The organism is Pseudomonas muyukensis, from assembly GCF_019139535.1.
GTDB classification, from domain to species: Bacteria; Pseudomonadota; Gammaproteobacteria; order Pseudomonadales; family Pseudomonadaceae; genus Aquipseudomonas; species Aquipseudomonas muyukensis.
In genome coordinates, this window is record NZ_CP077073.1 from 2,012,501 (window position 1) to 2,126,163 (window position 113,663).

A 113,663-nucleotide genomic window follows, 5' to 3' on the forward strand; every position below is an offset into this window, starting at 1 on the left:
TGAGTATCTTGTACTGAATACATAGGTGCAAGAGGCGAACCAGGGGAACTGAAACATCTAAGTACCCTGAGGAAAAGAAATCAACCGAGATTCCCTTAGTAGTGGCGAGCGAACGGGGACCAGCCCTTAAGCTGGTTTGAGATTAGTGGAACGCTCTGGAAAGTGCGGCCATAGTGGGTGATAGCCCCGTACACGAAAATCTCTTGCCAGTGAAATCGAGTAGGACGGAGCACGAGAAACTTTGTCTGAACATGGGGGGACCATCCTCCAAGGCTAAATACTACTGACTGACCGATAGTGAACCAGTACCGTGAGGGAAAGGCGAAAAGAACCCCGGAGAGGGGAGTGAAATAGAACCTGAAACCGTATGCGTACAAGCAGTGGGAGCCTACTTTGTTAGGTGACTGCGTACCTTTTGTATAATGGGTCAGCGACTTATATTCAGTGGCGAGCTTAACCGAATAGGGGAGGCGTAGCGAAAGCGAGTCTTAATAGGGCGCTTTAGTCGCTGGGTATAGACCCGAAACCGGGCGATCTATCCATGGGCAGGTTGAAGGTTAGGTAACACTGACTGGAGGACCGAACCGACTACCGTTGAAAAGTTAGCGGATGACCTGTGGATCGGAGTGAAAGGCTAATCAAGCTCGGAGATAGCTGGTTCTCCTCGAAAGCTATTTAGGTAGCGCCTCATGTATCACTGTAGGGGGTAGAGCACTGTTTCGGCTAGGGGGTCATCCCGACTTACCAAACCGATGCAAACTCCGAATACCTACAAGTGCCGAGCATGGGAGACACACGGCGGGTGCTAACGTCCGTCGTGAAAAGGGAAACAACCCAGACCGTCAGCTAAGGTCCCAAAGTCATGGTTAAGTGGGAAACGATGTGGGAAGGCTTAGACAGCTAGGAGGTTGGCTTAGAAGCAGCCATCCTTTAAAGAAAGCGTAATAGCTCACTAGTCGAGTCGGCCTGCGCGGAAGATGTAACGGGGCTCAAACCATGCACCGAAGCTACGGGTGTCATCTTTGATGACGCGGTAGAGGAGCGTTCTGTAAGCCTGTGAAGGTGAGTTGAGAAGCTTGCTGGAGGTATCAGAAGTGCGAATGCTGACATGAGTAACGACAATGCGAGTGAAAAACTCGCACGCCGAAAGACCAAGGTTTCCTGCGCAACGTTAATCGACGCAGGGTTAGTCGGTCCCTAAGGCGAGGCTGAAAAGCGTAGTCGATGGAAAACAGGTTAATATTCCTGTACTTCCAGTTATTGCGATGGAGGGACGGAGAAGGCTAGGCCAGCTTGGCGTTGGTTGTCCAAGTTTAAGGTGGTAGGCTGAGATCTTAGGCAAATCCGGGATCTTAAGGCCGAGAGCTGATGACGAGTGCTCATTAGAGCGCGAAGTGGTTGATGCCATGCTTCCAAGAAAAGCTCCTAAGCTTCAGATAACTGGGAACCGTACCCCAAACCGACACAGGTGGTTAGGTAGAGAATACCAAGGCGCTTGAGAGAACTCGGGTGAAGGAACTAGGCAAAATGGCACCGTAACTTCGGGAGAAGGTGCGCCGGTGAGGGTGAAGCACTTGCTGCGTAAGCCCACGCCGGTCGAAGATACCAGGCCGCTGCGACTGTTTATTAAAAACACAGCACTCTGCAAACACGAAAGTGGACGTATAGGGTGTGACGCCTGCCCGGTGCCGGAAGGTTAATTGATGGGGTTAGCGCAAGCGAAGCTCTTGATCGAAGCCCCGGTAAACGGCGGCCGTAACTATAACGGTCCTAAGGTAGCGAAATTCCTTGTCGGGTAAGTTCCGACCTGCACGAATGGCGTAACGATGGCGGCGCTGTCTCCACCCGAGACTCAGTGAAATTGAAATCGCTGTGAAGATGCAGTGTATCCGCGGCTAGACGGAAAGACCCCGTGAACCTTTACTATAGCTTTGCACTGGACTTTGAGCTTGCTTGTGTAGGATAGGTGGGAGGCTTTGAAGTGGGGACGCCAGTTCTCATGGAGCCATCCTTGAAATACCACCCTGGCAACCTTGAGGTTCTAACTCAGGTCCGTTATCCGGATCGAGGACAGTGTATGGTGGGTAGTTTGACTGGGGCGGTCTCCTCCCAAAGAGTAACGGAGGAGTACGAAGGTGCGCTCAGACCGGTCGGAAATCGGTCGTAGAGTATAAAGGCAAAAGCGCGCTTGACTGCGAGACAAACACGTCGAGCAGGTACGAAAGTAGGTCTTAGTGATCCGGTGGTTCTGTATGGAAGGGCCATCGCTCAACGGATAAAAGGTACTCCGGGGATAACAGGCTGATACCGCCCAAGAGTTCATATCGACGGCGGTGTTTGGCACCTCGATGTCGGCTCATCACATCCTGGGGCTGAAGCCGGTCCCAAGGGTATGGCTGTTCGCCATTTAAAGTGGTACGCGAGCTGGGTTTAGAACGTCGTGAGACAGTTCGGTCCCTATCTGCCGTGGACGTTTGAGATTTGAGAGGGGCTGCTCCTAGTACGAGAGGACCGGAGTGGACGAACCTCTGGTGTTCCGGTTGTCACGCCAGTGGCATTGCCGGGTAGCTATGTTCGGAAGAGATAACCGCTGAAAGCATCTAAGCGGGAAACTTGCCTCAAGATGAGATCTCACTGGGATCTTGAATCCCCTAAAGGGCCGTCGAAGACTACGACGTTGATAGGTTGGGTGTGTAAGCGCTGTGAGGCGTTGAGCTAACCAATACTAATTGCCCGTGAGGCTTGACCATATAACACCCAAGCAATTTGCTTACGCAGATTGTGGTGGTGAAGACGAAAGACCCGAAGATTCGTAGGGCCACAAATTCACATATCCGAATTGGCTGAGAGTGCTGCAAGGCATTCACGGCAACCGAATTTCTTGACGACCATAGAGCATTGGAACCACCTGATCCCATCCCGAACTCAGTAGTGAAACGATGCATCGCCGATGGTAGTGTGGGGCTTCCCCATGTGAGAGTAGGTCATCGTCAAGATTCATTTCGCAAAACCCCTATCTGCGCGAGCAGGTAGGGGTTTTGTCTTTGTGGTGCAGAAAACCCCGGCAGGTGCGGCCCTTGTAGGAGCGGCCTTGTGTCGCGATCGGGCGCGCAGCGGCCGCAAAACCTGCAGCCTCGGTCCTCCAGGACAATCGCGTCGCCTGAATTACGGCCGCTGCGCGCCCGATCGCGACACAAGGCCGCTCCTACAGGGGCCATTGCAGGGGCGGGGCCAGGCAGACCGCGTCGCTTGGTTCGCCAGCAAGGCTGGCTCCTACAGGCCGCAGGCGGGCGGCGATCGCTGTAGGAGCCGGCCTTGCCGGCGAACACCGGCGCAGCCGGTGCCATCCTGCAGCCTCGGTCCTCCAGGACAATCGCGTCGCCTGAATTACGGCCGCTGCGCGCCCGATCGCGACACAAGGCCGTGCCTACAGGGGGCCATTGCAGGGCCTGGACCAGGCAGACCGCGTCGCTTGGTTCGCCAGCAAGGCTGGCTCCTACACTTCCCACACCGCAGTTTTGCTCGTCGGCTATCTCACCGCCCACCCGCCAAGGGTGCGACAATTATTACCGTTCGTTGACGTGACTTCCCCGTACCCACCCTGCGTCAAGACTTAGGTTCGGGGCAACCCTGGCCCCCGGACAGCGCGATGCCAGCGTACCGTGCTGCGCATTTCTGGACTTTCAACCGTCCTATTACTTGAGGTAAGAAGCAAGATGGCCAAGGCCGCCGATGTCGTTGTGCAATGCCTGGAAAACGAAGGTGTCGAATATGTGTTCGGCATCCCCGGCGAGGAAAACCTCGACCTGCTCGAGTCCCTGCGCAAATCGAAGATCAAGCTGGTACTGACCCGCCACGAGCAGTCCGCAGGCTTCATGGCTGCCACCTATGGCCGCCTGACCGGCAAGACCGGCGTCAGCCTGTCGACCCTCGGCCCAGGTGCCACCAACCTGGTGACCGCCAGTGCCTACGCCTATCTGGGCGGCATGCCGATGATGATGATTACCGGCCAGAAGCCGATCAAGAAGTCCAAGCAAGGTCGCTTCCAGATCATCGATGTGTGCGGCATGATGGACCCCATCACCAAGTACACCCACCAGTTCGCGTCGGCCGACAACATCCCGGCGCGCATGCGTGAAGCTTTCCGCCTGGCCGAAGAAGAGAAGCCGGGTGCCGTGCACCTGGAACTGCCGGAAGACATCGCTGCCGAGCAGACCGACGCGCTGCCGATCCCGCGCAGCCTGCACCGTCGCCCGCTGGCCGAGCACGTGGCCATCGAAGCGGCCGTCGAGAAGCTGAAGAACGCCCGTAACCCGATCCTGGTGATCGGTGCCGGTGCCAACCGCAAGATGACCGCCAAGGTCCTCAAGCAACTGATCGACAAGACCGGCATCCCGTTCATCACCACCCAGATGGGTAAAGGCGTGGTCGACGAGCGTCACCCGCGCTTCCTGGGCAACGCCGCGCTGTCCTCGGGTGACTTCGTCCACCGCGCCGTCGAAGCCGCCGACCTGATCGTCAACATCGGTCACGACGTCATCGAGAAGCCGCCATTCTTCATGGTGCGTGGCGGCACCGAAGTGATCCACGTGAGCTTCCGCTCGGCTGAGGTGGATGCGGTGTACTTCCCGCAGGTGGAAGTGATCGGCGATATCGCCAACGCCGTCTGGCAGATCAGCGAAGCGTTGACCGACACCAGCCACTGGGACTTCACCCGCCTGATGGCCATCCGTGAAGCCAACGAAGCGCAGATCGCCGAAGGCGCCGACGACGACCGCTTCCCGGTCTACCCGCAGCGCATGGTCGCCGACATCCGTCGCGCCCTGCCGTCCGAAGGCATCGTTGCCCTGGACAACGGTATCTACAAGATCTGGTTCGCCCGCAACTACAAGGCGCACAAGCCCAACACCGTACTGCTGGACAACGCCCTGGCGACCATGGGCGCCGGCCTGCCATCGGCCATGGCTTCGCACCTGGTCTACCCGGATCGCCCGGTCATCTCGGTATGCGGCGACGGCGGCTTCATGATGAACAGCCAGGAACTGGAAACCGCGGTACGTTTGGGCATGCACATCACCGTGGTGATCCTGCGTGACGATGGCTACGGCATGATCCGCTGGAAGCAGGCCAACATGGGCTTCACCGATTTCGGCCTGGACTACGGCAACCCGGACTTCGTCAAGTACGCCGAAGCCTATGGGGCCAACGGTCACCGCGTGGAAAGCGCCGAAGCCTTCCTGCCGCTGCTCGAGCACTGCATCAAGACCCCAGGCGTGCACGTGATCGACTGCCCGGTGGACTACAGCGAGAACGACCGCATCCTCAACAGCGAGCTGCGTGAGCGCGCGCTGGCGGTCTAAACGCTGATGCTTCTATCGCGGGTCAAGCCCGCTCCCACAGGGCCAATACAGGTCTTGTGGGAGCGGGCTTGACCCGCGATTGCTTCAGCTTTGGCAACAGGCGCCTCAGCGATATCTATCTACCGATCTCCACTGGCTTGTGCGCAGCATGCTCCAAGGTCTCATCATCACTGAAGAGCCCGAGACCATGACCATCGGATCCACGCACAACCATCCTGCCGATCTGGCGATCGAGCCAATCGCTCCAGTGCTGCCCTGGGCTGCGCGTTTCCCTAATCCCCCCGACCTGTGTTTCGACTACCGCCGTCTGGTCGAGCAGCACGACGGTATTGCCCAGGCCAACCGGCCTGATCATCGCATCTGTATCGTCGGCGCTGGCATCACCGGCCTCACGGTCGCCCGGGAGCTGCTGCGCTGCGGCTTTACCCAAATCACTCTCATCGAGCAGGCACAGCGTGTTGGGGGCCGTCACCTGACGGTGGTCAATCACGATGAGCAAGGTCAACCGTCGGCTCCGTTCGAGATGGGCGCCATGCGCATGCCGTTTTTCAATCGCACCGCAGAGCCTCCCAAGGACGGGCGCTCGCTGATGGCGTTCTACGCTGATCTGTTCGACCTGCGCATCTCGGACTTTCCCAACCCAGGGACGCCTTGGGTCAATGCAACGGGTATCTATTTGCGCGAGGGACAGCTGGATGGAGAGGGCGAGCCCGAGCTGCTGATCTGGAAAAACCCTGAAGGGCATACGCCGCCACCTACCGAAAAGCTGCAAAAAGTGCATGGCAAATGGCAGCGCTTTGCTCAACGCTTTGCGCAGCAGGTCGCGGCGATCTACGGTACCGAGCAATGGCGCTCGCAATGGGCTGCCATTGTCGAGCGTTATCACAGGCTGTCGTTCCGTGACCTGGTACTGCTGCCGGCCGTGGAGGTTTGGAGCCCGACAGCACCGGGCGATTTTGGCGGCCTGGGTATGGACGCCGAGGAGTCGTCAATCTTCTATGCAATCGGTATTGGCGATGGCAGTTGGGGCGCGTTCTACGATGTATGTTGCCTTTACCCCTTGCGCACGGCGATTTTTGGTTTCAGTAGCCATTTGCAGCTGGTTCATGGACGGGTGGATGAACAGGGTGTTCCGCTCCCTGCGCCCTATGCGGCGCTGCAAACGGTACCCGACAGCCGAGGGCTGCAGTTCCAGGCTCCGTCCTATATAGGCCTGGCCGCGATGGACGAGGCACTGCTGTTCATGGACATCCAGACGCTGGGCACGTCCTTGTACCGCCAGTGCCTCGAGCGGGAGGATGGGTTGTTGACCGACAGTTCGGTGTGTGGGCTGCACAAGCTAGCCGATGGACGCATAAGGGTCGAATACCGCTGGCAGCATAGCGCTCCGGCCAGGGCAAAAAACCTGAGTGCCGAGTTCGATAGCGTGGTGCTGACCACGCCGTCCTGGCTGATCGAAACAGGAATGCGCCTCGAGGGCTTCAACCGCGAAATGCTGCCGCAATCGATCATCGACGCCTGGAAGCACGCGCATTGGGAAACCAGTTGCAAGGTCTATGCGCCCCTGCACAAGCGCTTTCTGGCGCAACACCCAAACCTGCCGCAGATCTTGGTCACCGACAGTTTCGTGCACGATGTCTACGCCTATCGCTATGACGCCAGCCACGCCCAGGACTGCATCCTGCTCAGCTACACCTGGGAAGACGATGCCACCAAGCTTGCGCTGTTCAGCGACCAGGCGCTCGCAGCCAAGTGCGTGCAGGAGCTCGACCGGATCCTGCTGCGCTGCACCAACGTCGCTGAACCGATCTCGCCTTACATTGATACCCGAAACATTCGCATACAACGGTGGATGTCAGATCGTAATGCACTGGGCTGTGCGAAATTGTACCGGGCGGGGACGTACTACGACGCGGTGAGCCTGATGAAATACAACCGCGACCTGAGCGAGCGCTCGGGGCTCTACCTGGCCGGCGAGTCCTTTTCGGTCGATGCGGGCTGGACGGAGCCCTGCCTGCGTACCGCCATCGATACGGTGATCAACCTGTGCGCTCATACCGGTGCATCGTTCAACGCAGGCTTCACCCTCGACCATTACCCCGAATACGCACTGGCGCCACAACGGGTTTGAAACAACCTTGTAGGAAAGCCCTTGCCAGAGGTTTCGTAATCTCTGCCAAGGGCAAGCGAGTCGCCTGACTGCCGCACCCGGGGTAACCCAGCTCTACTGACGGCCTTCCACAACAACCACAAGAGGAAGCCGTCATGCAGGAATCCAGCATTCCCGTTAGCCCTGTGCGCATCGCTGTCATCCAGTGCGATCCCCAGGTGGGGATCGAGCATTGCGAAGGTAACCTGAACCGGGGCCTGGCCCTGACCCGGCGCGCAATACGTGAAGGTGCCAACCTGATCGTGCTGCCCGAGTTGGCCAACACTGGCTATAGCTTCCACTCGCGGGCCGAAGCGTATGCCCATGCCGAGCCATTGCAGGGCGGTGACAGCCTGCGGGCCTGGGCCGACCTTGCCCGTGAGCACAAGGTCTATCTGGCTGCGGGGTTCGCCGAACGGGATGGCCACAAGCTTTATGACAGCGCGGTGTTGTTCGGCCCCGAGGGGCTGCTCGGCCATTACCGCAAGGCGCATCTGTGGAACCAGGAAAAACTTTGGTTTACCCCCGGTGACCTGGGCTTTCCGGTGTTCGAAACCCCAATCGGCCGCATCGGCCTGCTGATCTGCTGGGACATCTGGTTCCCGGAGGTGCCTCGGTTGCTGGCGGCACAGGGCGCCGACATCATCTGCAGCCTGAACAACTGGGTATGGACGCCGCCACCGCTGTTCGATGAAGCGGGGCGCTGCATGGCATCGTACCTGACCATGACCGCCGCCCATGTCAACAACGTCTACATTGCCGCCGCCAACCGCATAGGTCGTGAGCGCGGCGGGCGCTTCCTCGGTTGCTCGCTGATCGCCGGCACCCATGGCTGGCCCCTGGGCGAGGTGGCCAACGCCGAGGAGGAATGCATCCTGTACGCCGATGTGGATCTGAGCGCCGCGCGCTCGGCACCGATCTGGAACAGCCTCAACGACCTGCCTCGTGACCGGCGCACCGACCTGTACGACGCCACGCTGGGTTATCGCCTGCATCCGCCGATGCCACGTTGAGGAGGTGTGCGCATGGAACAGGTTCTCATACTGCGTCGCTCGCCGCTGCCCTTGCTGATCCTTGCCATCCTGGCGGTGCTGCTCGCCGCCAGCCTGGTGTTCGGGCAATGGCCTGACTATGCCGCCCTGGCGGCAAGCCTGGATCAGCCGTTGAGCAGGTTGCGCTGGATCATCGGCGACATCAGCGAAGTCGCCTTCTACAAGCACGAATTGCCGGCCCTCGGGCTGTTGCTGGGGGCCGCCCTGGCGCATTGGGCGCATGTGCGCGGCTATCGCTGGCAAGGCTTTGCGATCTGCTATGGCACTGGCCTGTGGCCCTGGTTGTTCACCAGCTCGCTACTCGGTCTGTTGCTCAGCCATGCGTTATGGGGCTGGACCTTGGCCAGTGGTACCTGGCAGCCGACCTTCGTCGCCTTCGTGTCGTTGCCGGCGGCGATGGTGCTGCTGTTCGGCGGCGGGTGGCGGGTTACGCTCACGGGCGCCTTGCTCGGGGCCCTGCTGGTGACCCCGGCCAGCCTGCTGCTGGTCAACTACCTGTGCTATCCGTTGCAATTGCCGGTGGTGATCGGCAACGTCGGCGGCATGGCGCTGGCCAGCGTGTTGGCCTTCAGCTTGTGTAAATACTTGCCATCGCTGGTGCGCGATGCGTTACCCGCTGTTACCCCGCAGGCCATTGCGCGCAAGCCCGACTACGGTGTGGCGTGGACTTTGCGCCGGGTCCTGGCGGACTTCAGCGAGGCGCCGTTCTTCGGTAACGAACTGGCCAGCCTCGGGCTGCTGTTGGGCGTGCTGCTGGCCTATGTGCTGGCACCGGGCGCACCGGCCTACGGATCGCAACTGGTGATACAGATCGTGGCTGGGCAGGCGCTGGCCTCGTTGGTTGGGGTGCTGTTCTGGCGACGCCAGTGGATGGCGCGGGGTTGGTATCCCACCTATATTCCCATCGTTTCGATCGTACCGGCCGCGGTGCTGACCTTGGGTGGCCAGTGGCAGGTGGTGGTGAGCAGCGCTATTCTGGGCGCGTTGATCGCGCCGCCTCTGGCTGTCGCTATAAGTCAGCGCTTGCCGGGCCATATTCACGGTTATGTCGGCAATGTCCTGTCCATGGCGATCAGTACTTTGGGTATCGTGCCCTTGGTCGCTCTGCTGGCAGGAGGTCACTCATGAGCCAGGCGCCATTGCCCAGGCTGGTGATCGCCAGCCTGGGTGGCACGGTCAGCATGCAGGCTGTCGCGCCCGGTCAGGGCGTAACACCGCAACTCGATTGCGCAGCGTTGCTGGCCTCGCTGCCGCAGTTGGCTGCGCTTGCGCAGATCGATACCGCCACGCTGTGCCTGTTGCCGAGTGCCTCGCTCGGTTTCCAGGGCTTGTTGGAGGTGCTGGCCTGGGCGCGCGCGCAAGTGCAGGGCGGAGCGCAGGCCGTGGTATTGAGCCAAGGGACCGACACAATGGAGGAAACGGCCTACTTCCTCGACCTGCTATGGCCATTCGAGGCGCCGTTGGTCATGACCGGTGCCATGCGCGCGGCCAGCCAGCCGGGGGCCGATGGGCCGGCCAACCTGTTGGCGGCAGTGCAGGTGGCTACGACGCAGGCCAGCAGGGGGCGGGGCGTGCTGGTCGTGATCAATGATCAGATCCACCTGGCCGCCCAGGTGCGCAAGACGGCAAGCCTGGCGTTGGCCGCGTTCGAGTCCCCGGGTGAAGGGCCGTTGGGCGTGCTGGTCGAGGGCATCGTCCGCTATCGTCAGCCACCTTCTCCACGTCGAGTCGTGCCTGAACCGGGAAGGGATGCTCCGCGTATCGCCTTGCTGGAAGCCTGCCTCGATGCCGACACGATGCTGCTCCATGCCTTGCCTGACCTTGGCTATACAGGGCTGGTGGTCGCGGGCTTTGGTGCCGGGCATGTGTCCAGGGCGTGGGCCGATGCACTGGCCGATCTTGCCCGTCACATGCCGGTCATCGTTGCCACACGCACCGGGAGCGGGCCGACAGCCAGGGCCACGTACGGTTTCGTCGGCGGTGAAATCGACCTGCTGGCCAGGGGGATCCATATGGCGGGTACGTTGTGTCCGCGCAAATGCCGCATCCTACTCTGGCTGCTGAGCGCTGCGGGCGAAGCGGATTCGCTGGAGGGCTGGCTGCTGAACTAGGCTCTGTATGAAAAGTCTTGAGGCGAAGGTCAGGCAAGGCGAAAACAGCCGAGCAAGCGCAGTGTACTGGCGTACATGAGCATTGCGAGGCGGTTTTCAACGCAGCATGAACGAGTATCAAGGCTTTTCGTACAGGGCCTAGGCTGGCGGGGACTTGTGCTAGGGTGCTCGGACATTTATCCAGGACACCCGCCATGCTCCCCGCACTCAGCGAAAAAGAACTCGACCGCCTAGAAGACCTGCTGATCACCTACGGCAACGACTATTCGGTGCTCAACCTTGCCGAACTCAACGGTTTCTTCACCGCCCTGGCCAGTTCCCCCAACAAGGTCAACCCCGAGCAATGGCTGCCCTCTGTCGCCGGTGGCAAGGTGCCGAAGTTCAAGAAGCCGGCCCATGAAGAAGCGTATACCGCGCTGATGCTGCGTTACGCCAGCCAGGTGGCGCAAGAGCTGGCCGATGACCTCGAGCACTTCGAACCGCTGTTCGAGGAGAGCGAAGGCGAGGAGGGGCCGGCGATCATTCTCGAAGAATGGTGCTTCGGCTACATGCGCGGTACCCAAGTGGCCGAGTGGAGCGAGCTGCCGCCGGAGCAGGATCGCCTGCTCAAGGCCATTTCCCTGCACGGCCTGGAGGACAATTTCGAGCTGCTCGATTCGATGAGCGTCGATGAACTTCAGGCCTGTGTGCCGCAGGTGGTCGAGGCGGCGCGGGGGTTGTATCAGCATCAGCAACAGCACCGTCATTGAGATCCTAAGCGCGGGCGCGTGGGAGCGGCGATGCGGCGACCCGACGTGCCCCCCCACCGCGAGTGTGATTATTCCACTTGACGAAATACTGGATTGCTCCCGGCACTGATTCTGCTGCCAGACGATCCAGTGCAGCATGTCCTCCAGCAGCGCCACTCCCGGCGCTGATCCGGAGCCCCGCACATGCCAAGCCCGATCAAGCTGTACAACTTCCCCAAGTCCGGCCACGCCCACCGCATCGAGCTGATGCTGTCGCTGCTCGAACTGCCTACCGAGCTGGTCTTCGTCGACCTGGCCAAGGGTGAGCACAAGCAGCCTGAATTCCTGGCCATCAACCCGTTCGGCCAGGTGCCGGTGATCGATGACAACGGCATCGTCATCGCCGATTCCAACGCCATCCTGGTCTACCTGGCCAAGGCCTACGGCGGTGAGCGCTGGTTGCCTGCGGATCCGGTCGGTGCCGCGCACGTGCAGCGCTGGCTGTCGGTGGCGGCAGGTCCCCTGGCCTTCGGCCCGGCAGCGGCACGCCTGGTGACAGTGTTCGGCGCCTCGTTCAACACCGACGAAGTGATTGGCCGCACCCATACCCTGCTTAAAGTGATCGACGCCGAACTGGCCAAGGGGCCGTTCCTGGTCGGCGACCAGGCGACCATCGCCGATATCGCCAACTACTCGTACATCGCCCATGCCCCCGAGGGCAACGTGTCGCTGGAGCCTTACGCCAATGTGCGCGCCTGGCTGGCCCGGATCGAGGCGCTGCCGGGCTTCGTGCCGATGCCACGTACCGTCATCGGTTTGCAGACCACGCTCTGAACCCAGAGGAATGCCGCCATGCGATCGCCCTGGCATGCAGGTGAAAAACGGCTGCAGGAGCACGTCGGTGTTGCGCAGCGCATGGAGGCATTCGGCCAGAAGGTCATCCGCGACTTCATGCCCGACCAGCATCGCGCGTTCTACCAGCAGTTGCCGTTCCTGGTGGCCGGCGTCGTGGATGCTGCTGGCACCCCCTGGGCGACGCTGCTCGAAGGCGCGGAAGGCTTCGTCAGCTCGCCCGATCCCCGGCAACTGCTGATCGGCGCCGCGCCTGCCGCTGATGACCCGGCCACGCCGGGCCTGGTGGACGGAGGGGCCATCGGCTTGCTGGGGATCGAACTGCATACCCGGCGACGCAACCGGCTCAATGGCCTGATCCGCAGGGCCAGCGCCGGTCAGCTGGAGGTGGTGGTCGAGCAGTCGTTCGGCAACTGCCCCCAGTACATCCAGCTGCGCGAATACACCCGCGTCGACGAACCGCCGCAGGCGCGTCGGGACCCATCGGCACTCGATGCCGCAACCCGCGCCATGATCGAAAACGCCGACACCTTCTTTGTCGCCAGTTACGTCGAGCAGGAAAACGGCCAACGTGCCGTGGACGTGTCCCACCGCGGCGGCCGGCCCGGTTTCGTCAGGGTCGAAGGCAATCGCCTGACCATCCCCGACTATGCCGGCAACCTGCATTTCAACACCCTCGGCAACCTGCTGGTCAACCCGGTTGCCGGCCTGTTGTTCGTCGACTTCAGCACGGGCGATGTACTGCAGGTTTCAGGGCGAACCGAGGTGATTCTCGACAGCCCGCTGATCAGCGCGTTCGAGGGGGCCGAGCGAATCTGGACCCTGGACATCGAGCAGGTGGTGGTCCGCCCGGCCGCGGTGTCGTTGCGCTGGGCCTTCCAGGCGTACGCCCCCACCAGCCTGATGACCGGCACCTGGAGTGAAGCCGAAGAGCGCCTGCAGCAGCGTGAGCGCCAGCGCCAATGGCTGACCTGGCGCGTGCTGCGCATCGAGCAGGAAAGCCGCGATATCCGTTCGTTCTACCTGCAACCCAAGGCGGGTACGACGGTGGCCTTCGCGCCCGGCCAGCATATCCCCGTGCGCTTGCAGGTGGATGGGGAGGCACCGCTGATCCGCACTTACAGCCTGTCCAGCGCGCCGTCCGATGGCCACCTGCGTATCAGCGTCAAGGCGCAAGGGCCTGGTTCAAACTATCTGCACCAGCAGTTGCAGGTGGGCGACCTTTTGCAGGTACGCCTGCCCATGGGCAATTTCACCCTGGATCACACCAGCGACCGGCCCCTCGTGCTGGTTGGGGCGGGCGTTGGTATCACCCCGCTGATCGCCATGCTGCGCGAACAACTGGCCTTGGGGCTGGGGCGGCGCATCTACCTGTTCCACGGTGGCCGTTCGCTGGCCGACCTGCCGTTCCAGCAGGAACTGACCGAACTCCAGCAGCATGCCGGTGGCCTGCTGAGCATTCACCGCGCCCTGAGCCTGCCCGAACCCCAAGCCGTGCAGGGCCGCGACTACGCCTTCGCCAGCCGCCTGGGCATCGAACAGATCAAGGCCACCTTGCCGCTGGACGACTACGACTTCTACCTGTGCGGCCCGGCCAGCTTCACCCAGGATCTCTACGAGGGGCTGCGCACGGTGCATGTGCCCGACGCCCGCATCCATGCCGAAGCCTTCGGCCCTTCGACTCTGCGCCGCCATACCGACGACAACCAACCCACCCTGCAGCAACCGCCGCCCGCCAGCGAGTCGGTGGCGGTGTACTTCGCCAGCTCAGCCAAGGAAGCGCGCTGGGTGCCTGGTGGCGGTACTTTGCTGGAACTGGCGGAGAGCCGTGGCCTGTCGCCGGAATTCAGCTGCCGAGGGGGCTCCTGCGGCACCTGCAGGACCAAGCTGGTCAGCGGCCAGGTCCACTATCCGAACCCGCCCGCCGAACTGCCCGAAGCCGGTAGTGTGCTGATCTGCTGCGCGATTCCGGCCCAGGCCGAGGGCGGCGCTCAAGCCGTGGTGCTGGAGCTCTAGCGTGCGCACAGGGATAATCGCCCCACGACAACGCGTGGGGCGCGGCATGGACCAGATCCACCTGATGAAAGTGTTCGTGGCCGTGGGCGAGCTGGAAAGCTTCGCCGCCGCTGCCCGTCGCCTGGCCATCTCGCCGGCGGCGGTGACCCGCGCGGTCAGCGCCCTGGAAGAACAGCTCGGGGTCAAGCTGCTGCTGCGCACCACCCGCAGCGTGCGCCTGACCGAGGCCGGCGGGCGCTATCTGGAAGATACTCGGCATATCCTCGCCAGCATTATCGAAGCCAACGAAGCCGCCGCCGGCATCAATGCCGCGCCCAAGGGCGACCTGGCGGTGACTGCGCCGATCCTGTTCGGCAAGAAGTTCGTCATGCCCTGCATCGTGCGCTACCTGCAGCAGTACCCCGAGGTGGACGTCTCGGCGTTCTTCCTCGACCGTGTGGTGAACCTGGTGGAGGAGGGCATGGACGTGGCCGTGCGCATCGGCCAGTTGCCCGACTCGGGCCTCAAGGCGCTGCGGGTGGGCAAGATGCGCCGGTTGCTATGCGCCTCGCCCGAATACCTGGAGCGTCATGGCACGCCGCGCCATCCTTCGGAGTTGCAGAAGCACGAAGTCATCGCCGCCGGGACCCTGTCACCGCGCACGGACTGGCGCTTCGGCGCCATCGACGACCCGACGCTGATCCGCATGAAGCCGCGCCTGACCGTGACCAGCAACGACGCCGCCATCGCCGCGGCCAGTGCCGGGCTCGGGATCGCACGGCTACTGTCGTACCAGGTGGCGGATGAAGTGGCGGCGGGGCGCTTGCAGGTGATCCTGGCCGAGTACGAGGAAGCGCCGTGGCCGATCCATATCCTGCATCGCGAGAGCAAATATGGCTCGACCAAGGTGCGGACCTTTATCGATATGCTGGCCGAGCATTTGCGTAGCCAGGTGCATCTGGCTTGATTCCGGAACCTGGGGCTGCTGCGCAGCCCTTTCGCGACACAAGGCCGCTCCTACAGGCGACCGCGCGCCCCTGTAGGAGCGGCCTTGTGTCGCGAAAGGGGCGCAAAGCGCCCCCAAGTACCTTAAATGCAATCAAGACCTCGAAAGCGCCGCACACTCCGCCAGTACCCTCATCCCGCCCATCACCTCCGGCGTAATCACCCGCCCCAGGCACACCCGCAACCCAGTGCCACACTCCCCATCGGCAAAGAACATCCCGCTGGCGCCGACATTGCAGCCGCGCGCCGCCGCAAGCCGTTGCAGCGCCAGCATGTCCGTCCCTTCCGGCAATTCGATCCAATGGATAAACCCGCCCGGCGGCGCCACATACCGCGTCCCCGGCGGAAACGCCGAGCGCACCAGTGTCTCCATCCCCCCGGCCTGCGCCGCCAGCCGCCCGCGCAGCTTCGCGCAGTGCGCCTCCATGTACCCCCGCCCGATGAACTCATCCAGCACCCGCTGGGCCAGGCTCGACACCGCCAGGTTGCGCGAAAACAATTGGGCCAGGATCGCATCCCGATACCGCCCCGCCACGCACCAGCCCACCCGATACCCCGGCGCCACGGTCTTGGAGAACGACGAGCAATAGATCGTCTGCCCCGTCTCGTCGTAGTGCTTGATCGCCTTGGGCCGCTGCGCTTCGTCCACCAGGTCGAAGAAGATGTCGTCCTCGATGATCGGCACATCCGCTGCCTGCGCCAACTGTGAGAGCCGTGCCCGCGCCGCGTTGGGCATGATGAAGCCCCGTGGGTTCTGCAGCGTCGGGTTGAGGAACACTACATCGACCTTGCCGCGCTTGAGGGCCCATTCCAGGTGGTCGAGGTCCATGCCGCTGTCGGCGTGGGTGCGGATGGGCAGGGCGCGCATACCCAGGCGTTCGATGGTTTGCAGGATGCCGTAATAGGTCGGCGTCTCGATGGCCACCGTGGCGCCTGGCCGGGCGACGGCTTCGAGGGCCAGTTCGAGGGCGATGGTGTCGCCGGAGGTCACCAGGACTTCGTCCGGGCCGCAGGCAACGCCACGTTGCAGCATCAGGCCGGCAAGGCGTCGGCGCAACGAGGCGAGGCCTGGTGGGGCAACCAGGCCGGCCAGCGGTTGGTCGACCTTGACGGCCAGGCTCGCCAGGCACTTGTTCAGCAGAACCTGGGGTGTGAGCTCGTCGTGCAACACGGCAGAGCTCAATGAGAGGTGGGTGTTGCTGGCCGCCTGGGCGAGCATCGCCACCACCGCGTGATTGACGTTGACAGTGACACTGGCCAGATCGAACCCTTGTACTTCGGCTGCGCCCTTGGCGACGAAATAACCCACTCGGGGCGTGGCCTGCACATAGGCCTTGGCCTCCAGCTCCGCCAAGGCCCGCTGCACGGTGGCGATGCTACTGTCGAACAGCCGCGCCAGCTCGCGCACCGAGGGCAGTTGCGTGCCACTGGGCCATGCGCCGCTGTCGATCTGGCGCAGCAGCCAGGCGTTGACGGTGTGCCAGCGTTTGTCGGGCTTGGGAGTGCGATCCATGGCGGCCTTGTGTGGTGTCAGGCAGGGGCTGGGCAAAGGTAGAGCAAAACCACGCCGGTTGCAGCCACGATGGCGATGTTCAGCAGCGCCAGGGCAAAGCCGAAGCGGATCAGCCCGTGCTCTTCCTCGCGGTTGGCCCCGGCCAGCCCGATGATCAGCGACAGGATCGACAGCGAACCCAGTGCGCCATGCCCGGCGGCGCTGTTGGCCACGGCTGCCAGCCAGGGGCCGTGGGCGCTGGACAAGGCCGCGATGGAGGGCATCACCAGGGTGTTACCGCCGACACTGGAGCCGGTGACATAGCCGGCCAGGCCTGCCAGCAGCGACACCGTCGAGGCCAGCGATACCCCCGATAGCGCCTGCAGCGCACGTTGGGCCTCGACCAAAAAGCCCGCCTTGACCATCACCTGGGAAAGCAACAGGAACAGCAAGATCGTCGCCACCGGGAACCGCGCCCGCGTGACCAGTGCCTGCCATGGGAAGCCCGTGCCCTGGCGGGCGACCATCAGCAGCACCACCAGCAGCAAGGCCAGGCCTGGCGAAGCCAGCGGCTTCCACGACACATTGCTGCCGTGCACCAGCCACATGCCGTCCCAGCCCGACAGCAGGAACAGCCCACGCGACACGATGATCACTCCCAGCAGTGCCAGGTACGGCCACGCCGCCTGCGGCCAGCGCACCAGCGCCCCGCGCCGCGCCCAGGAGGTCCCCAGCCCGACGCCGACCACCGCCAGCCCGGCCAGCACGCCCGCAGCTTCCGGCCCGGCCCACCGATTGACCGCATACAGCACTGTGCTGAACAGCAGCGCGACCAGCGCCAGCCCCAGCCATGCCCGCACGCTGCGCACCCCGGCCAGCACCAGCGCCACCGCCGCCAGGCACAGGAACACCGGCGCACTGACCAGCGCCGAATGGCTGCCCAGCTCCTGCGCCGGCACATGGGCCAGCAACGCGCCGATCACCGTGGCCAGTCCGAGCGTGCCCCAGGGCATCACCACCATGCCGGCCAGTGCCATCTTCATGGCGACCTCACGGGAAAACAGCCCCATCAGCAGCGGTACCGTGGCGATCAGCGACACCCCGAACCCAGTCATGGCCTCCAGCAGCGGCGCCAGGCCCAGCACGATGAAGATCACCTGCATCGGCGGCGTCCAGCCCAGTTCGCGCACCCAGGCGCCGATGGCCTGGGGCGCGCCGGCGCGCTCGACCAGGATGACGAAGGCCAGCCCCGGGACGATGACGCAGGCGGTGCTGAGGAACAGGATCAGCGTGTCTTGCAGGATGGCGCCGGACACCGCCGCCGACAGCGGCTGCGCGGCGCCCAGGCCCCACAGCAACAGGACGCCCGCCACGCCGGCCAGCGCAGCCTGCACGGGGGGGCGGCGCAGCAGCAAGATCAGCGCGATCACCAGGCCAATGGGGGACATTTGCAGCAGCAGGGCAGCCATGATGCGGGTTCCTTCAGCCATCCAGGGAAGTGTGGAACGGATGGTGGAGGGAAGGGCGGGCCTGCAATAGATACAGGGGGTGGGGGTTTTTCAATACAGCCCCGGGCTTGTGGCGTTGGAGCCACCGGCTTACACCTCTTCACACGCCAATGCCTGGATTTCTGGGCACTGCCTGCGATATTGGCCGTTAATGCCTGCAATCCGAGGCGTTACCTGGTCAAACCTGCCAGCACCTTCCCCAGTTTCACCACCGCCTCCCTCAGCTCGGCGGGCGTCAGTGCCGCAAACCCCATCAGCACGCCGGCATCGTTGCTCGGCATCGCGTACAAGCTGCCCAGCCCCAACAGATCGATCCCCACTCCGCGTGCCGCCCTGATCACGGCGTCTTCGGCCAAGTCCTGAACGAAGTGGCAGGGCATCTGCAGCCCACCCACCGGCACTTGCGGGCGTAGAAACGCCCCCAGGTGCCGGTGCACCAGGTCCGCCAGCACGTCGCGCCGCTCGGCATAGAGGCTGCGCATGGCCCGCACATGGGCGTTGAAGTGCCCGTCTTCCATGAACCGCGCCAGGGTCAGTTGGGCGATGGAGGCGTTGTGGCCGTCTTGCAGCGTTCGCGCGGCGGTCATTGGCGCGACGAGCTGGGGCGGCAGCAGCAAGTAGCCGATGCGCAGCCCGGCGCCCAGCGACTTGGTGAAGGTGCCGATGTACAGCGTGCGCGCGTGCGCATCCAGGCCCTGCACGCAGGCGGTGGGGCGGCCGGCGTAGTGGAACTCGCTGTCGTAGTCGTCCTCGATGATCCACGCCCGTTGCTGGCGCGCCCATTCGATGGCCAGCAGGCGCCGGTCCAGCGACAGGGTGGCGCCGGTCGGGTATTGGTGCGAAGGGGTGAGGAACAGCGCCCGGGCATCCGGCGCTAGCTGGGCCATGCCGTCCACCTGCAGGCCGTGCGCGTCCACCGGCACCGGCACGCCTTGCAGCCCGGCGGCGCTGATGGCCTTGCGCGTGCCTTGGTACAGCGGGTCCTCGACCAGCACCCGGTCGCCTGCGTCCATGAGTACCTGGGCGCACAGGCCCAGCGCCTGCTGCGAGCTGGTAAGGATCAGGATACGGTCGGCGGATGCCTGGGCGCCGCGTTCGAGGTTGAGGTAGTCGGCGATTGCCCTGCGCAAGGCGAGCATGCCCTGTGGCTCGCTGTGTTCCAGCGCGCGAGTGCCGTACTCCTTGTACACCTGCCGCTCCAGCTTCTCCCAGATGGCCAGGGGGAAATGCCGGGTTTCCGCCACGCCCGGGGCGAAGGGGCGGGGCGACTGGAAGTTGTGGACGCCGCCGCTGTGCAACAGCGCTTCACCCCGGCGGCTCAACTGCACCGGGGCTTCGCTGTGTGCCGGCCGCTGGCGCTTGCGCGACGGCAGGCAGCGGGCCCGTTGCGATACGAAGCTGCCACTGCCCACGCGCCGCTCGATGAAGCCCTCGGCGTGCAACTGGCTGTAGGCCGACTCCACGGTATCCCGCGAGACGCCCAGGGACTGGGCCAGCGGGCGCGAGGCGGGCAGCGCCTTGCCCACCGGCAGTGCGCCATCGAGGATCAGCTGGCGGATCGCCCGCTGGATGCGCACATGCAAGGCCAGCGCGCCATGGGTGGGGTCGTTGATCCAGGCTTTCACCGATTCCAGCTGCGCGTGTTTGAACATTGGCCTGGTTCCTTGGCTGTTGGACCTGATTTATGGCTGCCAATGCCGGGGCCGCTTCGCGGCCTTTTCCGACCGGTCCGGCGCCCCGGCAAGGCCGCTCCTACAGGCGACCGCGCCCCCCTGTAGGAGCGGCCTTGTGTCGCGAAAGGGCTGCAAAGCAGCCCCGGCAATCTCAAGCCTTACGCCCATCTAGACTCACACAATGGTCTGGCCACTACCGGTCAATTGGCAGGTAAAAACCAACCATTTATCCGCTATAAAACCCAAGCCCGCAAGCAACCACCAAGGAAGGCAAGCGCTACGGGCAGGCCGGCCCCTCACTCATTCACGCAGTCTTGTCCCAAAGGGGTTCCAACCATGACCACCACCCGACAGCCCGTGTTCATTCGCGAAGTGAAGCAAACCGACCTGCACCCATGGCGCGACCATTGGGCGCAATACCAGGCCTTCTACCAAGTGGACCTGGGCCCAGCCATTACCGAGCGCACCTGGGCGCGCTTCTTCGACCCGGCCGAGCCCATGCACTGCGCCGTGGCCACCGATGGCGAGCGGGCGTTCGGCTTCGTCCACTATGTGTTCCACCGCTCGACCTGGGGCCGCAACGACTTCTGCTACCTGGAAGACCTGTTCGTCTGCCCGAGCGCCCGGGGGCGGATGATCGGCAAGCAACTGATTGAGTACGTCCAGGACCAGGCCCGGCAGCAGCAGTGCGACCGGTTGTACTGGCATACCCAGGAAACCAACCGGACTGCGCAGCGGTTGTATGACTGGATTGCCGAGAAGCCGGGGGTGATCGAGTACCGGATGCCGTTGGATGTTGCTCACTAAGGCCATTGTGCTAAGTCCATTGTGAGCAGATAAGGGCGTGGGAGCGTGCTTGCCCCGCGAAGGGGAGCACCGGCTTTGCGGTGCAATCTCCTGCGGCGCAGCGCCGCTCCCACGCTCCAGCCATCAGAAATCCTCCTTCGAAATCTGCCTGAGTCTTACGGTGCTGTCAGACCATTCAGAAAGACGAATCCCTCCCTGGCAGAGGAATACTTAATCCAATATTTTGTGCCTTAACTGCCATTTACTCAGATAACACACATGAATTTGGATTTAAGTCTTACCAAACCCAGTGAACTCATGAGGGCGCTGTGCGAGCGCTTGCGCACCGAGCGGCTCGCTCAACAGATGTCGCAAGCGGAAGTGGCTGCTCGTGCCGGCATCGGCACCAATACCGTGTCCAACCTTGAAACGGGACGAAATGTCGGTTTTGAAAATCTGATCCGAGTGGCGATGGTTCTAGGCCGAAGAAAAGAGCTTGAGGCGCTGTTTTTGCCGAAGGTGGAGTGCATAGCCGACATAGCTCGCTATGAGCTCGGTGCCAAGCGCCAGCGCATCCGGAAGAAATCAGGGCTGGATTGAACAGGGCTGCATGGCAGCCCTTTCAGTGGATCGCAGGGTTCAATCGCCAACCCCGTGCAACCGCAACGCCCGCTGAGCACATTCCTTCCAGCTCAGCTTGCGCCGCTCGGGCACCACCACGGGCCTCTCCGCCGCCATCACCACCGGCATATCCCGCATCCGTACCCAAGGCTCACTTTGCCAATACAACAGACTCGCCGTATGCCCACCCGGCCAGCACATCCTGCCCAGGCGCGGCAGGTCTTCCAGCGCCGAGTCCTGCCCATCGCGCAGCACCGCCACCACCTCATGGGTCAGCCAGTGGCGCAGGTGGCGGTTTTCCGGAATGTGGTGATGAGCCAGCAGGGTATAGGCCCCGGACTCGCTGACCATGACGGTGTCGCTGTAGCGGCCGTAGCGCAGCAACTGCACGCTGCGATGCTGGTCCGGGTCGAGCTTGCGGATGCTGGGTTCGCCGAAGAAGTGCCCGGCCATCCGACCGAGTTCGTGGGCGCAAAACCAAGCTTGGGATTCGAGCCAGAGGGTGTGGAGGGGGCGGTTGTGGCGGGTGAAGAGGGTGGAGGAGTAGTGAGTCATGATGGGCTATCCAAGTCAGGGAGAGCCGTTTCTAACGGGAACGGAATTCCGCCATGTGAGCGTTCTTAGCGCTCAGACAAACTACCGTGGTTTCCTTTGGTTAAGTAGTGATACGTATGTAGGAGGTTTCTTGATTTTGAGGCTCGGTAAATAAAAAAGGCTGCCCAAGGGCAGCCTTTTTGGATAGCTGGACGATCAATCCCAGCTCAGAGCACCACCAGTCTGGTACTCGATAACGCGAGTCTCAAAGAAGTTCTTCTCCTTCTTCAAGTCCATGATCTCGCTCATCCAAGGGAACGGGTTAGTAGTCCCCGGATACTCTTCCTTCAACCCAATCTGGGTAAGTCGACGGTTGGCAATGAACTTGAGGTAGTCCTCCATCATCGCCGCATTCATGCCTAGCACGCCGCGTGGCATGGTGTCACGGGCGTATTCGATCTCCAGCTGGGTACCCTGCAGGATCATCTGGGTAGCCTCTTCCTTCATCGCGGCATCCCACAGGTGCGGGTTCTCGATCTTGATCTGGTTGATCACGTCGATGCCGAAGTTCAGGTGCATGGACTCGTCACGCAGGATGTACTGGAACTGCTCGGCGACGCCGGTCATCTTGTTGCGGCGGCCCATGGACAGGATCTGGGTGAAGCCGCAGTAGAAGAAGATGCCTTCCAGTACGCAGTAGTAGGCGATCAGGTTGCGCAGCAGCTCTTTGTCGGTTTCGACGGTGCCGGTGTTGAACTCCGGGTCCGAGATGGCGCGGGTGTACTTCAGGCCCCAGGCGGCTTTTTTCGCGACCGACGGGATCTCGTGGTACATGTTGAAGATCTCGCCTTCATCCATGCCCAGCGACTCGATGCAGTACTGGTAGGCGTGGGTGTGGATCGCCTCTTCGAAGGCCTGGCGCAGGATGTACTGGCGGCACTCCGGGTTGGTGATCAGGCGGTACACGGCCAGGGCCAGGTTGTTGGCAACCAGCGAGTCGGCGGTGGAGAAGAAGCCGAGGTTGCGCATCACGATGCGGCGCTCGTCTTCGGTCAGGCCGTCCATGCTCTTCCACAGGGCGATGTCGGCGGTCATGTTGACCTCTTGCGGCATCCAGTGGTTGGCGCAGCCGTCGAGGTACTTCTGCCAGGCCCAGTCGTACTTGAACGGGACCAGCTGGTTGAGGTCGGCGCGGCAGTTGATCATGCGCTTTTCGTCAACGGCGACGCGGGCCGAGGAGCCTTCCAGCTCGGCCAGGCCTTCGGCGATGTCCAGGGCGTCCAGGGCAGCCTTGGCGCGCTTCACGGCGTCGGAGTCGGCGGCGGTGGCGGCGCGGGCTTCCAGGGCGGCGGCACCGCCGGCGCTGTCGAGCTTGTCCAGCGTGGTGGTGGCAGTGGCCTGTGCGGCGGTGTTGCCTTTGGCGGCGACTTCACCGTCTTCTTTGTCGAATTCGTCCCAGCTCAGCATGGTTTGGCTCCTGCTTGAGGGTCGCCCTGGGGCAACCGGTTGGATTTTAAGAATGTGATGCCTGACGCAAGGCCGTTACGGCGTATGGACAGCTCGAGAGGCTGACTCTCGTTACATCTGGACTCGTGCCTGGCCAGGCCTCGGGGAGGGGCCAGGGACATGAATGGGTGCCCTTTTCAGAGGGGGCGCAGTATACCGGAATTCGCTTTCGATCGGGGCGCGTGTCTGGCGGGCGAGGGTAAATTTTCGACCGGTTCTGTGCACGTCCGTTCAGGGAATCTCGTGTCGTACTTTACGGTGAGGGAGTTTAGCGGCAAATAGTGCGAAGCACTACATGTAGTGGATTTTTATTTTTTACAGCACAAGATGATGGGTTCGAAAAACCCTTGTAGAAGCGGCCTCGTGTCGCGAAAGGGCCGCAAAGCGGCCCCGGCAATCTCGCGGTGGGGTCGAGATCCTGGGGCTGCTGCGCAGCCCTTTCGCGACACAAGGCCGCTCCTACAAAGGCAGCGTTTCAGCGGGCCATTTGCGGATGCAAAAATGCCGCAAGGGGCACCCATTGGGCACCCCTTGCGGCATCAGGCCTTATTGGCAGGCTTCGCAATCCGGCTCGTCGATGGCGCAGGCCTTCGGTACCGGGGCAGGGCCCGCGGCCTGGACCGGGGCGCTGTCGCCGCCGCTCGACACGGCGTTGAGCTTGCCGGTGTTGATGGTCGACTTCTCGGTGCTGGTCGCGGCCAGGGCACGGAGGTAGTAGGTGGTCTTCAGACCACGGTACCAGGCCATGCGGTAGGTCACGTCGAGCTTCTTGCCCGAAGCGCCGGCGATGTACAGGTTCAGCGACTGGGCCTGGTCGATCCACTTCTGGCGACGCGAGGCGGCGTCGACGATCCACTTGGTCTCGACTTCGAACGCGGTGGCGTACAGGTCCTTGAGCTCTTGCGGGATACGCTCGATCTGCTGCACGGAACCGTCGTAGTACTTCAGGTCGTTGATCATCACCGAGTCCCACAGGCCGCGGGCCTTCAGGTCGCGGACCAGGTACGGGTTGATCACGGTGAACTCGCCCGACAGGTTCGATTTCACGTACAGGTTCTGGTAGGTCGGCTCGATCGACTGCGACACGCCGGTGATGTTGGCGATGGTCGCGGTTGGCGCGATGGCCATGATGTTCGAGTTACGAATACCTTTTTGTACACGCTCGCGCACCGGTGCCCAGTCCAGGCTCTCGGTCAGGTCGACGTCGATGTACTTCTGGCCACGGGCCTCGATCAGGATCTGCTGGCTGTCCAGCGGCAGGATGCCCTTGGACCACAGCGAACCCTGGAAGGTCTCGTAGGCGCCGCGCTCGTCGGCCAGGTCGCAGGAAGCCTGGATGGCGTAGTAGCTGACCGCTTCCATCGACTTGTCGGCGAACTCGACCGCAGCGTCGGAGCCGTACGGGATGTGCTGCAGGTACAGCGCGTCCTGGAAGCCCATGATCCCCAGGCCGACAGGGCGGTGCTTGAAGTTCGAGTTGCGCGCTTGCGGCACCGAGTAGTAGTTGATGTCGATCACGTTGTCGAGCATGCGCACGGCGGTGTTCACGGTGCGTTGCAGCTTGGCGGTGTCCAGCTTGCCATCGACGATGTGGTTCGGCAGGTTGATCGAGCCCAGGTTGCAGACCGCGATCTCGTCCTTGTTGGTGTTCAGGGTGATCTCGGTGCACAGGTTCGAGCTGTGGACCACGCCCACGTGCTGCTGCGGGCTGCGCAGGTTGCACGGGTCCTTGAAGGTCAGCCATGGGTGGCCGGTCTCGAACAGCATCGACAGCATCTTGCGCCACAGGTCTTTGGCCTGGATGGTCTTGAACACCTTGATCTTGTTGTACTCGGTCAGGGCTTCGTAGTACTCGTAGCGCTCTTCGAAGGCCTTGCCGGTCAGGTCGTGCAGATCAGGCACTTCGCTTGGGGAGAACAGGGTCCACTTGCCGTCATCGAAGACGCGCTTCATGAACAGGTCAGGGATCCAGTTGGCGGTGTTCATGTCGTGGGTACGACGGCGGTCATCACCGGTGTTCTTGCGCAGCTCGATGAATTCTTCGATGTCGAGGTGCCAGGTTTCCAGGTAGGCACACACCGCGCCCTTGCGCTTGCCACCCTGGTTCACGGCCACGGCGGTGTCGTTGACCACTTTCAGGAACGGCACGACGCCTTGCGACTTGCCGTTGGTGCCCTTGATGTACGAGCCCAGTGCACGCACCGGAGTCCAGTCGTTGCCCAGGCCACCGGCGAATTTCGACAGCATGGCGTTGTCGTGGATCGCGTGGTAGATGCCCGACAGGTCGTCCGGCACGGTGGTCAGGTAGCAGCTGGACAGCTGCGGACGCAGGGTACCGGCGTTGAACAGGGTCGGGGTCGAGGCCATGTAGTCGAACGACGACAACAGGTTGTAGAACTCGATCGCACGGGCTTCCTTGTCTTTCTCTTCCAGCGCCAGGCCCATGGCCACGCGCATGAAGAACACCTGCGGCAGCTCGAAGCGCACGCCATCCTTGTGGATGAAGTAGCGGTCGTACAGGGTCTGCAGGCCCAGGTAGGTGAACTGCTGGTCGCGCTCGTGGTTGATCGCCCTGCCCATGCGCTCCAGGTCGTAGCTTTTCAGGGCTGGGTCGAGCAGTTCGAACTCGACGCCTTTCTCGACGTAGGCCGGCAGGGCCTTGGCGTACAGCTCAGCCATCTCGTGGTGGGTGGCGCTGTCGGCGACGTTCAGGAAGCCCAGGCCTTCGGCGCGCAGGGTGTCCATCAGCAGGCGGGCGGTGACGAACGAGTAGTTCGGCTCACGCTCGACCAGGGTACGGGCGGTCATCACCAGGGCGGTGTTGACGTCCTTCAGGGCGACGCCGTCGTACAGGTTCTTCAGGGTTTCGCGCTGGATCAGCTCGCCATCGACTTCGGCCAGGCCTTCGCAGGCTTCGCTGATGATGGTGTTCAGGCGCGCCATGTCCAGCGGCGCCAGGCTGCCGTCGGCCAGGGTGATGCGGATACTTGGGTGCGGCTCGACCACGCTGTCGGCGTTGGAGCGGGTGGCACGCTCCTTGGCACGCTGGTCGCGGTAGATCACGTAGTCGCGGGCGACTTTCTGCTCGCCGGCGCGCATCAGGGCCAGTTCGACCTGGTCCTGGATTTCTTCGATGTGGATGGTGCCACCCGATGGCATGCGACGCTTGAACGTGGCGGTGACCTGCTCGGTCAGGCGCGCGACGGTGTCGTGGATGCGCGACGAGGCGGCGGCGGTGCCGCCTTCAACTGCGAGAAACGCCTTGGTGATGGCCACGGTGATCTTGTCGTCGGTGTAGGGGACGACAGTGCCGTTGCGCTTGATCACGCGCAGTTGGCCAGGCGCGGTGGCAGCCAGATCCTGGTTCGAATCGGCGGCCTGCGGCGCTTTGCCCTGCGGGTTCTCGCGAGTTGTGTCGGTTTGCATGGGTGGGTGTCTCCACAGTTTCTATAGTGTTCAGGCGCCTGTTGGGCGCCCACCGTTCCGTCCACTTGCTCGATGGCCGTCGCGGGGATGCGGCATGCGCACGCATCCGCCCGCTCGGGCTTACCGACTTCGGGACAGATCAGGAATAAGGGGCAATAACCTGCCGCTCCCTGGCCGAAGTCAAAGGTTCTGGGCGTACCCAAAATCTGTTGCTGATGAGTGCTGGGCCTTGCCTGCAACACTCATACCCGAACAAGGGCATCTAGGGCCTTGCCTCGGTCGCCGCCGCTGGAGCGGTTTGGCTGCTGAAATCACGTTAAGTTCAGCCAGAAAATTCGCTTGAATTTGCCTGTTGACTTGTGTTTGTGATTTTGCGCGAAACCCAATATCTAGTGGTTCGCTGCGATGGGGATACAAGATAATGCGGTCTTGGGGGCTTTGCAACTCGATCGCCTGTGGATAAGTTGTGTGTACTTTGTGGGTCATTCGTGGGTATCGGCTGTAGGCCTTGTCCCAAGTGGTTTGCACTATTTTTCCCGCTGCCGCGCCCCCGCGCAGATTTCTGCGGGCGCGCACCCTATCACAAAAAACGGTTCAGTCCAGCGCCATGCGATGTGGTTGGCAGGGGTGGGGGCGGGACGTAGTATCGGCAGGCGATGTTGCGCTTTGGTGAAGGTGGATTTTCGCTGGAATCAAAGGGTTGTATCGGCCTTGATACAGCCAACAGCAAGGCCCGACAAAAACCAGAAGAAGGGTAAGGCCATGGACCAGCCAATCAACCGCATCCTCATCGTCGAGGACGACCAGCGCCTCGCCGAGCTTACCGCCGAGTACCTCCAGGCCAATGGCTTCGAGGTGACGGTGGAGGGCGATGGCGGCCGCGCCGCGCGGCGCATCATCGACAGCCAACCGGACCTGGTGATCCTCGACCTGATGCTGCCCGGCGAAGATGGCCTGAGCATCTGCCGCCGGGTACGCGGCCAGTACCCCGGCCCCATCCTCATGCTCACCGCCCGCAGCGACGAGCTCGACCAGGTCCAGGGCCTGGACCTGGGCGCCGACGACTACGTGTGCAAGCCCGTGCGCCCGCGCCTGCTGCTGGCGCGCATCAATGCCCTGCTGCGTCGCAGCGAGGCCCCCGAGCGTCGCCCGGACCTGAGCTTCGGCCCGCTGCATATAGATAGCCGCCAGCGCGAGGCGCGTCTGCACGGCCAGTTGATCGAGCTGACCGGCGCCGAGTTCGACCTGCTCTGGCTGCTGGCCAGCAACGCCGGGCGGGTGCTGTCGCGCGAGGAGATCTTCACCTCGCTGCGCGGCGTCGGCTATGACGGCCAGGACCGCTCCATCGATGTGCGCATTTCCAAGATCCGCCCCAAGATCGGCGACGACCCGATCACCCCGCGGCTGATCAAGACCCTGCGCAGCAAGGGCTACCTGTTCGTCGGCGAGGCGCCATGAACTCGATCTTCCTGCGCATCTACGGCGGCATGCTCGCGGTGCTGGTGCTGGTGGCCGTGCTCGGCGTGCTCAGCCTGCACCTGCTCAACGAGATCCGCGCCGGCCAGCACCGCGAGCGCCTGGCCCAGGGCACCTTCAGCCTGATGGCCGACAACCTGGCACAGCAGAACGCGGTGGAGCGCACCCGTTCGCTGGTGATCTGGGAGCGCTTGCTCGGCGTGCCGCTGGGCCTGCAACCGCAGTCGGCGTTCACCCTCGATGGCAGCCAGCGAGCGCGCCTGTACCGCGACCTGGTGGTGGTGGAGAAAACCGGCCCCCATGCCGCTCGGGTGCTGCGCCGGGTCGGCCACGAAGACCTGCTGCTGGTGGCCGAGGTCAAGCAGATCAGCGAGCAACTGGCCCGCGCCACCCTGTACCTGCTGGCCGACGAGCTGGTGCGTTATCCGGTGACCGAGCAGCAGGCCCGCCTTGCGCAACTGCGCCGGGACAAGGGCTTCGGCTTCGACGTGGCCTTGCAGCGCATCGAGCGCGCCGCCCTGGACGACGACCAGCGGCGCCGGGTTGAGGAGGGCGACACGGTGATGGCGCTGGGCCGCGATGGCGACTCGATCCGCGTGTTCTCGGGGCTGTCCGGCTCACCCTGGGTGCTGGAGATCGGCCCGTTGTACCAGCTCAACCCTTATCCGCCGCAGTTGCTGATCCTGATTGCCTTGCTCGGCCTGTGCCTGATCGGCCTGGTGGTCTACCTGCTGGTGCGCCAGTTGGAGCGCCGGGTCTCGGGCCTGGAGGTGGCGGCCACGCGCATTGCCCAGGGCAGCCTGGACACCCGCGTGCCGGCCGGCGATGCCGACTCGGTGGGGCGCCTGGCCGAGGCCTTCAACGGCATGGCCGAGCACCTGCAGCGCTCGCTGACCATGCAGCGCGAGCTGGTGCGGGCGGTGTCCCATGAGCTGCGCACGCCGGTGGCGCGGCTGCGTTTCGGCCTGGAGATGATCGAGAGCGCCAGCACCGAGCAGGCCCGGGCCAAGCACCTGGCCGGCATGGACGGCGACATCCAGGACCTGGACAAGCTGGTCGACGAGATGCTGACCTACGCGCGCCTGGAGCAGGGCGCGCCGGCGCTGAGTTTCCAGGCGGTGGACCTGGACGCCTTGCTGGCGCGGGTGATCGACGAACTGGCGCCGCTGCGCGCCGAGGTGCGCGTGCTGCGTGGCCAATGCCACGGCCTGGACGGCGGCGGCGCCTGGGTCGAGGCCGAGCCGCGCTACCTGCACCGGGCCCTGCAGAACCTGGTGCGCAACGCCATGCGCCATGCCGAGGGCGAGGTGCGCCTGAGCTACCAGTTGGGGCAGGAGCGTTGCCGGATCGATGTCGAGGACGACGGCCCGGGTATTCCAGAAGGGGTGTGGGACCGCATCTTCACCCCCTTCACCCGCCTGGACGACAGCCGCACCCGCGCCTCGGGCGGGCACGGGCTGGGCCTGTCGATCGTGCGGCGGATCATCTACTGGCACGGTGGCCGGGCGCTGGTCGGGCGCAGCGAGCAGTTGGGCGGGGCGTGCTTCAGCCTGAGCTGGCCGCGGGAGCAGCCACGCGATTAAACGCTGACCAGGCTGAGCAGGTGGCCGTCCTGCAGGCCGAACTGGCCGTCCAGCTCGACGCCGTGGTGCCACTCGGCCGACAGGTCGGTGAGCAGGCGCAGGCGGGCGTGGCCGTCGGCGGACCATTCCAGCAGTTCGGCATGCTCGAAATAGAAGCGCTTTTTGGTCAGCGGGTACAGCGCCTTGAACAGGCTTTCCTTGAGCGAGAAGGTCAGGGTCACGGTCAGCGCCTGTTGGCTGCGGTCCAGGCGTTCGAGTTCGGCGGGGGTGAGGATTTCCCCGGCCAGGCGTGCGGCGCGCTCTTCGCTGAGCAGGGTTTCCTGGTCCAGCCCAAGCCCTGTGCCTTGGGCCGTCACAACGGCTGCCGCCCAGCCCTGGCCATGGGTGATCGACCCATGGATGCCCGTCGGCCAGATGGGCGAGCGGTCCTCGTGGGTGGCTGGCACATAGTCACGGCCATCCAGCCGCAGCAGGGCTTCGCGGGCGCATACCCGGCCGGCCAGGTATTCGGCCTGGCGCTTGGCCACCGAGCGTTGCAGATTGGCGGTTTGTACGATGCCGGCGCGCTGGAAATCGTCGGCTGCCAGCTGGGCCGGGTCGAAGGCGCAACTGACCAGCACCGCGCCGGGGACCGGGTGGGGCAGGGGCCAGTGATGCTGGAGCGGGGCGCAGCAGGTGGGGAGTCTGTTCATGGCGGGTATTGTGCCAGCCTGTTGGCGGGTGGTGGAGTACAGATTTTGGGGCCGCTTTGCGGCCCTTTCGCGACACAAGGCCGCTCCTACAGGAGAGCGCATATCCCTGTAGGAGCGGCCTTGTGTCGCGAAAGGGCTGCGCAGCAGCCGCAAAATCTTCAGTCAAACGCGGTCTTCAAGAACGCCTGCATATCCTTCCACGAACGCTCATCAGCCGCCTTGTCATAGCCGATATCCGGCCCGCCATGCCCACCATGGCTCAACCGATCGGCATCCGGGTTGGTGAACCCATGCTTGGCCCCAGGTATGCCGACGAACTTCATGTCGGCCCCGGCATCGTGCATTTCCTTCTTGAACGCCGCCACCTGCTCCGGGGTGACCATGCTGTCGGCCTCGCCATGTTCCACCAGGATCTTGGCGCGAATCACCCCAGGCTTGGCTGGGGTCTGGGTTACCAGCGCGCCATGGAAACTCACCACGGCATCGAGCTTTTCACCCCGGCGCGCGGCATCGAGCACCACCTTGCCGCCGAAGCAGTAGCCGATGGCCGCCAGCTGGTGCTTGTTGGTGTTGGGCTGGATCTTCAGCAGCTCCAGCCCGGCATCGAAGCGCCGCGCCGCCGCTTTCGGGTCCTTCATCGCCGCCGCCATGAACGCCTGGGCGTCGGCGGGGTGCTCGGTGTGCTTGCCATCGCCGTACATGTCGATGGCCAGGGCGTTGTAGCCCAGCGCCGCGAAGTCGCGGGCGCGGCGCTTGGCGTAGTCGTTCAGGCCCCACCACTCATGCACCACCACCACCCCCGGGCGTTTGCCCTCGAGGGCGTCGTCGTAGGCGTAGTAGCCGACCAGGCGATTGCCGTCGGCGTCCTGGTAGGGGATCTCGCGGGTCTGCACCGCCGCCTGGGCGAGGGAGGCGCTGCACAGCAGCGCCAGGGCAAGCAGGGTACGCATGGTCAGGCTCCTTGTTCGGTTCGTTCAGCCAGGGTTCAGGCCGGGTTCAGCCAGGGTTCAGGGCGCCCTCCCTACTCTAGCCCCCAGACAGAAACAACGCATCCAACCGGAGTACCCAACCATGAAAACGCTCAACACCCTGATCGCCGCCCTGGCGGTTTGCGCCGCCGGCCTCACTACCGCCGCCCAGGCCGACGACAACTTCGCCAGCCTGACCTACGGCCAGACCAGCGACAAAGTGCGCAAGTCCGGCTTGCTGCAACGCAATACCGACGGCCTGAACGCCGACGGCATCATCGGCAAGGACAGCACCTGGGGCGCGCGCCTGGGCAAGATCAACGACCAGGGCCGCTACTACCTGACCTACGACAACGTCTCGGGTGACCACGGCGGCGTCAAGCTGCGCCAGGAAAACCTGCTCGGCAGCTACGACCTGTTCCTGCCGGTGGGCGATACCACCAAGCTGTTCGGTGGCGGCAGCCTGGGCATGACCAAGCTGACCCAGGACTCGCCAGGCGCTCGTCGCGACACCGACTACGGCTACGCCGTGGGCCTGCAGGCCGGGGTGATCCAGGAAGTCACCGACAATACCTCGGTGGAGCTGGGCTACCGTTACCTGCGCAGCAACGCCGCCACCGAGATCGGGACCCGTGGCGGGCCGAAGGAAGGCACCCTGCGCCTTAATAGCAGCGCACAGACCTACCTGGCGGCTACCTACAAGTTCTGAGGCCGCTGTTATCCTGTACCGGCCTCATCGCGGGGCAAGCCCGCTCCCACGTATCTGCGTGGGAGCGGGCTTGCCCCGCGATGACAATCGAACAGGCGTATCCACGTTAAGGAGATCTGCATGAAATTGCTGGTGGTCGAGGATGAGGCGCTGCTGCGGCATCACCTGTTCACCCGCCTCGGCGAAGGCGGCCATGTGGTGCAGGCGGTGGCCAATGCCGAAGAAGCCTTGTACCAGGCCGAACAGTACAACCACGACCTGGCGGTGATCGACCTGGGCTTGCCCGGCATGAGCGGCCTGGACCTGATTCGCCAGTTGCGCACCCTCGGCCAGACCTTCCCCATCCTGATTCTCACCGCCCGCGGCAACTGGCAGGACAAGGTCGAAGGCCTGGCCGCCGGCGCCGACGACTACGTGGTCAAGCCGTTTCAGTTCGAAGAGCTGGAGGCGCGCCTGAACGCCTTGCTGCGCCGTTCCAGCGGTTTCACCCAGTCGACCATCGCCGCCGGCCCGCTGGTGCTCGACCTCAACCGCAAGCAGGCGACGCTCGACGAGCAGCCACTGGCGCTGACCGCCTATGAATACCGCATCCTCGAATACCTCATGCGGCATCACCAGCAAGTGGTGGCCAAGGACCGCCTGATGGAGCAACTGTACCCGGACGACGAGGAGCGCGACCCCAACGTCATCGAGGTGCTGGTCGGCCGCCTGCGGCGCAAGCTCGAGGGCGCCAACGGCTTCAAGCCGATCGACACCGTGCGTGGCCTGGGCTACCTGTTCACCGAGCGCTGCCGATGATCCGCTCGCTGCGGGTGCGCCTGATGCTGGCGGCGGCGCTGTTGGCGCTGTTGTTCATGCTGGCGCTGCTGCCGGCGTTGCAGAAGGCCTTCAGCCTGGCGTTGCAGGAGTCGATCGAGCAGCGCCTGGCCTCGGACGTGACCACCTTGATCTCGGCCGCGCGCATCGAGCATGGCCAGTTGCAGATGCCGGCGCTGCTGCCGGACGAGCGCTACAACCTGCCCTACACCGGCCTGCTCGGCTACATCTTCGACCGCCAGGGCACCTTGGTGTGGCAGTCGCGGGCCACGCGCAACCGCAACATCAACTACCACCCGCGCTACGACGGGCGCGGCAACGAGTTCGCGCGCATCCACCAGGACGATGGCGAGGAGTTCTTCGTCTATGACGTCGAGGTCAAGCTGTTGGGCGGCAAGAGCGCGGCGTTCAGCATCGTTGCCCTGCAGCCGCTGCGCGAGTACCAGGACACCCTCAATGGCCTGCGCGAAAAGCTCTACTTCGGCTTTGGCGCGGCGTTGCTGGCGCTGATGGTGCTGCTGTGGGCCGGCCTGACCTGGGGCTTGCGCTCGCTGCGCCGGCTCAGTTCCGAGCTGGACGAGGTGGAAAGCGGCGCCCGCGACGGCCTGAGCCGCGAACACCCGCGTGAGCTGCTGCGCCTGACCGGCTCGCTCAACCGCCTGCTGCACAGCGAGCGCGAGCAGCGCCAGCGTTACCGCGATTCGCTCGACGACCTGGCCCACAGCCTGAAGACTCCGTTGGCCGTGTTGCAGGGGGTGGGCGAGAGCCTGGAGCACGGTGACCGCGAGCAGGCGCGGGTGTTGCAGAGCCAGATCGAGCGCATGAGCCAGCAGATCGACTACCAGTTGCAGCGCGCCAGCCTGCGCAAGAGCGGCCTGGTGCGCCACCAGGTCGAGCTCAAGCCACTGCTCGACAGCCTGTGCAGCACCTTGGCCAAGGTGTACCGCGACAAGCAGGTGCTGGTCAGCCTCGAGGTCGCGGATCAGGCACGGGTGCCGATGGAGCAGGGCGCCTTGCTCGAGTTGCTCGGCAACGTGCTGGAGAACGCCTACCGGCTGTGCCTGGGGCAGGTGCGGGTGCGCCTGCTTGAGGCGCCGGGGCAACTGGCGCTGTGGATCGAGGACGATGGCCCGGGCGTGCCGCCCGACCAGCGCGAGCGCATTCTCGAACGCGGCGAGCGGCTGGACCGCCAGCACCCGGGGCAGGGGATCGGCCTGGCGGTGGTCAAGGACATCATCGACAGCTACGACGCTGAGTTGAGCCTGGGCGATTCCGAGCTGGGCGGGGCTGCGTTTCGTATCCTGTTCCGCCTGGATTGACACCTTGTAGGCGCCAGCTTGCGGCGAACCGGGCTGACGCTGTTCGCCAGCAAGCAGGCGCCTACAGCGCCTGTTCGGGCGGAAATCCGCCAATGCCCCCTGTACGATTTCCGCCATCAGGCGGGAATCCGCCATTTCTGGCGTAGGCATCCGCTCCGTCCCGGGGCATTCACACCCTGTAATCATTGGCTATGCACCGCGAACGGGCACTTTGGCATCGCCCTTGCTATTCACCTGGCAGACGCCTGCCCAGGCGCTCAAACACAACGACAAATCCCTCCGGGTGCAGGAGGGTTCGCGATTCAGGTGCCCCGACATCCTGGGAAGGATGCGCCGGCCCACTTGAGGAAAATCTAGCCATGACGACTCGTCAGCCGCTGTACAAATCGCTGTATGTCCAGGTGATCGTCGCCATCACCATCGGTATCCTGCTCGGCCACTACTACCCGGAAACCGGGGTTGCCCTCAAACCGTTGGGTGACGGCTTCGTCAAACTGATCAAGATGGTCATTGCCCCGATCATCTTCTGCACCGTGGTCAGCGGCATCGCTGGCATGCAGAGCATGAAGTCGGTCGGCAAGACCGGCGGTTACGCGCTGCTGTACTTCGAAATCGTCTCCACCATCGCCCTGATCATTGGCCTGGTCGTGGTCAACGTGGTCCAGCCTGGCGCCGGCATGCACGTCGATGTCAGCACCCTGAACGCCAGCAGCGTGGCTGCCTACGCCGCCGCCGGCGCGCAGCAGACCACCGTCGGCTTCCTGCTCAACATCATCCCCAACACCGTGGTCGGCGCCTTCGCCAACGGCGACATCCTGCAAGTGCTGATGTTCTCGGTGCTGTTCGGCTTCGCCTTGCACCGCCTGGGCAGTTACGGCAAGCCGGTGCTGGACATGATCGACCGCTTCGCCCATGTCATGTTCAACATCATCAACATGATCATGAAGCTGGCCCCGGTCGGCGCCTTCGGTGCCATGGCCTTCACCATCGGCCAGTACGGCGTGGGCTCGCTGGTGCAGCTGGGCTACCTGATGGCCTGCTTCTACATCACCTGCCTGCTGTTCATCCTGGTGGTGCTGGGCGGTATCTGCCGCGCCCATGGCTTCAGCGTGCTCAAGCTGATCCGCTACATCCGTGAAGAACTGCTGATCGTGCTGGGCACCTCGTCCTCGGAGTCGGCCCTGCCACGCATGCTGGCCAAGATGGAGCGCCTGGGCGCGAAGAAATCCGTGGTCGGCCTGGTGATCCCTACCGGTTACTCGTTCAACCTCGACGGTACCTCGATCTACCTGACCATGGCCGCGGTGTTCATCGCCCAGGCCACCGACACCACCATGGACATCACCCACCAGATCACCCTGCTGCTGGTGCTGCTGGTCGCGTCCAAGGGTGCCGCGGGCGTCACCGGCTCGGGCTTCATCGTCCTCGCCGCGACCCTGTCGGCGGTTGGCCACCTGCCGGTTGCCGGCCTGGCGCTGATCCTGGGTATCGATCGCTTCATGTCCGAAGCCCGCGCCCTGACCAACCTGATCGGCAACGCCGTGGCCACCGTGGTCGTGGCCAAGTGGGTCAAGGAACTGGACACCGACACCCTGCAGGCCGAGCTGGCCTCCGGTGGCGCGCCGTTGATCGACACCCGTCCGACCGACGACCTGGGCGTCGCGGAAGGCCCGGCGCGTTGAGCGACGTGTGAAAGGCCAAAAGGCGACCTTCGGGTCGCCTTTTTGTGTCTAGGGGATACGCCTACCCCCTGTAGGAGCGGCCTTGTGTCGCGAAAGGGCCGCAACGCGGCCCCAGGATCTCGGCGTTGATGCAAGGAGCGCCGGGGCCGCTGCGCGGCTCTTTCGCGACACAAGGCCGCTCCTACAGGGGGGGCGCAACCGGCCTCTACTGCGAAAGGGCCGCAACGCGGCCCCAGGATCTCAGCGTTGATGCAAGGAGCGCCGGGGCCGCTGCGCGGCCCTTTCGCGACACAAGGCCGCTCCTACACAGGGGGGCAACCGGCCTCTACTCGACCCGGGTCTCGCCGCTGTACACCAGAATCTCCCGACACCGCCGGCACAGATACCGCCGCCCCTGGCGCACCAGCTTGTGCCGCTGGGCGGTGAACGGAAAATCGCTTTGCGGGCACGGGCACCGGTAGATGTAGCGCGTGGCCACGCGCCGCTGCACTTCGTAGTTGTGGCAACGGTTCGGCGGCAGTTCATACACCCCGCGCATGATCAATTGCCATTCCTCGCCATGGGCCTGGATACGCTCGCCAAACAGCTGGTGGGCAACCAGGTGGGCCACTTCGTGGGCCACGGTCTGACGCAGGAAGTCGTCCTGGTTCTCGCGGTACAGCTGCAGGTTGAAGCGCAGCAGGTTCTCGTGCAGGTGGGCGACGCCGGCTTTCTGCCCGCGCAGCTTGAAGCTCACCTGCGGGCGGGGGAAGGGGCGTTTGAAGAAGGCTTCGGCTTGCTGGTAACAGGTTTCGACGCGTTGTTTGAGCAGCTCGGGCATGGCGGGGCAATTCTCCTGACCGGGCATTATGCCGCAAGCGCGGCCCAGGCGCCGAACCGCTGGTCAACACGAAACGAGGCCGCCTTGCGGCGGCCTCGGCTGATGCCCCAGTGTTGGTTCGATCTAGTTGGTGTACACGGGCCCCACGCCCAGGCCCCAGATGATCACGGTGGCGGCCATGATCGCCACCAGTACCACCAGGCCTACCGCCAGCACGGAGCTGGAGAACAGGAAGCCTTCGTCGGACGGAATGTTCATGAAGGTCGGCAAGCCGACATACAGCAGGTACACGGTGTAGCAGATCGCCGCGGTGCCGATCAGCATGCCCAGCCACAGGTGCGGGTACAGCGCCGCGAGGCCGCCGATGAACAGCGGGGTGGCGGTGTAGGTGGCGAAGGCGATGCATTGCGCCATGCTCGGGTTGGCGTCGTAGGTGCGTGCCATCCAGTGGATGAAGGCGCCCATCACCGCCACCCCGGCGAGCATCGCCAGGTACGACATGATGCTCATCCACAGCGCGCTTTCCATGGTCAGCATCACCGCCGGCCGGTCACCGATCACCCAGCCGACCTGGGTGGTGCCGATGAATGCCGAGACGGCGGGAATCGCCGCGAGGATCAGGGTGTGCGTCAAGTACATGTGGCTGATGCTTTCTTCTTCGCCACGGATTTCCCGCCACTCCTGGTCGGGATGGGTAAACAGCCCCACAACGTGATGAATCATGCCGGTCACTCCTATTGGTTGCCAAACGCCCCCCAGATGGAGCGCCTGCGGCCCGAGGCCGAACACCGATGCAAGCGGTAATGTGGCCTTATGTCGCAGTATAGGAAGCCGTTCCCCGCATAAAACCGGCTTTTTAGAGCAAATTGCGCTGTCAGGCCCGGTGCTGATTCCCTTGAAGTCTTTATCGGATTGGCCTACTGCCCCGCCCGGTTTGTGCGTAAAATAGCCGCCTTTTGTCACACCTCGCGGATTCAAGCGCTATGGGCACCCTCTCGGTCAACCAGAACAAACTGCAAAAACGCCTGCGTCGTCTCGCTGGCGAAGCCATCACCGACTACAACATGATCGAGGATGGCGACAAGGTCATGGTCTGCCTGTCCGGCGGCAAGGACAGCTACACCATGCTCGACGTTCTGTTGCACCTGCAGAAGGTGGCGCCGATCAAGTTCGACATCGTCGCGGTGAACATGGACCAGAAGCAGCCGGGCTTCCCCGAGCACGTGCTGCCGGCCTACCTGAAGGCACTGGGCGTCGAGTACCACATCGTCGAGAAGGACACCTACTCGGTGGTCAAGGAGCTGGTCCCGGAAGGCAAGACCACCTGCTCGCTGTGCTCGCGCCTGCGCCGCGGCACCCTGTACACCTTCGCCGACGAGATCGGCGCGACCAAGATGGCCCTGGGGCACCACCGCGACGACATCGTCGAGACCTTCTTCCTCAACATGTTCTTCAACGGCGCGCTCAAGGGCATGCCGCCGAAGCTGCGCGCCGACGATGGCCGCAACGTGGTGATCCGCCCGCTGGCCTACTGCAGCGAGAAGGACATCCAGGCCTATTCGGACATGAAGGAGTTCCCGATCATCCCGTGCAACCTGTGCGGTTCGCAGGAAAACCTGCAGCGCCAGGTGGTCAAGGACATGCTGGTGGAGTGGGAGCGCAAGCACCCGGGCCGTACCGAGAGCATCTTCCGCGCGATGCAGAACGTGGCGCCGTCGCAGTTGGCCGACCGCAACCTGTTCGACTTCACCAGCCTGAAGATCGACGAGAGCGCCACCCCGCGCTTCCTTGACGTGGTGAACCTCTGAGCCCATGCGCGACTACCAGTGGCTGCATGCGTACTGCCTGAACCGCTTCGGCTCGGCCCAGGCACTGGAGGCCTTCCTGCCGCAGCCGCGCACCCCGGCGCAGTTGCGCGGCATCGCCGATGACCGCTACCTGTCGACCCTGGCCCTGCGCGTGTTCCGCGCCGGGCTCAAGCACAGCCTGGTGGATGCCAAGTGGCCGGCGTTCGAGCAGGTGTTCTTTGGCTTCGACCCGCAGAAGGTGGTGCTGATGGGCGCCGAGCACCTGGAGCGGTTGATGCAGGACGAGCGCATCATTCGCCATCTGGGCAAGCTCAAGAGTGTGCCGCGCAATGCGCAGATGATCCTCGACGTGGCCAAGGAGAGTGGCAGCTTCGGCGCGTTCATCGCCGACTGGCCCGAGACCGACATCGTCGGGCTGTGGAAGTACCTGGCCAAGCACGGCAACCAGCTCGGCGGGCTGTCGGCGCCGCGCTTCCTGCGCATGGTCGGCAAGGATACCTTCATCCCCACCGACGACATGGCAGCGGCGTTGATCGCGCAGAAGGTGATCGACAAGGCGCCGACCAGCCAGCGCGACCTGGCGCTGGTGCAGCAGGCGTTCAATCAGTGGCAAGCAGAGAGTGGGCGGCCGCTGTGCCAGTTGTCGGTGATGCTGGCGCATACCGTCAACCATTGAGATTGCCGGGGCCGCTCTGCGGCCCTTTCGCGACACAAGGCCGCTCCTACAGGAGTATGCGTTCCCCTGTAGGAGCGGCCTTGTGTCGCGATGGGCTGCAAAGCAGCCCCGGAATCAGCGCCCTTCGCCCGCCATGCGCCGCTCGAACTGAAACTTCCAGCGCACATACAAAAGCCCGGCAATGAACAGCCCCAGGCTCACCAGCACCTCGACCCAGCCGAACAACGCCCGTGCCGGATCGAACGCCGCCAGCACGCCCTTGATGAAGTAGATGTTGACCACGAAGCAGGTCCAGGCATGTGCCCGGGCGCTGCCCATGAGCATGCCCGGCAGCAGCAGCAACAGGGGGATCAGCTCGATGGCCAGGATTACCTCGACCCGCGCCCCGTGCAGGTTGGCGAACCACAGGTTGTTCACCACCAGCAGGGCGATCAGGCCGAAGAAGCAGGCCAGGCTCAGGGCGCGGCTGACCCGCACCCGCGGGGCCAGCCAGTCCAGTGGCGGCAAGACCTTGGGTTTTCTAGCCACGCTGGCCACCCAGGGCCTTGGCGGTATTCGCCAGGCGTTGGCCAAGGGCGCGGCACAGGGTGATCTCGTGGGGGTCCAGCTCACGCTTGCCGTCGGCGCCGGCATGGTGGCTGGCGCCATACGGGGTGCCGCCGCCGCTGGTCTCGAGCAGCGCCGATTCGCTGTAGGGCAGGCCGGTGACCAGCATGCCGTGGTGCAGCAATGGCAGCAGCATCGACAGCAGGGTGGTCTCCTGGCCGCCGTGCAGGCTGGCGGTGGAGGTGAACACTGCCGCCGGCTTGCCCACCAGCTCGCCGCCCAGCCACAGGCTGCTGGTGCCGTCGAGGAAGTACTTGAGCGGTGCGGCCATGTTGCCGAAGCGGGTCGGGCTGCCCAGGGCCAGGCCCGCGCAGTGGCGCAAGTCGTCGAGGGTGGCGTACAGCGCGCCGCTGGCCGGGATGTCAGGGGCTACGGCTTCGCACTCGGTGGAAATCGCCGGCACGGTGCGCAGGCGCGCTTCCAGGCCGGCCATCTCGACGCCACGGGCGATGTGCCGGGCCATCTCGCTGGTCGAGCCGTGGCGGCTGTAATACAGCACCAGGATGTAGGGCTCGCTCACGGCAGGATCTCCAGCACGTTCTCCGGTGGCCGGCCGATCACCGCCTTGTCGCCGGCGACCAGGATTGGCCGTTCGATCAGCTTGGGGTGCTGGACCATGGCGTCGATCAACTGGGCGTCGCTCAGGGCCGGGTTGGCCAGGTCGAGGGCCTTGTATTCATCCTCGCCGCTGCGCAGCAACTGGCGCGGGGCGATGCCCAGCTGGCCGAGCAGGCGCTTGAGGGTGGCGGCATCCGGCGGGGTCTCGAGGTAGCGCACGATGGTTGGCGCCAGGCCGCGTGCCTCGAGCAGCTCCAGGGCGCCGCGGGATTTCGAGCAGCGCGGGTTATGATAGAGGGTCAGTTCGGTCATGACGGGTCGCATCCAGCTGGGTGTGGCGGCTATTCTAACCGCAGCGACCGACTTCAATGCTTGAAAACTTCGAGAAGGATTGACCCATGGCAAGGCGTTTGGCAACTGCACTGGCCATCACCGCGAGCCTGCTGCTCGGCGGCTGCGGTGCCGACTACGGCGTGGACCAGCACGGCAACACGGTAAAGGCCGAACAGATCGACGGGCACTGGCTGGTGCTCAACTACTGGGCCGAATGGTGCGGCCCGTGTCGTACCGAAATCCCCGAGCTCAATGCTGCGGCCAAGCAGTGGGATGCCCAGGGCATTCGCGTGGTGGGGGTGAACTTCGATGGCCTGCAGGGGCCGGACCTGAAAGCCGCCGCCGATACGCTGGGCATTGGTTTCACCGTTCTGGCCCAGGACCCGGCCGAGCGCTACGAGCTGCCGCGCAGCGAGGCGCTGCCGGTGACCTACATCATCGACGACAAGGGCAAGGTACGCGAGCAGTTGATGGGGGAGCAGACGCTAGAAGGGCTGCAGGCGAAGATCAAGGCGTTGAAAGGCGGCGCCTGATCGATCTTGGGGCTGCTTTGCAGCCCTGTCGCGACACAAGGCCGCTCCTACAGGGTTTCGCATTCACCTGTAGGCGCGGCCCCGGCGGTTGTCAGCCTTCCTCGGGCCAGAACCGCAGTGGCTTGCCTTCGGCAGGCCAGAAGCGAATCTGCTCGATCGGCGACACATCCCAGCGCTGCACCGTCTCCAGCGCCTGCAGGAAGCGTTTTTCCTGGTCCATCAGCGCCGGGGCGCACAGCTTGCGGGTCTTGCCGACCTTGCCGAAGCTGATGCGTTCGCCGTCCAGCGTGTAGGGCGCGAACCAGTGGTTGCAGCCGGCATTGCCATAGGCCCGGCCATCGCTGGCCAGGGTCAGGGTCAGGTGGCTGTAGTCGATCAACGGGCGTTCGCCGATCCACTCCAGCAGGTAGCTCTGCTCCTGCTGCAGTTTCGACGGCTGCGCGGCGCAGCCCAGCAGGCCGCTGGCGATCAGCGCGGCGGTCAGTAGCGGTTTCACTCAGGTGCGCTCCTGGCACTGTGGGCACAGGTGCTTGTCGCCCAGGCTGGTCCAGCCCAGTTCCTGGATCCGGGCGGTGGCCGCCGGCGCGTGGCCTTTCTTGCCGAGCTTGGCCTCGGCGGCGAACTCGAAGTCCAGCACGGCGTCGCAGCGATCGCACTTGACCTGCCACTGGTGGATTTCCAACTCATTGAACACCGGCCCTTGGGCCACGGCCACCCACTGCCCGGTGGGGTTGATCAGGTGGCGCACGCTGTCCACGGTCAGGCGCATGGAGAGGCTTTTGCTGCCTTTGAGCGAAACCAGCAGGGCGTCGCCCTTCTGGATCGAGCCGCCGTTGCCGGTAACCTGGTAGCGGCCCGGTACCAGGGCGCGGCACTCGATCAGGGTGTGTTGCGGGTTGAAAAGGGTGTAGCGGAAATCGTGTTCGACCATGGGTCCTCCAGAAATGCCGCGTATCCTAGCATCATCCCGTGACCAGATTCTGCGGATTGCCTGCCGCCCAGCGGGCGATGTTGTCCAGGGTGGTGGCGGCGATGGCATCCAGCGCCTCGCGGGTGAGGAACGCCTGGTGCGCGGTGACGATCACGTTGGGGAAGGTCAGCAGCCGCGCCAGCACGTCGTCCTGCAGCGGCTGGTCGGAGCGGTCCTCGAAAAACAGCTGCGCCTCTTCTTCGTACACATCCAGCCCCAGGTAGCCGAGCTGGCCGCGCTTGAGCGCGTCGATCAGCGCCGGGGTGTCGACCAGCGCGCCGCGGCCGGTGTTGATGAGCATGGCGCCGGGTTGCAGTTGGGCCAGGCTGTGGGCGTTGATCAGGTGGCGGGTGTGCTCGGTCAGCGGGCAGTGCAGGCTGATGATCCGCGCTTCGCGCAGCAACTCGGGCAGCGTCAGGTAGCGGGCACCGAGGGCCAGCAGTTCGGGGTTGGGGTAGGGGTCGTAGGCCAGCAGCTGGCAGCCGAAACCGGCCATGATGCGGGCGAAGGCGGCGCCGATCTGGCCGGTGCCGACCACGCCGACGGTCTTGCCATGCAGGTCGAAGCCGGTCAGCCCGTGCAGGGTGAAGTCGCCTTCGCGGGTGCGGTTGTAGGCCCGGTGCAGGCGCCGGTTGAGGGCCAGGATCAGGGCCACGGCGTGCTCGGCGACCGCGTGCGGCGAGTAGGCCGGCACCCGTGCCACGGCCAGTTTCAGGCGCTGCGCCGCGGCCAGGTCGACATGGTTGTAGCCGGCCGAGCGCAACGCCACCAGGCGCGTGCCGCCGGCGGCCAGGCGCTCGAGCACCGGGGCGTCGAGTTCGTCGTTGATGAACGCGCAGACCACCTCGAAGCCCTGGGCCAAGGCGGCGGTGTCGAGGGTCAGGCGGGCTGCCTGGTAGTGCAGCTCCAGGGCGCTGCCCTGGGCGGCGCGGGTGAAGCTTTCCTGGTCGTAGTGCTGGCTGCTGAACAACAGGGCGCGCATGGTTGGGTTCCTTTCATGAGACCGTTGCCAGTCTAGGCCAGTGGACCGGCTCGGTATTGATCTGCGCGGCTCTACAGTGCTGGCGTTGCAGTGCAGGGGCCAGCTTTGCGGGCGAAGGCTGCCTGATCGGCTATTCGCATCGCCTGCTTGGCCGGCAAGGCCGGCGCCTACGGACCCAGGCGCCGGCGATCAGGCATGCTGGCGCGCTTGTTCGGCCAGCCGCTCGATGGCCAGGTCGAGGTCGTCGAGCGCCGCCTGGGCCTGTGGGCTGTCCTGCTTGAGCAAGGTTTCGCTGCGCTGGCAGGCCGCGCGCAACTGCGGCACGCCGCAATAGCGCGAGGCACCGTTGAGACGGTGCACGCGCTCGATGATCGCCGTGCGGTCGGCGGCATTGCGTGCGGCCTGGATGGCTTCGCGGTCGGCCGCCAGCGAAGCCAGCAACATGGCCAGCATGTCCGCCGCCAGGTCCGGCTTGCCGGCGGCCAGGCGCAGGCCTTCCTCCGGGTCGAGCACCTTCAGTTCGCCGCTGTCCGGCAGCCGTTCGGGGCTGCGCTCCGGGGGTGGCGCGCCGAGGCTCAGGCCGGTCCATTTCATCACCACCTGGGCCAGTTGGCGTTCGCTGATCGGCTTGGTCAGGTAGTCGTCCATGCCGCTGTGCAGCAGGGCGCGTTTCTCGTTGGCCATGGCGTGGGCGGTCAGGGCGACGATCGGCAGCGGCTGGCCGCTCTGGCTGCTTTCCCAACGGCGGATCTGTTCGGTGCAGGCGCGTCCGTCCATGCCGGGCATCTGCACGTCCATCAGCACCAGGTCGAAGGGTTCGTCCTGCACCACCTGTACCGCGGTGTAGCCGCTGTCCACCGCCAGCACCTCGGCGCCCATGCCTTCGAGCAAGGTCTGCACCAGCAGCAGGTTGGCCGGGTTGTCGTCGACGCAGAGGATCTTCGGCACGCGTTGCCCGCTGTTCACCCGTTGTTCGCTCAAGGGCCGGCGCGGTTGCACCAGCTCCAGTAGCAGTCGGCGGATCTTGCGGGTACAGGTGGGCTTGGCCAGCAGTTGGCCATGGGCGTTGGGCAAGTACGGCAGGTAGAGCGGCTGCTCGGTGGTCGGGCACAGCGCCACGCACTGGCAGCCCAGGCCTTCGAGTTGCTGCAGGTACTGGCCGAGCTGTTCCGGGCCGAGGCTGCCGAGGTTGACCCCGAGCACGGCGAAGTCGAACGGCTTGCCGGCCTGGTTGGCCGCCTGGACCGCCTGCAACAGTTGCTCGCAGGAGGAGAACAGGGTCACCGACAGCCCGCAGTCCTCGAGCTGGTGTTCCAGCGCCTGGCGGGCCAGGTCGTGGCTGTCGACGATGGCCACGCGGCGACCGAGCAGGGCCGGCAGCGGTTGCTCCTCGCCGTCGTCGTGGGCCTTGGGCAGGTTGAGGCTGATCCAGAACTGCGAGCCTTCGCCCGGGGTGCTGTCGACGCCGATCTCGCCGCCCATCTGTTCGATCAGGCGCTTGGAGATCACCAGCCCCAGGCCGGTGCCGCCGGGTTGGCGCGACAGCGAGTTGTCGGCCTGGCTGAAGGCCTGGAACAGGGTGCGCACATCCTGCGGCGACAGGCCGATGCCGGTGTCCTGCACACTGATGCGCAGCTGCACGCTGTCTTCCTGTTCGTCGTCGAGCATGGCGCGCACGACGATGGTGCCTTCGCGGGTGAACTTGATGGCGTTGCTCACCAGGTTGGTGAGGATCTGCTTGAGCCGCAGCGGGTCGCCGACCAGCGACAGCGGGGTGTCGCGGTACACCAGGCTGAGCAGTTCGAGCTGCTTGGCGTGGGCGGCCGGGGCGAGGATGGTCAGGGTGTCCTGGATCAGGTCGCGCAGGTTGAACGGAATGCTGTCGAGCACCAGCTTGCCGGCCTCGATCTTGGAGAAGTCGAGGATCTCGTTGATGATCCCCAGCAGGTTGTCGGCGGACTTTTCGATGGTGCCCAGGTAGTCGAGCTGGCGCGGGCTCAGCTCGCTTTTCTGCAACAGGTGGGTGAAGCCGAGGATGCCGTTGAGCGGGGTGCGGATTTCATGGCTCATGTTGGCCAGGAACTCCGACTTGATGCGGCTGGCTTCCAGGGCTTCCTTGCGCGCCATGTCCAGCTCGATGTTCTGGATCTCGATGGTTTCCAGGTTCTGGCGCACGTCCTCGGTGGCCTGGTCGATGCTGTGCTGCAGCTCTTCGTGGGCGCTGTGCAGGGTTTCGGCCATGCGGTTGATGCCGCCGGCCAGCTCGTCGAGCTCATGGCTGCCCATGGCCGGCAGGCGTTCGTCGAGATGGCCGTCCTTGAGCTGGTTGACCGCGTGCTTGATGCGGTTGATCGGGCCGTTGATGGTGCGGCTCATGCGCAGGGCGAGCAGGGCGGTCAGGCTCAGGCAGGCGAGGATCAGCAGCAGGCTGGTGAACAGGTTGCGATAGCCGCGCAGCAAGGTGCCGTCGTGGGACAGCTCGATTTCGACCCAGCCCAGCAGCCGTTCGGCCTCGGCGGGCACGGCGTCGGTGGCCAGGTCGCGGTGATGGCCGAACACTGGCATCAGGTAGCGGGTGGCATCGTTGCCGGTGCGCTGCAGCAGCTGCGTGCCGGTGCCACCGCTGGGCGGCTGGTTGAGCATGCTCGGGCCGGCATGGGCCAGGCGGGTGCGGTCGGCGGCGAGGAAGGCCACCGCGCGCACATCGGATTGCTCCAGGGCCTGGGCGGCGATGCGCTCCAGCTGCGCCGGGGCCTGGCGGGCCAGGGCCGGGGCCGCCAGTGGGGCCAGTTGCTCGGCGATCATCTTGCCGCGTTGCAGCAACTGCGTGCGCAGGTCGCTCTGCTGCAGCCAGGTGAAGTAGCAGCCCAGCACCAGGGCCATCAGGCTGGCGGGCAGCAAGGCCAGCAGCAACACGCGGCTGCGGATTCCCAATCGGTCGAGCACACCTCTCTCCTGTCATGTGCTTAAGGGCGCGGTTTGCGCTTCAGGCCGAACGTTACTCCGGGTAGGGGGGCAATGCACCCATTTGTGTTTGATTTTGTTTCAAGAAACCCCGGTGCCGGCCTGTTTCTCACGCGTGCGGCGGATGCGTCCTACATGGCGCTGGTCGTACTGAGGTTGCCTGCCGTTGGTGCTTGTCGAATAATCACGTAATTGAGAATTGATGGCAGTTGCCAATGCATCCTGTATCTATCCACGCCACCCATATCCTCGCCATCGAGGACGACCCCGTGCTGGGCGCCTACCTGCACGAGGAACTACAGCGTGGCGGCTTCCACGTGACCTGGTGCCGCAATGGCCTCGAGGGCCTGGAGGTCGCCGCCCGGCAAGCTTTCGACCTGGTCCTGATGGATATCCTGCTGCCGGGGCTCAATGGCCTCGACGCCCTGGCCAGCCTGCGCCGGCACAGTGCCACGCCGGTGATCCTGATGTCGGCGCTGGGCGCCGAGGCCGACCGCATCAGTGGGTTCGAGCGCGGCGCCGACGATTACCTGCCCAAGCCGTTCAGCTTCGCCGAACTGCGCGTGCGCATCGAGGCGATCCTGCGCCGGGTGGCGTTCGAGCGGCGGGCCCAGGCGCCGCGCGAGGCCGATGCCGGGCAGTTGCAGTTCGATGAACAGGCGTGTGATGTCAGCCTGGCCGGCACCCGTGCCGGCCTCACCCCCAGCGAGTACCGTCTGCTCGATACCTTGCACCGCAGTAGCGACGAGGTGCTGAGCAAACCCTTCCTTTACCAGCAGGTCTTGCAGCGTGGCTACTCGCGGCATGACCGCAGCCTGGACATGCACGTCAGCCAGATCCGCCGCAAGCTCAAGGCCATCGGCTACCACGAGCGCCAGGTGCGCACGGTGTGGGGCAGGGGCTATGTGTTCGGCGCGGGCGAGGCGGACTGAGGCATGCTCGATCGTCATTCGCTGTTCTGGAAACTGGCTGTGCTGCTGGTGGGGTTCTGCCTGCTGATGATTGGCCTGAGCTACAGCTGGGGCCGGCACATGGAAACCCAGGATGCCTTCCTCTCCGAGCCGGCTCGCCAGGTGCTGCGCGGCTACGCCGCAGAGGCCGAACAGGCCTGGCGCGGCGGCGGGCAGGCCGGCGTCGATGCCTGGTTGAGCGGCATGCATGAGCGCGAGCAGGGCTGGCTGGGGGTGCTCGATGGCGACTTGCAGCCCCTGGGCAGCGCCAACCTGAGCAGCAGCCAGACCCAGCGCCTGACCCGCCTGCGCGGCGTCGACTGGCCCATGAGCCGGCGCAGCATCGGCCAACCCTGGTTGCGCCTGCCGTTCCCCCAGGCGCCGGAGCAGGGCATGCTGGTGATCGAGTTGCCCGAGCGCTTCAACCCCGGCCAGTACCGCTTGTTCTGGCGCGTGGTCACCAATGGCGTGATTCCCGGGCTGTTCACCTTGCTGCTGTGCGTGGGCCTGTACCGCATGCTGATCGTGCCACTGAACCAGCTGCGCGAGCAGGCCAATGCCTGGCGCGCCGACCAGTTGGCCGCGCGCCTGGACGCGCGCACCACCCAGCGGCGTGATGAGCTGGGCGAGCTGGCCCGCGCCTTCGACCAGATGGCCGAACGCCTGCAGGGCACCGTGACCCTGCAGCAGCAGTTGCTGCGCGACCTGTCCCATGAAATGCGCACCCCGCTCAGCCGCCTGCGGGTGGCCTGCGATGGCGAGACCGACCTGCATCGCTTGCGCGAACGCCTGCACCGTGAGGTGGATGCCATGCAGCAATTGGTCGAGGACACCCTGCAACTGGCCTGGCAGGACGCCGAGCGGGCGCCGATGAACCTCGAGCCGATCCAGCTGCAGGCGCTGTGGGACATGCTCAGCGAGAACGCCTGCTATGAAAGTGGCTGGGCCCCGGAGCGGTTGCGTTGCGAGCTGCCGGCCGATTGCTGGGTGCAAGGCAATCTCAACCACTTGGCCCAGGCCCTGGAGAACGTGCTGCGCAATGCCATTCGCCATTCGCCGGCCCAGGGCGTGGTCAGGCTCAGCGGGCGACGCCACGGCCATTACTGGCATATCGAGCTGGAAGACGACGGCGGTGGTGTGGCCGAGGCCGACCTGGAGCGGATCTTCGCGCCGTTTTCGCGGCTCGATGGCTCGCGGCCGGGGGATGGCGGCTTCGGCCTGGGGCTGAGCATTGCCCGCAGTGCCATCGAGCGTCAGGGCGGACGGGTGTGGGCGGTCAATGGGGCGCAGGGCCTGCGGGTGTGCCTGCGCCTGGTGGCGGCGCCAGGGGGCGTGTCGCCTGGTTCGCCAGCAAGGCTGGCGCCTACGGGTTGATCATCCATAATCTTATAGCCAGCGGTTATAGTGTCCGACGATTGCGTGATATGGCCGCGCAGGGTTTGCCGGTATGATAGTCGCCCCTGCCGTCCGGATTGCGAAAACGCCCATGACCCTGCAGTACCCAACGATTGCCGATTGCGTCGGCCACACGCCTCTGGTTCGCCTGCAGCGCATTGCCGGGGCCACCAGCAACACCTTGCTGCTCAAGCTCGAAGGCAACAACCCGGCAGGTTCGGTCAAGGACCGTCCGGCGTTGTCGATGATCACCCGCGCCGAACTGCGTGGGCAGATCAAGCCAGGCGACACGCTGATCGAAGCCACCTCGGGCAACACCGGCATCGCCCTGGCCATGGCGGCGGCGATCAAGGGCTACAAGATGATCCTGATCATGCCCGACAACTCCACCGCCGAACGCAAGGCGGCGATGACCGCCTATGGCGCCGAGCTGATCCTGGTGACCAAGGAAGAGGGCATGGAAGGCGCGCGCGACCTCGCCGAGAAACTGCAGGCCGAAGGCCGCGGCCTGGTGCTCGACCAGTTCGCCAATGGCGACAACCCGATCGCCCACTACAACAGCACCGGCCCGGAAATCTGGCAGCAGACCCAGGGCAGCATCACCCATTTCGTCAGCTCCATGGGCACCACCGGTACCATCATGGGCTGCTCGCAGTACCTCAAGGAGCAGAATCCTGCGGTGCAGATCATTGGCTTGCAGCCAATGGAAGGCTCGGCCATTCCTGGCATCCGCCGCTGGCCCCACGAGTACCTGCCGAAGATCTTCGACGCCAGCCGTGTCGACCGGGTGGTCGACATGTCCCAGCAGGAGGCCGAGGACACCACGCGCCGCCTTGCCCGCGAAGAGGGCATTTTCTGCGGTGTGTCCTCCGGCGGTGCAGTGGCGGCGATGCTGCGCCTGTCCCAGGAAGTCGAGAACGCGGTGATGGTCGCCATCATCTGCGATCGTGGCGACCGTTACCTGTCCACTGGCCTGTTCGACGCGACCTGATGTCCAGAAAGAAAAGCAACGGCGGCCTGCGCTTCCAGCCGGCCGGCGGCAACCGTACCCCACAGGTTCCCGTGGGCAAGAAACAGCGCCTGCTGATCGAGCGCGTGTCCGGCGATGGCCGGGGCATCGCCTTCGTCGAAGGGCGCACCTGGTTCGTCAGCGGCGCGCTGGACGGCGAGGACGTCGAGGCGCGCGTGCTGGCGGCGCGCGGCAAGGTGGTCGAGGCGCGCCTGGAACGTGTGTTCCAGGCCAGCGCGCAACGGCGCGAGGCGCCCTGCCGGCATTACGCCCGCTGTGGCGGCTGCAACCTGCAACATGTCCCCCATGCCGACCAGCTGGCCCTCAAGCAGCGCCTGCTGGCCGAGCAGTTGCAACGGGTTGCCGGCCTGCAGCCAGAAGCCTGGGCCGTGCCCCTGAGCGGGCCGGAGTTCGGCTACCGGCGCCGGGCGCGGGTGGCGGTGCGCTGGGATGCCAAGGCCCGCCATCTGGACGTGGGCTTTCGCGCCGAGGCCAGCCAGGACATCGTCGCCATCGACGACTGCCCGGTGCTGGTACAACCCTTGCAGTCCATTTTCCGCCACTTGCCCACCGTGCTGCGCAGCTTGAGCAAGCCGCAGGCGCTGGGGCATGTGGAGCTGTTCAGCGGCACGGCGCAAGCGCTGCTGGTGCGTCACGTGGCAGCGTTGCCCGCTGAAGACCTGGCGCGCCTTGCGGCATTCTGTGCCGAAGCCGGCGCCCAGCTGTGGTTGCAGGGCGAAGGCCAGCCGGCCCCGGTGGACGCCGCGGCGCAGCTAGGCTTTGCCCTCGAGCCTTGGGGCCTGGAGCTGGCCTGGCGGCCTGGGGATTTCGTCCAGGTCAACGCTCAGGTGAACAGCCTGATGATCCAGCAGGCCCTGGCCTGGCTGGCGCCGCAGGCCGACGAGCGGGTGCTGGACCTGTTTTGCGGCCTGGGCAACTTCGCCTTGCCCCTGGCGCGCCAGGCGCGCGAGGTGGTGGCGGTGGAAGGCGTGCAGGCCATGGTCGAGCGCGCCGAGGCCAATGCCCGCAACAACAATGTGCATAACGCACGGTTTTTTCAGGCCGATTTATCGCAGCCTTTGGCGGACGCCGGATGGGTCGCCGAAGGCTTTTCTGCGGTACTCTTGGACCCACCGCGCGACGGCGCTTTCGAGGTGGTGCAAGGCATCGCCCGGTTGGGTGCGCAGCGGCTGGTCTATGTATCGTGCAACCCGGCCACGCTGGCGCGAGACGCCCAGGTTCTGGCGGGGCAGGGGTACCGGTTAAAAAGGGCCGGGATTCTCGACATGTTTCCTCAGACGGCACATGTCGAGGCCATGGCGTTATTCGAAGCGGGCTAGCGCGGCTGGCCCCCTTGGTGTCGCGTTCAGGGAACGAAGGCGGCACAGGTGATAGTCAGCGTGTCCGCGTGGCGCGCTGTATGGAAAGGTAAAGCAAAGATGGTACAGGTGAGAGTGCACCAGCCGGTCAACAACGACGGCAGTATCAATCTCGAAGCATGGCTCGATCATGTGGTGAGCGTCGATTCGCAGCTCGATCGCCCGGCGCTCAAAGAGGCCTGCGAGTTCGCCCAGGAAGTCGAGAAGAAGGGCAACCCGGCCAAGCATTCCTGGGCGGACGGGACATCCAGTTTCCAGGCGGGGCTGGAGATTGCGGAAATTCTCGCCGACCTCAAGCTCGACCAGGATTCGCTGGTCGCCGCGGTGATCTACCGCTCGGTGCGCGAAGGCAAGGTGACCCTGGCCGAAGTCGGCCAGCGCTTTGGCCCGGTGGTGTCCAAGCTGATCGACGGCGTGCTGCGCATGGCCGCCATCAGTGCCAGCCTCAGCCCGCGCCAGTCGCTGGTGCTCGGCTCCCAGGCGCAGGTGGAAAACCTGCGCAAGATGCTGGTGGCCATGGTCGACGACGTGCGCGTGGCGCTGATCAAGCTGGCAGAACGCACCTGCGCCATTCGCGCGGTCAAGGCTGCCGATGACGAGAAACGCCTGCGGGTGGCCCGCGAGGTGTTCGACATCTATGCGCCGCTGGCCCACCGCCTGGGCATCGGCCATATCAAGTGGGAGCTGGAAGACCTCTCGTTCCGCTACCTCGAACCCGACCAGTACAAGCAGATCGCCAAGCTGCTGCACGAGCGCCGGCTGGACCGCGAGCGTTTCATCAGCGACGTGATGAACCAGCTGCAGAACGAATTGCTGGCCACCGGGGTCAACGCCGATATCAGTGGCCGGGCGAAACACATCTATTCGATCTGGCGCAAGATGCAGCGCAAGGGCCTGGAGTTCAGCCAGATCTATGACGTGCGCGCAGTGCGCGTGCTGGTGCCGGAGGTGCGCGACTGCTACACCGCGCTGGGCATCGTCCATACCCTGTGGCGGCACATCCCCAAGGAGTTCGACGACTACATCGCCAACCCCAAGGAGAACGGCTACCGCTCGCTGCACACCGCGGTGATCGGCCCCGAGGGCAAGGTGCTGGAGGTGCAGATCCGCACCCATGCCATGCACGAGGAGGCCGAGCTGGGCGTGTGCGCGCACTGGCGCTACAAGGGCACCGACGTCAAGCCAAGCTCCAACCACTACGAAGAGAAGATCTCCTGGCTGCGCCAGGTCCTCGAGTGGCACGAAGAGCTGGGCGATATCGGCGGCCTGGCCGAACAGCTGCGCGTCGATATCGAGCCGGACCGGGTCTATGTGTTCACCCCCGACGGCCACGCCATCGACCTGCCCAAGGGCGCCACGCCACTGGACTTCGCCTACCGCGTGCACACCGAGATCGGCCACAACTGCCGTGGCGCCAAGATCAACGGGCGCATCGTGCCGCTGAACTACAGCCTGCAAACCGGCGAGCAGGTGGAGATCATCACCAGCAAGCACGGCAGCCCGAGCCGCGACTGGTTGAACTCCAACCTGGGCTACGTCACCACCTCGCGGGCCCGGGCCAAGATCGTCCACTGGTTCAAGCTGCAGGCCCGCGACCAGAACGTGGCCGCCGGCAAGACCCTGCTCGAGCGCGAGCTGAGCCGCCTGGGCCTGCCCCAGGTGGACTTCGAGCGCCTGGCCGAGAAGGCCAACGTCAAGACCGCCGAGGACATGTTCGCCGCCCTCGGCGCCGGCGACCTGCGCCTGGCGCACATGGTCAACGCCGCCCAGCAGCTGCTCGAGCCCGAGCGCCTGGAGCCGGTCGAGCTGATCCCGCGCCAGGCCCGTGGTATTCGTGCCGGCAAGCGCAGCGACATCCAGATCCAGGGCGTCGGCAACCTGCTCACGCAGATGGCGGGCTGCTGCCAGCCGCTGCCGGGCGATGCCATCGTCGGCTACATCACCCAGGGCCGCGGGGTGAGCATCCATCGCCAGGACTGCGCCTCGGTGCTGCAACTGGCGGGCAAGGAGCCGGAGCGCATGATCCAGGTGAGCTGGGGGCCGATCCCGGTGCAGACCTATCCGGTGGATATCGTCATCCGTGCCTACGACCGCCCGGGGCTGCTGCGCGACGTGTCGCAGGTGCTGCTCAACGAGAAGATCAACGTGCTGGCGGTCAACACCCGCTCGAACAAGGAAGACAACACCGCGCTGATGTCGCTGACCATCGAGATCCCTGGCCTGGACGCCTTGGGGCGCTTGCTCGGCAGGATCTCGCAGTTGCCCAACATCATCGAGACGCGGCGTAATCGCACCCCTTGATACCGCCCTCGCGGGGCCAGCCCATTCCCACGCTGTCGTGCTGTCGGCGTGGGAGCGGGCAGGCCTTGCGGTGAGGCCGCTAAGGACAACCCATGACCTACACCCTCGACGACCTGCTGCACCTGATGGCGCGCCTGCGCGACCCGCAACAGGGTTGCCCCTGGGACCTCAAGCAGGACTACGCCAGTATTGTCCCGCACACGATCGAAGAGGCCTATGAAGTGGCCGACACCATCGAGCGTGGCGATTTCGAGCACCTGCAGGGCGAGCTGGGCGACCTGCTGTTCCAGGTGGTCTACTACAGCCAGCTGGCCCGTGAAGAAGGGCGCTTCGAGTTCGAGGGCGTGGTCGATTCGATCACCCGCAAGCTGATTCGCCGCCACCCCCATGTGTTCCCCACCGGCGAGCTGTATGCGCCGCTGGACACTCCGGCGTTGAGCGAGGCCCAGGTCAAGTCGCGCTGGGAAGAGATCAAGGCCGAGGAGCGTGCCGAAAAGAGCGAGCCCGCGCAGTTGTCGCTGCTCGATGACGTGCCGGCGGCCTTGCCTGCCCTGTCCCGTGCCGCCAAACTGCAAAAGCGTGCGGCCACGGTCGGCTTCGACTGGCCCGAGGCGTTGCCGGTGCTGGACAAGGTCCGTGAGGAGCTCGACGAGGTGCTGCAGGCCATGGCCGACGGCGACAGTGACGCCCTGGAAGACGAACTGGGCGACCTGCTGTTCGCCACCGTCAACCTGGCCCGGCACCTCAAGCACGACCCGGAAAACGCCTTGCGCCGTGCCAACCGCAAGTTCGAGCGACGTTTCCGATTTATCGAACAGGCATTGCGCGAGCAGGGCCTGACCCTCCAAGATCGTACCCTCGACGAGCTGGACGCCCTGTGGGGCGAGGCCAAGCGTCAGGAAAAGAACCTGCCCAGCTGCGGCTGAGCTGATGCATAAGTGAGTGAACTTCCATGAGCCTTTCCCTTCGCGACCAATTGCTCAAAGCCGGTCTGGTCAACCAGAAACAGGTTTCCCAGGCCAACAAGGCCGAGAAAAAACAGAAACGCCTGGAACATAAGGGCCAGGTCGAGGTGGACGACAGCCAGCAGCGCCTGGCCAAGCAAGCCCAGGCCGAGAAGGCCAAGAAAGACCAGGAACTGAACCGCCAGGTTCAGGAGAAGGCTGAGCAGAAGGCCCGCGCCGCGCAGGTCAAGCAATTGATCGAGGCGACCCGCCTGCCCAAGCTGACCACCGAGGACTACTACAACTTCGTCGACGACAAGAAGGTCAAGCGCATCGCCGTCAACGCCCTGATGCGCAGCAAGCTGAGCAACGGCGCGCTGGCGATCGTCGCCCACGGCGGCGGCTACGAAGTGATCCCGCGCGAGGCGGCGGTGAAGATCCAGGAACGTGACCCCAAGCGCATCCTGCTGCTCAACACCCATGTCGAGGAGGCGGACGAGGACGACCCGTACGCGGCCTACAAGATCCCTGACGATCTGATGTGGTAAGCATGAAAAACCCCGCCTAGGCGGGGTTTTTTCTTTGAAGAGGGTGTCACTGCGAGGATCGCTGGTTCTCCAGCACTTCCAGCTCCTGGCGGTACTGGTGGGCCTGGTGTTCGTCGTGGAACATGCCGACCAGTTGGCCTTGCTGGTGTACATCCCAGATCCGCACGCCGGCGGCCAGGCCTTCGTGGGACATTTTCGATTCGTCGCGTTCGGTTACTTGGACTGTCATCGTTAAACTCCACTTCTTCAGTTGGCTGCGACAGTGTGTCGCACACCCTCTTTATAGAGTTTGTTAGCAGGCTAAGTAAATAAAACAGCGATTAAACAAATTTCATGTAGGAGCGGCCTTGTGTCGCGAAAGGGCTGCGCAGCAGCCCCGGCAATTTCGATGGTGGCTTGAAATCAGGGGCCGCTACGCGCCCCTTTCGCGACGCAAGGCCGCTCCTACAGAGATCGCCGAAGCCCGGGCAAAAAAAGCCCCGCACAAGGCGGGGCTTGGGGCGTTGCAGGCAGCGCTATCAGTTACCCTTGACCGCCTTGCCGTCCACCGTGCCATCCTGCAGCACGATCACGTATTCCTTGCCGTCGGTCTCGACCTGGCGCAGTTGCACCAGCAGGTAGTCCCAGTCCTTGGCGAACCACAGCTCGGTGATACGCTTGCTCTGGCTCGGGTCGCGCACGCGCTCGACCTTGATCGCCTCGACCTGGCCGGTCTTGGTGGCGACTTTCTCGGCGCCCAGCACGCGGAAGTCGTAGGTGTCGATCTCGTCACCGTCGACCACCTGGTAGGTCATGCTCTTCTTGCCGGCGGCCACATCATGCTGCAGCGCCAGCTGGTACGATGACTTGTCCAGCACGCCACGGTTGAGCGGCAGGCTGACGGCATCGCCACGGTCGCTGCCGGTGACTTTCTTGCCGGTCCAGTCGAAGGTCAGGTCGACCTTCTTGGCCTTGCCCAGGCCGCCGCGCTCGAAGTGGTACTTCTGCGGCAGCAGGGTGTCGTTGTCCATGCGCAGGGTGCTTTGCTCAGTCAGGCTGGCGATCATCATGGAGGCCTTGAAGTTAAGGTCCCAGCTACCGTTGGCGTTCTTGACCAGGCTGCGCTCGGCGGTGCCGCTCATGGGCAGCTGTTTCCAGTCGGCGGTGTAGCTGGCGGCGAAAGGCTTCAGATCAGCTGCCTGGAGCGGCAGGGCAAGCACGGCGAGAGCCAAGAGCAGGGCACGACGCATAAATTCTCCTAGGATCGAATCAAGTGACCGCTGGCCGCCAGCGGCTGGCCATCCAGTAATGCACCCTGTTCGCCCAGACGCAAGCGTCCGTCGGCAAACCAGCGCACCGCCAGCGGGTAGATCAGGTGTTCCTGCCGGTGCACGCGCTGGGCGAGTGCCTCCGGGGTGTCATCCGTTGCAACCGGGACCACAGCCTGTACGACCAGGGGCCCGCCATCGAGTTCCTCGGTGACGAAGTGCACGCTGCAGCCGTGCTCGGCGTCGCCAGCCTCCAGCGCACGCTGGTGCGTGTGCAGGCCTTTGTACTTGGGCAACAGTGACGGATGGATGTTCAGCAGGCGGCCTTGGTAGTGGCGCACGAAATCGCCACTCAAGATGCGCATGAAGCCGGCCAGCACCACCAGGTCGGGCTTGAAGCCGTCGATCAGCGCCATCAGCGCTGCGTCGAAAGCCTCGCGACCTTCGAAGCCGCTGTGCGACAGCACCGCGGTTTCGATGCCGGCTGCCCGGGCGCGCTCGAGGCCGTAGGCATCGGCGCGGTTCGAGATCACCGCGCCGATGCGCGCCGGGCTGTCACTGCTGTTGTTGCTGTCGATCAGCGCCTGCAGGTTGCTGCCGGAGCCCGACAGCAACACGACTACATTACAGGGCATCAGTGTGCCTTGAGGTTCTGCAGCTCGACCTGGGCGGCGCCTTCGGCGGCCAGGTCGATACGGCCGATCACCCATGGCTGCTCGCCGGCGCTGCGCAGGACGTTCAGGGCATTGTCGACCTGGTCCTGGGCCACGCAGATGACCATGCCCACGCCGCAGTTCAGCACGCGGTGCATTTCATGCTCGTCGACGTTGCCTTTGGCCTGCAGGAAGTCGAATACCGCCGGGCGCTGCCAGCTGGCCACGTCGACCACCGCCTGGGCGCCTTTTGGCAGCACGCGCGGGATGTTGTCCAGCAGACCGCCGCCAGTGATGTGGGCCATGGCCTTGACCGCGCCGGTCTGCTTGATCAGTTGCAGCAGGGGCTTTACGTAGATGCGGGTCGGCGCCATCAGCAGGTCGGCCAGTGGCTGGCCGTCGAGCTGGGTGTTGTCGATGTCGGTGGCGGACACTTCGAGGATCTTGCGGATCAGCGAGTAGCCGTTGGAGTGCGGGCCGGAGGAGGGCAGGGCGATCAGGGCGTCACCCGCGACCACTTTCGAGCCGTCGATGATCTCGGCCTTTTCCACCACGCCAACGCAGAAGCCGGCCAGGTCGTAGTCTTCGCCTTCGTACATGCCAGGCATCTCGGCGGTTTCACCACCGACCAGCGAGCAGCCGGCCAGTTCGCAACCGGCGCCGATGCCGGTGACCACGGTGGCGGCCACGTCGACGTTGAGCTTGCCGGTGGCGTAGTAGTCGAGGAAGAACAACGGCTCGGCGCCGCAGACGACCAGGTCGTTGACGCACATGGCGACCAGGTCCTGGCCGATGCTGTCGTGCTTGTTCAGGTTCAGCGCCAGGCGCAGCTTGGTGCCGACGCCGTCGGTGCCGGAGACCAGCACCGGCTGCTTGTAGCCGGCCGGGATCTCGCAGAGGGCGCCGAAGCCACCCAGGCCACCCATGACTTCAGGACGTGCGGTGCGCTTGGCGACGCCCTTGATGCGTTCGACCAGTGCTTCGCCGGCGTCGATGTCTACACCGGCGTCTTTGTAGCTCAGGGAGGGTTGCTTGCTCATTGATCCAGGCCTTTAAGAGGGAGGGATTCTAGAAAACGACCATGACGGCCAGGGCCGACGGGAACGCGTGCGGCTGCCTGTACATCACTGGTCTGCGAAGGCGCGCGATTTTATCAGGGTTGCCCCCAAGCGGCCATCCTCAGGCCGACGGGCAGGCGGCAAATGTGGGTAAAAAAAGCGCTTTCACCCGCTGCGGCTGGTTGCCGCGCCAGCGCCTGTATAAGGTATAGGCATGGCGACGGCGTATTCATGCGTACCGCGCGGTCAAAGCCGACAGTTTCGCGCGCGTCGCCCCTTGGTTATCTGGACAGGAATCCCCAATGCGTCTTTTCAACTACCTCGCTGGCGCCTGCCTGGCCTTGGCCGGTCCCTTGGCCCAGGCAGAAACCGTCTCCGGCCTGTACCAGGTGCGCGAGCCCCTCGACGGGCAAGGCGGGGAGGCCCGCACCCAGGCCACCGCCAAGGCCCTGGACACCCTGGTGCTGCGCCTGACCGGCGACCCCAAGGCAGCGCAGAGCGCGGCACTGGCCAGCTTGCGCAAGGATCCGCAGCAGATCATCAACCAGGTCGGCACCGAGGCCGGGCCGCCCGAGGCGGTGCTGGTCGAATTCGACCCCGGTAGCAGTGAACGCGCGCTGCGCCAGGCAGGCTTGGCTTTGTGGGGCAGCAACCGGCCGTCGATCCTCGGTTGGTGGCTCAATGACAGTGTCGAGGGCAGTAGCCTGGTCGGCGACGGCCAGGCTGCCGCCGAGCTGTTGCGCCGCGCTGCCCAGCACCGTGGGCTGCCGCTGCGCCTGCCGCTGGCCGACCTGCAAGAGCAACTGGTGGGCAACGCCGAGCATGTCGACGGCAGCGACCCGGCGCCGCTGCGCGAGGCATCCGAGCGCTATGGCGCCGATGCGCTGCTGGCCGTACATGCCCGTGAGGCGGATGGCAAATGGCAGGGCAAGTGGCAGTTGTGGCTGGGTGACCAGCGCGAGCAGGGCAGTGCCGAGGGCGCCGACCAGGCGGCCCTGGCCGATGCGGTGCTGCTGGCGGTGAGCAATCGCCTGGCGCCGCGCTATGTCACCCGGCCAGGGGCCAGCGGCGATCTGCAGGTGCAGGTGCAGGGCATGAGCCTGCAGCGCTACGCCGAACTGAGCCGTGTGCTCGAGCCGTACGGCGCACGCTTGCAAATGGCCGATGGGGCGACCCTGACCTACGGCGTCACGGCCAATCGCGAGCAACTGCGCGCCCAGTTGAGCCTGGCCAAGCTGCAGGAACTGCCGGCCGAGCCGCAGCCAGCCGCGCCTGGGCCGGCTGCCCAGGGTGAACCCGGTGCGGCTGCCCCAGCCGTTACCCCAGCGCCGTTCGACGGCCTGCGTTTTCGCTGGTAAGGAGCACCACGAATGACTGACATGCGTCGCTGGATGTGGCTCGGCGTGGTACTGGTGATCGCCGTGCTGCTGTATTTTCTGCACAACATTCTCTCGCCGTTCTTGGTCGGCATCCTGCTGGCTTACCTGGCCGATCCGCTGGTCGACCGCCTGGAGCGCATCGGCCTGTCGCGCACCTGGGGCGTGGTGGTGGTGTTCAGCCTGTTCACCCTGATCTTCATGGCTCTGTTGCTGATACTGGTGCCGATGCTGGCCAAGCAGCTGGTGCGCCTGTACGAACTGGCGCCGCAGATGCTCGACTGGTTGCAGCACGTGGCGTTGCCCTGGGTGCAAAGCCGCCTGGGCCTGGCCGATGGCTTCTGGAAGTTCGACAAGATCAAGTCGGCCATCGCCGAGCACATGGGCCAGACCACCGATATCGTCGGCGTGCTGCTGTCCCAGGCCACCGCCTCGAGCCTGGCGCTGATCGGCTGGCTGGCCAACCTGGTGCTGATCCCGGTGGTGGGCTTCTACCTGTTGCGCGACTGGGACCTGATGATGGCCAAGCTGCGCAGCCTGCTGCCGCGCCAGCGCGAACCGCAGGTGGTGGGGCTGGCTGGTGAGTGCCACGAAGTGCTGGGCGCCTTCGTGCGCGGGCAGTTGCTGGTGATGCTGGCGTTGGGCGTCATCTATTCCACCGGGCTGATGCTGGTGGGGCTGGAGCTGGGCCTGTTGATCGGCATGCTGGCGGGGCTGGCGGCGATCGTGCCGTACATGGGCTTCATCATCGGCATTGGCGCGGCGCTGGTCGCCGGGTTGTTCCAGTTCGGCGGCGAGCTGTACCCGATGCTGGGCATCGTCGCGGTGTTCATGGTTGGCCAGGCCCTGGAAGGCATGGTGCTGACGCCGTTGCTGGTGGGGGATCGCATCGGCCTGCACCCGGTGGCGGTGATCTTCGCGATCCTCGCCGGTGGCGAGTTGTTCGGCTTTACCGGCGTGCTCCTGGCGCTGCCGGTGGCGGCGGTGATCATGGTGCTGCTGCGGCATGTGCACGACCTGTACAAGGAGTCGGACATGTATGCCGGGGAGATCGATCCGGATCTGTGACCGATCGCGGGGCAAGCTGGCCCCTACGGGACCAAGACCACCCGCAAACCCCGTAGGAGCCGGCTTGCCGGCGAACACCGGCGCAGCCGGTGCCATCCACCGCAGCGCCTGCTTCGCCAGCAAGGCTGGCTCCTACGGGATCAAGGCCACCCGCAAACCCCGTAGGAGCCGGCTTGCCGGCGAACACCGGCATGGCCGGTGCCAGCCTGCGCGGTGCCTGGTTCGCCAGCAAGGCTGGCGCCTACAGTGGGTGTGCATGGCAGGTGGCTGTGGGGCTTGCCCTGCGCACGGGTTGAAATGGTGCAACTGATTGATTTTCCTTGTGCTATTTCCCTGGCCGATTGTGCCGCCCGCGCTGCGGGTATAGACTTTGCAACACTGTTCACCAAAGGCCCCCTGTGGTCCCTGCGACCGCCAGCCAGCATGAAACCGATCCAGTTGCCCCTGGGTGTGCGTCTGCGCGACGATGCCACCTTCATCAACTACTATCCGGGCGCCAATGCCGCGGCATTGGGCTACGTCGAGCGGCTATGCGAAGCCGACGCCGGCTGGACCGAGAGCCTCATCTACCTGTGGGGCAAGCAGGGCGTTGGCCGTACCCACCTGCTGCAGGCCGCCACCCACCGTTTCCAGCAACTGGGCGAACCTGCCGTCTACCTGCCCCTGGCGCAACTGCTCGAGCGTGGCGTCGAACTGCTCGACCACCTGGAACAATACGAGCTGGTGTGCATCGACGACCTGCACGTGATTGCCGGCAAGGCGGATTGGGAAGAGGCCATGTTCCACCTGTTCAACCGCCTGCGCGACAGTGGCAGGCGCCTGTTGCTGGCCGCTTCCAGCTCGCCGCGCGAGCTGCCGATCAAGCTTGCCGACCTCAAGTCACGGCTGACCCTGGCGCTGATCTTCCAGATGCGCGGCATGTCCGACGAAGACAAGCTGCGCGCCCTGCAGTTGCGCGCGTCGCGCCGCGGCCTGCACCTGACCGACGAGGTCGGCCACTTCATCCTCACCCGTGGTACCCGCAGCATGAGCGCGCTGTTCGACCTGCTCGAGCGTCTCGACCAGGCGTCGCTGCAAGCCCAACGCAAGCTGACGATACCCTTCCTCAAGGAAACCCTCGGCTGGTAGTGGCCTGAAAACACGGGGCCAGAGCCTCCAAACGGAAAAGTCACAACTTTTTCGATAAAATTTGCAAATGGGTTCGATAGAAGGCATAGTTTCCCCCTTCTAAAGGACTACAGACACGGTCGTGCCCATGCTGAAGCGCTTCGCACCCCTCGTGCCACTTGCACTCGTCACCCTTCTTTACGGCTGTGCCTCCACCGGCCCGGTCACGCCCTCGCAGGATCATTCCGTGGCCGCCGAGCAATCGGTCAAGGCCAAGGCGTCGGCTTCTTCCGTATTCACCGAGCAAGAGCTGGCCAGCGAAGATGATCTCGAGGCCTTCTCCAGCAACAGCAAGCCTTACCAGCTGCCGGTCCTGGCCGACAGCATCCTCGAGCGCGGCATGTCGCTGATCGGCACCCGCTACCGCTTTGGCGGCACCTCCGAGAAGTCCGGCTTCGACTGCAGCGGCTTCATTGGTTACCTGTTCCGCGAAGAGGCGGGCATGAACCTGCCGCGTTCGACCCGCGAAATGATCAACGTCGACGCCCCCAAGGTAGCCCGCAACAAGCTCAAGCCCGGCGACTTGCTGTTCTTCAGCACCAACGGCCGCGGTCGTGTCAGCCATGCCGGCATCTACCTGGGTGACAACCAGTTCATCCACTCCAGCAGCCGCCGCAGCGGTGGCGTGCGCATCGACAGCCTGGGCGATCGTTACTGGAGCAAGACCTTCATCGAGGCCAAGCGCGCGCTCGCCATGGCGCCGACCACGATCTCGCGCAATTGATTTGATATCAAAATGCTGTAACCTCGCACGGCGGCGTAGCTGAAAAGCTCGCCGCCGTGCGCATTTACAGAAAGCGTCTAATCTAAATTCTCAACTCGGCTTCGGCTGCGGCCGGACGGTCTTCGACAGGACGTTACCCTCATGGCGATGTTGGCGCGCTTCGCACTCCTTTCTCTCGCGGCACTGCTCGCAGCCTGTTCGAGCCGTGCCCCGGCGCCTGCTCCGGCGACCAAGCCGCCGGTATCGTTCAGCCAGCAGCCAGCCTCCTCGCCTGCCGCGGACGATGTGCTGTTCCGCGCCATCGGCCTGGTGGGCACGCCCTACCGCTGGGGCGGCAACACCCCGGACTCCGGCTTCGATTGCAGTGGCCTGATCGGTTACGTCTACCGTGACGCCGCCGGTATCAGCCTGCCGCGCACCACCCGCGACATGATCGTGATGCGCGCGCCGAACGTGGATATCAACGCCCTGCAGTCGGGCGACCTGGTGTTCTTCGCCACCGGCGGCGGTTCGCAGGTCAGCCATGCCGGCATCTACGTGGGCGAGGGGCGCTTCGTGCATGCGCCATCCACCGGCGGCACCGTGCGCCTGGACTACCTGTCCAGCAACTACTGGTCGCGCGCCTACCTGCAGGCCAAGCGCGTGTTGCCGCCGGGCCACTTGGCGCAGAACCCCTGATTCAGGCGGGTTCGCCCTTGAGCGGGGCAGCCCGCACTATTCTTCTACCGCTGCTCCCGGCGCTGTGCCGGTCAGGATGTCTGTCCCATAACGACATCCCTGGAGCGGTTCATGAGCACCATCAAGGAACGGGTCGAGCGCAGCCTCGTCGCACTGGACGCCGGGCGGCCGCTGGCGGCCCTGGTGGACGAAATCATCCGCGAGTATCCCGATCCCTACCTTTTGGCGAACCGGGAGGCGGCTCGCCTTCTGGCCAAGCACACCGGCAAGGCGATGGATCCGCGTTTTGTCTGGTGGCATCAGTTCGACAGCGGTAGCAGCAGCCCGCGTACCTTCAATGGCTGGAAGCATTCCGGGGTACCGACCAGGTCGATGCGCCTGGCCGAGCTGGTCATCGAGCGCTTCGATGTGCAGTTCCAGGATGTACCCGACCAGCTCGATCAGGTCGGAGGCTTCTACCGGCAGGACGCGCGGGTAGGCCGGTTCGATGAGCGCAATGAGGTTCGCTTGCTGGGGCGCGAGGTACAAAAGGACCTGTGGGCGCTGGATTTCGCCGGGGTCTACCGGGCTGCGATCGAGCGTTTCTGGTCCGGCCATGGCCGGCATTTTCGGGTCATCAGCAAGATCAACCTCCTTGGGCAAGCCGCCAAGGCCCTGGACAACGGCCAGCTCAGCCAGCTCGACTGGCAACGGCTGCGGGCGGTGGCGGCGGATGGCCTGGCGCCGGGTGTATTGCCCACCCTGGCGTTGTTGCAGCAGGACGCGACCCGTTCGCCGCTGACCGTCAGCCGCTATGTGTTTGGCGCGGCCGATCGCGGTAGCTTGTACCGACTGACGGCCGCGGATGGGCGTGTGGTCCTGTACATGCCGTGGTCGCACGAAGCCGTGCGTGGTTTCGATGGCGAACTGGCCATGGCGCGCTGGCTGCGTCAGCACCTGCAATCGGCTCAGGCGCTGCAGGCATTTGTCGACGGCGCGCACGCCAATCCGCGAGATGACAGCGGCAGGCGGCTGATCAAGCTGCACCTGCAAGGCATTGCCGACAGTCGTTCCGACGAGATGGCCAGGGTGGCGCTCACGCTGTTCAAGCGTGAGCCGGGCAAGCCGTTGTTCGAGGTGCTGGCCGATCAGGCTGCGATCGAAATGCAGCAGACTGCCGAGGTCATTCAGAGCAATGCCGACCTGCGCAAGGCGATGTGGCGGGGTTACCTGTCGGCCTTTCTCAAGGTATTCGGTGGTTTCGCCCCCCTGGGCTGGCCCATGAGCCTGACGCTGCTGGGGGCCGGGCTAGGCAAGGTGGGGCTGGATGTGGATGCCGCGGTCCATGCCGTGGGCGAGCAGGCCCGTCGCAGTGCGCTGCGCGACGCCATGCTCGACAGCCTGTACACGGCCTTGAACTTGGTCGATATCAGCTTCACTTCAAGCTTCGCCTCGTTGGCTTACGACGCGCCGCCCCACGAGCTCAGGGCGTCGCTTGGGCAATGGGCTGGGGTGCGTAGCGCCACCTTGCCGGTTGAAGGGCTGGAGGCCAACACGCTGGTGGCCAGTGAGCTGGTGCACAGTGGCCGTTTGCGTGGCGTGCGCGTAGGCGCTGATGGCAGTTGCTGGATTACCCTCAACGGCTTGATCTATCGGGTGCGTTATAGCCATGAGTTGTCTGTCTGGCTGATCGTGCCGCCGGACAACCCGTTCGCGTTCACCGCGCTGCATCCGGTGCGCCTGAGTGAGGAGGGCGAATGGGAGCTGTTGGAACCGCCACGGGGGCTGTCTGGGGCCCCTTCGGCACAGGCGGAGCTGGCCAGCCTGCGCTCGGAGTTTTGGGATACCTATAGCCGGACAGATCTGTGGCAGAGCGCCAAGCTGTCGACCAAGGCCATCGTGCGGCAGAAGGATGTGCTGATCCAAGCGGGCGTGGCCGAGATTGCGCCCGGCCAGGTGTACGACCTGGATACCCGTGGCCTGCCGTGCGTGCTGGTGGCAGGCAAGCCGGTGTACTCCTACCGCCAGGGTCGGCAGTTTGCCAACGCGTTGATCGAGGATTACACCCACGAGGCTTCGAAGGTCAACGATGTGTTCCGCAACGGTGTCTACATGCATCCAGACATGGATGACTACATCGCCCGCCTTGCCGACACCTTGGAGGCGTTGCCCAAGAACAATGCCGTCACGCTGTATCGCGGTGGTAACGCCGCGCGGGGTACCGGAGGCGAAGGTTATCGCAGTGGTCGCCTGCAAGTGGGCGATATCCTGGTCAACACCGACCTGAGCTCTTTCACCGAGAACCCCTACAAGGCCTGCGAGTTCGCATCGACCAGCAGTGGTGCAGAGGATGATGGCGCGATAAGCGTGTTCGATGACAGCTCGGTGATCTTCGAGTTGCCGGCGCAGCGTTATCAGGGCGGCACACCGATCAGCCCATTCTCTGTTTACCCGATGGAAGCGGAAACCCTGTTTTTGCCGGGACATTACTTTCGAATAGAGGGGTTGCAGCAAGCATACGGGGAGGGCTATCGCTTCATTCATGTGCAGCTGGCCCGCGTGGCCGAGCCTGGTACGGCGCTTGTGCATGACCTGCGGACCGGCCAACCTTTCAACCAGGAGGTCTACCGCGGGCGCTTCAGGAGCCAGGCGGTGGTGGACCGGTTTTTCCCGCCGGCATTGGCCAGCGCTGAGGCGTAGCGACTCGTCGTGGTGTGTCTTCAGGCCTGCTTGAGCAGCAGCGCCACGCCGGGGAAGTACTGCCCCAGCTCGTTGTGCAGCTTGCGGTAGGCGTAGGGGAAGTACCAGGCGATCGCGCAGGCGGTGTGTTTCTGCAGGTCGTCGACCAGGTCCTGCAGTTCCTCGGGGCTGGCGTGTTGTCCGGCCTTCCACGGGGTGACGAACAAGGCCCCGGCCTTGAGCTGGCTGGCGTAGGCGATCGCCTTGGCCTGGTTGGCGCTTTCCTGCAAGGCCGCCGCCAGGTCGAGGCGGGCGATGCGGGGCCAGCGTTGACTGGCGTGCAGGTGGATCGAGTCCTCGGCATTGCCGATGAACAGGTCGCCGCGCGCCTCGCGCTCGCCGTCGTCACGCTGTTTCTTGCTGGTGTACTGCTCCAGCGCCACTAGCTCGGCCTGCCAGGCCGCTGCCGCGAGCAACCCGGTGTTGGCCGCGGCGCCATGCCAGTAGGGGGCTTCGTTGTCGCCCTGGAACTGGTTGAAGCGGTCGATGCAGTCGACCCAGCGTTCCAAGGCTGGGCGCAGGAACTCCAGGCGTGGGTTGTTGATGATCAGGCCTTGCATGCTGCGCGCTCCTTGTCATTGTGGTCGCGGTCGGTCGCGGTAATGGCTATGTGATATCACTGCTTTGAGTGTGGCACAAGCTGGCGGATCGGCCATTGATCCAGGCCAGATCGGTCCACGCTCGATTGACGCTCCTGATGCAACCCTCTAACCTTCGCGGCGTGTTTCAGGTGCCCTGCGAGCCGTGGCTCGGCAGGGTGAAACTGGGAAGCCGGTGGGCGCCAAGCAAGGTGCGAGTCCGGCGCTGCCCCCGCAACGGTAGGTGAGTCAACGACCGCGCACGGCCACTGGGTTATCGCCTGGGAAGGCGCGCGGCCTGGGCCTGGCCCGCTCACAAGCCCGGAGACCGGCCTGCAACTGCCAACGGCATCACGGAGGGTGATGCGCTCAGCGATGTGGCCTGCGCCACGGCCCCTGCGCGCTCTCCGTCTGCCTGCCTTTCACCTGTCGCCCCACGCGGCAGCCTGCGGAGAACCCTGATGAGCGAATCCACCGAGCGCGACGAACGTCACCTGGCGCGCATGCAGCGCAAGAAGGCGATCATCGACGAGCGCATCGCCAATTCCCCCAATGAATGCGGCCTGCTGCTGGTGCTGACCGGCAACGGCAAGGGCAAGAGCAGCTCGGCCTTCGGCATGCTCGCCCGCGCCTTGGGCCACGGCATGCAGTGCGGCGTGGTGCAGTTCATCAAGGGCCGCAACAGCACCGGCGAGGAGCTGTTTTTCCGGCGCTTCCCCGAGCAGGTGCGCTACCACGTGATGGGCGAAGGCTTCACCTGGGAAACCCAGGACCGTCAGCACGACATCGCCGCCGCCGAGGCCGCCTGGGGGGTGTCGCGCCAGTTGCTGCAGGACCCGTCGGTGCAGTTCGTGGTGCTCGACGAGCTGAACATCGCCCTCAAGCACGGCTATCTGGACCTCGATCAGGTGCTGGCTGACATCCAGGCGCGCCCGCCGATGCAGCATGTCATCGTCACTGGTCGCGCTGCCAAGCCGCAGATGATCGACCTCGCCGACACCGTGACCGAGATGGGCATGCTCAAGCATGCCTTCCAGGCCGGCATCCGCGCGCAGAAGGGCGTCGAACTGTGAGTGAACCACGCCACTGCCCGGCGGTATTGATCGCAGCGCCCGCCTCCGGCCAGGGCAAGACCACCGTCACCGCCGCCCTGGCGCGCCTGCACCGTAACCTCGGGCGCAAGGTTCGGGTGTTCAAGTGCGGGCCGGACTTTCTCGACCCGATGATCCTCGAGCGAGCCAGTGGCGCGCCGGTGTACCAGCTCGACCTGTGGATGATTGGCGCCGACGAGAGCCGTCGCCTGTTGTGGCAAGCGGCCGCCGAGGCCGACCTGATCCTGATCGAAGGGGTGATGGGGCTGTTCGATGGCACGCCGTCCAGTGCCGACCTGGCGCGGCACTTCGGCGTGCCGGTATTGGCGGTGATCGATGGCACGGCCATGGCCCAGACCTTCGGCGCCCTGGCCCTGGGCCTGGCGCGCTATCAGCCCGACCTGCCGTTCGCCGGGGTACTGGCCAACCGGGTCGGCAGCCTGCGCCATGCGCAATTGCTCGAAGGCAGCTTGACCGAAGACCTGCGCTGGTATGGCGGCTTGTCCCGCGAGCGCGGCATCGAGTTGCCCAGCCGTCACCTCGGGCTGGTCCAGGCCAGCGAGCTGAACGACTTGGACGCCCGCCTGGATGCCGCCGCCGAGGCCCTTGGCGCCAGTTGCGATGCCGCCTTGCCACCGCCGGTCAGCTTTGCCGCGCCCGAACCGCAACGGCTTTCACCGCTGCTGGCCGGGGTGCGTATCGGCGTGGCGCGCGACGAAGCCTTCGCCTTCACGTATGGCGCCAACCTGGACCTGCTGCGGGCGCTTGGCGCCCAGCTCGAGTTCTTCTCGCCACTGCACGAGCAGGCCTTGCCTGTGGTGGACAGCCTCTACCTGCCGGGTGGCTACCCGGAACTGCATCACCATGCGCTGGCGGCGAATGCGCCGATGCTGGAGGCGATCCGTGCTCACCACGCCCAGGGCAAGCCATTGCTGGCCGAGTGTGGCGGCATGCTCTATCTGCTCGAGGCGCTGACGGATGTGGCCGGTGGGCGTGCGCCCCTGCTGGGGCTGCTGCCGGGCGAGGCGACCATGCAGAAGCGCCTGGCGGCCTTGGCCTTGCAGGCCGTCGAGCTGCCCGAAGGCACCCTGCGTGGCCACACCTATCACCATTCGCTGACCAGCACCGAGCTGGCGCCGATCGCCCGCGGCCTGAGCCCCAACGGCGGGCGCGGCAACGAAGCGGTGTACCGTATGGGCCGACTGACCGCCTCCTACGTGCACTTCTATTTTCCCTCCCACCCCGAGGCGACGGCGGCGCTGTTGCGACCATGAGCGAACACGCCTACAGCGCCGCGGAACGTGCGGCAATCTACCGGGCCATCGGCGAGCGCCGCGACATGCGCCATTTCGCCGGCGGCGAAGTGGCGCCTGAACTGCTCGGGCGCCTGCTGGCCGCTGCTCACCAGGCGCCCAGCGTCGGCCTGATGCAGCCCTGGCGCTTCATCCGCATCAGTCAGCGCGCGTTGCGCGGGCGCATCCAGGCACTGGTGGAGGAGGAGCGGGTACGCACTGCCCAGGCCCTGGGCGAGCGCTCCGATGCGTTCATGCAGCTCAAGGTCGAAGGCATCAACGACTGCGCCGAGGTGCTGGTGGCGGCATTGATGGACAACCGCGAAGCGCATATTTTCGGGCGCCGCACCTTGCCCGAGATGGACCTCGCTTCGTTGGCCTGCGCCATCCAGAACCTGTGGTTGGCGGCGCGCGCCGAAGGCCTGGGGCTGGGCTGGGTGTCGCTGTTCGACCCGCAGGCGCTGGCGGATCTGCTGGGCATGCCGGCAGGCGCCAAGCCGATGGCGGTGCTGTGCCTGGGGCCGGTGAACGCGTTCTACCCGGCACCGATGCTGGTGCTGGAGGAGTGGGCCAGCGCCCGGCCCTTGAGCGACATGCTGTACGAGAACCAATGGGGAGAACGCGCTTGAGCATGGCCTTGCTGACCGTGGCGGGTGTGGCCCTGGATGCCTTGCTGGGCGAACCCCGGCGGCGCCATCCGCTGGTGGGCTTCGGCAACCTGGCCAAGCGCCTGGAGCAGCGCTTCAATGCCGGCGGCCGTGGCTGGCGCAGCCATGGCGTCAGCGCCTGGTTCCTGGCCGTGGTGCCGCTGACCCTGGCGGCGTTGATCCTGTCCTGGCTGCCCTATATGGGTTGGCTGGTGGATGTGCTGGCGCTGTACTGCGCCTTGGGCCTGCGCAGCCTGGGCGAGCACGTGCTGCCGGTGGCCCAGGCCCTGCGCCAGGGCGACCTGGACGAGGCGCGGCGGCGGGTGGGCTACCTGGTCAGCCGCGAAACCGCTGAGCTGGACGAGCCGGCCGTGGCCCGGGCAGCCACCGAGTCGGTACTGGAGAACGGCAGCGACGCGGTGTTCGCCGCGCTGTTCTGGTTCATCGTCGCCGGTGCTCCAGGGGTGGTGCTGTACCGCCTGAGCAATACCCTGGATGCCATGTGGGGCTACCGCAACGAACGTTTCGAGCGCTTCGGCTGGTGCGCGGCGCGGGTCGACGATGTGCTCAACTACCTCCCGGCCAGGCTGGTGGCGCTGACTTACGCGGTGTTGGGCAGCACGCGCCTGGCGCTGGCCTGCTGGCGCAAGCAGGCGCCGTTGTGGGACAGTCCCAACGCAGGCCCGGTAATGGCGGCGGGCGCCGGGGCGCTGGGCGTCGAGCTGGGTGGCCCGGCGGTGTACCACGGTCAATTGCATGAGCGGCCGCGCCTGGGCGAAGGGCCGATGGCCGACGCCGACGCCATCGAGCGCGGCTGGAACCTGGTGCAGCGCGGTGTATGGCTGTGGTTGTTGGTAATTGGCCTGGGAGCCTACCTGTATGCTTGAACACGGTGGCCGCCTGCTGCGGGCGGTGAAACAGTACGGCATTGCCCGGGAGCAATGGCTCGACCTGTCCAGCGGCATTGCGCCCTGGGCGTATTCGGTCGCGGCGATACCGCTGGACGCCTGGGCGCGTCTGCCGGAAACCGAGGACGGCCTGGAGCAGGCAGCACGGCGCTACTACGGGGTCGAGCAATTGCTGGCGGTGGCGGGGTCGCAGGCTGCGATCCAGGCGCTGCCGCTGCTGCGCCCGGCTGGGCGGATCGGCGTGTTGTCGCCATGCTATGCCGAGCATCCGCATGCCTGGCGTCGTGCCGGGCACACCCTGGTCGAGCTGGACGACAGTCAGGTCGATGCTGCCCTCGACAGCCTGGACGTGCTGCTGCTGGTCAACCCCAACAACCCCACCGGCCGCCGCGTGCCCCGCGAGCGCCTGCTGGCCTGGCATGCCCGCCTGGCCGCCCGTGGCGCCTGGCTGGTGGTGGACGAAGCGTTCATGGACAACACCCCGGCGCACAGTGTGATTCGCCAGGCAGGGCAGGCGGGTTTGATCGTGCTGCGCTCGTTCGGCAAGTTCTTCGGCCTGGCCGGTGTACGGCTGGGCTTCGTCGTCGCCCCGGCCGAGGTGCTGCAAGGTCTGGCCGAGTCGCTGGGGCCGTGGACCGTCAGCGGCCCGAGCCGGGTGGTGGGGCAGGCCTGCTTTGCCGATGAGCTTGCGCACCTGATGCAGATCGCCCGTTGCCGCGCCGCCAGCGAACGCCTGGCCAGCCTGCTCGAAGACGCCGGCCTGGCGCCTGCTGGCGGCTGCGACCTGTTCCAGTACGTGGCCGACGAGCGCGCCGTGCAGTTGCATGAGTTTCTCGCCCGTCGCGGCATCCTGGTGCGCCTGTTCGAGCAACCCGCGGCGCTGCGCTTTGGCTTGCCCGCCCGTGTCGCCGACGAGCAACGCCTGGCCCAGGCCCTGGCGGACTACCAGAAGGAATCGGCATGACCACCCTCATGGTGCAAGGCACCACGTCCGATGCCGGCAAGAGCACCCTGGTCACCGCGCTGTGCCGCTGGCTGCTGCGCCAGGGCGTCGGCGTGGTGCCGTTCAAGCCGCAGAACATGGCGCTCAACAGCGCGGTGACCGCCGACGGCGGCGAAATCGGCCGCGCCCAGGCGGTGCAGGCCCAGGCCTGCCGGCTGGCGCCGCACACCGACATGAACCCGGTGCTGCTCAAGCCCAACAGCGACACCGGCGCCCAGGTGATTGTCCATGGTCGCGCGGTAACCTGCATGAACGCCGTCGCCTACCACGACTACAAGGCCATCGCCATGCAGGCGGTGCTGGCCTCCCACGCGCGCCTGCAGCAGGCCTACCCAGTGGTGATGGTCGAGGGCGCGGGCTCTCCGGCCGAGATCAACCTGCGCGCCGGTGATATCGCCAACATGGGCTTTGCCGAGGCGGTCGACTGCCCGGTGATCCTGGTGGCCGACATCAACCGCGGCGGGGTGTTCGCCCACCTGGTCGGTACCCTCGAACTGCTGTCCTCGAGCGAGCAGGCGCGGGTCAAGGGCTTCGTCATCAACCGATTTCGCGGTGACCTCGCCCTGCTGCAACCAGGCCTGGACTGGCTTGAGCTGCGCACCGGCAAGCCGGTGCTGGGCGTGCTGCCCTATGTCACCGACCTGCACCTGGAGGCCGAGGACGGTATCGACACGCGCCAGGGCGAGAAGGGCGAGCGCTTGCTCAAGGTGATCGTCCCGGTGCTGCCGCGCATCAGCAACCACACCGATTTCGACCCGCTGCGCCTGCACCCGCAGGTGGATTTGCAGTTTATCGGCCCAGGCCAGCCAATCCCGCCCGCCGACCTGATCATCCTGCCCGGTTCCAAGAGTGTGCGCGGCGACCTGGCGCAATTGCGCGCGCGGGGTTGGGACACGGCCATCGCCCGGCACCTGCGCTATGGCGGCAAGCTCATCGGTATCTGCGGCGGCCTGCAGATGCTCGGCCAGCAGGTGCACGACCCGCAGGGGCTGGAAGGGCCGGCGGGGTCCAGCGCGGGGCTTGGCCTGTTCGACTACAGCACCGTCCTGGAAGCTGAAAAGCAGCTGCGCAACGTATCCGGCCAGCTCGAGCTCGAACAGGCAGCGGTAGCGGGCTATGAGATCCATGCCGGGGTCACCAGCGGGCCAGCCCTGGAGCTGCCTGCCGTGCAACTGGCCGATGGCCGCTGCGATGGTGCCATCAGCGCCGATGGGCAAGTCCTCGCCACCTACTTGCATGGCCTGTTCGAGGGCAGCCAGTCGTGCGCCGCGCTGTTGCGCTGGGCCGGGCTGGCCGAGGTCCAGGCCATCGACTACGAGGCGCTGCGCGAGCGTGATATCGAGCGCCTGGCCGACCTGGTCGAGCAGCACCTGGACACCGCGCGCCTGCGCCAGCTGTGTGGGGTGCGTGGCCATGCATAGCCTGATTCTCGGCGGCGCCCGCTCGGGCAAGAGCCGCCTGGCCGAGCAATTGGCCAGCGACAGCGGCCTGCCGGTGACCTACATCGCCACCAGCCAGCCACTGGATGGTGAAATGAACGACCGTGTGCGCCAGCACCGCGAACGTCGCCCGGCGCATTGGCGGCTGATCGAAGAGCCCCTGGCCCTGGCCGCGGTACTGCGCGGCGAAGCCGCCGAAGGGCGCTGCCTGCTGGTGGACTGCCTGACGCTGTGGTTGACCAACCTGTTGATGCTCGAGAACCCCGGGCGCCTGGAGCAGGAGTGCGAGGCGCTGCTCGACGGCCTTGCAACACTGCCCGGCACGCTCATCCTGGTCAGCAACGAAACCGGCCTGGGCGTGGTGCCCATGGGCGAGCTGACCCGCCGTTACGTCGACCTGGCCGGCACCCTGCACCAGGGCGTCGCCGCGCGCTGCCAGCGCGTGGTGCTGACCGTGGCCGGCCTTCCCCTGATGCTCAAAGGACCTGCACTATGACCCAGATGTGGTGGCGTGACGCCTGCCAGCCCCTCGACACCGCCGCCATGGACCAGGCCCGCGCCCGTCAGCAGCAACTGACCAAACCCGCCGGGTCGCTCGGCCAGCTCGAAGGCCTGGCGATCCGCCTGGCCGGCATGCAGGGCCGTGAGCGGCCAAGCCTGGAGCAGGTCGCGATCACGATCTTCGCCGCTGACCATGGCGTGGTGGCCGAGGGTATCTCCGCCTACCCCCAGGCGGTGACCGGGCAGATGCTGCGCAATTTCGTCGGCGGCGGCGCGGCGATCAGCGTGCTGGCGCGCCAGCTGCAGGCCAGCCTGGAGGTGGTCGACCTCGGTACGGTCGACCCGAGCCTGGCGCTGCCGGGCGTGCTGCACCTGCGCCTGGGCGCCGGCACCGGCAACTTCGCCCGCCAGCCGGCAATGACCGACGTCCAGTTGGCCGCGGCGCTGCAAGCGGGGCGCGACAGTGCCCTGCGCGCCCTGGACAACGGCGCGCAGTTATTCATCGGCGGCGAGATGGGCATCGGCAACACCACCGCTGCCGCCGCCCTGGCCAGTACCTTGCTGGGCTGCCCGGCCCATGAGCTCAGTGGCCCTGGTACGGGCCTGGATGGCGCTGGTGTGCGCCACAAGGCCGAAGTGATCGAGCGCGCCCTGGTGCTGCATGGCCTGCGCGCCGACCAGCCGCTGCAGGCCCTGGCCTGTGTCGGTGGCTTCGAGATCGCCGCCCTGGCAGGCGCTTACCTGGCCTGCGCCCAGCAGGGCGTGGCGGTGCTGGTCGATGGCTTCATTTGCAGCGTCGCGGCCCTGCTGGCGGTGCGCCTGAACCGGCAATGCCGGCCCTGGTTGCTGTTCGCCCACCAAGGTGCCGAGCCTGGGCACAAGGCCGTGTTGGCGGCCCTGGAGGCCGAGCCGCTGCTGGCCCTCGGGCTGCGCTTGGGCGAGGGCAGCGGGGCCGCCCTGGCCGTGCCGCTGCTGCGCCTGGCTTGTGCCCTGCACGGGCAGATGGCGACCTTCGCCGAGGCCGCGGTGGCGGACCGCCCGGCATGATCCTCGACCTGCTGCGCCATGGCGAGACCGAGATGGGCGGCGGCCTGCGCGGCAGCCTGGACGATGCCCTGACAGCCAACGGCTGGGCACAGATGCGCCAGGCGGTGGCCGCGGCCGGGCCGTGGGATGTGCTGGTCAGCTCACCCTTGCAGCGCTGCGCGGCGTTCGCCGACGAACTGGGCGCGCGCCTGGGCTTACCGGTGCAGCACGAGGCCGATGTGCGCGAGCTGCATTTCGGCGCCTGGGAAGGCCGCAGCGCGGCGCAGATCATGCAGACCGAAGCTGATGCTCTGGGGCTGTTCTGGAACGATCCCTATGCCTTCACCCCACCGGCCGGCGAGCCGGTGCTGGCGTTCGCCGAGCGGGTGATTGCCGCAGTCGATGGGTTGGCGCAGCGGCATGCCGGCAAGCGCGTGTTGCTGGTCACCCATGGCGGGGTGATGCGCCTGTTGCTGGCGCGGGCCCGCGGTTTGCCGCGCGAGCGGTTGCTGCAGGTCGAGGTCGGGCACGGTGCGCTGGCGCGTCTGGCCTTCGACGACAATGGCCAGTGGCTCGAGGTGGCCTGAGATGCTGCCGTTGTGGATCGCCTTGCAATTTCTCAGCAGCTTGCCGGTGCGCCTGGCGGGCATGCCGGCGCCCCAGGACATGGGGCGCTCGCTGTTGTACTACCCGCTGGTGGGGCTGCTGTTCGGCCTGTTGCTGTGGTTGGCCAGCCATCTGTTGCAGGGCACGCCTGCGCCGTTGCATGCGGCCTTGCTGCTGACGTTGTGGGTGTTGCTCAGCGGCGCGCTGCACCTCGATGGCTTGGCCGACAGCGCCGATGCCTGGCTCGGTGGTTTTGGCGACCGCGAGCGGACCTTGCAGATCATGAAGGACCCGCGCAGCGGGCCGATTGCCGTGGTCACGCTGATGTTGGTGCTGCTGCTGAAGTTCTGCGCGCTGTGGGTGCTGGTCGAGCGCGGCGTTGGCGGGCTGCTGGTGCTGGCACCGGTGGTGGGGCGGGCGGCGCTGCTCGGGTTGTTCCTCACTACGGCTTATGTGCGCCCGGGCGGGCTTGGCGCGGCCTTGGCCGAGCACCTGCCGCGTCGCGCTGGCGTTGCGGTGTTGCTGGGGTGCGCGGTGCTCTGCGTGGCGCTGGGGGGCTGGCCGGTACTGTGGGTGATGCTGCTGGCTGGCGTGGCGTTCGCCTGGTTGCGGCGGTTGATGTGCCAGCGCCTGGGCGGCACCACGGGGGATACTGCGGGCGCACTGCTGGAGTTGCTGGAATTGGTGGTGTTGCTGGGATTGGCGCTATAAGAGCCAGCCCTTTCAAGGTCTTTAGGCGCGAGGGTTGGCGGCATGAAGGCCGCCAGGGGCCGCATTGGCGAAGCAGGCGGCGCGGAGGATGGCACCGGCTTTGCCGGTGTTCGCCGGCAAGGCCGGCTCCTACAGGTTTGCGGCGTACCCCGACCGTAGGCGCCTTGCTGGCGAACCAGGCGCTGCGGTGGATGGCACCGGCTATGCCGGTGTTCGCCGGCAAGGTCGGCTCCTACAGGTTTGCGGCGTACCCCGCCTCGTAGGCGCCAGCCTTGCTGGTGAACCAGGCGCCGCGGTGGATGGCACCGGCTGCGCCGGTGTTCGCCGGCAAGGCCGGCTCCTACGGCGGTTGCGGCCTGCAATACCTGTAGGAGCCAGCCTTGCTGGCGAACCAGGCGACGCGGTAAGCCGGAAATATCTCACTGGCAACTCGGAGCCTTGTCTGGGCCTCTGCGGTTATCCTCGACCACCTCGACCACTTGGAATGTACCCCCATGCACCCCTGGATCCTCGCCAGCCTGCTGGCTCTTGCCGCCATACCTGCCAGCGCCGCCGACCTGATGGATTTCTGGGACACCCCGCGCCATGGCGGCAACAGCTTCAACCGCCTGCCGCCGGACCAGGTCTATTTCGATGCGCTCAAAGGCTATGGGGCCAGTTGGGTGCGCCTGTCCTATGACAAGTGGCGCCCGGCCGGGCGCGATTTTCTGTTAGGCAACGCCGATGATTACCAAGGCTTGGCGGCTGCCGACCTCAAGCAACTCGTCGCGGTGCTCGACCGGGCCCATGCCGCGGGCCTGAAGGTCGTGATCACCCCGCTGTCGCTGCCCGGCATGCGTTGGAGCCAGAACAACCAGGGGCAGTTCGACGACCGCCTGTGGCAGGACAAGCGCTTCTGGACGCAGTCCGCACGCTTCTGGCGCGATATTGCCCAGGCGCTCAAGGATCACCCGGCGATCGCCGCCTACAACCTGATCAACGAGCCCGCGCCGGAGAAACTCGGCGGGCTGACCGAGCATGCGCCGCCTGAGCAGATGCAGCAGTGGTATGCCCGCCAGCAGGACGGCGCGCGCGACCTGCCGGCGCTGTACCGGCAATTGCTGGCGGCAATCCGCGAAGTCGATGACAAGACCCCGGTCATGCTCGATGCCGGCTGGTACGCCGCCGCCGATGCCTTCAGCTATTGGCCCGCGCCGCTGGCGGATGCCCGGGTGCTGTACAGCGTGCACATGTACGAGCCCTATGCGGCCACCAGCGCGCCGAACCTGGCCCGCCAGCGGCCCTATGCCTATCCGGGGTCGGTGCCTTTCGCCGGGCAGGTACAGCCGTGGGACGCGCAGCGGGTAGCCGACTACCTGCAGCAGCCCCTGGACTGGGCCCAGCGCATGGAGCTGCCGCGCTCGCGCCTGGTGGTCGGGGAGTTCGGCTGCATGCGGCGCCTGCCAGGGTGTCGGCAGTACCTGGAGGACGTGCTCGGGGTACTGGACCGACAACAGCTGCATTGGGCGTTCTACAGCTTTCGCGAAGACAGCTGGGACGGCATGGACTACGAACTGGGCACCGCCAAGGTGCCATGGCGCTATTGGCAGGCCATCGACCAGGGCCAGGCCGACCCTCTGCCGCGCCAGGCGACCCCGGCATTCGAGCCCATTCGACGCCGGCTGCAGCCGTGAAACCTGTTGCAACACTCGATATGCGGGTATATACACGTATCCATGCTGACCAGTGAATGTATCTGCACCCACCTGCGTCGTGCCGCCCGCGGGGTGAGCCGGCACTATGACGAAGCCCTGGCCGGTTTCGGGATCAATGTCGCGCAATTTTCCTTGCTGCGTCATGTGCAGCGCCTGGACCGGCCGAGCATTACCAGCCTGGCCGACGCCATGGGGCTTGAGCGCAGCACCCTGGGGCGCAACCTGCGGGTACTGGAGGCCGAGGGCCTGGTGCAACTGGCCGAGGGCGATGATCAGCGTAATCGCCTGGTGCTGCTGAGCGCGGCCGGCAAGGCCCGGTTAGAGGCGGCCCACCCAGCCTGGGAACAGGCCCAGGAGCAGTTGGTGGCGCGCCTGGGCGAAGGGCAGCGGGACGAACTGGTGCACTTGCTGGAACGCTTGGCCTGAATCACCACGACTATAAGCGGGTATATACCCGCATAAACCTTGCGATGTGCCGGAGACGACGACAATGACTTCCCTATGGCGGAGCAGCGGGTGGGTGTTACTGGGGGCGGCTTTGATCCTGGCGTTATCCCTGGGCGTGCGGCATGGCTTTGGCCTGTTCCTGGCGCCGATGAGCGGCGAGTTCGGCTGGGGACGAGGGGTCTTCGCCTTCGCCATCGCCTTTCAGAACCTGATCTGGGGCCTTGCCCAGCCGTTTTCCGGGGCCCTGGCCGACCGGCTCGGTGCGGCCAGGGTAGTGGTCATTGGCGGCATGCTCTATGCCGCCGGGCTGGTGCTGATGGCCCTGGCCGATTCCCCCTGGTCACTGTCGTTGAGCGCCGGCTTGCTGATTGGCATCGGCCTGTCCGGTACCTCGTTCTCGGTGATCCTCGGCGTGGTCGGCCGTGCGGTGGCGCCGGAAAAGCGCAGCATGGCCATGGGGATCGCCAGCGCGGCGGGGTCGTTCGGCCAGTTCGCCATGCTCCCGGGCACCCAGGGCTTGATCCAGTGGCTGGGCTGGTCGTCGGCATTGCTGGTGCTGGGCTTGCTGGTGGCGCTGATCGTGCCGTTCGTCGGTATGCTGCGCGACCGCCCGCTGCCCAGCCATGGTGGCGAACAGAGTCTCGGCCAAGCCCTGCGCGAGGCCTGTTCGCATTCCGGCTTCTGGCTGCTGGCCCTGGGCTTTTTCGTCTGCGGCTTCCAGGTGGTGTTCATTGGCGTGCACCTGCCGGCCTACCTGGTGGACCAGCATTTGCCGGCGACCACCGGCACCACGGTGCTGGCGCTGGTCGGGCTATTCAATATCGTTGGTACCTACACGGCCGGCTGGCTGGGTGGGCGGATGTCCAAGCCGCGTCTGCTGACCGGCCTCTACCTGTTGCGAGCGGTGGTGATCGTGCTGTTCCTGTGGGCGCCGGTGACGCAATACAGCGCCTACCTGTTCGGTATCGCCATGGGCCTGCTGTGGCTGTCCACGGTGCCGCTGACCAACGGCACCGTGGCCACCCTGTTCGGCGTGCGCAACCTGTCCATGCTGGGCGGTATCGTGTTCCTGTTCCATCAGCTGGGGGCCTTCCTGGGCGGTTGGCTGGGCGGCGAGGTGTATGACCGCACCGGTAGCTACGAGCTGGTCTGGCAGTTGTCGATCCTGCTCAGCCTGCTGGCCGCCGCGCTCAACTGGCCGGTGCGCGAACGCCCGGTGGCGCGGTTGCAGGCCCAGGCCGCATGAAGCGCCTGCTGCTAGGCGTGGCGGCATTGCTGGTGCTGGCCTTGGTGTGGTGGGGCTGGCAGGCGAGCGGGTTGGCGCTGCTGCAGTTGGGCATGAGCCTGTGTTAGGGCTACCCTGCACCTGAATGCATGATTCGCAGGAGACCGACAATGCACGCACGCTGGCTGATGCTACCCATCCTGGCCCTGGCCGCCACCTCGAGCTGGGCGGCGGATTGCCCGGCCCTGCTCCAGGGCAGCCTGCCTGAATTGCGCGGCAAGGAGCAGATCGATCTGTGCCAGCGCTTCGCCGGCAAGCCGCTGGTGGTGATCAACACCGCCAGCTACTGTGGCTTTGCCCCGCAGTTCGAAGGGCTCGAAGCCACCTACCAGGACTATCACGGCAAAGGCTTGGAAATGCTCGGCGTGCCGTCCAACGACTTCAAGCAGGAAGACGCCGACAGCGAGAAAACCGCCAAGGTCTGCTATGCCAACTACGGTGTGACCTTCAGCATGACCAAGGCCCAGCCGGTGCGGGGCAAGGGCGCGATCCCTCTGTTCGTCGAGCTGGCCCGGCAGAGCAGCGCGCCGAAGTGGAATTTCTACAAGTACGTGGTGGACCGCAAGGGCAAGGTGATCGGCAATTTCTCCAGCCTGACCAAGCCGGATGATCCGGCGTTCCGGGCGGCGATCGACAAGGCCATTGCCTCCCAGCCTTGAGCCCGGTTGCCACGCAGGCATGAAAAAACCGCCACGAGGGCGGTTTTTTCATGCGGCAAGTGACACTCAGAAGCGGTAGGTCAGCGAAGCACCAACGCCGTGGGCGCTGTTTTCGTACTTGGCCTGGTAGCTGCCCTTGAGTGCGCCTTCCTGCAGGCTGTGCGGACGGTTGTTGACCTTGGTGTCCTCTTCCCACAGGTAGGAGTAGGCCACGTCGATGGTCATGTCGTCGGTCGGGCTCCAGCCGGCACCGATGCTGAAGATCTTGCGATCGCCAGTAGGAATGCGCGGGGAGCGGTTGGTGTTGTTGGTCGGCGACTGGTCAACCGAGAAACCGGTACGCAGGGTCCACTCCTTGTTCACCTTGTAGGAGGCGCCAATGGCGTGGGCCCAGGTGTCGTGCCAGTTCTGCTCCTCGGTGATGGTCCCGAACTGCGCGGCCAGCGGACCTGAGATCTCGTTGTTGACCGTGATGTTTTCCAGACGGCTCCAACGGGTCCAGGTGCTGCCTGCGTACAGGGTCCAGTTGTCGTCCAGCTCATGGGTGACCGAGAAGTCGACCGATTCCGGGGTCTTGATCTTCAAGGTGGCGTCGTACTTCTGCCCAGTCTGCCCAAGCAACGGGTAGTTGAGCATGGTCTTGCCTTCGAGCTTGTAGTCGACCATCGAGTGGTAGGTCAGGCCGACGCGGGTGCGATCAGTCGCCTGGACCAGGATACCGATGTTGTAGCCAACCGCGGTGTCGTCGCCCTTGATCTTCACTTCGCCATCAGCCGGACGCAGCGGCGAGATACTGGCCAGGTTCGAGCCCAGTTCGCCCTTGATGCGGTTGATGGTCGGACCGAAACCGATCGAGACCTTGTCGTTGAACGCATAGCTCACGGTCGGCTGGAAGGTCACGACCTCGACATGGCTCTTTTTACCCCAGTAGCGCGCGGCATCGTCGCTACCGTAGTCGGTGACCAGGCCGAATGGCACGTAAACGCCGAAACCGACGCTCCAGTGGTCATCGATCGACTTGACGTAGTAGCCCATCGGTACACCGACCACAGGCACCATGTCACCGTCTGTTTCCCCCCCCTTGCTGCTGCCTGGGCCCGAAATATCGGACTTGGCAATCACAGCGGCACCACCGACGGTCATCTGGTCGCGCTTGAGGCGCGACATGCCCGCCGGGTTGCCGTACACGGTGCTGGCATCTTCGGCAGAAGAAGAACGACCCGCGAAACCTGTCCCCATACCGCTGACGCTTTGTTCGTTCAGGGCGAAACCACTGGCGAGCAATTGGCTGGAAGCGAGGGCAACGGCAATGCCGAGAGAGGTTTTGAGCATTACTTTTTTCATTATTAGAAACTCCTTGGGATCTCCGGGGCGAAAAGCTATCAACAAATGCCGCTCCACGCTATAGGCGCAAACACTGGAGATAGAGCGGTTTTGTAGGACAATCCGACCAAAATTCCTTTTTTTCGCGGTAGAGGGGCGGGTGTTTTCAGGACGCCAGAACCTGAACCGGCTCGATGCAGTGCCGCCAGGCCTGGGTGAAATCGCGCAGGCGGCCCTGTGGGTGGAAGGTTTGCCGCCAGATCCGCGCCAGGCCCAGCAGGTCGTCGGCGGCCGGCAATGGCACGGCCTGTTCCTCGATGAGCATCCAGGCGATGGCGGTGGCGTAGCGCAGGTTTACCGTCAGTTCCAGGTGCGGGCCGCCCAGGAAGGCGTGCTGGCTGGCCAGGCCGCGAACCAGGCTGGCCAGCTCTGGGTCGCGGGCCAGGAACTGGTCCCACAGGCAGCGGTGGCGCTGCTCGCCAATACGGTACAAGCCATGGCCGCGTCGGTCGTGCAGGGCCGAGCCCAGGGCTGATTGACTGGCGGCAACGCCCAGTAACAAAGCTTCGGCGCTGTCGCAGTGACGATCCAGATAAAGCAGGGTCGGTCGGATCACATATTGACTCAACTCGTTCGCAGCGATGCCCATGATGGCCTCTGGCTAAGAAGGACCGACGGGCGCTGGAGCTTGGCAGCTGGTGAGTGGTCAGGCCCGCCGGAAGCGGCAAGCGCCGCTCGAGTTGAAGTGTAGTGTGATAAGCGTGGTGTAAAGGGCTGTTTTTAAATCGATTGCTGTCTGAGGGCGCGGGCTATATGCCCGCTGGCAATTAAGCCAATTGCCTTCAGACAGGCTGTTGCGTGACCTATTCATGGCGTGAATTACCCGCCATTCATTCATGCGGTCAGCGACTGGCGGGTACGATCGATCACCGCTTGCAAGGGTTCTGCCCGGTTGTATTGGTCCGGGTAGAGACGCTCGCTGTGGCAGGCGATGCCGTGTTCGTCGACCAGGGTGAAGCTGAAGCTGCCCTTGCGCGGTGCGACGATCAGGCACTTCAGTGGGGCGAAGGCCTGGGAAAGGGTGCCGAAGGCAGCCTGGATTTGCTGATGGTTACTCATATTGTTGGATGTTCCTGCGTAAGACACGGTATTCGATCCGTGCACAATAGAAACGTTCCAGTGACATCTTTATTAAGGAGACGCAGAACCTGACTGGAACAGGGCAGCCAGAGGGGCGCATGCATAAGTGGGCGCTGGGCTGACTGGTAGGTACGACAGAAGGCAGGCAGCACACCGGGGCCAGGGTTCTAGGCACCGGGGGAGATCCTGATCAATCTGAAATCGTGATTCGCGCAGGGCAGGGATTGCCAAGTGAATCATCGAATGGGCCGGTCCGGTGAGGCAGCGCTTACGCGTGTCGGCGTGCGGCTGCGGGGACACAAATGGCCAGAATTGACTTTCAGCTGGGTACTAACAGGGCGCAACCCTACACGAACATTGCTGGGTTGGCAACTGTTTACTTTATTTTCGCGAAGCCGACCATTATGGCGGCAATCGCGGCTGCTGTGAAGAGGGTGAACAGCCCCAAGACGGCTCCGCCTATGCCGTTTTCGTGCGGCGCAGGGCCACTGGCCAGGGGACTTGTACACATTCGAATGGGGACTTGTAACCCTCTTGCAACATCCTGTGGACGCTTCGCCAATGACTTGACTGAAAGCTTAAGTCAATGAAAAAAAACACTAATTTCTGCTGGTGAAAAAATCGACAGTTTGACTGAAAGCCCCATTTCACAGGGGTTTGCGGCCTGCGTGAAGGGGTTGTCCACCGAGTTATCCACAGCTTCTGTGGATTGTCCCGGGGGCTTGCTCTAGGACGGGCGTGCCAGCTATTTCATCTGGTGTCCGACAATCGGATGGCAATAGGGTGGCCGGCATTTCCAGGCAGGAAACGTCAAGAAAAAAACATCGGTTTTTTTTCAGTTCAGCCATAAGTCGAAGGCGCCACTGGCGGCAAAAAGGAGTAGAGTGGCGCGCCTTTCGAGTCACCAACGCTGTCGGTCATGAAGCTTCGCGGTAAACACCTCGTCCCCTCGGTTGCAGCCCCTTCGTTGCCCTCTCCCAAACGGTTTTCCCTGAAAGTGGCCTTGTGGCTGCTCGACAGCCCGCGCCTGGGCGACAAGCCCAGCGTCAAGCACCTGGCCGGGCGCATGCTCAAACAGCCGGCGCGCCAAGGCGTGGTGGTGGCCCAGAGCCGCCTGGGGCAGATGCTCTGCCGTGATTGCGGCAACGCCCGGGACCGGCGCATCGGCCATGAACTGCTGCGCCAGGCTGCCCGTGCCGGTGACCGGCGCGCCCAGTTGGAGTACGGCCGCCTGTGCCAGGCGCAGGCGCCGGAGCAGGCCCGCTATTGGCTGGAACTGGCGGCCGGGCAGGGCTCGCAGGAGGCTCGGCGGTTGCTGCGCCAGCTTTAGCGTTGCAGGCGCAGGGCGGTTCGCCTGCAAGGCAGGCGTGGTGGCGGGCAGCCGAGCTGATAAGCTGCACGGCAATCGTCAATGTTCGTTCGGGGTAGGCATGACAGTGGATCTGACCAGCATTCTGCTGGGCTTGGTGGCGGGCGCCGTGCCTTGCCTGGGCTGGGTCATGCAGGTGCAGCGCGGCCAGGGCGCGCGCAAGGCCGAGCAGGCCCTGCTCGAGGAGCGCCTGAATGCCGCGCAACTGGCCCAGGCCGGCTTGCAGGCGCAGATGGAGGCCTGTCGCGACGAGATCAGCGACCTTGGCGAGGCCAACACTGTCAAGCAGACCCAGCTGGCGGCCCAGGGCCGTGAGCTGGAGCTGCTGCAGATCGACCGCGACAACGCCCGCGACGCCGCCCATGCCTGGAGCCTGGAGCGGGCCAACCGCGAAGCCGAGCTGCGCCGCCTGGAGGCCCAGACCGCGCGCCTGGAAGCCGAGCTGCGCGAGCAGCAGGAAAGCCACCAGCAACGCCTGGAAGACCTGCAGGAGGCCCGCGACACCCTGCGCGCGCAGTTCGCCGACATGGCCACGAAGATCTTCGACGAGCGCGAGCAGCGCTTTGCCCAGACCAGTCAGCAGCACCTGGGCCAGCTGCTCGATCCGCTCAAGGAGCGCATCCAGGCCTTCGAAAAACGCGTCGAGGAAAGCTACCAGCAAGAGGCCCGCGAGCGCTTTTCGCTGGGCAAGGAGCTCGAGCGCCTGCAGCAGCTCAACCTGCGCCTGTCCGACGAAGCCACCAACCTCACCCAGGCGCTCAAGGGCCAGAAGACCCAGGGCAACTGGGGCGAGCTGATTCTCGAGCGGGTGCTGGAGCACGCGGGCCTGGAGAAGGGCCGCGAGTACCAGACCCAGGTCAGCCTCAAGAGCGCCGATGGCGAGCGGTTCCAGCCCGATGTGCTGATCATGCTGCCGGGCGACAAGCAGGTGGTGGTCGACGCCAAGGTCAGCCTCACCGCCTACCAGCAGTTCGTCGGCAACAACGACGAGGCGGCGCTCAAGCAGCATGTGCAGTCGCTGCGCAACCACGTCAAAGGGCTGTCGAGCAAGGACTACAACCGTCTCGAAGGCCTGCACAGCCTGGATTTCGTGCTGTTGTTCGTGCCTATCGAGGCGGCGTTCTCGGCGGCGTTGCAGGCCGAGCCGAACCTGTTCCAGGAAGCCTTCGACCGGCAGATCGTGATCGTCAGCCCCACCACCTTGCTGGCTACCCTGCGGGTGATCGACAGCCTGTGGAAGCAGGAGCGCCAGGGCCAGAACGCCCGGGAGATCGCCGAGCGCGCCGGCTGGCTGTACGACAAGTTCGTGCTGTTCATCCAGGACCTGGACGAGCTGGGCGCGCGCCTGGCCCAGGTCGACAAGGCCTACGCCGCGGCGCGCAACAAGCTGTGCGAGGGGCGTGGCAACCTGGTCAGCCGCAGCGAGCAGCTCAAGCTGCTCGGCGCCCGGGCCAGCAAGAGCCTGCCGGCCGAGTTGATCGAGCGCGCCCTGAGCGACGAGGCGCTTACTGAACCAGGCTCAGATGGCGGTTGAGCAGGGCGCGCAGGGCCGCCGGCTTGACCGGCTTGGCCAGGTAGTCCAGGCCGGCGGCATGGACCATGGCGATGGTTTCGTTGCGCCCGTCGGCGCTGATCACCACCCCGGGCACCGGTTCGCCCAGGCGCGCGCGTAGCCAGCCCATCAGCCCGGTGCCGGTTTCGCCGTCGTCGAGGTGGAAGTCCACCAGCGCCAGGTGCGGGCGCAAGCCCTTGGCCAGCAACGCCTCGCATTCGGCCTGGTTGCGCGCGGTGGACACCTGGCAGCCCCAGCGGCTGAGCAGGCTGTTCATGCCGATCAGGATGCTGTCTTCGTTGTCCACGCACAGCACCTGCAGCCCGGCCAGGGGCTGGCCTGCCTGCTCCACTGGTGCTGGCGCTGCGGGTGCGGCGCTACGGGCGATGGGCACGCCAACCCGGAACACACTGCCCTTGCCTGGCCAGGAACGTACCTCGAGCTGGTGGCCGAGCACCCGGCACAGGCCGTCGGCAATCGCCAGGCCCAGGCCCAGGCCTTTCTCGGCGCGGGTCTGGTGGCTGTCCAGGCGCTTGAACTCCTGGAAGATCACCGCCAGCTTGTCGTCGGCGATGCCCGGGCCGCGGTCCCATACTTCCAGCCACAAGCGCTCGCCCTGGCGACGCACGCCGAGCAGGATCGGCCCCTTGCCATAGCGCAAGGCATTGGTGAGGAAGTTCTGCAGCACCCGGCGCAGCAGCTTCATGTCGCTGTCGACCCGCAGGCGGCTGCCGCGCAGGCGAAATGCCAGGCCTTTTTCGGCGGCCAGCAGCTTGAACTCGGCACCGAGGGTATCGAACAGCTGGTTGAGGGCGAAGGGCTTGACGTCCGGGGTGACCCGGCCGTTCTCCAGGCGCGAGATATCCAGCAGGTCGCTGATCAGCTCTTCGGCCGAACGCAGCGAGCTGTCCATGTGCTGGACCAGTTGGCGGGCTTCGTCGTTCATGCCCTCGGCCTGTTGCGACAACGCCGCGGAGAACAACCGCGCGGCGTTCAGCGGCTGCATCAGGTCGTGGCTGACGGCAGCCAGGAATCGGGTTTTCGACTGGCTGACGGCCTCGGCGCGGCTCTTGGCCTCGCTCAGCGCCTGGTTGAGCTGCGACAGCTCGTGGGTGCGCTCGGCGACCCGCTGCTCGAGGCTTTCGTTGGCGTCGCGCAGGGCCTGCTCGGCTTCGCGGAACGGGGTGATGTCGGTGAAGCTCATGACGAAACCACCGCCGGGCATCGGGTTGCCGATCAGCTCGATCACCCGGCCATTGGGGAACAGCCGTTCGGAGGAATGGGCGCGCCCCTGGCGCATCCAGTGCAGGCGCCGCGCCACATGCACCTGGGCCTCGCCCGGGCCGCACAGGCCGCGGTCGGCGTTGTAGCGGATGATGTCGGCAATCGGCCGGCCGACGCTGATCAGCCCGTCGGGGTAGTTGAACAGTTCGAGGTAGCGACGGTTCCAGGCCACCAGGTGCAGGTTCTGGTCCACGACGCTGATGCCCTGGTTGATGTTCTCGATGGCCCCTTGCAGCAATGCGCGGTTGAACTGCAGCACCTCGCTGGCCTCGTCGGCGATGCGCACCACGTCCTCGAGCTGCATGTCGCGGCCTTCGATGGCGGCCTTGACCACCGCGCGGGTCGAGGAGCTGCCGAGCACGCCGGCCAGCAGCCGTTCGGTGTGCTCGATCCAGTCGCCGTCGGCGTTCTGGTTGGGGTTGAAACCCTTGCCCTGGCGATAGGCGAAACGGATGAAGCTCTGCCGGGCGCGTTCCTCGCCGACGAAGCGCGCGGCAAGCTTGAGCAGGTCGTCGATCTGCACCGCCAGCAGCGGTTTGCTGCTGGGGCGGGCGCTGGTCTGCTGGCCGATGAAGCGCCCGGCCTGCCAGTGCTCGGAAACCCGCGTGCGCGACAGGATCGAGACCCAGGCGAAGAGGGTGAAGTTACCCGCCAGCGACAACACCACGCCCTGGGTCAGCGGGGTGATCGGCAGGTTCAGCGGATTGCCGTGCAGCCAGGCCAGGCCTGGGAACAGCGCCAGCGACCAGCCCAGGCTATGGGCGGTGATCGGCAGCACCAGGGTGTAGAACCAGAGGAAGATACCCGCGGCGAGGCCGGCGAACACGCCGCGGCGGTTGGCCTGCTTCCAGTACAGCGCGCCTAGCATCGCCGGGGTCAGCTGGGTCACCGCGGCAAAGGCGATCTGGCCGATGGTGGCCAGGCTCGCGGTGGAGCCCAGCAGGCGGTAGCTGACGTAGGCCAGCAGCAGGATCACCACGATGGTCACCCGGCGCACCGAGAGCATCCAGTGGCGGAACACCTCGAACGGCCGCTCGGCGTTGTTGCGCCGTAGCAGCCAGGGCAGCAGCATGTCGTTGGAGACCATGGTCGACAACGCCACGGCCTCGACGATGACCATGCCGGTGGCCGCCGAGGCGCCGCCGATGAAGGCCAGCAGCGCCAGGCTCGGGTGCGCCTCGGCCAATGGCAGGCTGATGACGAAGGAGTCGGAGATCACCGTGCCTGGCAGCAGCATTTGCCCGGCCAGGGCGATCGGCACCACGAACAGCGCGGCCAGGGCCAGGTACAGCGGGAACACCCAGCGCGCCAGGCGCATGTCCTGGGGCTCGATGTTCTCCACCACGGTAACCTGGAACTGCCGCGGCAGGCAGATGATCGCCATCATCGCCACGGCGGTCTGCACCACCATCGACGGCCAGTTGATGGTCTCCTGCCAATAGCTGTCCAGGTGCACCGACTGGCGTGCCTGGGTGAACAGGTCGTCGAAGCCGTCGTACAGGTTGAACACCACGAACACGCCCACCGCGAGGAAGGCCAGCAACTTGACCAGCGACTCGAAGGCGATGGCCAGCACCATGCCGCGGTGATGTTCGGTGACGTCGAGGCTGCGGGTGCCGAACACGATGGCGAACAGCGCCAGCACCAGCGATACCACCAGGGCGGTGTCCTGCACCCGGCTGCCAGTGGCATCGGCGCTGGCGCCGATCAGCAGGTTGACGCCCAGCACGATGCCCTTGAGCTGCAGGGAGATATAAGGCAGCACGCCGACCAGGCAGATCAGCGCCACCACCACGGCGAGGGTCTGCGACTTGCCGTAGCGCGCGGCGATGAAGTCGGCGATCGAGGTGATGTTCTGCTGCTTGCTGATCAGCACCATCTTCTGCACCACCCAGGGCGCGAAGATCAGCAACAGCACCGGGCCCAGGTAGATGGGCAGGAACGCCCAGAGCTGCTCGGCGGCCTGGCCGACCGCGCCGAAGAAGGTCCAGCTGGTGCAGTACACCGCCAGCGACAGGCTGTACACCCAGGCACGCAGGCGCGGCGGCAACGGTGTGCTGCGGCGGTCGCCGTAGAAGGCGATGGCGAACATGATGGCCATATAGGCCAGGGCGACCACGGCGATCAGCCCGCTGGACAACGACATGCAAACTCCGGAGCAGAAAAAGAAACGCGGTCCCGATCAATCAGTCTGGCACGCAGGCGGCGCTTCGTCAGCGCCGACCATGGTCGCAGTGGCAGGACGTCGCAGGGCCGGCGTCTATTCGACCCGCCGACGCGTGCCCAGCCAATAGAACAGGGCTGCCAATGCGACCGACCCGATCAGCAGGTAAAACACCGCCACCGGCAGCACATGCCCCAGCGCCAGGCCCACCAGGATCGGCCCCAGCCCCGCGCCCAGGTTGGAAAGGTTCTGCGCGCCATAATAAACCCCGCGCAGGTGCTCCGGGGCAATCAGGTCGATGAACATGAATTCGGCCGGGATCACGATGATCTCGCCCAGGGTGAACACCAGCATGGCCAGGCACCAGGCCGGTGCCGAGGCGGCCACCGAGAAGCCCAGCAACCCGGCGATGAACATGGCCATGCCGGCCATCAGCCAGGGCATCAGGTGCTGGCGGGCGATGCGTCGGCCGATCAGGTACTGCAGGCAGATGACTGCGAGGGCATTGGTGGTGACCAGGTAGCTGGCCAGGCGCGCTACCTCGGCGGGGTCCTGCAGCGTGACCACCAGGTACTGCGACAGGTAGGCGGTGAACTGGCCGAATACCACGGCGCTGAGCACCCCGCCCAAGGTGAAGCAGACCAGCCGTCGGTCGCGCAGCATGCCCAGGGCAACCTGGGCAAAACCCGCCGCGGGCCCGTCCTCGCGCAGGCTCAGCAGGTTGCGCTCGCCCAGCCGGTAGTAAGCCAGGCTCAAACCGAGGCCGATCAGCGCCGATACCAGGAACGGCAAGTGGTCGTCGGCCTCGATCAACAGCACCCCGAGCATCGGCCCTGCGGCCCAGGCGATGTTGTTGAACGTGTACTTGATGGCGAACGCTTCGCCGCGCCGCTGCTCGGGCAGCAGGGCGCAGAACCCGGCCTTGGCGGCAATGTCGACGACGGTCTGGGCCAGGTAGGCCACCACCAGGAAGCAGAAGAACAGCACCGCCGAGGTACTGCTGACGATGCCAATGAAAGCCAGGGCGAACACCAGCGTGCAGGCGACGATCAGCGTGTGGCTGCGCAGGGTGTCGACCAGGTGCCCGCCATAGAGGCTGAGCATGGATGCCAGGAGCATGGCGCCACCCACCAGCAGGCCGGTGTGGCCGACCGACAGGCCCATGTGCGCCGACAGGTACACCACCAGATAGGGCAGGGTGATCGCCCGGGCCATGGTCAGGGTGAAGGTGGTGAACAGCAGCAGGCGCACGGCGGCTGGATAGTTTTTCAGGGCGCGGAGCATCGACCGATCCTTGTCGTTGTTAGTGGCCAAGCATATGCCAGGCGAGCGCTCGGGCGATATATTTATAAAACCGATAACAGATAGAGAAATTACCCGTTATATAGATATTCTTTGTCGGCATAAGATAGCCCTACCTTACCCAAGGCCAGGAGAAACGCTCATGCCATGCACCCAGACCCACGCGCCTTGCTGGCGCCCGCTCAGCCAACTGGCGCACCCGCGCGAGGTGATTCGCCAGTTCACCCCCAACTGGTTCGCCGCGACCATGGGCACCGGCGTGCTGGCCCTGGCGTTTCACCAGCTCCAGGTGCCGGTACTGGACTGCGTGGCCGAAGGGCTGTGGTGGCTGACCATTGGCCTGTTCACCCTGTTCTGTGTCCTGTACGGCGCCCGCTGGCTGCTGTTCTTCGACGAAGCCCGGCGCATCTTCGCCCACTCCACCGTGTCGATGTTCTTCGGCACCATCCCCATGGGCCTGGCCACCATCCTCAATGGTGCCCTGGTGTTCGGCCTGGCGCGCTGGGGCGAGGCCGTGGTGCCCTGGGTCGAGGCCTTGTGGTGGCTGGACGTGGGCCTGGCGCTGCTGTGCGGGGTGGCCATTCCCTACCTGATGTTCACCCGCCAGGAACACAGCATCGACCAGATGACCGCCGTCTGGCTGCTGCCGGTGGTGGCGGCGGAAGTCGCCGCGGCCAGTGGTGGCCTGCTGGCCCCGCACCTGGCCGATGCCCACCAGCAGTTCCTGGTGGTGGTGACCAGCTACGTGATGTGGGCGGTGTCGTTGCCGGTGGCGTTCAGCATCCTGACCATCCTCATGCTGCGCATGGCCTTGCACAAGTTGCCGCCGGCCAACATGGCCGCTTCCAGCTGGTTGGCGCTGGGCCCGATCGGTACTGGCGCGCTGGGCATGCTGGTGCTCGGTGGCGATGCGCCGGCAGTGTTCGCCGCCAATGGCCTGGGTGGGTTGGGCGAGGTGGCGCGCGGGCTGGGACTGGTGGCCGGGATCGTGCTGTGGGGCGCAGGGCTGTGGTGGCTGTTGACCGCGGTGCTGATCACCCTGCGCTACATGCGCCAGGGCATGCCGTTCAACCTGGGCTGGTGGGGCTTCACCTTCCCGCTGGGGGTGTACTGCCTGGCCACGCTGAAACTGGCGGCCTGGCTGGGGCTGGGTTTCTTCAGTGTGTTCGGCCAGGTGCTGGTGGTGGCGCTGGCCCTGCTCTGGGCCCTGGTGGCCAGCCGCACCTTGCGCGGCGCCTGGCGCGGCGAGCTGTTCGTATCGCCGTGCATCGCCCAGCGCTGATGGGGTACCTGGGCGGGTTTGTTCGCTGGCAAGGCCGGCTCCTACAAGGGGGGGCGCCCCCGTAGGTGCCGGCCAATTGCGTGGCTATGGGTTGCCTTCGCTGGCCATTCCCGTGCAGATTTGTGGCTTCCCGCGCTGTGCGTGCCTCCAATGACAAAGCCCAACCAGGTACAAGGACGATGAGTCACCCCTCGCAATTCACCTTGCTCGGCAAGCGGCGCTTCCTGCCGTTCTTCATTACCCAGTCGCTGGGTGCCTTCAACGACAACCTGTTCAAGCAGTCGCTGATCCTGGCGATCCTCTACAAGCTGAGCCTGGAAGGCGACCGCTCGATCTGGGTCAACCTCTGCGCCTTGCTGTTCATCCTGCCGTTCTTCCTGTTCTCGGCATTGGCCGGGCAGTTTGGCGAGAAATTCGCCAAGGACCGGCTGATCCGCGCGATCAAGCTGGCCGAGATCGCCATCATGGCCATCGGCGCGACCGGTTTCCTTACCCACCACCTGGAGCTGATGCTGCTGGCGCTGTTCGCCATGGGCACCCACTCGGCGCTGTTCGGCCCGGTGAAATATTCGATCCTGCCCCAGGCCCTGCGCGAGGAGGAACTGGTGGGCGGCAATGGTCTGGTGGAGATGGGCACCTTCCTGGCGATCCTGGCCGGGACCATCGGCGCCGGGGTGCTGATGTCGTCGTCCAGCTACGCCGCGCTTGCCGCGGCAGGCGTGGTCGGCACCGCCGTGCTCGGCTACCTGGCCAGCCGCTGGATCCCCCGCGCCGCCGCCGCGGCACCGCAGATGAAGCTGGACTGGAACATCTTCAAGCAGTCCTGGGCCACCCTGCGCCTGGGCCTGGGGCAGACCCCGGCGGTGTCGCGCTCGATCGTCGGCAACTCGTGGTTCTGGTTCGTCGGCGCCATCTACCTCACGCAGATCCCGGCCTATGCCAAGGACTGGCTGCATGGCGACGAGACCGTGGTCACCCTGGTGCTGACCCTGTTCTCGGTGGGCATCGCCGTCGGTTCGCTGCTGTGCGAGCGCCTCAGCGGACGCAAGGTGGAAATTGGCCTGGTGCCGTTCGGCTCGTTTGGCCTGACCCTGTTCGGCCTGCTCTGGTGGTGGCACTCCGGGGACGTTCCCGCCGCGGCGACGCCTCATGACTGGCTGGCCCTGCTGGGCATGAGCCAGGCCTGGTGGATCATGCTCTCGATCGTTGGCCTTGGGGTATTCGGCGGCTTCTACATCGTGCCGCTGTACGCCTTGATCCAGGCCCGCACCGCAGAAGGCGAGCGGGCCCGGGTGATCGCCGCCAACAACATCCTCAACGCGCTGTTCATGGTGGTGTCGGCGATCATCACCATCGTCCTGTTGAGCCTGGCCAAGCTGACTATCCCGCAGTTGTTCCTGGTGGTGTCGCTGCTCAATATCGCGGTCAACGCCTACATCTTCCGGATCGTGCCGGAATTCACCATGCGCTTCCTGATCTGGCTGCTCAGCCATTCGATGTACCGGGTCGAGCACCGCGAGCTGCAGCGTATTCCCGACCAAGGCGCGGCGCTGCTGGTGTGCAACCATGTCTCGTTCGTCGACGCGCTACTGCTCGGTGGCGCCATCCGCCGGCCGATCCGTTTCGTCATGTACTACAAGATCTACAACCTGCCGGTGCTCAACTTCGTGTTCCGCACTGCCGGGGCCATCCCGATCGCCGGGCGTGGCGAAGACGAGGCTACCTACGAGCGAGCCTTCGCCCGCATCGCCCAGTACCTGGCCGACGGCGAGCTGGTGTGCATCTTCCCCGAGGGCAAGCTGAGTGCGGACGGTGAGATCGATGTGTTCAAGGGTGGGGTCAGCCGTATCCTGGAGCAAACGCCAGTGCCGGTGATTCCGTTGGCGCTGCAGGGGCTGTGGGGGAGTTTCTTCAGCCGCGATCCGAACAAGGGCTTGTTCAAGCGCCTGTGGTCGCGGGTGACCATCGTGGCCGGCGCCGCCATCCCGGCGGAGGCGGCGCAGCCTGAAGCGCTGCGCGAACAGGTGAGCCTGCTGCGCGGCGCGATACGTTAAGGCTGTGGAGCGAAGGTCAGCTGGCGCTGACCTTCAGGCCGACCAGGCCGCAGATGATCAGGGCAACGCTGACCAAACGCACCAGGGCCATGGATTCGCCGAACAGGATAATGCCGGCGATCACCGTGCCGACCGCGCCGACGCCAGTCCAGATGGCATAGGCGGTGCCCAGCGGCAGCTCTTTCATGGCCAGGCCCAGCAGACCGAGGCTGATGACCATGGCGCCGACGGTGAGCACGGTGGGCAGGGGGCGGGTGAAGCCGTCGGTGTACTTGAGGCCGACAGCCCAACCGACTTCGAACAGGCCGGCGAAGAACAGGATGATCCAGGACATGGTGTTTCTCCATCGTTTCAAGGATGGGGCCGTCCCCGGAATGGTCACGCACAGCGTCGTGAGGTCGTCCTCACAGTGCGCAGTATAGTGCACATTTTTCAGCGCGCCGGCAAGCGCCGCCCCGCCTGCTACGGCGCAGGAGCGGCTTGCTCGACCACCACGGGCTCCTCCATCCGCCGGAACCAGGTCGACAGCAGGGCCCCGGAAATGTTGTGCCACACGCTGAACAACGCGCTGGGCACGGCCGCCAGTGGCGAGAAATGCGCCGCCGCCAGCGCTGCGCCCAGCCCTGAGTTCTGCATGCCCACCTCCAGCGCCAGCGACTTGCGCTGGGCCAGCGGCAGGTTGCACAACTTGCCGGTGAGGTAGCCCAGCAGGAAGCCGAAGCTGTTGTGCAGGATCACCACGGCCATGATCAGCAGCCCCGACTCGGCGATCTTCGCCTGGCTGGCCGCCACCACCGCGCAGACGATCATCACGATGCTCACCACCGACACCAGCGGCAGCACCTGCACCGCCAGTTGCACCCGGGCGCCAAGCAGGCGCTGGGCGAGCACGCCGAGCACAATCGGCAGCATCACCAGTTGCAGGATCGACCAGAACATGTCCATGAACGAAACCGGCAGCCAGGCCGAGGCCAGCAACCAGATCAGTGCCGGGGTCAGCAGCGGGGCGAGCAGGGTGGTCACCGCGGCGATCGCCACGGCCAGCGCCAGGTCGCCGCGGGACAGCCAGACCATCACGTTGGACGCCGTGCCGCTTGGGCAGCAGCCGACCAGGATCACGCCGACGGCAATCTCTGCTGGCAGCTGGAACAACTGGCACAGCAGCCAGGCCATCCCTGGCATGATCACGAAGTGCGCCACCACCCCCAGCGCCACGCGCCAGGGTTGGCGGGCGAGGGCGGCAAAATCGTCGAGCTTGAGGGTCAGGCCCATGCCGAACATCACCAGGCCCAGCAAGGGCACGATGGCCACCTTGAGCGCGATGAACCACTGTGGCATGACAAAGGCCAGGCAGGCGAACAGCAGCACCCACAAGGCGAAGGTATTGCCGACGAAGCGGCTGAGGGTGGCGAGGGCACGCATGGGCTGGTCCTTGTTCTATTTATAGGTGTTTGCAGGAGCCAGCCTTGCTGGCGAGCCAGGCAGCGCGCTGCCTGGTTCGCCAGCAAGGCGCCCGCGGCAAGCGCACCAGCAATCAGACCCCCTGCGGGATCTCTTCGCCGCCCAGGGCCTCGAACAGCAGCGGCAGGAACTCGGTGAAGGTCATCATCATCAGGGTGAAGCTGGCGTCGAACTGCTGTTGCGCCTCGTCGCCACCGTCCTGTTCGGCCTGCTCCTGCAGCAGCTCCTCGAACTTCAGACGCTTGATCACCATCTTGTCGTCGAGCACGAACGACAACTTGTCCTGCCAGGCCAGGGCCAGCTGGGTGACCACCTTGCCGGTGCTCAGGTGCAGCTGGATTTCCTCGCCGGTCAGGTCCTGGCGCTTGCAGCGAACGATGCCGCCGTCTTCGGCGGTGTCGCGCAGTTCGCATTCGTCGAGTACATAGAAGCCCTCGGCGGCCTGCTGCGACTTGACCCAGTCGGTCATGGTCGCGCTCGGCGCGATCTTCACCGTGGCCGGGCGCACCGGCAGCGAGCCGATCACTTCACGCAGGGTCGACAGCAGGTCTTCGGCGCGCTTGGCGCTGGCCGAGTTGACCAGGATCATGCCCAGGCGCGGGGCGATGGCGGCGAAGATCATCGAGCGGCGGATGAACGCACGCGGCAGGAATGCCTGGATGATCTCGTCCTTGATCTGGTCGCGCTCCTTCTTGTAGACCTTGCGCATCTGCTCGGTCTCGATTTCCTCGACCTTCTCCTTGACCGCGTCGTTGACCACGCTGCTGGGCAGGATGCGTTCTTCCTTACGGGCGGCGATCAGCATGAATTCGCCACTGACGTGCACCAGCGGGGCGTCCGCGCCCTTGCCGAACGGTGCGACGAAACCGTAGGTGGTCAGTTCCTGGCTGGCGCAGGGGCGGGCCGGCTTGCTGGCCAGGGCGGTTTCCAGGGCTTGCGCCTCGAACGGTACTTCCTGGGTCAGGCGATAGGACAGCAGGTTCTTGAACCACATGAGGGGGGATCTCTCCTTAATACATAAGGCGGGCATTATTCTCCGAGCGGCGGTTGAAGGCCAACCCTGTCATACGGCCAGCACCTTATAGAGAGGAAGAAACACCCGGCATTGCTAGGTCTTTGAAAGGCCTGAGAATTTTTTTTAAAAAAGTTTAAAAAAGTGCTTGCCAGGGTGGCGGGCCCTCCGTAGAATGCGCGCCACACCGAGACGAAGGGTGATTAGCTCAGCCGGGAGAGCATCTGCCTTACAAGCAGAGGGTCGGCGGTTCGATCCCGTCATCACCCACCACTCGATGTATAGCGCGGCGGTAGTTCAGTCGGTTAGAATACCGGCCTGTCACGCCGGGGGTCGCGGGTTCGAGTCCCGTCCGCCGCGCCATATTTAGCTTCCAGGGCCCACTGAACACCCGGAAGCAACAGAGAAAGCGACCTTAGGGTCGCTTTTTTTGTGTCTGCTGTTTCTGCAGGCTGTCTTGGGGGCTGATGCCAAGGCATCCCAGCCGGCAGCCCCCAGGCACTCTCCCTCAGGGCTTTGCGCCCAACCGCTCTTCCCCGCGCAACGTCAGTACCTCATAGCCGGTTTCGGTCACCGCCACGGTGTGCTCCCACTGGGCCGACAAGCTGTGGTCGCGGGTGATCACCGTCCAGCCATCGCGCAGGCCACGGGTCCCGCGCCCGCCCTGGTTGATCATCGGCTCGATGGTGAACACCATGCCCGCTTGCAGTGCCAGGCCCATGCCGCGTTGCCCGTAGTGCAGCACTTCGGGCGCTTCGTGCATCTGGGTGCCGATGCCATGGCCGCAGTATTCGCGCACCACGCTGTAGCCCGCCGCCTCGGCATGGGCCTGGATGGCATGGCCGATATCGCCGAGGGTGGCGCCGGGGCGAACCTGCTCGATGCCTTTCCATAAGGCCGCGTAGGTGGTGTCGACCAGCCGCCGGGCCTCGTCGTCGATCTGGCCGATGGCGTACATCTTCGACGAGTCGGCGATATAGCCACCCTGTTCCAGGGTGATGTCGACATTGACGATGGAGCCTTCGCCCAACACCTCGTCGGCCTTGGGCATGCCGTGGCAGACCACATGGTCCACCGAGGTGTTCAGCGCGTAGGGAAAACCGTACTGGCCCTTGCTCGCCGGGCGCGCCTTGAGGTGCTCGATGATGAAGGCTTCGGCGCGATCGTTGATTTGCATCGTGGTCACGCCGGGACGGATGAAACCGTCGAGGTCGGCGAACACCTGCGCCAGCAACTGGCCGGCGCGGCGCATCAGCGCCAGTTGCGCGGCGTTCTTGAGGATGACCTGGCTCATCGCAGCAATTCCTTGAGGTTGGCTTGCTCCTGGCGCAGCAGCTGGCGCAGCAGTTCCTGGTAGGTGGCTTGCGGGTGCAGCTCGGCGAGCATGCCGAGGCGGATCCAGTGCTCGGCCTGGGCGTTGATCGAGCGCGACAGGGCGGCGCTGGCCACGCGCAGGTCTTCGTGGAGGTCGTCGGCGATCTTGACGATGCCCATGGTGCTTTACCTATTTATATGAAACGTATGCGAATCATATAGTCGTGGCGCGGTTCATGCCACCCGCTGGTGCAGCGCTCCCTGGCGTGGTGCACGGGCAATCGCCGAGGTCGCGCGCTGCTGCGTGGTTGCGGCGTGGTCAAGAGATGGCCCGGCTTTTGCTGAATGTCCTGCATCCGGGCCATCAACGTCGATGGCTCTTTTCATCACGACGAAGGCGCCGTGTTGCCCTGCTTGCGATCAGCCAAGCGGGAGCAGCCGGCGCCTTTGTCGTTCGTGCAGGAGAACGCCGATGAGCAGCAGCGAGGTGCGCAGTGTCTGCCCGTATTGCGGGGTGGGGTGCGGTATCGTCATGAGCGTCAGCGCCGGCAAGGTGACCAAGGTCAGCGGCGACAAACAGCACCCGAGCAATCTCGGCCGGCTGTGCACCAAGGGCCTGACCGCCCACATACCGCTGGCCAGCGGGCGCATGGGCCAGGCCTTCGTGCGCCGCGAGCGCAGCCAGGAGCCGGTGCGCAGCAGCCTCGACCAGGCCATCGCCGAGGCGGCGCGGCGGCTGCGCGAGATCATCGACAGCCATGGCGCCGATGCGCTGGCGCTGTATGTTTCCGGGCAGATGTCGCTGGAAGCCCAGTACCTGGCCAACAAGCTGGCCAAGGGTTTTATCCGCACCCGCCACATCGAGTCCAACTCGCGGTTGTGCATGGCCAGCGCCGGCAGTGGCTACAAGCAGTCGCTGGGTGCCGACGGCCCGCCCGGCAGCTACCAGGATTTCGAGCGGGCCGAAGTGTTCCTGGTGATCGGCGCGAACATGGCCGATTGTCATCCGATCCTGTTCCTGCGCCTGCTCGACCGGCTCAAGGCCGGGGCCAAGCTGATCGTCGTCGACCCCCGGCGCACCGCCACCGCCGACAAGGCCGACCTGTTCCTGGCGCTGCGCCCGGGCACCGACCTGGCGCTGCTCAACGGCCTGCTGCACCTGCTGCACGCCAACGGCCACACCGATGCCGGGTTCATCGCCCGGCACACCGAAGGCTGGGAGGCCATGCCGGCCTTTCTCGAGGACTACACCCCCGAACGGGTCGCCGCCATCACCGGCCTGGACCCCGCCGCGATCCGCGAGGCCGCGCGGCTGATCGGCGAGGCCGGGGCGTGGATGAGCTGCTGGACCATGGGCCTGAACCAGAGCATCCACGGCACTTGGCACAGCAACGCGCTGTGCAACCTGCACCTGGCCACGGGCGCCATCTGCCGGCCTGGCAGCGGCCCGTTCTCGCTGACCGGCCAGCCCAATGCCATGGGCGGACGCGAGATGGGCTACATGGGCCCAGGGTTGCCCGGCCAGCGCTCGGCGCTGGAGGCCGGCGACCGCGCCTTCGTCGAGCGGCAATGGCAGCTGCCGGCCGGTACCCTGCGCAGCGAGGGCGGGGAGGGCACGGTGGCGTTGTTCGAGCAGATGCAGCGCGGCGAGGTGAAGGCCTGCTGGATCATCTGCAGCAATCCGGTGGCCAGCGTCGCCAATCGCCAGCAGGTGATCGACGGCCTGCGCCAGGCGCAATTGGTGATCAGCCAGGATGCCTTTCTCGACACCGAGACCCAGCGCTACGCCGACATCCTCCTGCCGGCGGCGCTGTGGGCCGAGGGCGATGGGGTGATGATCAACAGCGAGCGCAACCTGACCCTGGCGCCGCGGGCGGTCGAGCCGCCCGGCGAGAGCCTGGAGGATTGGCGCCTGATCGCCCGGGTGGCCAGTGCCATGGGCTATGCGCAGGCGTTCGACTACCCCGACGCCGAGGCGGTGTACGACGAAATCCGCCGTTTCCACAACCCAGCCACCGGCTACGACTTGCGCGGTATCGGCTATGCCGACCTGCGCCAGGGGCCGCGGCAATGGCCGAGCGCGCCGGGGCGCGAGGACGACCGCAGCCCGCTGCGCTACGTCAGCGAGGGCGCGCTGGTGTTTCCCACGCCCAGCGGCAAGGCGCAGTTCTTCGCCCGGCCCTGGTTGCCAGCGGCGGAGCTGCCCGACGCTGCCTTCCCCTTCGTGCTCAATACCGGCCGGGTGCAGCACCAATGGCACACCCTGACCAAGACCGGCAAGGTGGCGAGCCTGAACAAGCTCGCGCCCGGCCCCTTCGTCGAGATCCACCCCAGCGACGCGCTGCGCCTGGGCATCCACGACAAGGACCAGGTGGGGTTGCGCTCGCGCCGTGGCCAGGCGCGGCTGCCGGCACGGCTCAGCGATCGGGTACAGCCCGGCAACTGTTTTGTGCCGTTTCACTGGAACGACCTGTACGGCGAGGGCCTGGCGATCAACGCGCTGACCTGCGACGCGGTCGACCCGATTTCCCTGCAACCGGCCTTCAAGCACTGCGCCGTGGCCCTTGAACGGCTGGCCGGCGAACGTATCGAGGCCCTCGACCTGAGCCACCCGGAGCCTGCGACCATGCCCACTGCCACCCTGTCCCGCCTGCTTGGCCTGGAGGCGTTGCCGGCACCGGTGTTGGCCGAAGACGAGCGCCACTACCTGCAAGGCTTCCTGCTTGGCCTTGACCAGGCGCAACGCCTCGGCGTGCCCAGCCTGCCGCCCGGCGCGCCGTTGGCGCCGGCCCGGCGGCTGTTCGTCGACGGCCTGCTGGCGGGCCTGTTCAGCCCGGCGCAGGCTATGCCTGGGAGCCCCGCCGAGGCCCCTCGGCATCACGTGCTGTGGGCCTCGCAGACCGGCAACGGCGAGGGCCTGGCCGAGCGCTGCGCGCAGCGTCTGCGCGAGGCGGGTTTGGCCGTGGCGCTCAGTTGCATGGAGGCCATTCACCCGGCACAGTTGCAGGGCGCCGCCAGCCTGGTGCTGATCGCCAGCACCTTCGGCGATGGCGAGGCGCCGGACAGCGGCGCGGCATTCTGGCAGGCGCTGCAGCAAGAGCAAGGCGCCAGCTGCGCGACCCTGCCTTATGCCGTGCTGGCCCTGGGGGATTCGAGCTATGAGCAGTTCTGCGGTTTCGGCCGCAAGCTCGACCAGCGCCTGGCCGACCTCGGTGCCCGGCGCCTGCTGGCGCGGGTCGATTGCGAGCCTGACTGCGAAGCGGCTTTCACCGCCTGGCTGGAGGCCTTGCTGCCGGAACTGGGCGGTAGCGCACCGGCACCCACCGTGGCACCGTCGCCAACCCGCGTCGGCAAGCACCAGCCCTGGTTGGCGCCGGTGCTGGAGAACCGCTTGCTCAATGGCCCGGGTTCGAGCAAGGAGACGCGGCAACTGGTGTTCGACCTGCGCGGCAGCGGCCTGAGCTACCAGCCTGGCGACGCCCTGGGGGTGTGGCCGCGCAATTGCCCGGACCTGGTCGATGAGCTGCTGGCCTTGATGGCGCTCGATGGCCAGGCCCAGGTCGAACTCCAGGGCCAGGCGCCGATGGCGCTGCGCACCGCGCTGGAGCGCCACTTGGACATCACCCAGGTCAGCCGGCCGCTGCTCGAGGTGTTCGCCGAGCAGGCCGAGGGCCTGCGGCGTTTGTTGCGGCCCGAGTGCAGTAGCACGCTCAAGGACTGGCTGTGGGGGCGGCAGCTGGCCGATGTCCTGCAGGCGTTCCCCCAGCGCTTGCCCCTGGCCCGCTGGCTGGCATTGCTCAAGCCCTTGCAGCCGCGGCTGTACTCGATCAGCTCCAGCCCCTTGGCCCATCCCGACCAGGTGCACCTGACCGTCGCCACCGTGCGCTACGGGGCGCGCAAGGGCGTGTGCTCGACCTTCCTCGCCGACCGGGCGACGGCCCTGGAGGTGGCGATTTTCCCGCAACCGTCGAAGCACTTTCGCCTACCGCAGGACGATGCCACGCCGATCATCATGATTGGCCCCGGTACTGGTATCGCGCCGTTTCGCGGTTTTCTCCAGGAGCGCGAACAGCGCCGGGCGAGCGGTGGCAATTGGCTGTTCTTCGGCGAGCAGCACGGCGCCTGCGATTTCTATTACCGCGAACAGTTGCAGGCCTGGGCGGCGAGCGGGTACCTGCGCCTGAGCACGGCGTTCTCCCGCGACCAGGATGACAAGGTCTACGTGCAGCAGCGCCTGCTGGCGCACGGCGCCGAGCTGTGGCAGTGGCTCGAGGCGGGCGCGGTGGTCTATGTCTGTGGCGATGCCCAGCGCATGGCCAAGGATGTCGACGCGGCCCTGCGCCAGGTGGTGGTCGAGCACGGCGGCATGGCTGCCGAGGCGGCGCGGGCTTATGTCGAGGCCTTGGCGCGGGACAAGCGCTATCGGCGCGATGTGTATTGAGTGCACCAGCCTGGTGAGCGTTGCACCAGGCTGGTTCAAGCGCCTGGATAGCACAGGCTGTGCCGGTGTTCGCCGGCAAGGCCCGCTGCTACAGGTTTGCAGCACCTGTTGCCGGTAGGCGCCAGCCTTGCTGGCGAACCAGGCGCCGCGGTGCATGAGCGGGCAGGGCAATTGGCACAGTCCCTGCTTTGATCCAGCTACAACAGCCCACCGGTCAACGGCGATCGTCCAGGGCCCCCAACTGATGAGTACAGGCAAAGGCGCCTGGAGCTTCGGCTCCAGGCGCCTTTTTGCGTTTTCCGTGAGCGAGGATCGGCTATGCAGGCAACAGCGAACGAGGCACAACGACCGCGACTGGTCATCGTCGGCAATGGCATGGTCGGCCATCACTGCGTCGAGCAATTGATCGAGCGCGGCGCCCTGGCCCGCTTCGAGCTGCATGTGTTCGGCGAGGAACGCCAGCGTGCCTACGACCGGGTCCACCTGTCGGAGTACTTCACCGGCAGTTGCGCCGAAACCCTGGCCCTGTGCGCGCCGGGCTATTACCCGGACAACGGCGTGCACCTGCACCTGGGCGAGGCGGTAGTGGCGATCGACCGCCAGCGCCGGGAGCTGGTCACCGACGCAGGCCGCTACGGCTATGACCAGCTGATCCTGGCCACCGGCTCCTACCCGTTCGTGCCGCCCATCGAGGGCTCCAGCGGCCACGCGCGGCTGGTCTATCGCACCCTCGACGACCTCGACGCGATTCGCGCCGCCGCCAGCGGTGCCCGCCGTGGCGTGGTGGTCGGCGGCGGCCTGCTGGGCCTGGAGGCGGCCAACGCCCTCAAGTCCTTGGGCCTGGAGGCCCATGTGGTGGAGTTCGCCCCCCGCTTGATGCCGGTGCAACTCGACGGCGAAGGCGGCGCGGCGTTGCGTGCGCGCATCGAGGCGCTGGGCGTCGGCGTGCACCTGGCCCGCGCCACCCAGTCGATCAGCGCAGGCGAGCAGTACCGCTACCGAATGAACTTCGACGGCGGCGAGCACCTGGAAACCGACCTGGTGGTGTTCTCCGCCGGTATCCGCCCGCAGGACGCGCTCGGCCGCGCCTGCGGCCTGGAGGTCGCCGCCCGCGGCGGCGTGGTGATCGACAACCACTGCCGTTCCAGCGACCCGCGGATCTTCGCCATCGGCGAATGCGCTTCGTGGAACGGCAGCGTGTTCGGCCTGGTCGCCCCGGGCTACGCCATGGCGCGCACCTTGGCGGCATGGCTGATGGGCGAGGCGCCGAGCGGGTTCAGTGGCGCCGACATGTCGACCAAGCTCAAGCTGCTGGGCGTCGATGTCGGCTCGATCGGCGACGCCCAGGGCGCCACGCCGGGCGCGCGCAGCTACCGCTTCATCGACGAGGCCAGTGCCTCGTACCGGCGGCTGGTAGTGGATGCCAGCGGCAAGCAGGTGCTCGGCGCCGTGCTGGTGGGCGACAACAGCTACTACGACACCTTGCTGCAATACGCCCAGAACGGCATCAAGCTGCCGGCCGACCCGGCCACCTTGATCCTGCCCCAAGGAGGCGGCGCGCCCGCCCTGGGCGCCGATGCCTTGCCTGCTGCCGCGACCATCTGCTCATGCCACAACGTCAGCAAGGGCGCGGTGTGCGCGGCCATCGACGGCGGCTGTGGCGACCTGGCCGCGGTCAAGGCCTGCACCAAGGCCGCCAGCGGTTGCGGGGGCTGCGCGGCACTGCTCAAGCAGGTGGTCGAGCACGAGCTGGGCGCCCGCGGCGTGAGCGTGGACAAAAGCCTGTGCGAGCACTTTGCCTACACCCGCCAGGAGCTCTACGCCCTGGTGCGGGTCGAAGGCATCCGCACCTTCGGCGACCTGCTCGCCCGCCATGGCCAGGGCCCTGTCGGCTGCGACATCTGCAAGCCGGCGGTGGGCAATATCCTCGCCTCGTGCTGGAACCAGCCGATCATGGACCCGGCCCTGGTGCCGTTGCAGGACACCAACGACACCTTCATGGCCAACATGCAGAAGAACGGCACTTACTCGGTGGTGCCGCGCATTCCCGGCGGCGAGATCACCCCGGACAAGCTGATCGTGATCGGCCAGGTGGCGAAAAAATACGACCTCTACACCAAGATCACCGGCGGCCAGCGCATCGACCTGTTCGGCGCGCAGTTGCACGAGTTGCCGCTGATCTGGGGCGAACTGATTGCCGCTGGCTTTGAAACCGGGCACGCCTATGGCAAGTCGACGCGCACGGTGAAGTCCTGCGTCGGCAGCACCTGGTGCCGCTACGGCGTGCAGGACAGCGTGGCCATGGCCCTGCGCCTGGAGGACCGCTACAAGGGCCTGCGCGCGCCGCACAAGCTCAAGTTCGCGGTGTCCGGCTGTACCCGCGAATGTGCCGAGGCGCAGAGCAAGGACATCGGCGTGATCGCCACCGACAAGGGCTGGAACCTCTATGTGTGCGGCAATGGCGGCATGCGCCCGCGCCACGCCGAGCTGTTCGCCACCGACCTGGACGACCAGACCCTGGTACGGCTGATCGACCGCGTGCTGATGTTCTACATCCGTACCGCCGACAAGCTGCAGCGCACCTCGGTGTGGCGGGAAAACCTCGAGGGCGGCCTGGACTACCTCAAGCAGGTGGTGATCGACGACAGCCTGGGCCTGGCGAGCGAGCTGGAGGCGCAGATGCAGCATGTGGTCGAGCAGTACGAGTGCGAATGGGCCAATGCCTTGAGCGACCCGGAAAAACTCAAGCGCTTCCGTACCTTCGTCAATGACCAGCGCGCCGACCCCGACGTGCACTTCGTCCGCGAACGCGGCCAGCGCCGCCCGGCGGCGGCGCTGCAGCTGATTCCGACCCATGAGGAGACTGTGTGATGAACCAGAGCAACAGGGCTGTGCAAGCGCAAACCACCTGGCACAGCGTGTGCGCTGCCCATGACCTGGTGGCCGATTCCGGGGTGGTGGTGTGGCATGCCGGCGAGCAGGTGGCGTTGTTCTATCTGCCGGGGCAGGCGCAGGCGATCTATGCCGTCGGCAACCGTGATCCGCGTTCCGGCGCGAATGTCATCGGGCGCGGATTGCTGGCCAGTCTGCAGGGTGAGCCCGTTGTCGCGTCGCCTTTGTACAAACAGCATTTCTCGCTGCGTAATGGCTGCTGCCTGGAGGATCCAGGCCAGGTGCTGCCGGTTTGGCGGGTGCGGATCCAGGGTGAGCAGGTCGAATTGTCCCGCGCCTGAATCCGCAGGGTGGCTCAATCCTGGTCAAGTGGGTAATGGCTGGCGCCATTGGCGTCGAGGTAGCTGGCCCACTCCGTGACCGCCGCGTAGATGACCGCCTCGCTGACTGCGCTGACCAAATCGGCCATCAACGGCGGGTGCAGGATCAGATCGCCCTTGCGGGCGGCGTGCAGGCTGTCATCCATGAGCCATCTCTGAAAGGGGGGTCAGTTCAGTCGCAAACCAGCCTTGATCGTTTCCCAATGGACAAGGTCGGCGGGCTCCAGCGGTGTTTGCTTGCTGTAGCTCACCGCGACGAAACGGGCTTGGCCGGCAGGCGCGTAGGCCAACTGGCGCTGGTAGGAAACCACGTCTCCACGCTTGAACTGCAGGCTGGTTTCCAGGCCGTGAATGTCGCGGGCCACACCGGCGCTGACCGGCTGGGGTTCGCTGATGACCGCCGCAAGGCGTTCGCGCAGTTGCGCCAGTTGCTGCAGGTAGAGGCTTTCCAGGGTCTGCCCCTCGGGCAGCGGGCTGCGGGCGATCACCAGGCTGGTGCCGCGTTCGCGGAAAGCGAGCATGTTCATGCTGGTGTCTTCGGGCGTTTCATCGCCCAGGTCCAGGACCAGGTCCTGGGTCAGGTAGGCGGCCATAGCGCTGCTCCATGCGTTGAGGCGGCACACGCTAAAGCTTCGGCGCCTTGCCTGCAAGGGCGTGGCCGGCGCCGAGTGACGCAAGTCACCGAATCGGCATGGCTTGCAGGCCCGACGCGCGGATACACTGCCAGGCATGAACCTCGATACCCGCATCAAGTTCCGCCACCTGTTGTGTTTCCTGGAGATTGCCCGGCAGGGCAGCCTGGCCAGGGCTGCCGATGTGCTCGCGATCAGCCAGCCGGCGATCTCCAAGACGCTCAAGGAGCTCGAGGCGTTGCTCGAGACCCGGCTGTTCGAACGCGGCCGCCAGGGCGTGTCATTGACCGCGGCCGGTACGCGCTTCTTGCGTTATGCCGGGCCCAGCGTGCACGCCCTGCGCGAAGGCGTTGGCAGCGTGCGCGGCGAGGCCTTGCAGCCATCGCAGGTGCGTATCGGTGTGTTGTCCACGGTCGAGGGCCTCTTGATGCCCGAGGTGCTGTGCCGCCTGCACCAGCGCCATGAAGCCTTGGTGATCAGCGTGGTCACCGGGGTCAGCGCGCAGTTGCTGGGGCAGTTGCATGTGGGCGAGCTGGAGCTGGTGGTCGGGCGCATGACCGACAGCCCGCGCATCCAGGGGTTGTCGTTCGAGCACCTGTACAGCGAGTCGATGGCCCTGGTGGTGCGCCCCGGGCACCCGTTGCTGGCGCGCCAGCCGGTCGAGCGGGGGCTGGTAGGGCAGTACGCGCAGGTGTTGCCGCCGCCGGGGACGACCATTCGCCAGCATGCCGACAGCCTGTTCGTGCAAGGCGGGATCGGCGTGGCGGCGCAACGCCTGGAAACGCTGTCGCTGGCGCTGAGCCGGCGCTATGTGCTGGGCAGCGACGCGGTGTGGGTAGCGCCGCGCGATGCGGTGCTGATCGACCTGGGGCGCGGCGAGCTGGCCGAACTTGACCTCGGGGTACGTGAGCCGGGGGGCTCGGTGGGCATCTGTCGCAACGCGGCGGTGCCCCAGGGCCTGGCGGCGCAGTGGGTGTGCGAGGTATTGCGCGAGGTGGCGGGGGCGTATCGGCTGGGTGGATATCCCTGACGCTGGGCGGGTGCCATGGTTTTGAAAAGCTCCCGGCAAACCCTGGCGAAGCCATCAATACTGGCCATTGGCTGCAAGCGCGATCATGAACAACCTTTAACCCAGGAACTTCCAGCCCACAACCCGCTCTTATGCCGGTAGCCATTGGTCGCGGCCGCCTGCTAAGCTCGCGGCTTTACCCTGATTGCCCTCATGGCGCATGAACAAGGAAATAGCATGAAACAGCATCGTTTGGCGGCTGCGGTTGCCCTGGTAGGCCTGGTCCTGGCGGGCTGCGACGCCCAGACCAGCAGCGTCGAGCTGAAGACTCCGGCACAGAAAGCCTCCTACGGTATCGGCCTGAACATGGGCAAGAGCCTGGCCCAGGAAGGCATGGACGACCTGGATTCCAAAGCCGTCGCCCAAGGCATCGAAGACGCTGTTGGCAAGAAAGAACAGCGCATCAAGGACGAGGAACTGGTCGAGGCCTTCACCGCCCTGCAGAAGCGCGCTGAAGAACGCCTGGCCAAGGCCAGCGAAGAAGCCTCCGCGGCCGGCAAGAAATTCCTCGAGGAAAACGCCAAGAAGCCTGGCGTGGTCACCACCGCCTCGGGCCTGCAGTACGAAGTGGTCAAGAAGGCCGACGGCCCGCAGCCCAAGCCGACCGATGTGGTCACCGTCCACTACGAAGGCAAGCTCACCGACGGCAAGGTGTTCGACAGCTCCGTCGAGCGCGGCAGCCCGATCGACCTGCCGGTCAGCGGCGTGATCCCAGGTTGGGTCGAAGGCCTGCAACTGATGCATGTCGGCGAAAAATACAAGCTGTACATCCCCGCCGAGCTGGCCTATGGCGCCCAGAGCCCGAGCCCGCTGATCCCGGCCAACTCGGTGCTGGTGTTCGACCTGGAACTGCTGGGCATCAAGGACCCGGCCAAGGCCGACGCCGAAGCCGCCCCGGCCAAGTAAGCGCCAGTCTGCTGCTGCAACGACGCCCCGTTTTGACGGGGCGTCGTCGTTTTTGGCGGCTTGACGCGAACCGCCGGCGTCATTCACTGTCGCAAGCAATGCCACGGCGTAACCTCGGGTGTGCTTGTCGCAAAACGTTTGCGCCGTTGCAACGGTTGTGTAAAAAACGCCCGATCCGTCCCCGGCCCTTGCCTGGCGGGCACGACGCGGCGCCAATGCCGCCCTGTTCACAAGGTTATCCACAATAAATGTGGATAACCTGCCTGCTCCTCTGGAGGTCTCATGAGCGCACCCTGGAATTTCACCCGCTTCCTGCCCCTGGCCGAGCGCCTGCTCAGCCGCGGGCGGTTGCCGGCCCTGTTGTTCGCCGTGGCCCGCAAAGGCCCCAAGCTCGGCCAGCTGCGTGAGGACCTGGGCCTGATGCAGGCGCTGTGCCTGGCCTGGTGGCGCGGCGAGTACCGCGCCGTCAGCCCCAAGGCACTGGTGACCATCGTCGCCGGCTTGCTGTACTTCGTCAGCCCGCTGGACGCCATCCCCGACTGGTTGCTGGGGGTCGGCCTGCTCGACGACATCGCCGTGCTGGGTTGGGTGCTCAAGACCGTGGCCGACGAGCTGGCCCGCTTCAAGGCCTGGCGCGCCAGCCAGGCGCCGGAGCGGTTGCGGGTGGTCGAGCGCCTGCCCAATAGCCCCGAAGCCCTGCGCCTGGAGCGCCCCGGCAACTGATTCACGGCATGCCCCCGAGGTTGGTAATATAATTGGCATAAGGGTTATGCCTATGGATTACATGCCGTAGTCCAACGTCAAGGGGGTTGTATGGGTATTCAGGTCATCAGCCGGGACGGTCAGCCCGAGTACGCAGTCGTTCCCTGGGAGCAGTACCAGGCGTTGCTGGCCGCCGCTGGCCAGGCACCTGGCGCAGCGCCCGCCACCGACAATGTCGCCGCCGAACCCGCAGACGCCAGCTTGTCCAGCCTGGACCAGCTGGCGTCGTTGCGTGAGGCCAAGGGCCTGGCGCCCGAGCAACTGGCGCGCAGCGTCGGGATCAGTCCGGCCTACCTGGCGATGATCGAGGCCGGCGATCGCCGCCCCGACGCGGCGATCCTGCGCAGCCTGGCCTGGCACCTGGGGCTGGCGGGCTGGAGCGAGCCGTCATGAGCCAGGTCAGGATCAGCCGTCAGCAATGGCAGAGCCTGCTGACCGAGCTCGACCTGGCCCGCCGGCAACGCCACCTGCTCACCTACCGGGCGCTGCTGGAGCGCCTGCAACTGCCCAGCCCGGCGATGCAGACCCTCACCGCGGCGCTGGAGTACCTGGCGCTGCTCGATGCTCGCGCCGAGCAACCGCTGCGCAGTTCGCTGGTGATCAGCCAGGGGGCCAGCCGCCTGCCACGTACCGGCTTTTTCGAGTGTGTCGAGCGCCTGGGGCGTTTCTCCGGGCCGGTGGATGGCATGGAGGCGGCGTCGTGGCATGCCTCGGAGGTGGTGCGGGTGTTCGAGTACCGTTATCCGGAAGAGGCCTGAACGACTCTGCCATCCACCGCGTCGCCTGGTTCGCCAGCAAGGCTGGCTCCTACAGGTGTGTGTGGCTGAGGGCGCGGTAGGAGCCGGCTTGCCGGCGAACACCGGCCTTGGCCGGTGCCATCCACCGCGTCGCCGGGTGCGCCAGCAAGGCTGGCGCCTACGGGGGGCAGGTGCAATGGCAGGGTTTCAGGCTTCGATCAGGCTCAGGCTCGAACCGCTGCTTTCCTTGGCCTGGCGCTTGGCCTGGGAGGCCAGCTCGGCCAGTTGCCCGGCATCCAGCTGGCCGCCGCTGTGCGGCGTCAGCCAGACCACGCCGATCGACAATGACAGCAGGGCGAACGTCTCGCGCTGCCCCTGGCGGTTGTGGGCGATGAAGCACCCAGCCTCCAGGTGCTCGGCGCGGTAGAAGCGCCGACATTGGCGCGTGAACGCTTCCACCAGCACCTGCAAGCGCTCGCGCCAGTCCGCCGAGCCCAACACCAGCATGAAATCGTCCCCGCCGATGTGCCCGACGAAGTCCCTCTGCGGGTCGACGCAGTCGTTCAGGCATTGCGCCAGGCTCAACAGCACTTCGTCGCCGCGGGCGTAGCCATAGATATCGTTGAAGGGCTTGAAGCTGTCGATGTCCACATAGCACACCGCCGCCTCGCGCCGTTGCTGCAGCAGGCGCGCCAGGCATTGCTGGATCGGCACGTTGCCCGGCAGCAGGGTCAACGGGTTGGCATGCCGGGCCTGCTGGATCTTCTGTTCGGTGATCAGCTTGAGCACATCGATCACCCGCCCCAGGCCCAGGTAGCGACCGCTCTGGGTGATGATGAAGTCTTCCTCGATCCGCTGGCGGGCGCGGCTGGTGAGCAGGCGGCTGACCTGTTGCAGCGACTGCCCGCGTTCCACGGCAAGAAAGTCTTGGCTCATCAGCCGGCTGATCGGCTTGCGCGCGAACAGGTCGGTGCCGAACGGCTGCAATAGCGCATCGGCCAGGGAGTGCCGGTGAACGATGCCGCACGGCTTGTCGCGCTCATCCAGCACCGCCAGGGAGTTGAGGTTGGCCTGCCGGCGAAAGGCTTCGAGCACCTGCTGCGTGGGCGTCTGCAGTGGCACCGCCGGCTGTTGGATAAGCAGTGCGTCGAGGGCGCCGTTGTCCTCGCCCAGGGTCACGGTGCCGGCGCTTGCCTGCGGCAGCAGGGGGAGCGCGTCACTGGGCGGGAACTCCTGCGGGCGGCCGAGCAGGTAGCCCTGCACCAGGTCCACGCCCATCTCGCCGAGCACCGCCAGCTCCTCGCCCAGCTCGATCCCTTCGGCGATCACCTGGGCCCGGGAGGCGCGGGCGATTTGCAGGATCGAGCCGACGAACTCGCGCTTGAGCGGGTCTTGATGGATGCCGTCGATGAAGTGGCGGTCGATCTTCACGTAGTCGGGGCGCAGTTCCGACCACAGGCGCAGGCTCGAGTAGCCGGCCCCCAGGTCGTCCAGGGCAATGGAAAAGCCCATGTCGCGGTAGTGGTGCAGGGCGTTGAACAGCAGTTGGAAGTCTTCGGTGGGGGTCTGTTCGGTCAGCTCGATGACCACCCGGCTGGGCGGCAGGCCGACGGCCTCGAGCATTTTCAGGGTACGCCCGGACGGGTAGTGGGGTTCGAGCAGCGATTCGGGCGAGACGTTGAGGAACAGCTTGCCGCCCAGGTTCAGTTCGCTGAAGCGCCGGCAAGCGGTTTCCCGGCACAACACCTCGAGCTCGCTCAGGCGCCCGGCCTGGCGGGCGATGGCGAACAGGTTGAGCGGCGAGTGCAGGGGGCTGTTGGACGGGCCGCGGCTCAAGGCTTCATAGCCGAGCACGCGGCGTTCGGAAAGACAGACGATGGGCTGGAACAAGCTGTGGACGCTACGTTGAGCCAGGATGGCGCTCAATGCGCTGAGCTGTTCGGTGACGGTCATGGACTGCTTCCTGAATGAAAAAAGGCCGGACGCTTGCACGTCCGGCCCTTCTATTTCACGACAGCCCGATGACTGTTTGATGACAGGTCACATTATTTAGCCATCATTCAGTGCTTGGCCACCGAGGTGCTCAGGCTGAGGTAGTCGAGCAGGATGCGACCGGTTTCCGACAGGTAGGCGTCGTCTTCCGGCTTGGTGTCGTCCGGCTCGGCCGGCAGCGCGTCCTCGTCTTCTTTCTTCAGTTCCTTGAGCGGCTCTTCGCCCTTGGCCTTGCGGCGGATGTTCTCCAGGGCCAGTTGCTTGGCCTCGATCTGGTCGTGGCGAGCACGACGCTCCTGCTCGTTGAGGCTGACGGTCTTCTCGTTCATCAGCTTCTGGGTCAGGGCCAGGCGGTCGCGGATGTAGACGAACTCGGCATCCTTGTCGCTGCGCGCGTCATGCTGCGCCTTGAGCTGGGCCAGGAACGGCTTGAACGGGTCGGAAGCCGGCTTGACCACCGGGCGAATGGTGTCCCATGGCATGGCCTCGGGCAGCGCGCTCTCGCCGATTTCCTTGGTATCGATGATCGATGGGTAGGCGATGTCCGGCAGCACGCCCTGGTGCTGGGTGCTCTGCCCGGAAACCCGGTAGAACTTGGCCAGGGTCAGTTTCAGCTCGCCATGGTTGAGCGGCTGGATGGTCTGCACGGTGCCCTTGCCGAAGGTCTGGCCCCCGATGATCAGCGCGCGGTGGTAGTCCTGCATGGCGCCGGCGAAGATCTCCGAGGCCGAGGCCGAGAGGCGGTTGACCAGCAGTGCCAGCGGGCCCTTGTAGAAGGCGCCGGGGTTCTCGTCCTCGAGCACGTCGACGCGGCCGTCGGCGTTGCGCACCAGCACGGTCGGGCCCTTCTCGATGAACAGGCTGGTCAGTTCGGTGGCTTCCTGCAGCGAGCCACCGCCGTTGTTGCGCAGGTCGATGACCACGCCGTCGACTTTTTCCTTCTGCAGCTCGGTCAGCAGCTTCTTCACATCGCGGGTGGTGCTCTTGTAGTCCGGGTCGCCTGCGCGGTAGGCCTTGAAGTCGAGGTAGAAGGCCGGGATCTCGATGATGCCCAGCTTGTAGTCACGCCCGTCCTGCTTGAGCTTGAGCACCGACTTCTTCGCCGCCTGCTCCTCGAGTTTCACCGCTTCGCGGGTGATCGAGACGATCTTGCTGGTCTGGTCGTTCGGCGCGTTGCTCGCCGGGATCACTTCAAGGCGCACCACCGAGCCTTTCGGGCCGCGGATCAGCTTGACCACTTCGTCCAGGCGCCAGCCGACCACGTCGACCATTTCCTTGTTGCCCTGGGCCACGCCGATGATCTTGTCGGCGGGGGCGACCTGTTTGGTCTTGGCCGCCGGGCCGGCCGGCACCAGGCGCACGATCTTGACCTGGTCGTTGTCGCTTTGCAGCACCGCGCCGATGCCTTCGAGCGACAGGCTCATGTTGATGTCGAAGTTTTCCGCGTTGTCCGGCGACAGGTAGTTGGTGTGCGGGTCGTAGGACTGGGCGAAGGTGTTGATGTAGGCCTGGAAGATGTCCTCGGCACGGGTCTGGTTCAGGCGCGACAGCTGGTTCTTGTAGCGCTTGGTCAGGGTGTCCTGGATCTGCTTGAGGTCCTTGCCGGAGATCTTCTGGCGCAGCACCTCATCCTTGACGCGTTTGCGCCACAGGTCGTCGAGCTCGGCCTGGTTCTTCATCCACGGCGCATCCTTGCGCTCGACCAGCAGGTCTTCCTTCACCGTGAAGTCGATTTTGTCGACGCCCTTGTTCAGCTCGCCGAGGGCGTAGTCCAGGCGCTGCTTCACGCGGTCCAGGTAGCGCTTGTAGATGGTGAAGCCGGGGTCGAGGTTGCCGCTTTTGAGGAAGTCGTCGAACTGGGTCTTCCACTTGTCGAACTCGGCGATGTCGGCGGCGGTGAAATAACTGCGCGACGGGTCGAGCAGCTTGATGTAGCTGTCGTAGATGATGACCGAACGGGCGTCGTCCAGTGGCGGCTTGCTGTAGTGGTGACGCTTGAGCAGCTCGACGATATTGAGGCTGGCCACCACTTCGTCGCGGTCTGGCTGCAGGGTGTCCCACTTGTTGGCGGCGGCCGCATTGCCACCGAGCGTGAGGCTACCGAGCCCGATCATCAGGGCCAGGGCGGTGCTGGGGAGGAAATGCTTCATGCTGATTCGACGTGGAGGCAATTGATCACGCATAGTAGGCCGTCTTTTCCGTTCGCCGGTTCCAGGGGAGCCGGACGCATACTGCAAAAAGCCTGGGACATGCACGCCCAGGCTCAGTCATATGATTCAACTATGGAGGCACTGTGAAGGCATTGCAAGGCGTTGACGGACATGTGGCCTGGGTCGAGGCCGAACGCCCGGCCTGTGATGCCGGGCAGCTACGCATCCGCGTGGCCGCGGCGGGGCTGAACCGCGCCGACCTGCTGCAAATGAAGGGGTTGTACCCTCCACCGCCAGGTGCCAGCCCCTACATGGGCCTGGAATGCGCCGGTGTGGTCGAGGAAGTGGGCGCCGGCGCCGACTGGCGCGTGGGTGACCGGGTGTGTGCGCTGCTGGCCAGCGGCGCCATGGCCGAGGAGGTGGTGGTGGACGCCCGTCATGTGCTGCCGGTGCCCGAAGGCCGGAGCCTGCACGAGGCGGCGGCGCTGCCGGAGGTGTACGCCACGGCCTGGTTGAACCTCTTCCAGCTCGGGGGCCTGAAGCCCGGTGAGAAGGTGCTGGTGCATGCTGGCGCCAGTGGCGTGGGCTCGGCGGCCATCCAGCTGTGCAAGGCCTTTGGCAGCCCGGTGTGGGTCAGCGTGGGTTCGCCGGAGCGCCTGGCCTACTGCCAAGGCTTGGGCGCGGCGGGTGGCGTGGTGCGCAACGCCAACCTCGACGAGCTGGAGCAGCTTGGGCCGTTCGATGTGATCCTCGACCCGGTGGGCGCCGGTTACGGGCCGTTGAACCTCAAGGCGCTGGCCCGCGATGGGCGCTGGGTGATCATTGGCTTGATGAGCGGTCGCAAGTTCGAGCTGGACCTGGCCCTGGTGCTGGGCAAGCGCCTGCAAATCACCGGGTCGACCCTGCGCAACCGTGACGATGGCTTCAAGGCCGAGTTGCTGCGCGAGCTGCAACAGCAGGTGTGGCCATTGTTCAGCGAAGGGCGGTTGTCGCCGCAGTTGGTTGACACTTACCCCGTCGAATTCGCCCAGGCAGCGTATGCCGAGCTCG

The 113,663-nt window shown here is 65.3% G+C and carries 97 protein-coding genes, 2 tRNA genes, 2 rRNA genes and 1 riboswitch (2 of these 102 running past the window's edge); of the genes, 65 read left to right on the forward strand and 36 right to left on the reverse strand.

The window, feature by feature from the left end; genetic code table 11:
- The 11 genes from KSS95_RS09055 to KSS95_RS09105 form a co-directional block, all read left to right on the forward strand.
- Positions 1–2,750 (forward strand): 23S ribosomal RNA (locus KSS95_RS09055); it begins 143 nt to the left of the window's first position.
- A gap of 130 nt (positions 2,751–2,880) precedes the next feature.
- Positions 2,881–2,996: ribosomal RNA gene (gene rrf / locus KSS95_RS09060) — 5S ribosomal RNA — on the forward strand.
- A 720-nt stretch (positions 2,997–3,716) separates the two neighbouring features.
- Positions 3,717–5,360 carry an acetolactate synthase large subunit gene (locus KSS95_RS09065; RefSeq protein WP_134691802.1) on the forward strand — a complete coding sequence of 548 codons (1,644 nt, stop codon included), beginning with the start codon at positions 3,717–3,719 and terminating at the stop codon, positions 5,358–5,360.
- A 187-nt stretch (positions 5,361–5,547) separates the two neighbouring features.
- Complete coding sequence (locus KSS95_RS09070) at positions 5,548–7,491, forward strand: flavin monoamine oxidase family protein (RefSeq protein WP_217853360.1); 1,944 nt, start codon at positions 5,548–5,550, stop codon at positions 7,489–7,491.
- Between the two features lie 134 nt (positions 7,492–7,625).
- Positions 7,626–8,522 (forward strand): nitrilase family protein, encoded by an 897-nt coding sequence (locus KSS95_RS09075; protein ID WP_217853361.1) that lies wholly within the window; start codon positions 7,626–7,628, stop codon positions 8,520–8,522.
- A 12-nt stretch (positions 8,523–8,534) separates the two neighbouring features.
- Positions 8,535–9,689, forward strand: a complete 1,155-nt coding sequence (locus KSS95_RS09080; RefSeq protein ID WP_217853362.1) for a hypothetical protein — start codon at positions 8,535–8,537, stop codon at positions 9,687–9,689.
- Complete coding sequence (locus KSS95_RS09085) at positions 9,686–10,672, forward strand: asparaginase (RefSeq protein WP_217853363.1); 987 nt, start codon at positions 9,686–9,688, stop codon at positions 10,670–10,672. The genes KSS95_RS09080 and KSS95_RS09085 overlap by 4 nt, the downstream gene beginning before the upstream one ends.
- Before the next feature lie 194 nt (positions 10,673–10,866).
- Positions 10,867–11,421 (forward strand): UPF0149 family protein, encoded by a 555-nt coding sequence (locus KSS95_RS09090; protein ID WP_217853364.1) that lies wholly within the window; start codon positions 10,867–10,869, stop codon positions 11,419–11,421.
- A 183-nt stretch (positions 11,422–11,604) separates the two neighbouring features.
- On the forward strand, positions 11,605–12,234 hold the full coding sequence (locus KSS95_RS09095) for a glutathione S-transferase family protein (RefSeq protein ID WP_217853365.1): 630 nt from the start codon (positions 11,605–11,607) through the stop codon (positions 12,232–12,234).
- Positions 12,235–12,252: 18 nt separating this feature from the next.
- Positions 12,253–14,268: a 2Fe-2S iron-sulfur cluster-binding protein gene (locus KSS95_RS09100; RefSeq protein ID WP_217853366.1), complete on the forward strand. Its 2,016-nt coding sequence runs from the start codon at positions 12,253–12,255 to the stop codon at positions 14,266–14,268.
- A 46-nt stretch (positions 14,269–14,314) separates the two neighbouring features.
- Positions 14,315–15,214, forward strand: a complete 900-nt coding sequence (locus tag KSS95_RS09105) for a LysR family transcriptional regulator (protein ID WP_217853367.1) — start codon at positions 14,315–14,317, stop codon at positions 15,212–15,214.
- A 132-nt stretch (positions 15,215–15,346) separates the two neighbouring features.
- Here the strand turns inward: KSS95_RS09105 and KSS95_RS09110 are convergent, their stop codons facing one another.
- From KSS95_RS09110 to pdxR, 3 genes are all read right to left on the reverse strand, one after another.
- On the reverse strand, positions 15,347–16,765 hold the full coding sequence (locus KSS95_RS09110; protein ID WP_217853368.1) for an aminotransferase-like domain-containing protein: 1,419 nt from the start codon (positions 16,763–16,765) through the stop codon (positions 15,347–15,349).
- A gap of 17 nt (positions 16,766–16,782) precedes the next feature.
- Positions 16,783–18,213 carry an L-lactate permease gene (locus KSS95_RS09115; protein WP_217853369.1) on the reverse strand — a complete coding sequence of 477 codons (1,431 nt, stop codon included), beginning with the start codon at positions 18,211–18,213 and terminating at the stop codon, positions 16,783–16,785.
- 209 nt (positions 18,214–18,422) lie between these two features.
- On the reverse strand, positions 18,423–19,904 hold the full coding sequence (pdxR, locus tag KSS95_RS09120; protein ID WP_217853370.1) for a MocR-like pyridoxine biosynthesis transcription factor PdxR: 1,482 nt from the start codon (positions 19,902–19,904) through the stop codon (positions 18,423–18,425).
- A gap of 357 nt (positions 19,905–20,261) precedes the next feature.
- Here pdxR and KSS95_RS09125 point away from each other — a divergent pair, with 357 nt between their 5' ends.
- On the forward strand, positions 20,262–20,732 hold the full coding sequence (locus KSS95_RS09125; protein WP_217853371.1) for a GNAT family N-acetyltransferase: 471 nt from the start codon (positions 20,262–20,264) through the stop codon (positions 20,730–20,732).
- 258 nt (positions 20,733–20,990) lie between these two features.
- Positions 20,991–21,311 (forward strand): helix-turn-helix domain-containing protein, encoded by a 321-nt coding sequence (locus tag KSS95_RS09130; RefSeq protein ID WP_217853372.1) that lies wholly within the window; start codon positions 20,991–20,993, stop codon positions 21,309–21,311.
- A gap of 39 nt (positions 21,312–21,350) precedes the next feature.
- Here KSS95_RS09130 and KSS95_RS09135 read toward each other — a convergent pair whose 3' ends face one another.
- The 3 genes from KSS95_RS09135 to KSS95_RS09145 all read right to left on the reverse strand — a co-directional run bounded on the left by KSS95_RS09135 (position 21,351) and on the right by KSS95_RS09145 (position 26,798).
- Positions 21,351–21,887 carry a BRO-N domain-containing protein gene (locus KSS95_RS09135; RefSeq protein WP_217853373.1) on the reverse strand — a complete coding sequence of 179 codons (537 nt, stop codon included), beginning with the start codon at positions 21,885–21,887 and terminating at the stop codon, positions 21,351–21,353.
- Positions 21,888–22,082: 195 nt separating this feature from the next.
- Entirely contained in the window at positions 22,083–23,333 is a 1,251-nt protein-coding gene (locus KSS95_RS09140; RefSeq protein WP_217853374.1) for a ribonucleotide-diphosphate reductase subunit beta, read from the reverse strand.
- Between the two features lie 585 nt (positions 23,334–23,918).
- Complete coding sequence (locus KSS95_RS09145; RefSeq protein ID WP_217853375.1) at positions 23,919–26,798, reverse strand: ribonucleoside-diphosphate reductase subunit alpha; 2,880 nt, start codon at positions 26,796–26,798, stop codon at positions 23,919–23,921.
- Between the two features lie 762 nt (positions 26,799–27,560).
- Between KSS95_RS09145 and KSS95_RS09150 the strand changes: the two genes are divergently transcribed.
- Both KSS95_RS09150 and KSS95_RS09155 read left to right on the forward strand, forming a co-directional pair.
- Positions 27,561–28,256 (forward strand): response regulator, encoded by a 696-nt coding sequence (locus KSS95_RS09150; protein WP_217853376.1) that lies wholly within the window; start codon positions 27,561–27,563, stop codon positions 28,254–28,256.
- Positions 28,253–29,857 carry an ATP-binding protein gene (locus KSS95_RS09155; protein ID WP_217853377.1) on the forward strand — a complete coding sequence of 535 codons (1,605 nt, stop codon included), beginning with the start codon at positions 28,253–28,255 and terminating at the stop codon, positions 29,855–29,857. The genes KSS95_RS09150 and KSS95_RS09155 overlap by 4 nt, the downstream gene beginning before the upstream one ends.
- Here the strand turns inward: KSS95_RS09155 and KSS95_RS09160 are convergent.
- Entirely contained in the window at positions 29,854–30,549 is a 696-nt protein-coding gene (locus KSS95_RS09160; protein ID WP_217853378.1) for a 4'-phosphopantetheinyl transferase family protein, read from the reverse strand. The genes KSS95_RS09155 and KSS95_RS09160 overlap by 4 nt on opposite strands.
- Before the next feature lie 158 nt (positions 30,550–30,707).
- Entirely contained in the window at positions 30,708–31,499 is a 792-nt protein-coding gene (locus tag KSS95_RS09165; protein ID WP_217853379.1) for a dienelactone hydrolase family protein, read from the reverse strand.
- 121 nt (positions 31,500–31,620) lie between these two features.
- Here KSS95_RS09165 and KSS95_RS09170 point away from each other — a divergent pair, with 121 nt between their 5' ends.
- From KSS95_RS09170 to KSS95_RS09185, 4 genes are all read left to right on the forward strand, one after another.
- Positions 31,621–32,226, forward strand: a complete 606-nt coding sequence (locus KSS95_RS09170; RefSeq protein WP_217853380.1) for an outer membrane beta-barrel protein — start codon at positions 31,621–31,623, stop codon at positions 32,224–32,226.
- A 120-nt stretch (positions 32,227–32,346) separates the two neighbouring features.
- On the forward strand, positions 32,347–33,024 hold the full coding sequence (locus tag KSS95_RS09175) for a response regulator (protein ID WP_217853381.1): 678 nt from the start codon (positions 32,347–32,349) through the stop codon (positions 33,022–33,024).
- On the forward strand, positions 33,021–34,361 hold the full coding sequence (locus KSS95_RS09180) for an ATP-binding protein (RefSeq protein WP_217853382.1): 1,341 nt from the start codon (positions 33,021–33,023) through the stop codon (positions 34,359–34,361). Before KSS95_RS09175 ends, KSS95_RS09180 begins: the two co-directional genes overlap by 4 nt.
- Positions 34,362–34,720: 359 nt before the next feature.
- Positions 34,721–36,043 carry a dicarboxylate/amino acid:cation symporter gene (locus KSS95_RS09185; RefSeq protein WP_217853383.1) on the forward strand — a complete coding sequence of 441 codons (1,323 nt, stop codon included), beginning with the start codon at positions 34,721–34,723 and terminating at the stop codon, positions 36,041–36,043.
- A gap of 325 nt (positions 36,044–36,368) precedes the next feature.
- Here the strand turns inward: KSS95_RS09185 and KSS95_RS09190 are convergent, their stop codons facing one another.
- Positions 36,369–36,863: a SprT family zinc-dependent metalloprotease gene (locus KSS95_RS09190; protein WP_217853384.1), complete on the reverse strand. Its 495-nt coding sequence runs from the start codon at positions 36,861–36,863 to the stop codon at positions 36,369–36,371.
- A gap of 123 nt (positions 36,864–36,986) precedes the next feature.
- Complete coding sequence (locus KSS95_RS09195) at positions 36,987–37,586, reverse strand: Yip1 family protein (protein WP_011532642.1); 600 nt, start codon at positions 37,584–37,586, stop codon at positions 36,987–36,989.
- A gap of 260 nt (positions 37,587–37,846) precedes the next feature.
- Between KSS95_RS09195 and ttcA the strand changes: the two genes are divergently transcribed.
- Positions 37,847–38,671: a tRNA 2-thiocytidine(32) synthetase TtcA gene (ttcA, locus tag KSS95_RS09200; protein WP_217853385.1), complete on the forward strand. Its 825-nt coding sequence runs from the start codon at positions 37,847–37,849 to the stop codon at positions 38,669–38,671.
- 4 nt (positions 38,672–38,675) lie between these two features.
- Positions 38,676–39,347, forward strand: coding sequence for a DNA-3-methyladenine glycosylase I (locus KSS95_RS09205; protein WP_217853386.1), 672 nt, complete (start codon positions 38,676–38,678; stop codon positions 39,345–39,347).
- A 114-nt stretch (positions 39,348–39,461) separates the two neighbouring features.
- Here the strand turns inward: KSS95_RS09205 and KSS95_RS09210 are convergent, their stop codons facing one another.
- The 3 genes from KSS95_RS09210 to arsC are packed head-to-tail and all read right to left on the reverse strand — an operon-like array spanning position 39,462 to position 40,823.
- Positions 39,462–39,875 (reverse strand): DUF2069 domain-containing protein, encoded by a 414-nt coding sequence (locus KSS95_RS09210; protein ID WP_217853387.1) that lies wholly within the window; start codon positions 39,873–39,875, stop codon positions 39,462–39,464.
- Complete coding sequence (gene wrbA / locus KSS95_RS09215; protein ID WP_217853388.1) at positions 39,868–40,473, reverse strand: NAD(P)H:quinone oxidoreductase; 606 nt, start codon at positions 40,471–40,473, stop codon at positions 39,868–39,870. Before wrbA ends, KSS95_RS09210 begins: the two co-directional genes overlap by 8 nt.
- A complete protein-coding gene (gene arsC / locus KSS95_RS09220) occupies positions 40,470–40,823 on the reverse strand; it encodes an arsenate reductase (glutaredoxin) (RefSeq protein WP_217853389.1) in 354 nt (117 codons plus the stop codon). The genes wrbA and arsC overlap by 4 nt, the downstream gene beginning before the upstream one ends.
- An 86-nt stretch (positions 40,824–40,909) precedes the next feature.
- Here arsC and KSS95_RS09225 point away from each other — a divergent pair, with 86 nt between their 5' ends.
- Complete coding sequence (locus KSS95_RS09225) at positions 40,910–41,377, forward strand: TlpA disulfide reductase family protein (protein WP_217853390.1); 468 nt, start codon at positions 40,910–40,912, stop codon at positions 41,375–41,377.
- A gap of 91 nt (positions 41,378–41,468) precedes the next feature.
- Here KSS95_RS09225 and KSS95_RS09230 read toward each other — a convergent pair whose 3' ends face one another.
- The 4 genes from KSS95_RS09230 to KSS95_RS09245 all read right to left on the reverse strand — a co-directional run bounded on the left by KSS95_RS09230 (position 41,469) and on the right by KSS95_RS09245 (position 46,275).
- A complete protein-coding gene (locus KSS95_RS09230) occupies positions 41,469–41,873 on the reverse strand; it encodes an META domain-containing protein (protein WP_217853391.1) in 405 nt (134 codons plus the stop codon).
- Complete coding sequence (locus tag KSS95_RS09235) at positions 41,874–42,308, reverse strand: hypothetical protein (protein WP_217853392.1); 435 nt, start codon at positions 42,306–42,308, stop codon at positions 41,874–41,876.
- A gap of 31 nt (positions 42,309–42,339) precedes the next feature.
- Entirely contained in the window at positions 42,340–43,329 is a 990-nt protein-coding gene (locus KSS95_RS09240; RefSeq protein WP_217853393.1) for a 2-hydroxyacid dehydrogenase, read from the reverse strand.
- Between the two features lie 189 nt (positions 43,330–43,518).
- The gene (locus tag KSS95_RS09245; RefSeq protein ID WP_217853394.1) at positions 43,519–46,275 is read right to left on the reverse strand and encodes a response regulator; all 2,757 of its coding nucleotides are present in this window, start codon (positions 46,273–46,275) and stop codon (positions 43,519–43,521) included.
- A 233-nt stretch (positions 46,276–46,508) separates the two neighbouring features.
- Between KSS95_RS09245 and KSS95_RS09250 the strand changes: the two genes are divergently transcribed.
- From KSS95_RS09250 to KSS95_RS09280, 7 genes are all read left to right on the forward strand, one after another.
- Positions 46,509–47,225: a response regulator transcription factor gene (locus KSS95_RS09250; protein WP_217853395.1), complete on the forward strand. Its 717-nt coding sequence runs from the start codon at positions 46,509–46,511 to the stop codon at positions 47,223–47,225.
- Between the two features lie 3 nt (positions 47,226–47,228).
- Entirely contained in the window at positions 47,229–48,617 is a 1,389-nt protein-coding gene (locus KSS95_RS09255; RefSeq protein WP_217853396.1) for a HAMP domain-containing sensor histidine kinase, read from the forward strand.
- A 112-nt stretch (positions 48,618–48,729) separates the two neighbouring features.
- Positions 48,730–49,629, forward strand: a complete 900-nt coding sequence (gene cysM / locus KSS95_RS09260; protein ID WP_217853397.1) for a cysteine synthase CysM — start codon at positions 48,730–48,732, stop codon at positions 49,627–49,629.
- On the forward strand, positions 49,629–50,987 hold the full coding sequence (gene rlmD, locus KSS95_RS09265) for a 23S rRNA (uracil(1939)-C(5))-methyltransferase RlmD (RefSeq protein ID WP_217853398.1): 1,359 nt from the start codon (positions 49,629–49,631) through the stop codon (positions 50,985–50,987). The genes cysM and rlmD overlap by 1 nt, the downstream gene beginning before the upstream one ends.
- 99 nt (positions 50,988–51,086) lie before the next feature.
- Entirely contained in the window at positions 51,087–53,327 is a 2,241-nt protein-coding gene (relA, locus tag KSS95_RS09270) for a GTP diphosphokinase (RefSeq protein WP_134691841.1), read from the forward strand.
- Between the two features lie 92 nt (positions 53,328–53,419).
- Complete coding sequence (gene mazG / locus KSS95_RS09275; protein ID WP_217853399.1) at positions 53,420–54,253, forward strand: nucleoside triphosphate pyrophosphohydrolase; 834 nt, start codon at positions 53,420–53,422, stop codon at positions 54,251–54,253.
- Positions 54,254–54,279: 26 nt separating this feature from the next.
- Positions 54,280–54,819 carry a DUF2058 domain-containing protein gene (locus KSS95_RS09280; RefSeq protein WP_217853400.1) on the forward strand — a complete coding sequence of 180 codons (540 nt, stop codon included), beginning with the start codon at positions 54,280–54,282 and terminating at the stop codon, positions 54,817–54,819.
- 46 nt (positions 54,820–54,865) lie between these two features.
- On the opposite strand, the gene KSS95_RS09285 is transcribed toward KSS95_RS09280, so the two are convergent.
- The 4 genes from KSS95_RS09285 to purM form a co-directional block, all read right to left on the reverse strand.
- Positions 54,866–55,048, reverse strand: coding sequence for a hypothetical protein (locus tag KSS95_RS09285; protein ID WP_217853401.1), 183 nt, complete (start codon positions 55,046–55,048; stop codon positions 54,866–54,868).
- Positions 55,049–55,337: 289 nt separating this feature from the next.
- Positions 55,338–56,048, reverse strand: a complete 711-nt coding sequence (locus KSS95_RS09290; RefSeq protein ID WP_217853402.1) for a DUF3108 domain-containing protein — start codon at positions 56,046–56,048, stop codon at positions 55,338–55,340.
- An 8-nt stretch (positions 56,049–56,056) separates the two neighbouring features.
- Entirely contained in the window at positions 56,057–56,701 is a 645-nt protein-coding gene (gene purN, locus KSS95_RS09295; protein WP_217853403.1) for a phosphoribosylglycinamide formyltransferase, read from the reverse strand.
- Positions 56,701–57,759 carry a phosphoribosylformylglycinamidine cyclo-ligase gene (gene purM / locus KSS95_RS09300; protein ID WP_217853404.1) on the reverse strand — a complete coding sequence of 353 codons (1,059 nt, stop codon included), beginning with the start codon at positions 57,757–57,759 and terminating at the stop codon, positions 56,701–56,703. Before purM ends, purN begins: the two co-directional genes overlap by 1 nt.
- Positions 57,760–58,079: 320 nt before the next feature.
- Here purM and KSS95_RS09305 point away from each other — a divergent pair, with 320 nt between their 5' ends.
- The 7 genes from KSS95_RS09305 (at position 58,080) to KSS95_RS09330 (ending at position 65,469) form a co-directional block, all read left to right on the forward strand.
- On the forward strand, positions 58,080–59,135 hold the full coding sequence (locus KSS95_RS09305) for a DUF2066 domain-containing protein (RefSeq protein ID WP_217853405.1): 1,056 nt from the start codon (positions 58,080–58,082) through the stop codon (positions 59,133–59,135).
- Positions 59,136–59,147: 12 nt separating this feature from the next.
- The gene (locus KSS95_RS09310) at positions 59,148–60,221 is read left to right on the forward strand and encodes an AI-2E family transporter (RefSeq protein WP_217853406.1); all 1,074 of its coding nucleotides are present in this window, start codon (positions 59,148–59,150) and stop codon (positions 60,219–60,221) included.
- A gap of 173 nt (positions 60,222–60,394) precedes the next feature.
- Positions 60,395–60,517 carry a hypothetical protein gene (locus KSS95_RS24625; protein WP_263974806.1) on the forward strand — a complete coding sequence of 41 codons (123 nt, stop codon included), beginning with the start codon at positions 60,395–60,397 and terminating at the stop codon, positions 60,515–60,517.
- A gap of 127 nt (positions 60,518–60,644) precedes the next feature.
- Entirely contained in the window at positions 60,645–61,349 is a 705-nt protein-coding gene (gene hda / locus KSS95_RS09315; RefSeq protein WP_031314897.1) for a DnaA regulatory inactivator Hda, read from the forward strand.
- 127 nt (positions 61,350–61,476) lie between these two features.
- Complete coding sequence (locus KSS95_RS09320; protein WP_217853407.1) at positions 61,477–62,112, forward strand: C40 family peptidase; 636 nt, start codon at positions 61,477–61,479, stop codon at positions 62,110–62,112.
- Between the two features lie 141 nt (positions 62,113–62,253).
- Positions 62,254–62,790 (forward strand): C40 family peptidase, encoded by a 537-nt coding sequence (locus tag KSS95_RS09325; RefSeq protein WP_217853408.1) that lies wholly within the window; start codon positions 62,254–62,256, stop codon positions 62,788–62,790.
- Between the two features lie 111 nt (positions 62,791–62,901).
- On the forward strand, positions 62,902–65,469 hold the full coding sequence (locus KSS95_RS09330; RefSeq protein WP_217853409.1) for a dermonecrotic toxin domain-containing protein: 2,568 nt from the start codon (positions 62,902–62,904) through the stop codon (positions 65,467–65,469).
- A gap of 20 nt (positions 65,470–65,489) precedes the next feature.
- Here KSS95_RS09330 and KSS95_RS09335 read toward each other — a convergent pair whose 3' ends face one another.
- Complete coding sequence (locus tag KSS95_RS09335) at positions 65,490–66,068, reverse strand: hypothetical protein (protein ID WP_217853410.1); 579 nt, start codon at positions 66,066–66,068, stop codon at positions 65,490–65,492.
- Between the two features lie 151 nt (positions 66,069–66,219).
- Positions 66,220–66,437, forward strand: a riboswitch (cobalamin riboswitch).
- Between the two features lie 110 nt (positions 66,438–66,547).
- Between KSS95_RS09335 and cobO the strand changes: the two genes are divergently transcribed.
- From cobO to KSS95_RS09405, 14 genes are all read left to right on the forward strand, one after another.
- On the forward strand, positions 66,548–67,159 hold the full coding sequence (gene cobO / locus KSS95_RS09340; protein ID WP_217853411.1) for a cob(I)yrinic acid a,c-diamide adenosyltransferase: 612 nt from the start codon (positions 66,548–66,550) through the stop codon (positions 67,157–67,159).
- Complete coding sequence (locus KSS95_RS09345; protein ID WP_217853412.1) at positions 67,156–68,451, forward strand: cobyrinic acid a,c-diamide synthase CobB; 1,296 nt, start codon at positions 67,156–67,158, stop codon at positions 68,449–68,451. The genes cobO and KSS95_RS09345 overlap by 4 nt, the downstream gene beginning before the upstream one ends.
- Positions 68,448–69,098: a 5,6-dimethylbenzimidazole synthase gene (gene bluB / locus KSS95_RS09350; protein WP_217853413.1), complete on the forward strand. Its 651-nt coding sequence runs from the start codon at positions 68,448–68,450 to the stop codon at positions 69,096–69,098. Before KSS95_RS09345 ends, bluB begins: the two co-directional genes overlap by 4 nt.
- A 2-nt stretch (positions 69,099–69,100) precedes the next feature.
- Entirely contained in the window at positions 69,101–70,003 is a 903-nt protein-coding gene (cbiB, locus tag KSS95_RS09355; protein WP_217853951.1) for an adenosylcobinamide-phosphate synthase CbiB, read from the forward strand.
- The gene (gene cobD, locus KSS95_RS09360) at positions 69,996–70,988 is read left to right on the forward strand and encodes a threonine-phosphate decarboxylase CobD (protein WP_217853414.1); all 993 of its coding nucleotides are present in this window, start codon (positions 69,996–69,998) and stop codon (positions 70,986–70,988) included. The genes cbiB and cobD overlap by 8 nt, the downstream gene beginning before the upstream one ends.
- A complete protein-coding gene (locus KSS95_RS09365) occupies positions 70,985–72,448 on the forward strand; it encodes a cobyric acid synthase (RefSeq protein ID WP_217853415.1) in 1,464 nt (487 codons plus the stop codon). The genes cobD and KSS95_RS09365 overlap by 4 nt, the downstream gene beginning before the upstream one ends.
- Positions 72,441–72,962, forward strand: coding sequence for a bifunctional adenosylcobinamide kinase/adenosylcobinamide-phosphate guanylyltransferase (gene cobU, locus KSS95_RS09370; protein WP_217853416.1), 522 nt, complete (start codon positions 72,441–72,443; stop codon positions 72,960–72,962). Before KSS95_RS09365 ends, cobU begins: the two co-directional genes overlap by 8 nt.
- A complete protein-coding gene (cobT, locus tag KSS95_RS09375; protein ID WP_217853417.1) occupies positions 72,959–74,014 on the forward strand; it encodes a nicotinate-nucleotide--dimethylbenzimidazole phosphoribosyltransferase in 1,056 nt (351 codons plus the stop codon). Before cobU ends, cobT begins: the two co-directional genes overlap by 4 nt.
- Complete coding sequence (locus KSS95_RS09380) at positions 74,011–74,580, forward strand: histidine phosphatase family protein (RefSeq protein WP_217853418.1); 570 nt, start codon at positions 74,011–74,013, stop codon at positions 74,578–74,580. Before cobT ends, KSS95_RS09380 begins: the two co-directional genes overlap by 4 nt.
- Before the next feature lies 1 nt (position 74,581).
- Entirely contained in the window at positions 74,582–75,310 is a 729-nt protein-coding gene (locus tag KSS95_RS09385) for an adenosylcobinamide-GDP ribazoletransferase (protein WP_217853419.1), read from the forward strand.
- A 560-nt stretch (positions 75,311–75,870) separates the two neighbouring features.
- A complete protein-coding gene (locus KSS95_RS09390; protein WP_225935584.1) occupies positions 75,871–76,983 on the forward strand; it encodes a glycoside hydrolase family 5 protein in 1,113 nt (370 codons plus the stop codon).
- A 42-nt stretch (positions 76,984–77,025) separates the two neighbouring features.
- Positions 77,026–77,430 carry a MarR family winged helix-turn-helix transcriptional regulator gene (locus KSS95_RS09395; protein WP_217853421.1) on the forward strand — a complete coding sequence of 135 codons (405 nt, stop codon included), beginning with the start codon at positions 77,026–77,028 and terminating at the stop codon, positions 77,428–77,430.
- Positions 77,431–77,494: 64 nt separating this feature from the next.
- A complete protein-coding gene (locus tag KSS95_RS09400; RefSeq protein WP_217853422.1) occupies positions 77,495–78,697 on the forward strand; it encodes an MFS transporter in 1,203 nt (400 codons plus the stop codon).
- A 149-nt stretch (positions 78,698–78,846) separates the two neighbouring features.
- Complete coding sequence (locus KSS95_RS09405) at positions 78,847–79,395, forward strand: glutathione peroxidase (protein WP_217853423.1); 549 nt, start codon at positions 78,847–78,849, stop codon at positions 79,393–79,395.
- Between the two features lie 66 nt (positions 79,396–79,461).
- Here the strand turns inward: KSS95_RS09405 and KSS95_RS09410 are convergent, their stop codons facing one another.
- The 3 genes from KSS95_RS09410 to KSS95_RS09420 form a co-directional block, all read right to left on the reverse strand.
- Positions 79,462–80,739, reverse strand: coding sequence for an OmpP1/FadL family transporter (locus tag KSS95_RS09410; RefSeq protein ID WP_217853424.1), 1,278 nt, complete (start codon positions 80,737–80,739; stop codon positions 79,462–79,464).
- A 145-nt stretch (positions 80,740–80,884) separates the two neighbouring features.
- The gene (locus tag KSS95_RS09415) at positions 80,885–81,367 is read right to left on the reverse strand and encodes a hypothetical protein (RefSeq protein WP_217853425.1); all 483 of its coding nucleotides are present in this window, start codon (positions 81,365–81,367) and stop codon (positions 80,885–80,887) included.
- A 245-nt stretch (positions 81,368–81,612) separates the two neighbouring features.
- Complete coding sequence (locus tag KSS95_RS09420; protein WP_134691870.1) at positions 81,613–81,837, reverse strand: hypothetical protein; 225 nt, start codon at positions 81,835–81,837, stop codon at positions 81,613–81,615.
- A 940-nt stretch (positions 81,838–82,777) separates the two neighbouring features.
- Between KSS95_RS09420 and KSS95_RS09425 the strand changes: the two genes are divergently transcribed.
- Both KSS95_RS09425 and KSS95_RS09430 read left to right on the forward strand, forming a co-directional pair.
- Entirely contained in the window at positions 82,778–83,188 is a 411-nt protein-coding gene (locus KSS95_RS09425; protein ID WP_217853426.1) for a tetratricopeptide repeat protein, read from the forward strand.
- Between the two features lie 214 nt (positions 83,189–83,402).
- On the forward strand, positions 83,403–84,761 hold the full coding sequence (locus KSS95_RS09430; RefSeq protein WP_217853952.1) for a DNA recombination protein RmuC: 1,359 nt from the start codon (positions 83,403–83,405) through the stop codon (positions 84,759–84,761).
- Here the strand turns inward: KSS95_RS09430 and KSS95_RS09435 are convergent.
- The gene (locus KSS95_RS09435) at positions 84,733–88,209 is read right to left on the reverse strand and encodes a hybrid sensor histidine kinase/response regulator (protein ID WP_217853427.1); all 3,477 of its coding nucleotides are present in this window, start codon (positions 88,207–88,209) and stop codon (positions 84,733–84,735) included. The two genes, KSS95_RS09430 and KSS95_RS09435, sit on opposite strands and share 29 nt — an antisense overlap.
- Positions 88,210–88,323: 114 nt before the next feature.
- Positions 88,324–89,511, reverse strand: a complete 1,188-nt coding sequence (locus KSS95_RS09440) for an MFS transporter (RefSeq protein ID WP_217853428.1) — start codon at positions 89,509–89,511, stop codon at positions 88,324–88,326.
- 160 nt (positions 89,512–89,671) lie between these two features.
- Here KSS95_RS09440 and KSS95_RS09445 point away from each other — a divergent pair, with 160 nt between their 5' ends.
- Positions 89,672–90,811: a TDT family transporter gene (locus KSS95_RS09445; RefSeq protein ID WP_217853429.1), complete on the forward strand. Its 1,140-nt coding sequence runs from the start codon at positions 89,672–89,674 to the stop codon at positions 90,809–90,811.
- Between the two features lie 179 nt (positions 90,812–90,990).
- Positions 90,991–92,865: an MFS transporter gene (locus KSS95_RS09450; protein ID WP_217853430.1), complete on the forward strand. Its 1,875-nt coding sequence runs from the start codon at positions 90,991–90,993 to the stop codon at positions 92,863–92,865.
- Between the two features lie 16 nt (positions 92,866–92,881).
- On the opposite strand, the gene sugE is transcribed toward KSS95_RS09450, so the two are convergent.
- The 3 genes from sugE to rdgC all read right to left on the reverse strand — a co-directional run bounded on the left by sugE (position 92,882) and on the right by rdgC (position 95,320).
- Positions 92,882–93,199 carry a quaternary ammonium compound efflux SMR transporter SugE gene (sugE, locus tag KSS95_RS09455; RefSeq protein WP_134691882.1) on the reverse strand — a complete coding sequence of 106 codons (318 nt, stop codon included), beginning with the start codon at positions 93,197–93,199 and terminating at the stop codon, positions 92,882–92,884.
- A gap of 128 nt (positions 93,200–93,327) precedes the next feature.
- Positions 93,328–94,287: a bile acid:sodium symporter family protein gene (locus tag KSS95_RS09460; RefSeq protein WP_217853431.1), complete on the reverse strand. Its 960-nt coding sequence runs from the start codon at positions 94,285–94,287 to the stop codon at positions 93,328–93,330.
- A gap of 112 nt (positions 94,288–94,399) precedes the next feature.
- Positions 94,400–95,320 (reverse strand): recombination-associated protein RdgC, encoded by a 921-nt coding sequence (rdgC, locus tag KSS95_RS09465; protein WP_134689345.1) that lies wholly within the window; start codon positions 95,318–95,320, stop codon positions 94,400–94,402.
- A gap of 215 nt (positions 95,321–95,535) precedes the next feature.
- Here rdgC and KSS95_RS09470 point away from each other — a divergent pair.
- Both KSS95_RS09470 and KSS95_RS09475 read left to right on the forward strand, forming a co-directional pair.
- Positions 95,536–95,611 (forward strand) — tRNA-Val (locus KSS95_RS09470).
- Between the two features lie 13 nt (positions 95,612–95,624).
- A tRNA-Asp gene (locus tag KSS95_RS09475) sits at positions 95,625–95,701 on the forward strand.
- Between the two features lie 145 nt (positions 95,702–95,846).
- Here the strand turns inward: KSS95_RS09475 and map are convergent.
- Both map and KSS95_RS09485 read right to left on the reverse strand, forming a co-directional pair.
- Complete coding sequence (map, locus tag KSS95_RS09480; RefSeq protein ID WP_217853432.1) at positions 95,847–96,632, reverse strand: type I methionyl aminopeptidase; 786 nt, start codon at positions 96,630–96,632, stop codon at positions 95,847–95,849.
- Positions 96,629–96,832 (reverse strand): ParD-like family protein, encoded by a 204-nt coding sequence (locus KSS95_RS09485; protein ID WP_134689341.1) that lies wholly within the window; start codon positions 96,830–96,832, stop codon positions 96,629–96,631. Before KSS95_RS09485 ends, map begins: the two co-directional genes overlap by 4 nt.
- 292 nt (positions 96,833–97,124) lie before the next feature.
- Between KSS95_RS09485 and KSS95_RS09490 the strand changes: the two genes are divergently transcribed.
- The 3 genes from KSS95_RS09490 (at position 97,125) to nirD (ending at position 104,326) form a co-directional block, all read left to right on the forward strand.
- Complete coding sequence (locus tag KSS95_RS09490) at positions 97,125–101,093, forward strand: bifunctional nitrate reductase/sulfite reductase flavoprotein subunit alpha (RefSeq protein WP_217853433.1); 3,969 nt, start codon at positions 97,125–97,127, stop codon at positions 101,091–101,093.
- A gap of 318 nt (positions 101,094–101,411) precedes the next feature.
- Complete coding sequence (gene nirB, locus KSS95_RS09495; protein WP_217853434.1) at positions 101,412–103,964, forward strand: nitrite reductase large subunit NirB; 2,553 nt, start codon at positions 101,412–101,414, stop codon at positions 103,962–103,964.
- The gene (gene nirD / locus KSS95_RS09500) at positions 103,964–104,326 is read left to right on the forward strand and encodes a nitrite reductase small subunit NirD (RefSeq protein ID WP_217853435.1); all 363 of its coding nucleotides are present in this window, start codon (positions 103,964–103,966) and stop codon (positions 104,324–104,326) included. Before nirB ends, nirD begins: the two co-directional genes overlap by 1 nt.
- Positions 104,327–104,340: 14 nt before the next feature.
- On the opposite strand, the gene KSS95_RS09505 is transcribed toward nirD, so the two are convergent.
- Both KSS95_RS09505 and KSS95_RS09510 read right to left on the reverse strand, forming a co-directional pair.
- Entirely contained in the window at positions 104,341–104,511 is a 171-nt protein-coding gene (locus tag KSS95_RS09505; RefSeq protein WP_217853436.1) for a hypothetical protein, read from the reverse strand.
- 21 nt (positions 104,512–104,532) lie between these two features.
- Positions 104,533–104,958 (reverse strand): DcrB-related protein, encoded by a 426-nt coding sequence (locus tag KSS95_RS09510; protein ID WP_217853437.1) that lies wholly within the window; start codon positions 104,956–104,958, stop codon positions 104,533–104,535.
- Positions 104,959–105,094: 136 nt separating this feature from the next.
- On the opposite strand from KSS95_RS09510, the gene pcaQ reads away from it, so the two are divergent.
- The 5 genes from pcaQ (at position 105,095) to KSS95_RS09535 (ending at position 108,492) form a co-directional block, all read left to right on the forward strand.
- Positions 105,095–106,027 (forward strand): pca operon transcription factor PcaQ, encoded by a 933-nt coding sequence (pcaQ, locus tag KSS95_RS09515; protein ID WP_217853438.1) that lies wholly within the window; start codon positions 105,095–105,097, stop codon positions 106,025–106,027.
- A 216-nt stretch (positions 106,028–106,243) separates the two neighbouring features.
- Positions 106,244–106,972 carry a BamJ family beta-barrel-assembly machinery protein gene (bamJ, locus tag KSS95_RS09520; RefSeq protein WP_134689328.1) on the forward strand — a complete coding sequence of 243 codons (729 nt, stop codon included), beginning with the start codon at positions 106,244–106,246 and terminating at the stop codon, positions 106,970–106,972.
- A 282-nt stretch (positions 106,973–107,254) separates the two neighbouring features.
- The gene (locus KSS95_RS09525; protein WP_217853439.1) at positions 107,255–107,695 is read left to right on the forward strand and encodes a YkvA family protein; all 441 of its coding nucleotides are present in this window, start codon (positions 107,255–107,257) and stop codon (positions 107,693–107,695) included.
- 90 nt (positions 107,696–107,785) lie between these two features.
- Positions 107,786–108,127 (forward strand): helix-turn-helix domain-containing protein, encoded by a 342-nt coding sequence (locus KSS95_RS09530; RefSeq protein ID WP_217853440.1) that lies wholly within the window; start codon positions 107,786–107,788, stop codon positions 108,125–108,127.
- Entirely contained in the window at positions 108,124–108,492 is a 369-nt protein-coding gene (locus KSS95_RS09535; protein WP_134689322.1) for a hypothetical protein, read from the forward strand. Before KSS95_RS09530 ends, KSS95_RS09535 begins: the two co-directional genes overlap by 4 nt.
- Before the next feature lie 186 nt (positions 108,493–108,678).
- Here KSS95_RS09535 and KSS95_RS09540 read toward each other — a convergent pair whose 3' ends face one another.
- A complete protein-coding gene (locus KSS95_RS09540; RefSeq protein WP_217853441.1) occupies positions 108,679–110,424 on the reverse strand; it encodes a bifunctional diguanylate cyclase/phosphodiesterase in 1,746 nt (581 codons plus the stop codon).
- Between the two features lie 107 nt (positions 110,425–110,531).
- On the reverse strand, positions 110,532–112,613 hold the full coding sequence (locus KSS95_RS09545) for a carboxy terminal-processing peptidase (RefSeq protein ID WP_217853442.1): 2,082 nt from the start codon (positions 112,611–112,613) through the stop codon (positions 110,532–110,534).
- Between the two features lie 143 nt (positions 112,614–112,756).
- On the opposite strand from KSS95_RS09545, the gene KSS95_RS09550 reads away from it, so the two are divergent.
- A protein-coding gene (locus tag KSS95_RS09550; RefSeq protein WP_217853443.1) for an NAD(P)H-quinone oxidoreductase crosses the window boundary here: on the forward strand, positions 112,757–113,663 show its 5' portion. The gene runs 56 nt beyond the window's last position; only the first 907 of its 963 coding nucleotides appear in the window; it begins with the start codon at positions 112,757–112,759; its stop codon lies beyond the right edge, outside the window.

Excerpts from the sequence above, each read along its gene's own strand:
- KSS95_RS09365 (WP_217853415.1), top strand. The coding sequence starts at position 70,985 with ATGACCACCCTCATGGTGCAAGGCACCACGTCCGATGCCGGCAAGAGC.
- KSS95_RS09085 (WP_217853363.1), top strand. The coding sequence starts at position 9,686 with ATGAGCCAGGCGCCATTGCCCAGGCTGGTGATCGCCAGCCTGGGTGGC.
- KSS95_RS09325 (WP_217853408.1), top strand. The coding sequence starts at position 62,254 with ATGGCGATGTTGGCGCGCTTCGCACTCCTTTCTCTCGCGGCACTGCTC.
- KSS95_RS09335 (WP_217853410.1), bottom strand. The coding sequence starts at position 66,068 with ATGCAAGGCCTGATCATCAACAACCCACGCCTGGAGTTCCTGCGCCCA.
- KSS95_RS09440 (WP_217853428.1), bottom strand. The coding sequence starts at position 89,511 with ATGCTCCGCGCCCTGAAAAACTATCCAGCCGCCGTGCGCCTGCTGCTG.
- pdxR (WP_217853370.1), bottom strand. The coding sequence starts at position 19,904 with ATGTTCAAACACGCGCAGCTGGAATCGGTGAAAGCCTGGATCAACGAC.
- KSS95_RS09175 (WP_217853381.1), top strand. The coding sequence starts at position 32,347 with ATGAAATTGCTGGTGGTCGAGGATGAGGCGCTGCTGCGGCATCACCTG.
- KSS95_RS09180 (WP_217853382.1), top strand. The coding sequence starts at position 33,021 with ATGATCCGCTCGCTGCGGGTGCGCCTGATGCTGGCGGCGGCGCTGTTG.
- KSS95_RS09135 (WP_217853373.1), bottom strand. The coding sequence starts at position 21,887 with ATGACTCACTACTCCTCCACCCTCTTCACCCGCCACAACCGCCCCCTC.
- KSS95_RS09185 (WP_217853383.1), top strand. The coding sequence starts at position 34,721 with ATGACGACTCGTCAGCCGCTGTACAAATCGCTGTATGTCCAGGTGATC.
- bamJ (WP_134689328.1), top strand. The coding sequence starts at position 106,244 with ATGAAACAGCATCGTTTGGCGGCTGCGGTTGCCCTGGTAGGCCTGGTC.
- purM (WP_217853404.1), bottom strand. The coding sequence starts at position 57,759 with ATGAGCAAGCAACCCTCCCTGAGCTACAAAGACGCCGGTGTAGACATC.
- KSS95_RS09450 (WP_217853430.1), top strand. The coding sequence starts at position 90,991 with ATGAGTCACCCCTCGCAATTCACCTTGCTCGGCAAGCGGCGCTTCCTG.
- KSS95_RS09290 (WP_217853402.1), bottom strand. The coding sequence starts at position 56,048 with ATGCGTCGTGCCCTGCTCTTGGCTCTCGCCGTGCTTGCCCTGCCGCTC.
- KSS95_RS09395 (WP_217853421.1), top strand. The coding sequence starts at position 77,026 with ATGCTGACCAGTGAATGTATCTGCACCCACCTGCGTCGTGCCGCCCGC.
- KSS95_RS09385 (WP_217853419.1), top strand. The coding sequence starts at position 74,582 with ATGCTGCCGTTGTGGATCGCCTTGCAATTTCTCAGCAGCTTGCCGGTG.
- KSS95_RS09320 (WP_217853407.1), top strand. The coding sequence starts at position 61,477 with ATGCTGAAGCGCTTCGCACCCCTCGTGCCACTTGCACTCGTCACCCTT.
- cobD (WP_217853414.1), top strand. The coding sequence starts at position 69,996 with ATGCTTGAACACGGTGGCCGCCTGCTGCGGGCGGTGAAACAGTACGGC.
- KSS95_RS09095 (WP_217853365.1), top strand. The coding sequence starts at position 11,605 with ATGCCAAGCCCGATCAAGCTGTACAACTTCCCCAAGTCCGGCCACGCC.
- KSS95_RS09280 (WP_217853400.1), top strand. The coding sequence starts at position 54,280 with ATGAGCCTTTCCCTTCGCGACCAATTGCTCAAAGCCGGTCTGGTCAAC.
- KSS95_RS09070 (WP_217853360.1), top strand. The coding sequence starts at position 5,548 with ATGACCATCGGATCCACGCACAACCATCCTGCCGATCTGGCGATCGAG.
- KSS95_RS09380 (WP_217853418.1), top strand. The coding sequence starts at position 74,011 with ATGATCCTCGACCTGCTGCGCCATGGCGAGACCGAGATGGGCGGCGGC.
- KSS95_RS09420 (WP_134691870.1), bottom strand. The coding sequence starts at position 81,837 with ATGAGTAACCATCAGCAAATCCAGGCTGCCTTCGGCACCCTTTCCCAG.
- KSS95_RS09195 (WP_011532642.1), bottom strand. The coding sequence starts at position 37,586 with ATGATTCATCACGTTGTGGGGCTGTTTACCCATCCCGACCAGGAGTGG.
- KSS95_RS09205 (WP_217853386.1), top strand. The coding sequence starts at position 38,676 with ATGCGCGACTACCAGTGGCTGCATGCGTACTGCCTGAACCGCTTCGGC.
- KSS95_RS09400 (WP_217853422.1), top strand. The coding sequence starts at position 77,495 with ATGACTTCCCTATGGCGGAGCAGCGGGTGGGTGTTACTGGGGGCGGCT.
- KSS95_RS09415 (WP_217853425.1), bottom strand. The coding sequence starts at position 81,367 with ATGGGCATCGCTGCGAACGAGTTGAGTCAATATGTGATCCGACCGACC.
- KSS95_RS09310 (WP_217853406.1), top strand. The coding sequence starts at position 59,148 with ATGACTGACATGCGTCGCTGGATGTGGCTCGGCGTGGTACTGGTGATC.
- KSS95_RS09170 (WP_217853380.1), top strand. The coding sequence starts at position 31,621 with ATGAAAACGCTCAACACCCTGATCGCCGCCCTGGCGGTTTGCGCCGCC.
- hda (WP_031314897.1), top strand. The coding sequence starts at position 60,645 with ATGAAACCGATCCAGTTGCCCCTGGGTGTGCGTCTGCGCGACGATGCC.
- KSS95_RS09525 (WP_217853439.1), top strand. The coding sequence starts at position 107,255 with ATGAGCGCACCCTGGAATTTCACCCGCTTCCTGCCCCTGGCCGAGCGC.
- KSS95_RS09535 (WP_134689322.1), top strand. The coding sequence starts at position 108,124 with ATGAGCCAGGTCAGGATCAGCCGTCAGCAATGGCAGAGCCTGCTGACC.
- KSS95_RS09130 (WP_217853372.1), top strand. The coding sequence starts at position 20,991 with ATGAATTTGGATTTAAGTCTTACCAAACCCAGTGAACTCATGAGGGCG.
- sugE (WP_134691882.1), bottom strand. The coding sequence starts at position 93,199 with ATGTCCTGGATCATCCTGTTCTTCGCCGGCCTGTTCGAAGTCGGTTGG.
- nirB (WP_217853434.1), top strand. The coding sequence starts at position 101,412 with ATGCAGGCAACAGCGAACGAGGCACAACGACCGCGACTGGTCATCGTC.
- KSS95_RS09075 (WP_217853361.1), top strand. The coding sequence starts at position 7,626 with ATGCAGGAATCCAGCATTCCCGTTAGCCCTGTGCGCATCGCTGTCATC.
- KSS95_RS09255 (WP_217853396.1), top strand. The coding sequence starts at position 47,229 with ATGCTCGATCGTCATTCGCTGTTCTGGAAACTGGCTGTGCTGCTGGTG.
- KSS95_RS09545 (WP_217853442.1), bottom strand. The coding sequence starts at position 112,613 with ATGAAGCATTTCCTCCCCAGCACCGCCCTGGCCCTGATGATCGGGCTC.
- rdgC (WP_134689345.1), bottom strand. The coding sequence starts at position 95,320 with ATGTGGTTCAAGAACCTGCTGTCCTATCGCCTGACCCAGGAAGTACCG.
- KSS95_RS09105 (WP_217853367.1), top strand. The coding sequence starts at position 14,315 with ATGGACCAGATCCACCTGATGAAAGTGTTCGTGGCCGTGGGCGAGCTG.
- KSS95_RS09155 (WP_217853377.1), top strand. The coding sequence starts at position 28,253 with ATGAACTCGATCTTCCTGCGCATCTACGGCGGCATGCTCGCGGTGCTG.
- ttcA (WP_217853385.1), top strand. The coding sequence starts at position 37,847 with ATGGGCACCCTCTCGGTCAACCAGAACAAACTGCAAAAACGCCTGCGT.
- cobO (WP_217853411.1), top strand. The coding sequence starts at position 66,548 with ATGAGCGAATCCACCGAGCGCGACGAACGTCACCTGGCGCGCATGCAG.
- KSS95_RS09115 (WP_217853369.1), bottom strand. The coding sequence starts at position 18,213 with ATGGCTGCCCTGCTGCTGCAAATGTCCCCCATTGGCCTGGTGATCGCG.
- nirD (WP_217853435.1), top strand. The coding sequence starts at position 103,964 with ATGAACCAGAGCAACAGGGCTGTGCAAGCGCAAACCACCTGGCACAGC.
- KSS95_RS09390 (WP_225935584.1), top strand. The coding sequence starts at position 75,871 with ATGGATTTCTGGGACACCCCGCGCCATGGCGGCAACAGCTTCAACCGC.
- bluB (WP_217853413.1), top strand. The coding sequence starts at position 68,448 with ATGAGCGAACACGCCTACAGCGCCGCGGAACGTGCGGCAATCTACCGG.
- KSS95_RS09505 (WP_217853436.1), bottom strand. The coding sequence starts at position 104,511 with ATGGATGACAGCCTGCACGCCGCCCGCAAGGGCGATCTGATCCTGCAC.
- KSS95_RS09240 (WP_217853393.1), bottom strand. The coding sequence starts at position 43,329 with ATGCGCGCCCTGTTGTTCAGCAGCCAGCACTACGACCAGGAAAGCTTC.
- rlmD (WP_217853398.1), top strand. The coding sequence starts at position 49,629 with ATGTCCAGAAAGAAAAGCAACGGCGGCCTGCGCTTCCAGCCGGCCGGC.
- KSS95_RS09140 (WP_217853374.1), bottom strand. The coding sequence starts at position 23,333 with ATGCTGAGCTGGGACGAATTCGACAAAGAAGACGGTGAAGTCGCCGCC.
- KSS95_RS09090 (WP_217853364.1), top strand. The coding sequence starts at position 10,867 with ATGCTCCCCGCACTCAGCGAAAAAGAACTCGACCGCCTAGAAGACCTG.
- KSS95_RS09435 (WP_217853427.1), bottom strand. The coding sequence starts at position 88,209 with ATGTCGTTGTCCAGCGGGCTGATCGCCGTGGTCGCCCTGGCCTATATG.
- KSS95_RS09540 (WP_217853441.1), bottom strand. The coding sequence starts at position 110,424 with ATGACCGTCACCGAACAGCTCAGCGCATTGAGCGCCATCCTGGCTCAA.
- KSS95_RS09160 (WP_217853378.1), bottom strand. The coding sequence starts at position 30,549 with ATGAACAGACTCCCCACCTGCTGCGCCCCGCTCCAGCATCACTGGCCC.
- mazG (WP_217853399.1), top strand. The coding sequence starts at position 53,420 with ATGACCTACACCCTCGACGACCTGCTGCACCTGATGGCGCGCCTGCGC.
- relA (WP_134691841.1), top strand. The coding sequence starts at position 51,087 with ATGGTACAGGTGAGAGTGCACCAGCCGGTCAACAACGACGGCAGTATC.
- KSS95_RS09490 (WP_217853433.1), top strand. The coding sequence starts at position 97,125 with ATGAGCAGCAGCGAGGTGCGCAGTGTCTGCCCGTATTGCGGGGTGGGG.
- KSS95_RS09410 (WP_217853424.1), bottom strand. The coding sequence starts at position 80,739 with ATGAAAAAAGTAATGCTCAAAACCTCTCTCGGCATTGCCGTTGCCCTC.
- KSS95_RS09485 (WP_134689341.1), bottom strand. The coding sequence starts at position 96,832 with ATGGGCATCGTCAAGATCGCCGACGACCTCCACGAAGACCTGCGCGTG.
- KSS95_RS09080 (WP_217853362.1), top strand. The coding sequence starts at position 8,535 with ATGGAACAGGTTCTCATACTGCGTCGCTCGCCGCTGCCCTTGCTGATC.
- KSS95_RS09150 (WP_217853376.1), top strand. The coding sequence starts at position 27,561 with ATGGACCAGCCAATCAACCGCATCCTCATCGTCGAGGACGACCAGCGC.
- cysM (WP_217853397.1), top strand. The coding sequence starts at position 48,730 with ATGACCCTGCAGTACCCAACGATTGCCGATTGCGTCGGCCACACGCCT.
- pcaQ (WP_217853438.1), top strand. The coding sequence starts at position 105,095 with ATGAACCTCGATACCCGCATCAAGTTCCGCCACCTGTTGTGTTTCCTG.
- KSS95_RS09250 (WP_217853395.1), top strand. The coding sequence starts at position 46,509 with ATGCATCCTGTATCTATCCACGCCACCCATATCCTCGCCATCGAGGAC.
- cobT (WP_217853417.1), top strand. The coding sequence starts at position 72,959 with ATGACCCAGATGTGGTGGCGTGACGCCTGCCAGCCCCTCGACACCGCC.
- arsC (WP_217853389.1), bottom strand. The coding sequence starts at position 40,823 with ATGACCGAACTGACCCTCTATCATAACCCGCGCTGCTCGAAATCCCGC.
- map (WP_217853432.1), bottom strand. The coding sequence starts at position 96,632 with ATGAGCCAGGTCATCCTCAAGAACGCCGCGCAACTGGCGCTGATGCGC.
- KSS95_RS09125 (WP_217853371.1), top strand. The coding sequence starts at position 20,262 with ATGACCACCACCCGACAGCCCGTGTTCATTCGCGAAGTGAAGCAAACC.
- KSS95_RS09305 (WP_217853405.1), top strand. The coding sequence starts at position 58,080 with ATGCGTCTTTTCAACTACCTCGCTGGCGCCTGCCTGGCCTTGGCCGGT.
- KSS95_RS09460 (WP_217853431.1), bottom strand. The coding sequence starts at position 94,287 with ATGCGTGCCCTCGCCACCCTCAGCCGCTTCGTCGGCAATACCTTCGCC.
- KSS95_RS09425 (WP_217853426.1), top strand. The coding sequence starts at position 82,778 with ATGAAGCTTCGCGGTAAACACCTCGTCCCCTCGGTTGCAGCCCCTTCG.
- KSS95_RS09510 (WP_217853437.1), bottom strand. The coding sequence starts at position 104,958 with ATGGCCGCCTACCTGACCCAGGACCTGGTCCTGGACCTGGGCGATGAA.
- KSS95_RS09330 (WP_217853409.1), top strand. The coding sequence starts at position 62,902 with ATGAGCACCATCAAGGAACGGGTCGAGCGCAGCCTCGTCGCACTGGAC.
- cbiB (WP_217853951.1), top strand. The coding sequence starts at position 69,101 with ATGGCCTTGCTGACCGTGGCGGGTGTGGCCCTGGATGCCTTGCTGGGC.
- KSS95_RS09225 (WP_217853390.1), top strand. The coding sequence starts at position 40,910 with ATGGCAAGGCGTTTGGCAACTGCACTGGCCATCACCGCGAGCCTGCTG.
- KSS95_RS09100 (WP_217853366.1), top strand. The coding sequence starts at position 12,253 with ATGCGATCGCCCTGGCATGCAGGTGAAAAACGGCTGCAGGAGCACGTC.
- KSS95_RS09530 (WP_217853440.1), top strand. The coding sequence starts at position 107,786 with ATGGGTATTCAGGTCATCAGCCGGGACGGTCAGCCCGAGTACGCAGTC.
- KSS95_RS09145 (WP_217853375.1), bottom strand. The coding sequence starts at position 26,798 with ATGCAAACCGACACAACTCGCGAGAACCCGCAGGGCAAAGCGCCGCAG.
- purN (WP_217853403.1), bottom strand. The coding sequence starts at position 56,701 with ATGCCCTGTAATGTAGTCGTGTTGCTGTCGGGCTCCGGCAGCAACCTG.
- KSS95_RS09445 (WP_217853429.1), top strand. The coding sequence starts at position 89,672 with ATGCCATGCACCCAGACCCACGCGCCTTGCTGGCGCCCGCTCAGCCAA.
- KSS95_RS09065 (WP_134691802.1), top strand. The coding sequence starts at position 3,717 with ATGGCCAAGGCCGCCGATGTCGTTGTGCAATGCCTGGAAAACGAAGGT.
- KSS95_RS09235 (WP_217853392.1), bottom strand. The coding sequence starts at position 42,308 with ATGGTCGAACACGATTTCCGCTACACCCTTTTCAACCCGCAACACACC.
- KSS95_RS09285 (WP_217853401.1), bottom strand. The coding sequence starts at position 55,048 with ATGACAGTCCAAGTAACCGAACGCGACGAATCGAAAATGTCCCACGAA.
- KSS95_RS09110 (WP_217853368.1), bottom strand. The coding sequence starts at position 16,765 with ATGGATCGCACTCCCAAGCCCGACAAACGCTGGCACACCGTCAACGCC.
- cobU (WP_217853416.1), top strand. The coding sequence starts at position 72,441 with ATGCATAGCCTGATTCTCGGCGGCGCCCGCTCGGGCAAGAGCCGCCTG.
- KSS95_RS09165 (WP_217853379.1), bottom strand. The coding sequence starts at position 31,499 with ATGCGTACCCTGCTTGCCCTGGCGCTGCTGTGCAGCGCCTCCCTCGCC.
- KSS95_RS09405 (WP_217853423.1), top strand. The coding sequence starts at position 78,847 with ATGCACGCACGCTGGCTGATGCTACCCATCCTGGCCCTGGCCGCCACC.
- KSS95_RS09190 (WP_217853384.1), bottom strand. The coding sequence starts at position 36,863 with ATGCCCGAGCTGCTCAAACAACGCGTCGAAACCTGTTACCAGCAAGCC.